This window comes from Bradyrhizobium sp. Ec3.3 (assembly GCF_000472925.1).
Lineage (GTDB): Bacteria > Pseudomonadota > Alphaproteobacteria > Rhizobiales > Xanthobacteraceae > Bradyrhizobium.
The window spans coordinates 171,833-282,233 of the sequence record NZ_AXAS01000001.1 but is presented as its reverse complement, the minus strand read 5'-3'; the positions used below and the strand labels follow the sequence as shown (position 1 = coordinate 282,233).

Annotated in this window: 115 protein-coding genes, 2 tRNA genes and 3 pseudogenes (1 of these 120 only partly in view); 77 read left to right on the top strand and 43 right to left on the bottom strand. The window is 64.0% G+C overall.

All coding sequences use genetic code 11. The features are described 5' to 3' along the window. Positions 1–352: the 3' portion of a hypothetical protein gene (locus YUU_RS0101455; protein ID WP_035660903.1), read on the top strand. Its footprint begins 242 nt before the window's first position; only the last 352 of its 594 coding nucleotides appear in the window; its start codon lies beyond the left edge, outside the window; its stop codon occupies positions 350–352. Positions 353–355: 3 nt separating this feature from the next. On the opposite strand, the gene YUU_RS0101450 is transcribed toward YUU_RS0101455, so the two are convergent. From YUU_RS0101450 to YUU_RS0101440, 3 genes are read right to left on the bottom strand one after another with little or no spacing between them, the layout of a single operon-like run. Continuing rightward, positions 356–1,054: a DUF1045 domain-containing protein gene (locus tag YUU_RS0101450; protein ID WP_027520746.1), complete on the bottom strand. Its 699-nt coding sequence runs from the start codon at positions 1,052–1,054 to the stop codon at positions 356–358. 19 nt (positions 1,055–1,073) lie between these two features. Further along, the gene (locus tag YUU_RS0101445; RefSeq protein ID WP_027520745.1) at positions 1,074–2,261 is read right to left on the bottom strand and encodes an alpha-D-ribose 1-methylphosphonate 5-triphosphate diphosphatase; all 1,188 of its coding nucleotides are present in this window, start codon (positions 2,259–2,261) and stop codon (positions 1,074–1,076) included. Beyond that, positions 2,258–2,926 carry a chloramphenicol acetyltransferase gene (locus tag YUU_RS0101440; protein ID WP_027520744.1) on the bottom strand — a complete coding sequence of 223 codons (669 nt, stop codon included), beginning with the start codon at positions 2,924–2,926 and terminating at the stop codon, positions 2,258–2,260. The genes YUU_RS0101445 and YUU_RS0101440 overlap by 4 nt, the downstream gene beginning before the upstream one ends. A 174-nt stretch (positions 2,927–3,100) precedes the next feature. Here YUU_RS0101440 and phnC point away from each other — a divergent pair, with 174 nt between their 5' ends. The 4 genes from phnC to phnE (YUU_RS0101420) all read left to right on the top strand — a co-directional run bounded on the left by phnC (position 3,101) and on the right by phnE (YUU_RS0101420) (position 6,697). Next, a complete protein-coding gene (gene phnC, locus YUU_RS0101435) occupies positions 3,101–3,910 on the top strand; it encodes a phosphonate ABC transporter ATP-binding protein (RefSeq protein WP_027520743.1) in 810 nt (269 codons plus the stop codon). 51 nt (positions 3,911–3,961) lie between these two features. Beyond that, positions 3,962–4,891 (top strand): phosphonate ABC transporter substrate-binding protein, encoded by a 930-nt coding sequence (gene phnD, locus YUU_RS0101430; RefSeq protein ID WP_027520742.1) that lies wholly within the window; start codon positions 3,962–3,964, stop codon positions 4,889–4,891. Between the two features lie 76 nt (positions 4,892–4,967). Next, positions 4,968–5,852 (top strand): phosphonate ABC transporter, permease protein PhnE, encoded by an 885-nt coding sequence (gene phnE / locus YUU_RS0101425; protein WP_027520741.1) that lies wholly within the window; start codon positions 4,968–4,970, stop codon positions 5,850–5,852. Then, on the top strand, positions 5,849–6,697 hold the full coding sequence (gene phnE / locus YUU_RS0101420; RefSeq protein ID WP_027520740.1) for a phosphonate ABC transporter, permease protein PhnE: 849 nt from the start codon (positions 5,849–5,851) through the stop codon (positions 6,695–6,697). The genes phnE (YUU_RS0101425) and phnE (YUU_RS0101420) overlap by 4 nt, the downstream gene beginning before the upstream one ends. A gap of 187 nt (positions 6,698–6,884) precedes the next feature. Here phnE (YUU_RS0101420) and phnF read toward each other — a convergent pair whose 3' ends face one another. Further along, positions 6,885–7,616 carry a phosphonate metabolism transcriptional regulator PhnF gene (gene phnF / locus YUU_RS0101415; protein ID WP_027520739.1) on the bottom strand — a complete coding sequence of 244 codons (732 nt, stop codon included), beginning with the start codon at positions 7,614–7,616 and terminating at the stop codon, positions 6,885–6,887. Between the two features lie 158 nt (positions 7,617–7,774). On the opposite strand from phnF, the gene phnG reads away from it, so the two are divergent. The 11 genes from phnG to YUU_RS0101360 all read left to right on the top strand — a co-directional run bounded on the left by phnG (position 7,775) and on the right by YUU_RS0101360 (position 16,382). Beyond that, complete coding sequence (gene phnG, locus YUU_RS0101410; protein WP_035660899.1) at positions 7,775–8,188, top strand: phosphonate C-P lyase system protein PhnG; 414 nt, start codon at positions 7,775–7,777, stop codon at positions 8,186–8,188. Positions 8,189–8,192: 4 nt separating this feature from the next. Next, on the top strand, positions 8,193–8,801 hold the full coding sequence (phnH, locus tag YUU_RS0101405; RefSeq protein WP_027520737.1) for a phosphonate C-P lyase system protein PhnH: 609 nt from the start codon (positions 8,193–8,195) through the stop codon (positions 8,799–8,801). Between the two features lie 3 nt (positions 8,802–8,804). After that, positions 8,805–9,908, top strand: coding sequence for a carbon-phosphorus lyase complex subunit PhnI (locus YUU_RS0101400; protein ID WP_027520736.1), 1,104 nt, complete (start codon positions 8,805–8,807; stop codon positions 9,906–9,908). Continuing rightward, on the top strand, positions 9,905–10,801 hold the full coding sequence (locus YUU_RS0101395) for an alpha-D-ribose 1-methylphosphonate 5-phosphate C-P-lyase PhnJ (protein WP_027520735.1): 897 nt from the start codon (positions 9,905–9,907) through the stop codon (positions 10,799–10,801). Before YUU_RS0101400 ends, YUU_RS0101395 begins: the two co-directional genes overlap by 4 nt. Next, positions 10,794–11,588, top strand: coding sequence for a phosphonate C-P lyase system protein PhnK (gene phnK / locus YUU_RS0101390; RefSeq protein WP_027520734.1), 795 nt, complete (start codon positions 10,794–10,796; stop codon positions 11,586–11,588). Before YUU_RS0101395 ends, phnK begins: the two co-directional genes overlap by 8 nt. Before the next feature lie 8 nt (positions 11,589–11,596). Beyond that, on the top strand, positions 11,597–12,295 hold the full coding sequence (gene phnL, locus YUU_RS0101385) for a phosphonate C-P lyase system protein PhnL (protein WP_027520733.1): 699 nt from the start codon (positions 11,597–11,599) through the stop codon (positions 12,293–12,295). 11 nt (positions 12,296–12,306) lie between these two features. Then, positions 12,307–13,464 carry an alpha-D-ribose 1-methylphosphonate 5-triphosphate diphosphatase gene (locus YUU_RS0101380; RefSeq protein WP_027520732.1) on the top strand — a complete coding sequence of 386 codons (1,158 nt, stop codon included), beginning with the start codon at positions 12,307–12,309 and terminating at the stop codon, positions 13,462–13,464. Next, positions 13,461–14,057, top strand: coding sequence for a phosphonate metabolism protein/1,5-bisphosphokinase (PRPP-forming) PhnN (gene phnN / locus YUU_RS0101375; RefSeq protein ID WP_027520731.1), 597 nt, complete (start codon positions 13,461–13,463; stop codon positions 14,055–14,057). The genes YUU_RS0101380 and phnN overlap by 4 nt, the downstream gene beginning before the upstream one ends. A 16-nt stretch (positions 14,058–14,073) precedes the next feature. Then, positions 14,074–14,685 carry a pyridoxamine 5'-phosphate oxidase family protein gene (locus YUU_RS0101370; protein ID WP_027520730.1) on the top strand — a complete coding sequence of 204 codons (612 nt, stop codon included), beginning with the start codon at positions 14,074–14,076 and terminating at the stop codon, positions 14,683–14,685. A gap of 506 nt (positions 14,686–15,191) precedes the next feature. Continuing rightward, the gene (locus tag YUU_RS0101365; protein WP_027520729.1) at positions 15,192–15,401 is read left to right on the top strand and encodes a hypothetical protein; all 210 of its coding nucleotides are present in this window, start codon (positions 15,192–15,194) and stop codon (positions 15,399–15,401) included. Between the two features lie 27 nt (positions 15,402–15,428). After that, on the top strand, positions 15,429–16,382 hold the full coding sequence (locus YUU_RS0101360; protein ID WP_027520728.1) for an aliphatic sulfonate ABC transporter substrate-binding protein: 954 nt from the start codon (positions 15,429–15,431) through the stop codon (positions 16,380–16,382). A gap of 19 nt (positions 16,383–16,401) precedes the next feature. On the opposite strand, the gene YUU_RS0101355 is transcribed toward YUU_RS0101360, so the two are convergent. From YUU_RS0101355 to YUU_RS0101340, 4 genes are all read right to left on the bottom strand, one after another. Further along, complete coding sequence (locus YUU_RS0101355) at positions 16,402–16,905, bottom strand: DUF6496 domain-containing protein (RefSeq protein WP_027520727.1); 504 nt, start codon at positions 16,903–16,905, stop codon at positions 16,402–16,404. Positions 16,906–16,977: 72 nt separating this feature from the next. Beyond that, entirely contained in the window at positions 16,978–17,760 is a 783-nt protein-coding gene (locus tag YUU_RS0101350; protein WP_027520726.1) for an alpha/beta fold hydrolase, read from the bottom strand. 5 nt (positions 17,761–17,765) lie between these two features. After that, positions 17,766–19,061, bottom strand: a complete 1,296-nt coding sequence (locus YUU_RS0101345; protein WP_027520725.1) for an O-acetylhomoserine aminocarboxypropyltransferase — start codon at positions 19,059–19,061, stop codon at positions 17,766–17,768. An 86-nt stretch (positions 19,062–19,147) separates the two neighbouring features. Continuing rightward, entirely contained in the window at positions 19,148–19,876 is a 729-nt protein-coding gene (locus YUU_RS0101340; protein ID WP_027520724.1) for a LuxR family transcriptional regulator, read from the bottom strand. 202 nt (positions 19,877–20,078) lie between these two features. Here YUU_RS0101340 and YUU_RS0101335 point away from each other — a divergent pair, with 202 nt between their 5' ends. After that, positions 20,079–20,966: a dienelactone hydrolase family protein gene (locus tag YUU_RS0101335; RefSeq protein WP_027520723.1), complete on the top strand. Its 888-nt coding sequence runs from the start codon at positions 20,079–20,081 to the stop codon at positions 20,964–20,966. Between the two features lie 52 nt (positions 20,967–21,018). Here YUU_RS0101335 and YUU_RS49855 read toward each other — a convergent pair whose 3' ends face one another. Next, entirely contained in the window at positions 21,019–21,660 is a 642-nt protein-coding gene (locus tag YUU_RS49855) for a response regulator transcription factor (RefSeq protein ID WP_035660710.1), read from the bottom strand. Between the two features lie 168 nt (positions 21,661–21,828). On the opposite strand from YUU_RS49855, the gene YUU_RS58290 reads away from it, so the two are divergent. Continuing rightward, positions 21,829–22,218 (top strand): hypothetical protein, encoded by a 390-nt coding sequence (locus YUU_RS58290; protein ID WP_156944028.1) that lies wholly within the window; start codon positions 21,829–21,831, stop codon positions 22,216–22,218. Positions 22,219–22,461: 243 nt separating this feature from the next. On the opposite strand, the gene YUU_RS0101320 is transcribed toward YUU_RS58290, so the two are convergent. Both YUU_RS0101320 and YUU_RS0101315 read right to left on the bottom strand, forming a co-directional pair. After that, positions 22,462–22,812 (bottom strand): RidA family protein, encoded by a 351-nt coding sequence (locus YUU_RS0101320; RefSeq protein WP_027520721.1) that lies wholly within the window; start codon positions 22,810–22,812, stop codon positions 22,462–22,464. Positions 22,813–22,863: 51 nt separating this feature from the next. Continuing rightward, positions 22,864–22,938, bottom strand: a tRNA-Thr gene (locus tag YUU_RS0101315). Positions 22,939–23,255: 317 nt separating this feature from the next. On the opposite strand from YUU_RS0101315, the gene YUU_RS0101310 reads away from it, so the two are divergent. From YUU_RS0101310 to YUU_RS0101290, 5 genes are all read left to right on the top strand, one after another. Then, positions 23,256–23,438: a hypothetical protein gene (locus YUU_RS0101310; protein WP_027520720.1), complete on the top strand. Its 183-nt coding sequence runs from the start codon at positions 23,256–23,258 to the stop codon at positions 23,436–23,438. Between the two features lie 25 nt (positions 23,439–23,463). Further along, positions 23,464–25,170 (top strand): FAD-dependent oxidoreductase, encoded by a 1,707-nt coding sequence (locus tag YUU_RS0101305; protein WP_027520719.1) that lies wholly within the window; start codon positions 23,464–23,466, stop codon positions 25,168–25,170. A gap of 257 nt (positions 25,171–25,427) precedes the next feature. Beyond that, complete coding sequence (locus YUU_RS0101300; RefSeq protein WP_027520718.1) at positions 25,428–25,736, top strand: EthD family reductase; 309 nt, start codon at positions 25,428–25,430, stop codon at positions 25,734–25,736. A 219-nt stretch (positions 25,737–25,955) separates the two neighbouring features. Further along, the gene (locus YUU_RS0101295) at positions 25,956–26,465 is read left to right on the top strand and encodes a hypothetical protein (RefSeq protein ID WP_027520717.1); all 510 of its coding nucleotides are present in this window, start codon (positions 25,956–25,958) and stop codon (positions 26,463–26,465) included. Positions 26,466–26,593: 128 nt separating this feature from the next. Further along, positions 26,594–27,418, top strand: a complete 825-nt coding sequence (locus YUU_RS0101290) for an alpha/beta fold hydrolase (RefSeq protein ID WP_027520716.1) — start codon at positions 26,594–26,596, stop codon at positions 27,416–27,418. A gap of 61 nt (positions 27,419–27,479) precedes the next feature. Here YUU_RS0101290 and YUU_RS0101285 read toward each other — a convergent pair whose 3' ends face one another. Further along, positions 27,480–28,121, bottom strand: coding sequence for a TetR/AcrR family transcriptional regulator (locus tag YUU_RS0101285; RefSeq protein WP_027520715.1), 642 nt, complete (start codon positions 28,119–28,121; stop codon positions 27,480–27,482). A gap of 92 nt (positions 28,122–28,213) precedes the next feature. On the opposite strand from YUU_RS0101285, the gene YUU_RS0101280 reads away from it, so the two are divergent. The 9 genes from YUU_RS0101280 to YUU_RS49845 all read left to right on the top strand — a co-directional run bounded on the left by YUU_RS0101280 (position 28,214) and on the right by YUU_RS49845 (position 34,290). Continuing rightward, the gene (locus YUU_RS0101280; protein WP_027520714.1) at positions 28,214–29,152 is read left to right on the top strand and encodes an SDR family oxidoreductase; all 939 of its coding nucleotides are present in this window, start codon (positions 28,214–28,216) and stop codon (positions 29,150–29,152) included. 114 nt (positions 29,153–29,266) lie between these two features. Continuing rightward, positions 29,267–29,698 carry a DUF2948 family protein gene (locus YUU_RS0101275; RefSeq protein WP_027520713.1) on the top strand — a complete coding sequence of 144 codons (432 nt, stop codon included), beginning with the start codon at positions 29,267–29,269 and terminating at the stop codon, positions 29,696–29,698. Between the two features lie 117 nt (positions 29,699–29,815). Beyond that, the gene (hisD, locus tag YUU_RS0101270) at positions 29,816–31,111 is read left to right on the top strand and encodes a histidinol dehydrogenase (RefSeq protein WP_027520712.1); all 1,296 of its coding nucleotides are present in this window, start codon (positions 29,816–29,818) and stop codon (positions 31,109–31,111) included. Then, on the top strand, positions 31,108–31,599 hold the full coding sequence (locus YUU_RS0101265) for a UPF0262 family protein (RefSeq protein ID WP_027520711.1): 492 nt from the start codon (positions 31,108–31,110) through the stop codon (positions 31,597–31,599). Before hisD ends, YUU_RS0101265 begins: the two co-directional genes overlap by 4 nt. A gap of 6 nt (positions 31,600–31,605) precedes the next feature. Beyond that, positions 31,606–32,073 carry a low molecular weight phosphatase family protein gene (locus YUU_RS0101260; protein WP_027520710.1) on the top strand — a complete coding sequence of 156 codons (468 nt, stop codon included), beginning with the start codon at positions 31,606–31,608 and terminating at the stop codon, positions 32,071–32,073. Positions 32,074–32,363: 290 nt separating this feature from the next. Then, positions 32,364–32,993 carry a Maf-like protein gene (locus YUU_RS0101255; RefSeq protein ID WP_027520709.1) on the top strand — a complete coding sequence of 210 codons (630 nt, stop codon included), beginning with the start codon at positions 32,364–32,366 and terminating at the stop codon, positions 32,991–32,993. Between the two features lie 209 nt (positions 32,994–33,202). Further along, a complete protein-coding gene (gene yacG / locus YUU_RS0101250; RefSeq protein WP_027520708.1) occupies positions 33,203–33,385 on the top strand; it encodes a DNA gyrase inhibitor YacG in 183 nt (60 codons plus the stop codon). Between the two features lie 175 nt (positions 33,386–33,560). Then, positions 33,561–33,636 (top strand) — tRNA-Phe (locus tag YUU_RS0101245). 291 nt (positions 33,637–33,927) lie between these two features. Next, positions 33,928–34,290, top strand: coding sequence for a YopX family protein (locus YUU_RS49845; protein ID WP_084801304.1), 363 nt, complete (start codon positions 33,928–33,930; stop codon positions 34,288–34,290). A 1,203-nt stretch (positions 34,291–35,493) separates the two neighbouring features. Here YUU_RS49845 and YUU_RS54915 read toward each other — a convergent pair. The 4 genes from YUU_RS54915 to YUU_RS0101210 all read right to left on the bottom strand — a co-directional run bounded on the left by YUU_RS54915 (position 35,494) and on the right by YUU_RS0101210 (position 39,589). Continuing rightward, positions 35,494–36,120, bottom strand: coding sequence for a hypothetical protein (locus YUU_RS54915; RefSeq protein ID WP_051389568.1), 627 nt, complete (start codon positions 36,118–36,120; stop codon positions 35,494–35,496). Positions 36,121–37,336: 1,216 nt separating this feature from the next. Further along, entirely contained in the window at positions 37,337–37,753 is a 417-nt protein-coding gene (locus YUU_RS0101220; protein ID WP_027520706.1) for a DUF1214 domain-containing protein, read from the bottom strand. A gap of 42 nt (positions 37,754–37,795) precedes the next feature. Next, positions 37,796–38,875, bottom strand: coding sequence for an ROK family transcriptional regulator (locus YUU_RS0101215; protein WP_027520705.1), 1,080 nt, complete (start codon positions 38,873–38,875; stop codon positions 37,796–37,798). A 48-nt stretch (positions 38,876–38,923) separates the two neighbouring features. Continuing rightward, on the bottom strand, positions 38,924–39,589 hold the full coding sequence (locus YUU_RS0101210) for an SGNH/GDSL hydrolase family protein (protein WP_198031677.1): 666 nt from the start codon (positions 39,587–39,589) through the stop codon (positions 38,924–38,926). 323 nt (positions 39,590–39,912) lie between these two features. On the opposite strand from YUU_RS0101210, the gene YUU_RS0101205 reads away from it, so the two are divergent. From YUU_RS0101205 to YUU_RS0101185, 5 genes are all read left to right on the top strand, one after another. Next, positions 39,913–40,989 (top strand): ABC transporter substrate-binding protein, encoded by a 1,077-nt coding sequence (locus tag YUU_RS0101205; protein ID WP_027520703.1) that lies wholly within the window; start codon positions 39,913–39,915, stop codon positions 40,987–40,989. 72 nt (positions 40,990–41,061) lie between these two features. Further along, positions 41,062–42,564 (top strand): sugar ABC transporter ATP-binding protein, encoded by a 1,503-nt coding sequence (locus YUU_RS0101200; protein WP_035660881.1) that lies wholly within the window; start codon positions 41,062–41,064, stop codon positions 42,562–42,564. Beyond that, positions 42,542–43,522 (top strand): ABC transporter permease, encoded by a 981-nt coding sequence (locus tag YUU_RS0101195; protein ID WP_245287921.1) that lies wholly within the window; start codon positions 42,542–42,544, stop codon positions 43,520–43,522. The genes YUU_RS0101200 and YUU_RS0101195 overlap by 23 nt, the downstream gene beginning before the upstream one ends. A gap of 3 nt (positions 43,523–43,525) precedes the next feature. After that, positions 43,526–44,473: an ABC transporter permease gene (locus tag YUU_RS0101190; protein WP_027520700.1), complete on the top strand. Its 948-nt coding sequence runs from the start codon at positions 43,526–43,528 to the stop codon at positions 44,471–44,473. Between the two features lie 7 nt (positions 44,474–44,480). Further along, positions 44,481–45,164: an SGNH/GDSL hydrolase family protein gene (locus tag YUU_RS0101185; protein WP_027520699.1), complete on the top strand. Its 684-nt coding sequence runs from the start codon at positions 44,481–44,483 to the stop codon at positions 45,162–45,164. A 532-nt stretch (positions 45,165–45,696) separates the two neighbouring features. On the opposite strand, the gene YUU_RS0101180 is transcribed toward YUU_RS0101185, so the two are convergent. From YUU_RS0101180 to YUU_RS0101155, 6 genes are read right to left on the bottom strand one after another with little or no spacing between them, the layout of a single operon-like run. Next, positions 45,697–47,415, bottom strand: a complete 1,719-nt coding sequence (locus YUU_RS0101180; protein WP_245287920.1) for a complex I subunit 5 family protein — start codon at positions 47,413–47,415, stop codon at positions 45,697–45,699. A 59-nt stretch (positions 47,416–47,474) separates the two neighbouring features. Then, the gene (locus YUU_RS0101175; protein ID WP_027520697.1) at positions 47,475–47,816 is read right to left on the bottom strand and encodes a sodium:proton antiporter; all 342 of its coding nucleotides are present in this window, start codon (positions 47,814–47,816) and stop codon (positions 47,475–47,477) included. After that, complete coding sequence (locus YUU_RS0101170) at positions 47,813–48,757, bottom strand: MnhB domain-containing protein (RefSeq protein ID WP_027520696.1); 945 nt, start codon at positions 48,755–48,757, stop codon at positions 47,813–47,815. The genes YUU_RS0101175 and YUU_RS0101170 overlap by 4 nt, the downstream gene beginning before the upstream one ends. Next, complete coding sequence (locus tag YUU_RS0101165; protein ID WP_027520695.1) at positions 48,754–49,047, bottom strand: monovalent cation/H(+) antiporter subunit G; 294 nt, start codon at positions 49,045–49,047, stop codon at positions 48,754–48,756. Before YUU_RS0101165 ends, YUU_RS0101170 begins: the two co-directional genes overlap by 4 nt. Next, a complete protein-coding gene (locus tag YUU_RS0101160) occupies positions 49,044–49,334 on the bottom strand; it encodes a monovalent cation/H+ antiporter complex subunit F (protein ID WP_027520694.1) in 291 nt (96 codons plus the stop codon). Before YUU_RS0101160 ends, YUU_RS0101165 begins: the two co-directional genes overlap by 4 nt. Continuing rightward, positions 49,327–49,794: a Na+/H+ antiporter subunit E gene (locus YUU_RS0101155; RefSeq protein WP_027520693.1), complete on the bottom strand. Its 468-nt coding sequence runs from the start codon at positions 49,792–49,794 to the stop codon at positions 49,327–49,329. The genes YUU_RS0101160 and YUU_RS0101155 overlap by 8 nt, the downstream gene beginning before the upstream one ends. 373 nt (positions 49,795–50,167) lie before the next feature. Here YUU_RS0101155 and YUU_RS0101150 point away from each other — a divergent pair, with 373 nt between their 5' ends. After that, positions 50,168–51,226 carry an efflux RND transporter periplasmic adaptor subunit gene (locus tag YUU_RS0101150; RefSeq protein WP_371260465.1) on the top strand — a complete coding sequence of 353 codons (1,059 nt, stop codon included), beginning with the start codon at positions 50,168–50,170 and terminating at the stop codon, positions 51,224–51,226. Further along, positions 51,223–54,294, top strand: a complete 3,072-nt coding sequence (locus YUU_RS0101145) for an efflux RND transporter permease subunit (protein WP_027520691.1) — start codon at positions 51,223–51,225, stop codon at positions 54,292–54,294. The genes YUU_RS0101150 and YUU_RS0101145 overlap by 4 nt, the downstream gene beginning before the upstream one ends. Positions 54,295–54,799: 505 nt before the next feature. On the opposite strand, the gene YUU_RS0101140 is transcribed toward YUU_RS0101145, so the two are convergent. Both YUU_RS0101140 and YUU_RS0101135 read right to left on the bottom strand, forming a co-directional pair. Beyond that, positions 54,800–55,189 (bottom strand): tautomerase family protein, encoded by a 390-nt coding sequence (locus YUU_RS0101140; RefSeq protein WP_027520690.1) that lies wholly within the window; start codon positions 55,187–55,189, stop codon positions 54,800–54,802. A 78-nt stretch (positions 55,190–55,267) separates the two neighbouring features. Further along, a complete protein-coding gene (locus YUU_RS0101135) occupies positions 55,268–55,738 on the bottom strand; it encodes a PaaI family thioesterase (RefSeq protein ID WP_027520689.1) in 471 nt (156 codons plus the stop codon). Positions 55,739–56,073: 335 nt separating this feature from the next. On the opposite strand from YUU_RS0101135, the gene YUU_RS0101130 reads away from it, so the two are divergent. The 3 genes from YUU_RS0101130 to YUU_RS0101120 are packed head-to-tail and all read left to right on the top strand — an operon-like array spanning position 56,074 to position 58,782. Then, positions 56,074–56,760 (top strand): FABP family protein, encoded by a 687-nt coding sequence (locus YUU_RS0101130; protein WP_027520688.1) that lies wholly within the window; start codon positions 56,074–56,076, stop codon positions 56,758–56,760. Positions 56,761–56,781: 21 nt separating this feature from the next. Beyond that, complete coding sequence (locus YUU_RS0101125) at positions 56,782–57,492, top strand: RibD family protein (RefSeq protein WP_027520687.1); 711 nt, start codon at positions 56,782–56,784, stop codon at positions 57,490–57,492. Between the two features lie 9 nt (positions 57,493–57,501). Beyond that, the gene (locus YUU_RS0101120; protein WP_027520686.1) at positions 57,502–58,782 is read left to right on the top strand and encodes an NAD(P)/FAD-dependent oxidoreductase; all 1,281 of its coding nucleotides are present in this window, start codon (positions 57,502–57,504) and stop codon (positions 58,780–58,782) included. Between the two features lie 99 nt (positions 58,783–58,881). Here YUU_RS0101120 and YUU_RS0101115 read toward each other — a convergent pair whose 3' ends face one another. Further along, complete coding sequence (locus YUU_RS0101115; protein WP_027520685.1) at positions 58,882–61,014, bottom strand: HAMP domain-containing methyl-accepting chemotaxis protein; 2,133 nt, start codon at positions 61,012–61,014, stop codon at positions 58,882–58,884. A 290-nt stretch (positions 61,015–61,304) separates the two neighbouring features. On the opposite strand from YUU_RS0101115, the pseudogene YUU_RS49835 reads away from it, so the two are divergent. After that, positions 61,305–61,738 (top strand): annotated as a pseudogene (locus YUU_RS49835) (EVE domain-containing protein). A 49-nt stretch (positions 61,739–61,787) separates the two neighbouring features. Here YUU_RS49835 and YUU_RS0101105 read toward each other — a convergent pair. Further along, positions 61,788–62,081, bottom strand: a complete 294-nt coding sequence (locus YUU_RS0101105; RefSeq protein ID WP_027520684.1) for a hypothetical protein — start codon at positions 62,079–62,081, stop codon at positions 61,788–61,790. Positions 62,082–62,210: 129 nt separating this feature from the next. After that, entirely contained in the window at positions 62,211–62,558 is a 348-nt protein-coding gene (locus YUU_RS0101100) for a DUF3088 domain-containing protein (RefSeq protein ID WP_027520683.1), read from the bottom strand. Between the two features lie 103 nt (positions 62,559–62,661). Here YUU_RS0101100 and YUU_RS0101095 point away from each other — a divergent pair, with 103 nt between their 5' ends. The 4 genes from YUU_RS0101095 to YUU_RS58285 all read left to right on the top strand — a co-directional run bounded on the left by YUU_RS0101095 (position 62,662) and on the right by YUU_RS58285 (position 66,993). Then, positions 62,662–63,057: a hypothetical protein gene (locus YUU_RS0101095; protein WP_198031676.1), complete on the top strand. Its 396-nt coding sequence runs from the start codon at positions 62,662–62,664 to the stop codon at positions 63,055–63,057. A 12-nt stretch (positions 63,058–63,069) separates the two neighbouring features. Continuing rightward, on the top strand, positions 63,070–64,200 hold the full coding sequence (locus YUU_RS49830; RefSeq protein ID WP_027520681.1) for a tetratricopeptide repeat protein: 1,131 nt from the start codon (positions 63,070–63,072) through the stop codon (positions 64,198–64,200). 119 nt (positions 64,201–64,319) lie between these two features. Beyond that, entirely contained in the window at positions 64,320–66,167 is a 1,848-nt protein-coding gene (locus YUU_RS49825) for a long-chain fatty acid--CoA ligase (protein WP_051389567.1), read from the top strand. A gap of 178 nt (positions 66,168–66,345) precedes the next feature. After that, positions 66,346–66,993, top strand: a complete 648-nt coding sequence (locus YUU_RS58285; protein ID WP_156944027.1) for a hypothetical protein — start codon at positions 66,346–66,348, stop codon at positions 66,991–66,993. Between the two features lie 59 nt (positions 66,994–67,052). Here YUU_RS58285 and YUU_RS0101075 read toward each other — a convergent pair whose 3' ends face one another. After that, a complete protein-coding gene (locus YUU_RS0101075; RefSeq protein WP_245287918.1) occupies positions 67,053–68,018 on the bottom strand; it encodes an AraC family transcriptional regulator in 966 nt (321 codons plus the stop codon). A gap of 436 nt (positions 68,019–68,454) precedes the next feature. On the opposite strand from YUU_RS0101075, the gene YUU_RS54910 reads away from it, so the two are divergent. The 3 genes and pseudogenes from YUU_RS54910 to YUU_RS60965 all read left to right on the top strand — a co-directional run bounded on the left by YUU_RS54910 (position 68,455) and on the right by YUU_RS60965 (position 69,808). Then, entirely contained in the window at positions 68,455–69,273 is an 819-nt protein-coding gene (locus YUU_RS54910) for an outer membrane protein (protein ID WP_051389565.1), read from the top strand. A gap of 77 nt (positions 69,274–69,350) precedes the next feature. Then, positions 69,351–69,440 (top strand): annotated as a pseudogene (locus tag YUU_RS58280) (IS5/IS1182 family transposase); the annotation flags it as partial. A gap of 11 nt (positions 69,441–69,451) precedes the next feature. After that, positions 69,452–69,808, top strand: a complete 357-nt coding sequence (locus YUU_RS60965; protein WP_027520679.1) for a reverse transcriptase domain-containing protein — start codon at positions 69,452–69,454, stop codon at positions 69,806–69,808. A 537-nt stretch (positions 69,809–70,345) separates the two neighbouring features. Here the strand turns inward: YUU_RS60965 and YUU_RS0101060 are convergent. Beyond that, positions 70,346–70,927 (bottom strand): hypothetical protein, encoded by a 582-nt coding sequence (locus YUU_RS0101060; RefSeq protein WP_027520678.1) that lies wholly within the window; start codon positions 70,925–70,927, stop codon positions 70,346–70,348. Between the two features lie 263 nt (positions 70,928–71,190). Here YUU_RS0101060 and YUU_RS0101055 point away from each other — a divergent pair, with 263 nt between their 5' ends. Next, on the top strand, positions 71,191–71,664 hold the full coding sequence (locus YUU_RS0101055) for a DUF4188 domain-containing protein (protein WP_027520677.1): 474 nt from the start codon (positions 71,191–71,193) through the stop codon (positions 71,662–71,664). A gap of 10 nt (positions 71,665–71,674) precedes the next feature. Here YUU_RS0101055 and YUU_RS0101050 read toward each other — a convergent pair whose 3' ends face one another. The 3 genes and pseudogenes from YUU_RS0101050 to YUU_RS49805 form a co-directional block, all read right to left on the bottom strand. Continuing rightward, positions 71,675–72,988, bottom strand: a complete 1,314-nt coding sequence (locus YUU_RS0101050; protein WP_027520676.1) for a tetratricopeptide repeat protein — start codon at positions 72,986–72,988, stop codon at positions 71,675–71,677. Positions 72,989–72,998: 10 nt separating this feature from the next. After that, positions 72,999–74,009 carry an aldo/keto reductase gene (locus YUU_RS0101045; RefSeq protein WP_027520675.1) on the bottom strand — a complete coding sequence of 337 codons (1,011 nt, stop codon included), beginning with the start codon at positions 74,007–74,009 and terminating at the stop codon, positions 72,999–73,001. Between the two features lie 274 nt (positions 74,010–74,283). Continuing rightward, a pseudogene (locus YUU_RS49805) lies at positions 74,284–74,708 on the bottom strand (PaaI family thioesterase). Between the two features lie 70 nt (positions 74,709–74,778). On the opposite strand from YUU_RS49805, the gene YUU_RS0101035 reads away from it, so the two are divergent. Then, positions 74,779–75,408, top strand: coding sequence for a CoA pyrophosphatase (locus YUU_RS0101035; RefSeq protein ID WP_027520674.1), 630 nt, complete (start codon positions 74,779–74,781; stop codon positions 75,406–75,408). A gap of 58 nt (positions 75,409–75,466) precedes the next feature. After that, positions 75,467–76,657: a hypothetical protein gene (locus YUU_RS0101030; protein WP_027520673.1), complete on the top strand. Its 1,191-nt coding sequence runs from the start codon at positions 75,467–75,469 to the stop codon at positions 76,655–76,657. A 145-nt stretch (positions 76,658–76,802) separates the two neighbouring features. Here YUU_RS0101030 and YUU_RS0101025 read toward each other — a convergent pair whose 3' ends face one another. Beyond that, positions 76,803–77,108 carry a hypothetical protein gene (locus YUU_RS0101025; protein WP_027520672.1) on the bottom strand — a complete coding sequence of 102 codons (306 nt, stop codon included), beginning with the start codon at positions 77,106–77,108 and terminating at the stop codon, positions 76,803–76,805. 225 nt (positions 77,109–77,333) lie between these two features. On the opposite strand from YUU_RS0101025, the gene YUU_RS0101020 reads away from it, so the two are divergent. The 5 genes from YUU_RS0101020 to YUU_RS0100995 all read left to right on the top strand — a co-directional run bounded on the left by YUU_RS0101020 (position 77,334) and on the right by YUU_RS0100995 (position 82,649). After that, positions 77,334–77,810 (top strand): hypothetical protein, encoded by a 477-nt coding sequence (locus YUU_RS0101020; RefSeq protein WP_027520671.1) that lies wholly within the window; start codon positions 77,334–77,336, stop codon positions 77,808–77,810. 351 nt (positions 77,811–78,161) lie between these two features. Beyond that, the gene (locus tag YUU_RS0101010; RefSeq protein ID WP_027520669.1) at positions 78,162–79,121 is read left to right on the top strand and encodes a TAXI family TRAP transporter solute-binding subunit; all 960 of its coding nucleotides are present in this window, start codon (positions 78,162–78,164) and stop codon (positions 79,119–79,121) included. Between the two features lie 220 nt (positions 79,122–79,341). Further along, positions 79,342–81,450 carry a TRAP transporter permease gene (locus tag YUU_RS0101005; RefSeq protein WP_027520668.1) on the top strand — a complete coding sequence of 703 codons (2,109 nt, stop codon included), beginning with the start codon at positions 79,342–79,344 and terminating at the stop codon, positions 81,448–81,450. Next, on the top strand, positions 81,411–81,830 hold the full coding sequence (locus tag YUU_RS0101000) for a DUF1850 domain-containing protein (protein WP_027520667.1): 420 nt from the start codon (positions 81,411–81,413) through the stop codon (positions 81,828–81,830). Before YUU_RS0101005 ends, YUU_RS0101000 begins: the two co-directional genes overlap by 40 nt. A gap of 12 nt (positions 81,831–81,842) precedes the next feature. After that, complete coding sequence (locus YUU_RS0100995; RefSeq protein WP_027520666.1) at positions 81,843–82,649, top strand: SDR family NAD(P)-dependent oxidoreductase; 807 nt, start codon at positions 81,843–81,845, stop codon at positions 82,647–82,649. A gap of 57 nt (positions 82,650–82,706) precedes the next feature. On the opposite strand, the gene YUU_RS0100990 is transcribed toward YUU_RS0100995, so the two are convergent. Further along, entirely contained in the window at positions 82,707–84,251 is a 1,545-nt protein-coding gene (locus tag YUU_RS0100990) for a sodium:proton antiporter (protein WP_027520665.1), read from the bottom strand. A 137-nt stretch (positions 84,252–84,388) separates the two neighbouring features. On the opposite strand from YUU_RS0100990, the gene YUU_RS0100985 reads away from it, so the two are divergent. From YUU_RS0100985 to YUU_RS0100965, 5 genes are all read left to right on the top strand, one after another. Continuing rightward, positions 84,389–85,117, top strand: a complete 729-nt coding sequence (locus YUU_RS0100985) for a tetratricopeptide repeat protein (protein ID WP_027520664.1) — start codon at positions 84,389–84,391, stop codon at positions 85,115–85,117. A 226-nt stretch (positions 85,118–85,343) separates the two neighbouring features. Beyond that, on the top strand, positions 85,344–86,741 hold the full coding sequence (locus YUU_RS0100980) for a tetratricopeptide repeat protein (RefSeq protein WP_027520663.1): 1,398 nt from the start codon (positions 85,344–85,346) through the stop codon (positions 86,739–86,741). 341 nt (positions 86,742–87,082) lie between these two features. After that, on the top strand, positions 87,083–89,005 hold the full coding sequence (locus YUU_RS0100975; RefSeq protein ID WP_027520662.1) for a propionyl-CoA synthetase: 1,923 nt from the start codon (positions 87,083–87,085) through the stop codon (positions 89,003–89,005). 222 nt (positions 89,006–89,227) lie between these two features. Continuing rightward, complete coding sequence (locus YUU_RS0100970; RefSeq protein ID WP_051389564.1) at positions 89,228–89,497, top strand: hypothetical protein; 270 nt, start codon at positions 89,228–89,230, stop codon at positions 89,495–89,497. A 25-nt stretch (positions 89,498–89,522) separates the two neighbouring features. Next, entirely contained in the window at positions 89,523–89,729 is a 207-nt protein-coding gene (locus tag YUU_RS0100965) for a DUF6494 family protein (RefSeq protein WP_027520660.1), read from the top strand. A 9-nt stretch (positions 89,730–89,738) separates the two neighbouring features. Here YUU_RS0100965 and YUU_RS60040 read toward each other — a convergent pair whose 3' ends face one another. Beyond that, complete coding sequence (locus YUU_RS60040; protein WP_198031675.1) at positions 89,739–90,356, bottom strand: DUF2306 domain-containing protein; 618 nt, start codon at positions 90,354–90,356, stop codon at positions 89,739–89,741. A gap of 55 nt (positions 90,357–90,411) precedes the next feature. Here YUU_RS60040 and YUU_RS60035 point away from each other — a divergent pair, with 55 nt between their 5' ends. Beyond that, on the top strand, positions 90,412–91,056 hold the full coding sequence (locus YUU_RS60035; RefSeq protein WP_198031674.1) for a hypothetical protein: 645 nt from the start codon (positions 90,412–90,414) through the stop codon (positions 91,054–91,056). A gap of 161 nt (positions 91,057–91,217) precedes the next feature. Here the strand turns inward: YUU_RS60035 and YUU_RS0100950 are convergent, their stop codons facing one another. After that, entirely contained in the window at positions 91,218–91,910 is a 693-nt protein-coding gene (locus YUU_RS0100950; RefSeq protein ID WP_027520658.1) for a DUF1013 domain-containing protein, read from the bottom strand. A gap of 246 nt (positions 91,911–92,156) precedes the next feature. Here YUU_RS0100950 and ispH point away from each other — a divergent pair, with 246 nt between their 5' ends. The 3 genes from ispH to rnhA are packed head-to-tail and all read left to right on the top strand — an operon-like array spanning position 92,157 to position 94,576. Next, the gene (gene ispH, locus YUU_RS0100945) at positions 92,157–93,125 is read left to right on the top strand and encodes a 4-hydroxy-3-methylbut-2-enyl diphosphate reductase (RefSeq protein ID WP_027520657.1); all 969 of its coding nucleotides are present in this window, start codon (positions 92,157–92,159) and stop codon (positions 93,123–93,125) included. Positions 93,126–93,131: 6 nt separating this feature from the next. Further along, on the top strand, positions 93,132–94,115 hold the full coding sequence (locus YUU_RS0100940; RefSeq protein ID WP_027520656.1) for a homoserine kinase: 984 nt from the start codon (positions 93,132–93,134) through the stop codon (positions 94,113–94,115). Beyond that, positions 94,112–94,576, top strand: a complete 465-nt coding sequence (gene rnhA / locus YUU_RS0100935) for a ribonuclease HI (protein WP_027520655.1) — start codon at positions 94,112–94,114, stop codon at positions 94,574–94,576. The genes YUU_RS0100940 and rnhA overlap by 4 nt, the downstream gene beginning before the upstream one ends. 193 nt (positions 94,577–94,769) lie before the next feature. Here the strand turns inward: rnhA and YUU_RS0100930 are convergent, their stop codons facing one another. The 6 genes from YUU_RS0100930 to YUU_RS0100905 all read right to left on the bottom strand — a co-directional run bounded on the left by YUU_RS0100930 (position 94,770) and on the right by YUU_RS0100905 (position 102,415). Beyond that, entirely contained in the window at positions 94,770–95,255 is a 486-nt protein-coding gene (locus YUU_RS0100930; RefSeq protein ID WP_027520654.1) for a peroxiredoxin, read from the bottom strand. Between the two features lie 109 nt (positions 95,256–95,364). Continuing rightward, positions 95,365–95,919 (bottom strand): DUF924 family protein, encoded by a 555-nt coding sequence (locus tag YUU_RS0100925; protein WP_027520653.1) that lies wholly within the window; start codon positions 95,917–95,919, stop codon positions 95,365–95,367. A gap of 12 nt (positions 95,920–95,931) precedes the next feature. Then, positions 95,932–97,617 carry a long-chain fatty acid--CoA ligase gene (locus YUU_RS0100920; RefSeq protein ID WP_027520652.1) on the bottom strand — a complete coding sequence of 562 codons (1,686 nt, stop codon included), beginning with the start codon at positions 97,615–97,617 and terminating at the stop codon, positions 95,932–95,934. Between the two features lie 190 nt (positions 97,618–97,807). After that, entirely contained in the window at positions 97,808–99,265 is a 1,458-nt protein-coding gene (locus YUU_RS0100915) for a serine hydrolase (RefSeq protein WP_027520651.1), read from the bottom strand. 181 nt (positions 99,266–99,446) lie between these two features. Further along, complete coding sequence (locus tag YUU_RS0100910; RefSeq protein ID WP_027520650.1) at positions 99,447–101,243, bottom strand: glucan ABC transporter ATP-binding protein/ permease; 1,797 nt, start codon at positions 101,241–101,243, stop codon at positions 99,447–99,449. A gap of 92 nt (positions 101,244–101,335) precedes the next feature. Further along, positions 101,336–102,415: an ABC transporter substrate-binding protein gene (locus YUU_RS0100905; protein WP_245287917.1), complete on the bottom strand. Its 1,080-nt coding sequence runs from the start codon at positions 102,413–102,415 to the stop codon at positions 101,336–101,338. 222 nt (positions 102,416–102,637) lie between these two features. Between YUU_RS0100905 and YUU_RS0100900 the strand changes: the two genes are divergently transcribed. From YUU_RS0100900 to YUU_RS0100855, 10 genes are all read left to right on the top strand, one after another. After that, positions 102,638–103,009, top strand: a complete 372-nt coding sequence (locus YUU_RS0100900; protein WP_027520648.1) for a hypothetical protein — start codon at positions 102,638–102,640, stop codon at positions 103,007–103,009. A 105-nt stretch (positions 103,010–103,114) separates the two neighbouring features. Further along, complete coding sequence (hisE, locus tag YUU_RS0100895) at positions 103,115–103,519, top strand: phosphoribosyl-ATP diphosphatase (protein ID WP_027520647.1); 405 nt, start codon at positions 103,115–103,117, stop codon at positions 103,517–103,519. A 45-nt stretch (positions 103,520–103,564) separates the two neighbouring features. Then, complete coding sequence (locus YUU_RS0100890) at positions 103,565–104,167, top strand: YqaA family protein (protein ID WP_198031673.1); 603 nt, start codon at positions 103,565–103,567, stop codon at positions 104,165–104,167. A 64-nt stretch (positions 104,168–104,231) separates the two neighbouring features. After that, complete coding sequence (locus YUU_RS0100885) at positions 104,232–104,777, top strand: hypothetical protein (protein WP_027520645.1); 546 nt, start codon at positions 104,232–104,234, stop codon at positions 104,775–104,777. A gap of 39 nt (positions 104,778–104,816) precedes the next feature. After that, entirely contained in the window at positions 104,817–106,217 is a 1,401-nt protein-coding gene (locus tag YUU_RS0100880) for an aspartate ammonia-lyase (RefSeq protein ID WP_027520644.1), read from the top strand. Between the two features lie 156 nt (positions 106,218–106,373). Further along, positions 106,374–107,342 (top strand): nitronate monooxygenase family protein, encoded by a 969-nt coding sequence (locus YUU_RS0100875; protein WP_027520643.1) that lies wholly within the window; start codon positions 106,374–106,376, stop codon positions 107,340–107,342. 11 nt (positions 107,343–107,353) lie between these two features. Then, complete coding sequence (locus YUU_RS0100870) at positions 107,354–108,127, top strand: thioesterase family protein (RefSeq protein WP_027520642.1); 774 nt, start codon at positions 107,354–107,356, stop codon at positions 108,125–108,127. A 125-nt stretch (positions 108,128–108,252) separates the two neighbouring features. Then, positions 108,253–108,501, top strand: coding sequence for a hypothetical protein (locus tag YUU_RS0100865; protein ID WP_027520641.1), 249 nt, complete (start codon positions 108,253–108,255; stop codon positions 108,499–108,501). A 127-nt stretch (positions 108,502–108,628) separates the two neighbouring features. Beyond that, complete coding sequence (locus YUU_RS0100860; RefSeq protein WP_027520640.1) at positions 108,629–109,306, top strand: hypothetical protein; 678 nt, start codon at positions 108,629–108,631, stop codon at positions 109,304–109,306. A 119-nt stretch (positions 109,307–109,425) separates the two neighbouring features. Next, positions 109,426–110,097: a hypothetical protein gene (locus tag YUU_RS0100855; RefSeq protein ID WP_027520639.1), complete on the top strand. Its 672-nt coding sequence runs from the start codon at positions 109,426–109,428 to the stop codon at positions 110,095–110,097. Positions 110,098–110,143: 46 nt separating this feature from the next. On the opposite strand, the gene YUU_RS0100850 is transcribed toward YUU_RS0100855, so the two are convergent. Continuing rightward, positions 110,144–110,386, bottom strand: a complete 243-nt coding sequence (locus YUU_RS0100850; RefSeq protein WP_027520638.1) for a cysteine rich repeat-containing protein — start codon at positions 110,384–110,386, stop codon at positions 110,144–110,146. Positions 110,387–110,401 lie beyond the last annotated feature (15 nt).

Sequence of the window (110,401 nt, the reverse complement as noted above, 5' to 3'; positions counted from 1 at the left end):
GATACCGCCAACACAGTTGGCGCTGTGGTCGTTTGCGGTTGCCATCGCCCATGGCGCCGCGTTGATGCTGGTGCCGATCTATCTCGGGCTGTGCCAGGCCGCTGACCTCGACGCGGCCCACCAAGCGGCCGGCGCTCTCGTCACGGCGAATCTTGCAATGGCGGTGCTGGTTTCGCTCGTGCACGTCCTCGCCATGGTCGCGGCGGGCGGTTGCCTTGGGTGGCTAGTCTACCGCTATCTCGGTCTCAAGTTCGTATCGCGAAGCTGGTTCAATCTGGATGCGGTCTGGGCTGCGAGCCTCGTCCTGGTCGGCGCCGCAGCGCTCGCATTCAACCTCGCGAGCTGGCGATGAGCCTCACCTCGTCAGCGGCCACTCGCCGATGATGTGAAAGCGTGCCGCGGCGTTTTCCTGCCGGAACAGCGCGATGCGGTCGATGGCGAGCGTTACAAGGCGCAGCTCCGCAAACCGCTTCCGCAGCATCTCGACGATCGGCCCGCGCCGCTCCGCATCGAGCCGGCCCGTGAGCGTCATGTGGAAGCGGAATTCTTCCATCACGTAAGGGTAGCCCCAGCGATCGAGATAATCGCGCTGCCGCTCGGGCAGTCTTTCCGGGGTGCGCCTCGCGCGATCGTCCGCCGTCAGCGGTGCACGAAACGCATCGAAATCGCGCACGCAGTCGGCGGCGAGCTGCGTCAATTCGCGGACCGGCTCGGCCGGGATCACCGCGATGAAGCCGCTGATGGAATCCACGACCGGGCGAATCATGGGGATCGGCCGCGGCTTGCCCGCCAACGCTGCGCACGCCGCAACCAGCTCGGCCTCGGTCTTTCCGCCCGCGAGCGCCATCGGCGCCTTCAGCGTGCCATGAAAACCATATTTGCGGGGATCGGCCGTGACGTCGTGCCAACCGGCTGCAAGCTGCAGCGCATCGGCAGGAAAAGGCAGCTCACGGCCGGTGTGGGCATCATAGCCGAGCAGCTCGGCGCCGAAGCGCGACAGCGCGCTCTCGGCATCGGCGGCATAGTAGATCGCGTAGCGGGGGAAACCTGTCATCGCCTCAGATATAGCGGGTTTAGACGGCGGCGATAGCCTCACGCGGCGCCGCGGCTGAGCCCAGCAGGCGCGTGCCATCGGTGAGTTGGACGAGCTTGCCTGCGGCGATCACCGCGACCACTCGCGGCCGCAGCGGCACGGTGTCGTCGACCAGCAGGATGTCGGCGCGCCGTCCCTCCTTGATCATACCGCGATCGGACAGGCCTGCGGCCTCTGCCGGTGCTTCCGAAATCAGCTTCCAGGCCTGCGCCAGCGGAAGCACGCCATCAGCCACGAGCCGGAAGGTGGCGAGCAATTGCGCCGGATAATAATAGTCGGACGCCAGCACCGAGCAGAGCCCTTTGGCGATCATGTCGGACGCCCTGGTCCAGCCGGTGTGGCTGCCGCCGCGCACCACGTTCGGCGCGCCATAGATGATGGCGTCACCGGCCGCCGCGGCCTCGCGCGCCGTCTCCTCGTTGACCGGAAATTCGGCGATCGTGACACCCATATCACGATACGCCTTGCGCATCGCCGGTGTCGCGTCGTCATGCGAGAGCATCCGCACCTCGGCCACGCGCGCCGCGGCGGCGAGCCGCGCAGTCGACGCCGGAACGTCCGCCGCGCGAGCGGCGACGCGGCCGACCAGCTCTTCAAGGGCCGCGTCGGACAGTCCGGTCCGGTCGACCAGGCGGCCACGCTTGTTTGGCTTCGCCAGATCGCGGATGGTCGAAGCCATGTGATCGTTGAAGGCGAACAGATCGATCCGTCCTTCGGCGAGCCATTGGCCGATCTCGTCCTCCGCGTCGAGATTGTAGGTCTCGTGCCGCAGATGGAAGCGGATGTCGGCGGCAAATTGCGGCCGCAAGCGCTCGATCGCCTCGAGCGTGCGCCGTGCATTGTCGCCAGAGCGCAAGCCCGGCTCCCACGACCAGGTCGTGCCATGGAAGACGGTGGTGATGCCGTTGCTGACGGCCTGCCGGTCGCTGTCGGCGAGCGCCACGTCGATCGGGAAGTCGACGCCCGGGCGCGGCATCATCTGCCGCTCGAAGGCGTCGCCATGCAGGTCGACGATGCCCGGCAGGACCAGCAGGTTGCGGGCGTCGATTGCGAGCCGCGCGCGTCCGCGTCCGATCTCCGCGATATCCTGCCCGGAAACAACAAGTGACGTTTCGACGATCTCCGAGCCGATCAGGGCCCGGCCGCCCTCAAGAAAAATTTCGGTCACGCGAGGATGCTTCGCTTGCTGAGGGAAGAATGGTTGGCAACGAGCCGTGCTTCGTACTTTGCGAGGAAATCTTCAATCCCGAGCCTGCGGAAATCAGGCAAGGCCTCGCGCAAGCTTTCGTGATCCCAGTCCCACCAGGCGAGCCTTGCCAGCCGGCCGGCGATCTCGTCGGAGAACCGCCGCCGGACCGGGCGGGCCGGATTGCCGGCGACGATGGTGTAGGCGGGAACGTCCTTGGTGACGATGGCGCCTGCCGCCACCACGGCACCGGTGCCGATATTGCGGCCCGGCAGCACGATCGCGCCATGGCCGATCCAGACGTCATGGCCGATATGGACATGATGCTGGCGCCGCCAGTCGAAGAACTCGGCCTCGTCGCTCTCGCCCGGAAAATAGGCACTGGCACGATAGGTAAAATGCGCCTGGCTGGCGCGGCGCATCGGGTGGTTGCCGGGATTGATGCGCGTCATCGCTGCGATCGAGCAGAATTTTCCGATCGTCGTGTAAGTGATCTGGGCATCGTTCACGACGTAGGAATAGTCCCCCATCCTCACCTCGTGCAGGATCGTGCGCGCGCCGACCTCGCAATAGGCGCCGAGCTTGGTCTCGTGCAGCTTGGCAGTGGGATCGATGGTCGGTTGGACCGAAAGCGCTTTGGCGACCATGGTGCGTCCGTCAACAGGGGAGGGGAGTTCGTCTTCGAGCGCCTTGATGACGATGTCATGACGAGGAGATGACAGGGGACGACGTGCGTAGCATCGCCGCACCGCAGTGCCCCTGTCACACAAATGTAAAGCGGCGGCGTTAGCGGTTGGGCCCAGCTAGTTGGGAGCCCCTGCATGCTGGTGGTTGAAGGTCTGACGTGCCGCTTCGGCGCAAAAGCCGCGGTGGACGGTGCTTCGTTTGAAATCGCCCCCGGCGGCTTCGTCGGCGTGATCGGCCGTTCCGGCGCCGGCAAGTCGACCCTGCTGCGGACCATCAATCGCCTGGCGACGCCGACAGAGGGGCGCATCCTGTTCGACGGCGTCGACGTCACCGCGCTGCGCGGCAAGGAGCTGCGGCAATGGCGCGCCCGTGCCGCGATGATCTTCCAGCAATTCAATCTCGTCGGTCGGCTCGATGTGCTCACCAATGTGCTGATGGGGCGCCTTGCCGCGATGCCAGCCTGGCGCTCGCTCACGCAGGCCTGGCTCGAAGAGGACAAGGCGCTGGCGATGTCGGCGCTGGAGCAGTTCGACATGGCCTCGCTCGCGGCACAGCGTACCGACCAGCTCTCCGGCGGACAGCAGCAGCGCGTTGCGATCGCCCGCGCGCTGGTGCAGCAGCCTGATCTGATCCTCGCCGACGAGCCGATCGCCTCGCTCGACCCGCGCAACACGAAGATCGTGATGGATGCGCTCTTACGCATCAACAAGCATTTTGGCATCACCGTGATCTGCAACCTGCATTCGCTCGATCTGGCGCGCAGCTATTGCGATCGCCTGATTGGCATGGCGGCGGGCCGCGTGGTGTTCGACGGCGCGCCGTCGGCGCTCACCGAGCACGTCGCGCGCGAGCTCTACGATCTCGAAGCCAGTGAAGTCATGGGCGGCGTGCCGCTGCCCGTGCCTGAAGCCGTTCCGGCGCTCGGCACCGCTGCCGCCGCCTGAGCCGCGACCCAAGTTTTGCGTTCACCGCGTCCAACCGATCAAGAGGGTATCATGATCACTCGTCGCATCGTCCTTGCCGGCGCCGCTGCACTGGCCTTCACCGCATCCGCGTCCGCCGAGGACTGGAAAACCAAATATCCGGAGATCACCTTCGCGGCGATTCCGGCCGAGAACGGCTCGGGCGTTACCGAGCGCTACGCCCCCTTCATCAGCTATCTGTCCAAGGAACTGGGCATCAAGGTCACGCTGCGTGTTGCCAATGATTACGCTGCCCTCATCGAGGGCCAGCGCGCCGGCAATATCCATATCGGCTATTACGGTCCGGCGTCCTTCGCGCGCGCCCGCCTCACCGGCGTGAAGACCGATGCCTTCGTCATCGACGTCAACTCCGACGGCTCGCAGGGCTATTACTCCGTGTTCTACGTGCTGGCGAAGTCGCCGTACCAGAAGATCGAGGACCTCAAGGGCAAGAATCTCGGGCTTGTTGATCCGAATTCCACTTCTGGCAACAATATGCCCCGCTTCAAGCTGAACCAGATGAGCATCGATCCCGACGCCTATTTCTCCAAGGTGGTCTTCACCGGCAGCCACGAGAACGCCGTTCTCGCGCTCGCGCAAGGAACCGTCGACGTCGCCGCCAACTGGTGGAACGCCGATGACGATTCCAACCTGACCCGCATGCTCAACAAGGGCATGGTGAAGTCGGCCGACGGCACGGTGATGAAGAAGGAGGACTTCCGCATCGTCGTGAAGTCCGACCTCATCATCAACTCGCCCTACGCCTATCTCAGCGATCTGCCCGAGGACATGAAAGCCGCGATCAAAAAGGCCTTCCTGGAGGCGGCGGACAAGGATCCCGAAGCGTTCAAGAAGCTCTCCGACGGCAAGAACAAGCCCTGGGCGCCGATCGCCACCGACGACTACAACAAGACGATCGAGCTGATCAAATTCGTCGACAATTTGCGTAAGAAGGCGTCCTGATCAAACGGGACGACGCACCTGGGGCCGGGTCAATCGACCCGGCTCTTTTCTATATCGAGCCTTGTCCGCTGACCCCATGACCATCGCGGTTTCGATCCTTCCCGAGCAGCAACTGGCGGCGCTGAACGCGGCCTACCGCCAGGCCGTGGCGCGCAAGCGCCTGCGGCTGTTCGCCGGCGCCGTGGTGTTCATCGCCGCACTGATCCTTGCCGCGATCGGGGCTGAGGTGAACTTGCGGACGCTGTTCGCTTATTTCGGCAACTTCGTCAGCTATTTCGACCGCATCCTCACCCTCGACAGCGGCCAGCGCGTCTGGACCGATCCCGGCGAGTGGTTGTGGGGCTGGTACAAATGGGGCAAGCTGCTCGGTGAGACGCTGCTGATCAGCTATGTCGGCACGCTGATCGGCGCGGTCTGCGCCTTCTGCCTGAATTTTTTCGCCGCTGAAAACACTTCGCCGGCGCCCTGGTTGCGCTTCACCGTGCGCCGGCTGCTCGAATTCGCCCGCACCGTGCCGGGCATCGTGTTCGCCCTGATCTTCGTCATGGCCTTCGGGCTCGGACCGATGGCCGGCGTGCTGGCGATCGCCATTCACTCGACCGGCGCGCTCGGCAAGCTGTTCGCCGAGATCGTGGAGAATGCCGACATGAAGCCGGTCGAAGGCGTGCGCTCGACCGGCGCGAGCTGGCTGTCCTGCATGCGCTTTGCCGTGCTGCCGCAGGTCTCGGCCGGCTATGTCAGCTACGCGCTGCTGCGCTTCGAGATCAATGTTCGCGAATCCTCGGTAATGGGTTTCGTCGGCGCCGGTGGCATCGGCCAGGAGCTCGTGGTCGCGATCCGCAAGTTCTATTACTCCGACGTCAGCGCGATCCTGCTGATGATCGTGCTCACGATCTTCGTCATCGATATCACCACCGGTTGGCTGCGCGCGCGGCTGTTCGGCAAGGATGCGCGGTCATGAAGGAGCTTGAGAAACCGGACACGGCGGCGCTGCGGGCGAAATATCCCGATGCCTTTGAACGGCCGGCTGCGGCGCGCCTTGCGACACCGGCCATGATCGCAGCCGCGCTCGCCGTCTTCATTTTCGGCCTGCACGATCTCGGCTTCGAGCCGGCAAAGTTCATCGCGGGCCTCAAGCAGCTCGGCTGGATCACCATGATGATGATCCCGCCCGATCCCGGAACGTCCCTGCCGCTGTATCTGAAGGCGCTCGGCGAGACGCTGTCGATCGCGCTGCTCGGCACCACGCTCGCGGCGACGCTGGCGCTGCCTGTCTCGCTGCTCGCGGCGCGCAACATCGTGCCGCCGAACATCATTCGCTTTCCGGTGCGTCGCTTCCTCGATTCGATCCGCGGCGTCGATACGCTGATCTGGGCGCTGGTCTGGATCAATGTCGTCGGGCTTGGCCCGTTCGCCGGCGTGCTCGCGATCATGGTCTCGGACTTCGGCGCGCTGGGAAAACTGTTTTCGGAGGCGATCGAGGCGGCCGACAAGAAGCAGGTCGAGGGCATCAGGGCGTCGGGCGGCAATGCCTTTCATGAGATCCGCTTCGGCCTGATGCCGCAGGTGCTGCCGGTCATCGCCGGCCAGGTGCTGTACTTCATCGAATCGAACACGCGTTCGGCCAGCATCATCGGCATCGTCGGCGCCGGCGGCATCGGCCTTCAGCTCGCCGAGCAGATCCGCGTGCTGGAATGGCAGAAGGTGTCGTTCCTCGTTCTGATGATCCTGGTCGCGGTCGCCGCGATCGACTTCATCTCCGGAAAGCTGCGCTTCGCCATTATCGGCAGGCGGGCTGTGGCGTAGAGCGCGAACTCTTCCCTTCTCCCCTTGTGGGAGAAGGTGGCGCGAAGCGCCGGATGAGGGGTCTCTTTCCGCAAACTCGATAGCCAGCGGCACTCGCGGAGAGAGACCCCTCACCCGGACCGCATCTGCCGATGCGATCCGACCTCTCCCACAAGGGGAGAGGTGCACCTACTGCGGGGCAACGCGTTCACCCATTCTCCACCAGAAACTCCACCCGCTCCGCCGCAAAGCGCGAGCGCTTCGTGACCAGCGGCTTGCCGTCGGGATCGAGGTCCGTCGAATCGACCACCAGGATCGGACGCCCCAGCGCGAGATCGAGCCGCGCGGCGTCGGTTGCATCGACAATACCGGCGGTGATCCGCGTCGAGCCCCGGCGATAGTCGCGCACGCCGTAATGCGCGAGCAGCTTTGTCATCGAGCGCGTGGCGGCGAACACCGCACCCGCGTCGGGAAAGAGTTCGGCTGACAGCCAGGACGTCGAGACGCAGATCGGCGTGCGGTCGGCAAAGCGCACGGATTCGATCCGGACCAGCGGCGCGCCGGTCTTCACGCCGAGTTCCCGTGCGAGCTCCCGGCTCGCAACATCCTCCGTCGCCTCGATCAACTGCCCGCGCGGCTCGCGGCCGCCGGCACCGACGATCTCCGAGAAGCGCGTGCGCGAGCGCAGGGGATAGGCGAGCTTCTGCGCCTCGACATAGGTGCCGCTGCCGCGCTCGGCGCGCACCAGGCCGCGCTCGGCAAGCGCCGCCAGCGCGCGCCGAACCGTATGACGGTTCACACGATAGGTCTCGGCGATCTCCATCTCGCCCGGCAGCTTCTCGCCGGCGCCAAAGCGGCCGTCGGCGATGCCGCGCTCGATGCCGTCGGCGACCAGGCGCCACAGCGCGACGCCGGAAGAGGCGGTGTCCTGAAGGCTCATGTCGACCGGAAGCCCATCTCCAAAATCACAGGATCGTCATGAAACAGTCATGGCGCCTCATTATCAAGTTGTCTATTATCATAGACAACTTGGATTCGGCAAGCCTGGTGACCGACGTGACCCCGCAAGACAGCCTCAAGACCCGGCGCAAGGCGGCGATGGCCGTGCTGGTGCATGCGGAAGCGAGCGACATCGCAGGCCGCCTCCGCGGCCTCTCGCTGCCGCGACATGATGACCTGCGCGAGCCCGAGAACGGCCTCGTGATGCTGCGCGGCCGCGTCGGCGGCGATGGCGCACCGTTCAATCTGGGCGAGGCTACCGTGTCGCGCGCCGCGGTGCGGCTTGCGACCGGCGAGGTCGGTTTCGGCTATACGCTCGGCCGCGACGGTGAGAAGGCCAGGCTGATCGCGCTCTGTGACGCGCTGGTGCAGTCGGAAGAGTTTGCGGGCGGCGTCGAGCGGGAGGTCGTCGCGCCGCTGCGCGCGGAGCTGCTTGCGCGGCAGGCGCAGCGCGCCGCGCAGACGGCCGCAACGAAGGTTGATTTCTACACCATGGTGCGCGGTGAGGGGTGAGGCCATGACCACGATTGCGGAACTGCCGCCGGGCTTCGCCGACAAGGTGTTGTCGGCGCAATCGACCTTTCGCTCGGTGATGGACGCGATGGCGCGGCCGGGCTCGGTGCAGCGCATCGTGCCGATCGCGGGGGCGCCCGGACCGATGATGCGCGGCACGGCGGCGATCGCGCTCACGCTGTTCGATCACGACACGCCGCTCTGGCTCGATGCGCGGATGTCTGAAAGCTCCGACGTGCTGAAATGGCTGAAGTTCCACACCGGTGCGCCAATAGTCCAGGATTCCTCGATCGCGAGCTTTGCGCTCATCGCGGATGGTGCCGCGCTTCCGTCGCTCGATCGCTTTGCGCTCGGCAGCAACGAGTATCCGGACCGCTCGACGACCTTGATCCTTCAGGTGGAGAGCCTCAGCGCCGGTCGTCCCTACGAACTGCGCGGCCCCGGTATCGACGGCGTGGCAACACTTCAGGTGGCGATCCGGCCCGCCGATCTGTTCGAGCGCCTGCGCATCAACGACGCGCTGTTTCCGCGCGGCATCGACGTTGTGCTGGTCGCCGATGACGCCGTGGTTGCGATCCCGCGCACGACGCGGGTCGTGAACAAGGGAAGTTAACGTATGTATGTCGCAGTCAAAGGCGGCGAACGCGCCATCGAGAACGCCCATCGCCTGCTGGCGCACGCGCGGCGCGGCGATCAGGGCGTTCCCGAAATTTCGCTCGATCAGATTTCCGAGCAGCTCGGCCTTGCCGTCGATCGCGTCATGAGCGAAGGCTCGCTCTATGATCGCGAGCTTGCTGCGCTTGCGATCAAGCAGGCGCGCGGCGACCTGATCGAGGCGATCTTCCTGGTCCGCGCCTTCCGCGCCACCTTGCCGCGCTTCGGCGCGAGCGAGCCGGTCGACACCGGCGCCATGCGGGTGCAGCGACGGGTGTCATCGACCTTCAAGGACATTCCGGGCGGGCAGATCCTCGGGCCGACCTTCGACTACACGCATCGCCTGCTCGATCCGGGTCTTGCCGAGGGTTTCGTGCCGGATGAGCCGGCGACGGCCGAAGCCTCATCTGTGGCCACGCCGCGCGTGACCGACATTCTCGGTCGCGATGGCTTGATCGAGCCGTCGCCGCAAGTAGAAGACGGCGTGCCCATCGGCGATCTCACGCGCGAGCCGCTGAATTTTCCAGCCGATCGCGACCTGCGGCTGCAGAATCTCGCACGCGGCGACGAAGGTTTTCTGCTGGCGATAGGCTACTCCACCCAGCGCGGCTATGGCCGCAACCATCCGTTCGCCGGCGAGATCCGCTTCGGCGAGGTCGAGGTCGAGTTCTTCGCCGAGGACGTCGGCTTCGCCGTGCCGCTTGGCGCGATAGAGCTCACCGAATGCCAGATGGTCAACCAGTTCAAGGGCTCGGCGACGGAAGCGCCCTGCTTCACGCGAGGCTATGGCCTCGCCTTCGGCCAGAGCGAGCGCAAGACCATGTCGATGGCGCTGGTCGATCGCGCGCTTCGGGCGCGCGAGCTCGGCGAGGAGGTGCTTGCGCCGGCGCAGGACGAGGAGTTCGTGATGTCGCATTCCGACAACGTCCAGGCCACCGGCTTCGTCGAGCATCTGAAGCTGCCGCACTATGTCGACTTCCAGTCCGAGCTTGGCCTGCTGCGTAAGCTGCGACAGGAATTTGCCGAGGCCAACGACGTCGAGCCGATGAAGGAGGCCGCGGAATGAACGCGCCTGCCTACAATTTTGCCTATCTCGACGAGCAGACCAAGCGGATGATCCGCCGCGCGATCCTCAAGGCGATCGCGATTCCCGGCTACCAGGTCCCGTTTGCCAGCCGCGAAATGCCGATGCCCTATGGCTGGGGCACCGGTGGCGTGCAGGTCACGGCCGCGATTCTCGGCCCCGATGACGTGCTGAAGGTGATCGACCAGGGTTCCGACGACACCACCAACGCGATCTCGATCCGGAAATTCTTCGCCAAGACCGCCGGCGTCGCCACCACGACTGCGACGATTGATGCGACCGTGATCCAGACCCGTCACCGCATCCCGGAGACGGCGCTTGGGCCGAACCAGGTGCTGGTCTATCAGGTGCCGATCCCCGAACCCCTGCGCTTCCTCGAGCCGCGCGAGACCGAGACACGGCGCATGCATGCGCTCGCCGAATACGGCCTGATGCATGTCAAGCTCTACGAGGACATCGCTCGCTTCGGCCACATCGCCACCGCTTACGCCTATCCGGTGAAAGTGAACGCGCGCTACGTCATGGACCCGTCGCCGACGCCGAAATTCGACAACCCCAAGATGGACAATTGCCCGGCGCTCCAGCTTTTCGGTGCCGGCCGCGAGAAGCGCATCTATGCGATCCCGCCCTACACGCAGGTGGTGTCGCTCGATTTCGAGGATCATCCGTTCGAGCCCTACCGTTTCAACGCACCCTGCGCGCTGTGCGGTGCGGAGAATTCGTATCTCGATGAGATCGTCACCGACGACAAGGGTGGGCGCATGTTCGTGTGCTCCGACACCGACTATTGCGAGGGCCGCCAGGCCGCCGGCCACCACGGCAGCCTGAGCGCCGCGCCGTACAAGGAGAAGGCGCAAGGGGAATCAAATGGCTGAGCCTGTGCTTGAGAACGATCAGCCGCTGCTGGTCGCGGAAGCCTTGAGCAAATCCTACGGCAGGATCGCCGCCTGCCGCGACGTCTCCTTCGCGCTCTATCCGGGCGAGGTGCTGGCGATCGTCGGCGAATCCGGCTCCGGCAAGTCGACGCTGCTCCAGCTTCTCTCCGGCCAGCTTGCGGCGAGCAGCGGCCATGTGTCCTACCGGATGCGCGATGGCGTCACGCGAGATCTCGCCACGCTCGGCGAAGCCGAGCGGCGCTTCCTGTTCCGCACCGATTGGGGCTTTGTGCATCAGGATCCCGCGCAGGGCTTGCGCATGGCGGTCTCCGCCGGCGCCAATGTCGGCGAACGGCTGATGGCCGTGGGATGGAATCACTACGGTCGCATCCGGGACACCGCCTCAAACTGGCTCGAGCGCGTCGAGATCGACGTCGCGCGCATTGACGATGCGCCGAAAACCTATTCCGGCGGCATGCGGCAGCGCCTCCAGATCGCCCGCAACCTCGTCACCGAGCCGCGCCTCGTCTTCATGGATGAGCCGACCGGCGGCCTCGATGTCTCCGTGCAGGCCCGCCTGCTCGACCTCTTGCGCAACCTGGTTGCCGAATTGCATCTCGCCGTCGTCATCGTCACCCACGATCTCGCGGTGGCGCGCCTGCTGTCGCATCGCGTGATGGTGATGAAGGGTGGCCGCGTCATCGAGACTGGGCTGACCGACCAGGTGCTCGACGACCCGCGCGAGCCCTATACTCAACTTCTCGTCTCCTCGATTCTGCCGCCATGAGCCGCCCGATGACTGCCATGATCGACGTCGCCGATGCGCAAAAGACCTTTACGATGCACCTCCAGGGTGGTGTCGAGCTGCCCGTGGTCCGCGGTGTAACGTTCCACGTCAATCCCGGCGAATGCGTCGTGCTGTCCGGCCCGTCGGGCGTGGGCAAGTCGTCGATCCTGAAGATGATCTTCGGCAATTATCGCTGCGACGGCGGCCGCATCGGCATCCGCCATCGCGGCACGCTGATCGACCTTGCCAGCGCCGAGCCGCGGCAGATCCTCAATGTCCGGCGCGACACGATCGGTTATGTCAGCCAGTTCCTGCGCGCAGTGCCGCGCGTTGCGACAGTCGACGTCGTCGCCGAGCCGCTGATCGCGAGCGGCGTGGCGCGGCCCGAGGCACAACATCGCGCAGGCGCGCTTCTGCATCGCCTCAACATTCCCGAGCGTCTCTGGCAGCTTCCGCCCGCCACCTTCTCCGGCGGCGAGCAGCAGCGCGTCAACATCGCGCGCGGCTTCATTCCGGTGCTGCCGATCCTGCTGCTTGACGAGCCGACCGCCTCGCTCGACGCCGCCAACCGCGCCGTCGTGGTCGAGCTGATCGCCGAGAAAAAACGCAAGGGCACAGCCATGGTCGCGATCGTCCATGACGACGAGATCCGCCATCTGATCGCCGACCGCATCGTCGACGTCACCCGTTTTGCCGCCGCGGCGTGAAGGACCTGGAAATGAACGTGAAGCCGAATGAAACCGTGATCGCCAACGCCAGGATCGTGCTGGCTGACAGCGTGATCGAGCAGGGCTGGATCGCCCTTGCAAAGGGGCGCATCGCCGAGATCGGCGAGGGCAGGGCGCCTGCGGGCGCCGAGGACGCCGGCGGCGATCTGATCACGCCGGGCCTGATCGAACTGCACACCGATCATTTGGAAGCACACTACGTACCGCGTCCAAAGGTGTTCTGGGATCCCGTCGCCGCCGTCATCTCGTATGATGGGCAGCTCGCGACATCAGGCATCACCACGGTGCTGGACTCGCTGCGGGTCTGGCGCGAGGACGGAGCCGAGGAGGTCGATGGCCGCGCCGGCACGCTCGCCGCTGCGATCGCCACGGCGCGCGGGAAGAATCTGCTACGCGCCGATCACTTCCTCCATCTGCGCTGCGAGATCCCGATGCCGAGCGTGGTCGAGGAGGCCAAGGAGCTGGTCGGCCGCCCCGACGTCCGGCTGATGTCGCTGATGGATCACACGCCGGGCCAGCGTCAGTTCCGCGACGAAGTCAAGCTGCGCGACTATTACCGCGGCAAGGGCGGCGGCATGACCGACGCCCAGCTCGATGAGCTCTTTGCCAGACGCTTCACCTACCAGCAGACCTATGCCGCGACCAACATGCGCGAGATCGTGGCGTTGGCGAAGGACTACAAAATTCCGCTGGCGAGCCATGACGACACCACCGAGGAGAACGTGACCGACGCGATCCGCGACGGTGTCGCGGTTGCGGAGTTTCCGACTACGGTGGAAGCTGCGCGCGGCCTGCACGCAGCCGGCATCGACATCCTGATGGGCGCGCCGAACTTGGTGCGCGGCGGCTCGCATTCCGGCAACATCGCCGCCGTCGATCTCGCGCGCGAGGGGCTCCTGGACATCCTGTCGTCCGACTACATCCCGTCGAGCCTTTTGATGGCTGCGCTGCAACTGCCGCAGCAGGTGCCGGCGATCAGCCTTCCGGCCGCGATCCGCACGGTGACGAAGGCGCCGGCCGAGGCCGTCGGGCTTTCCGATCGCGGCGAGATCGCGGTCGGCAAGCGCGCCGACTTGATCCGCGTCCATGTCGCAGGCAGCGTTCCCGTGGTCCGCAGCGTCTGGCGGGAAGGAGGGCGCGTCGCATGAGCGAAAGCCCGTCAATTGCGCCACAACAGATCGCGGCGATCGGGCACGGACGTCTGGTTCTGGTCGTTGGTCCCAGCGGAGCCGGCAAGGATACGCTGCTTGGTCTTGCCAAAGCCGCCCTCACTGAAGATCACGATGTGGTCTTTCCGCGCCGGATCGTGACGCGGGAGGCGTCCGCAGCCGAGGACAATGTGTCCGTGACTGCGGACGAATTCCGCCGCGAGCTGGACCACGGCGATTTCGCTGCGCATTGGCAGGCACATGGCCTCTCATATGCGCTGCCGATCGAGATCAACGACGATATCCGTGCCGGCCGCGCGGTCGTCGTCAACGTCTCGCGCACGGTGATCGGCGCGCTGCGCCAGGCCTATGCCAACGTCGTGGTGGTCGCGATCACGGCGCCGCCCGACGTCCTTGCCCAGCGCCTCGCCGCGCGGGCGCGCCGCAGCGACGGCAACATCACGGAGCGGCTCAGCCGCAACGTCGACGACGCAGCGGCGCATGCCGACGTCACGATTGTCAATGCCGGCAGCGCCGATTATCACAGCCGCCAGCTCGTTCGGGTGATCCGCAACGAATGCTGGCGCGAGTAGCAAAGGAGCAGGTGGAATGACGGTGATTACGACGGTCGAGGAGCTCGAGGCCATCTATGGCGTCACCAACGACGCCTCGACCGTGAAGGTCGCTGATCACGTCACGCCGCTCTACCGCGTCTTCATCGAGACATCGCCCTTTGCCGCGCTGGCCACCATTGGTCCGGAGGGCATCGACTGCTCGCCGCGCGGTGATCTGCCGGGCTTCGTGCGCATCCACGACGAGAAGACGCTGATGCTGCCGGACCGCCGCGGCAACAACCGCATTGATTCCTTGCGCAATATCGTTCGTGATCCGCGCGTCTCCCTGATGTTCCTGATCCCCGGTTCCGGCAACGCGATCCGAGTCAACGGCCGGGCGCACATCTCGGTGGATCCGGAGCTGCTCGCCTCCTTTGAGGTCGACGGCAAGGCGCCGCGCAGCGTCATGGTGATGACCATCGATGAGCTCTATTTCCAGTGCGCCCGCGCCATCGTCCGCTCCGACCTCTGGAATCCCGACAAGCGCGTCGATCCGAAGACTCTACCGACGCCCGGCCAGATCCTCGCCGAGATGAGCGAGAACAAGGTCGGCGGCGAAGAGTACGACCGCGCGTGGCCCGCCCGCGCGGCCGCGACGATGTGGTGATACTGTCTTACCCTCTCTCCCGTTCTTCTCCTCTCCCTCTCCCCGTTCTTACGGGGAGAGGGTTGGGGTGAGGGGCTGCTTCCACGCAAACGGTGAAAGACGGATTCGCGGAGAGTCCCCCTCACCCGGATTGCATCTTCGATGCAATCCGACCTCTCCCCGCGAGCGGGGCGAGGTGAAGCGACCGCGAGATTATTCCATTTGTCGGGCGATGCGGCGAGAGAAGCGCCCACGCGCCTCCGCGCGAAATATGGATAGCCATTTCATTGACCGATCGCGTCAATCGCCCGATATTCGTCGCATCGAAACTGCTCCCGCGATGCCGAAGACCGCAGCATGAGAACGAATGACCAGCGAGTTCAAAGCGACATGCGCAAGCGCATGACGCGCCGCTGTTTCTCTGCGGCGACCGGCCGCTGTTGTTGTTGCTGATCGTCACTTCAGCCGCACCTGCAATCGCAAATTTCAGAGACAGAAACGCCGACATCCTCGGCGAACGAGCAGCCATGACCCAAGCCTACATCATCGAAGTCCACGACCGCACCGCCGGCATCATCGCGCGCGATGCGCGCGGTTTCCGCTTCTTCTCCTCCGAGCGCCTGTTCGACAGTCTCGAAGGCCGCCAGTTCCGTTCCGCCCGCGACGCCGAGCGCGCCGCACGCGCCGTGTTCTCCGAACGGCGCCATCTCCTCAATCAATCGCTTTTCGCCATCTGAAGCGGCAACGATAAGGAATCATCTGTCATGATCACACGACGATCCATCCTGACCACCGCCCTGCTGCTCGCAACCGCGCTGGCCGCTCCCGCGCACGCCGAAGACAAGCCGACCGAAATCCGCATCGGCACGCAAAAGGGCGGCTTCTTCCCGGCGGTGCGACAACGTCACACGATCGAGGATGCCTTCAAGCCGCTCGGCATCGAGATCAAATGGGTCGACTTTCAGTTTGGTCCGCCGCTGCTGGAAGCCATCAATGTCGGCAGCGTCGATTTCGGCTATGTCGGTGATGCGCCGCCGATTTTCGCTCAGGCCGGCAGCGCCAAGATCCGCTATGTCGCGGCGGTGAAATCGGACGGTACGTCCCAGGCGATCATCGTGCCGAAGGATTCGCCAATTCACACGCTCGCCGATCTCAAGGGCAAGCGCATCGCCTTCGGCAAGGGATCGAGCGCGCATAATCTCCTGGTCGCGGCGCTCGAGAAGGGCGGCGTCGCCTGGAGCGACATCACGCCGGCGCCGCTCGCTCCGGCCGATGCGACAGTGGCATTCGTCAAGGGGGCGGTCGATGCCTGGTCGATCTGGGACCCGTACTTCGCGCTAGCCGAGCTGAAGGAGGGCGCACGCGTGCTCGTCCTCGACAAGGACGTGCACAAGCCGAACTCCTTTTACATCGCCGGCTCCGACTTCGTCGAAAAATACCCCTCGCTGGTCGCAAAGCTCAACGCGACGTTTGCAGCCGAGGGCGTCTGGGCCGAGAGCCATCACGAGGAGGTGGCGAAAGCGCAGGCCGAGGCGACCGGCGTCGATATCGAGGCGATCAGGCGCTTCGTCGATCGCTCGAACAATCGCGTCGTGCCGCTCGATGCGGAGGTGATCAGGAGTCAGCAGGCGATCGCCGACCGCTTCGCAAAGCTTGGTTTGATCCCGAAGTCGATCGACGTCTCGAGCGTCGTCTGGAAGTGGAATCCGGGTTCCTGAACCCGAACGCTCATCTCCATCAACTCCGGCGGCGCGCCCTGGTGCGCGCCGCCTTCTTGGCGGCGGTGGAACGAGCCTTCGCGCCCTTGGTGCGGCTCGCCTTGCGCGCGGCTGCCGAACGTGAGGCTGCGCTACGCCGGCTCGCGGCACGCTTGGCCTGCTTCGAGAGCGCGCGGCGTGAAGCGGCCCCGCGCGGCTCCTTCTTCAGCACATTCTCCACGGCGCGTGAGACGCGTGGCCGGCGCTTTGGATGCCGTTTGCCCTGGCCGGCCTCATAGGCATATTTGGCGCTGCGGCGCGTCGCCTTCCTCGTACGCCCTTTGCGAGGTGGCGGCAGGTCGACGCCGGCGCGTCGCGCCTCGGAAAGACCGATGGCGATGGCCTGGCGCGTCGAACGCGCGCCGTGCTTGCCCTTGCGGATCTTGTCGATCTCGTCCTTCACGAATTCGCCGGCCTGCGTACTCGGCGATTTGCCTTCGCGTTTATCTTGCCTGGCCTTACGAATGATTTCTTGTCTTGGCATGAGTCAGGTTCCCTTCAAAAGATTGACAAGGGAGTCCTGACCGCAACGCGCAGAACGGCAGATTGATCCTCTTTAGCCCTTCAACGCCGCCAGCAGATCGTCGGGGCGCTCCGCCATGATCATGTGGCCCGCGCCCGGCACCACGACGGTCTTCGCATGAGGGATCGCCGCTGCGAGAGCCCCGCCGGCTTTCGCCGGCGTCATCATGTCCCGTTCGCCCAGGATCAGCGTGGTCGGCACCTTTACAGTCGCGGCCGCCGCGAGCGCGTTGCCATAGGAATTGCAGGCTGACAAATCCTTGAACAGCACGCCCGGCTCGCAGTGCTTCAACACGGCTTGCGCGCCGCCGTGCATCCACAGACCCGGTGCGAGGCTGCCGCCGAGCTCGGCCTTGAAGCCGAGGCCCCAGATCGAGACCATGTCGATCGCGTCCTGGTCGTTGGCCTCTGCAGCCTTCAACAGATCAGGCCCGACCGTCATGGTTGCGGCCGTGCCGATCAGGCTCAGCGCCGAGACCTTGTCGGGGTGGCGCGCCGCGGCCTCCAGCGAGATCAGGGATCCCATCGAATGGCCGATCAGGTGCGCTTTCGCAACGCCGGCCGCGGCGAGCAGGGCGGCGGTCCAGTCCGCCATTTCCGCAATGCTGGACAGCGAGGGTCCGGACGAGCGGCCGTGGCCGGGCAGGTCGGGGGCCAGCACGGAATAGCCGTGATGGGCGAACCAGCGCGTATGCAACGCCCAGGTCGAGTGATCAAAACCCGCGCCATGGATGAACACCACGGCCGGCAGCGACTTGTCGAATTCGCGGCCGCCGGTTGCGACAAACACCTCGGCGCCGTTGACGGAGAGCTTCATGGCTTTCAGGCCTTTTGCGAGATGCGCAGCGCTTGGGCGAGATCATCGATGATGTCGGAGGCGGTCTCGATGCCGACCGACAGGCGCACCAGCTCTTCCCCGATGCCGGCCGCCTTGAGCTGCTCGGCATCCATCTGCTGATGCGTGGTGCTCGCGGGATGGATCACGAGAGTCTTGGCGTCGCCCACATTGGCGAGATGGCTGATCATGCGCAGCTGTTCGATGAATTTTCTTCCCGCAGCGCGGCCGCCCTTGATGCCGAAGGAGACGATCGAGCCGGCGCCGCGCGGCAGCAGCTGCTTTGCGAGCTGATAGTCCGGGTGGGTCTCCAGCGAGGGATGCAGCACCCAGTCGACGGCCTTGTTGGACTTCAAGGCCTCCAGCACGGCGTGCGTGTTCTGCATGTGACGGTCCATGCGCACGGGAAGCGTCTCGACCCCCTGCAAGAGCTGGAACGCGTTGGTCGGCGACATGCAGGCGCCGAAGTCGCGCAATCCTTCCGTGCGCGCGCGCATGATGAAGGCGGCCGTGCCGAACTGCTCGTCGAAGACCATGCCGTGATAGCCGGCATAGGGCTCGGTGAGCACGGAGAACTTGCCCGACCCGCGCCAGTCGAAGCGGCCGCCGTCGACAACCGCGCCGCCGATCGCGATGCCATGGCCGCCGATCCACTTGGTCGCCGAATGCATCACGATGTCGGCGCCGAGCTCGATCGGCCGGCTGAGATAGGGCGTGGCAAAGGTGTTGTCGATCAGAAGCGGAATTTTCGCATCGTGCGCGATGCCGGTGACCCTCGGGATATCAAGGACTTCCAGCCCCGGATTGCCGATCGTCTCGCCGATCACGAGTTTTGTATTCGGCCTGATCGCGGCACGGAACGCATCGTGGTCGCGCGGCTTCACGAAGCTCGTGGTGATGCCGAAGCGCGGCAGCGTGTGTGCGAGCAGGTTGATGGTGCCGCCATAGAGCGAGCTCGACGCAACGATGTGGTCGCCGGCATTGAGAAGCGTGGCGATCGCCAGATGCATCGCCGCCTGGCCGCTGGCGGTGCAGATCGCGCCGACGCCGCCCTCCAGCGCCGCAAGCCGCTCCTCCAGCACGCCCGTGGTCGGATTCGAGATCCGCGTGTAGATGTGGCCGGCGCGCTCCAGATTGAACAGCGCCGCCGCATGGTCCGTATCCTGGAACACGTAGGATGTGGTCTGGTAGATCGGCACCGCACGGGCGCCGGTCGCGGGATCCGGATGCTGGCCCGCATGCAGGCTCAGGGTTTCGAATGCAGGGGGCTTGGGTGCGGGCATGCTTGGCCTCGTTGGTCGGTCGGCGAGGATGGCCGTTGTGCCACAAATCGACGCGCGGCGTCAGCCCATACGTCGACCGGGCCGGATTACGGCGAGATGATGCGGTCGCGCATCGCGATCATCACGGCCTGCGTGCGGGTCGCCGCGCCGAGCTTTTCGCAGCAGCTCTTGATGTGGGCCTTCACCGTGCGCCCCGTGATGTTCAGGGCATCGGCGATCTCGTCGGTGGATCGGCCAAGCGCCGCCTGCGTCAGCACCTCGCGCTCACGCAATGACAACGCGAGCTGCGGGACGTCGGGCCGGCCGCGCAGTCGCAGCGCCCGGTCGAACGCATAAAGCGCCATGAGATGGAGCGCGGGCAGTTCACGGTCCGGCAGCTCGATCGCGGCGCCGCCGAAATAGACCTGCCCCATGCGGCCCGTGGGTGAGGCGACCGGGATCATGAAGCCGTCCACCATTCCGAAGTCGCGGGCGCGCCGCACCAGCTCGGCGGCGCGTGGCTCCCGCTCCGGATCATAGGGCGCCTCCCTGAACCAGCGGAACGGCCGGACCGTTGCCTTGCAATGGCGCAGCGCCGGATCGTCCCAGACATATTGTGCTTTCGAATACATATCCAGGAAGCCGGCAGGCAGCCGTTCGGCGAGAACGGCCTTGCGCGCTGGTTCGGTCGACAGCGGAGCGACATAGGTGCAGCAGAAATAGTCGAATCCATGCTGGCCGAGCACGCGGCCCATGGCGTCGACGACGCTGGCTGCGTCGGGAAGCGTCCCGACCTTCTCGACGAATTCGAACGCGCGACTGCGGATCACGTCCATCCAGCATCCCCCGAGCGGACTTTGACGGATCGGCGCTGCGCGACCCCGCCCACGCATCGAGTGTAGGACGCCGAGTCAGCGCTCGCAACCAGCGGAGCTAACTTCACGTCCGCGGGTCCTCGCAGGCTGGTGACTTGCTATTCGGTCCCGAATTGCCGATGGAATTCATCGCGCTCGAACATCAGACAAAGGGACAAGCCGAATGACTGCCGAAACCATCATGACTGCCGACGAAATCGGGTTGACCAGGGTCGCTCCGGTCTCGCGCCGCGCCTTCATGAGCGCGACCGCGGCGGTCGCAGCGGGCTACACGCTTGCCGCGGGACCCGTCCGCGCCGAAGTCATCACCACCGACACGACCGGCCTTCAGGCCGGAGACGTCCAGATCAAGGTCGGCGAGGGCGAAATGCCCGGCTATTATGCACGTCCGGCCGGCGTCAGCCGCCCGCCGGTGGTCCTGGTGGCGATGGAGATTTTTGGCCTGCACGAATACATCAAGGACGTGACGCGGCGCCTCGCCAAGCTCGGCGCCTTGGCGATCGCGCCCAACTATTACTTCAACAAGGGCCCGGATCTGACCAAGATCACCGACGTCAACGAGCTCCGGCCGATCGTCAACGCCAAGCCGGATGCCGAGCTGTTCGCCGATCTCGACGCCACGGTCGCCTGGGCCGCGTCGCAGGGCGGCGACACCAACAGGCTCGGCATGATCGGATTTTGCCGCGGCGGACGCTACGTCTGGGAATATTCCGCGCACAGCGATGCGCTGAAGGCAGCCGCCGCGTTCTACGGCTCGCTCGTCGATCCTGCCAATCCGGTGTGGCCGAAGAGCCCGCTTCAGCTCGCACCCGAGATGAAGGCGCCCGTGCTCGGCCTGTATGGCGAAGCCGATACCGGCATTTCGGTCGCGCAGGTCGAGCAGATGAAGGCCGCGCTTGAGCAGAACAAGAAGACGGCCGAGTTCAAGCTCTACAAGGACGCCCCGCACGGCTTCCACGCCGACTACCGCCCCAGCTACCGCAAGGACGCGGCGGAGGATGCCTGGGCGCAGACGCAGGCCTGGTTCAGGAAATACGGCGTTCTGAGCTGACGGCTGCGTACGCAGCACGCGGGCGGCGTCATGCGTCGCCCGTCGAGCTGATTTATTCGCGCACCCGTGATCCTTCTTCTCCCGGACTGGAGATGCCGAGCCGCTGGGCAATCGTGACGAGCCGAGCCACCGATTGAACGTTCATTTTTTCCATGATCATTTGCCGATGCGCCTTGATCGTTCGCTCGGCACAGCCAAGTTCGCGCGCGGCATGCTTGTTTGTCTTGCCCTGTACAATGATCTCGAAGACCTGCCGCTGGCGCGGACTCAGCGTCGACAGCCGGGCCCGAAGCGCTTCCAATTCGCCGTTGCGTGCGCGTTCCGTCTCGTAGCGCGTCATCGCCGCTTCGATTGCACTCAGTAGCTCCGTCGAGCTGACTGGCTTGGTGAGGAAGTTGTCTGCTCCCGCCTTGATCGCTTTCACCGTGAGGCTGATGTCCGGGTAGCCGGTCAGAAACACGATGGGCAGCGTCGAGCCGAGCTCGGTCAAACGGCTTTGAAGCTCAGGCCCGCTCAAGTCCGGCATCCGGACATCCAGAAGAATGCAGCCACCGGCATCTGGTTCCGGCGGCTGGTCCAGCAACTGCTGAGCCGATGCATAGGTGACGACGCGGTAGCCGGTCTTTTCTAGTAGTCGCTGGATAGCTGTTCGGAATGACACGTCGTCATCCACGACATGGATGATGCCGCGCATGTTTCTCCTGGGACGAAAAGTAGCTGTGCTTGCCTGTTATTCTTGTTTGTCCGTACAGCGCCTTCACGCCCGGCCAAGTCTCCTTCGCCTTCTATCGATTTGAAATCGTCGAAAGCCAATTAAACTTATGAAAGCTGGGGAGTAATCTCCTTATCGCGAATGCCTGCCATGTGCGCGATCAAGCCAAGCGGTTTTCAATTACCGATGGAGGGCAGAGCGAAGGATCGCATCGCGATAGTTCCGTCGATTGCGTGCCGTTTTTCTTTCCGCAAATTAACGAGGCTTCAGCGCCCAACCCGGATAGAACGGCGAGCGGCGGGGCTTCCCAAAACCAAGACGACAATTGTGAAGTTTGACGAACAGGAGCGCGGTGCGCTGAAGCGTGCCGGCTTTTCCGTCGCGGACGATTACGAAGCGGCCTACCTCGAAGCCCTCGTCGTGATCGGTGCGCACGACGACGAGACCTTGTGGCTGACGATTACTTTGCCGAACTCCACGCGGGTGGTGTGCGCCTTGCCGCGCGCTGAGACCATCGTCGCCATTGATGAGAACGGCTGACACCCGTCCCCAAGATCGGCCGATCCTGGGGCGTCAGTCGCGCGCAGAAAGCGCGCTGCGGCCGCGATCATGGATTTTTGCTGCTGATTTGCCCGACGCGCCAGATGTCTTCGGCATCCCCTGGCGGCGATGGCGCGCTACTTTGCATGGGGTTGTTTTCGATGTTTCGGTTGGGACCGAGACCGACGCCGGTCTCGCGGCTGCCGGAGATGATCGTGGGATGCGCTCGCTAGCCGGAAGGGCCTAGCGGCGGGCGGCGATCGCGGTCAGCTCAAGCTTGACGCCCGGGCCGAGATCCGCGACGCCGACCGCGGCACGTGCCGGCAGATGTTCCGCGGTAAAATAGCGCTTCCAGACCTGGTTGAGCGCCGCCTTGTCGGCGAGATCGGTCATGTAGATCGTCACCTGCAGAACGCAGGAGAGATCTGAGCCGGCCCCCTCGAGCAGGGTCTTCAGCTGGCGAAACACATCGTTGGCCTGCCCCGCCATGTCGAGCCCGGCATCCTCGGGAACGACGCCGCCGAGATAGAGCACGCCGTTATGCTCGACGATCTCGTGGAGCAGTCCTTCATAGGGCAGGGAACGTTTGATCAAGATGGCATCCGTGAGGGGCAGGACGAGACGTCGTCGGCAAATGGGATTGGCTGGTGCTGCCGGACAGGATTGAACTGTCGACCTCTCCCTTACCAAGGGAGTGCTCTACCACTGAGCTACGGCAGCAGATGCTGGCAAAGAATCGGGCCGCGACATGGGCCCACCAAGCGGGGCGATCTCTGCCACAAGCCCCCCTTCTGTGCAAGCGCGCTGGCTCCGCGAAATCGATAAATGGCCCGGTTGCGTGCCCGAAGGGGCCAATTTGCCCCGAAATGACCCGCTTTGGGGCGATTTGGTTCCGCAAAATCCCCAGCCAACTGGCCAGTTGGCCGAAACCCTGAATTCGACCCATTCTGGCCGCTTCGTTGTTTCGGCCGGCCACCGCCCCTTGAGCTGTCCTCGTTCGATGGCATCCTGTCGTCGATCATGATGGTGAGCCCGTAATGACCGAAGGCAACGACAAGACGCGAGCGGGAGATACCCGGCAGGATCGGCTGAAATCGGCGCTGCGCGAGAATCTGAAGCGCCGCAAGGCGCAGGCGCGCGAGCGCGCCGGGACGGCCGGTCCCTCACAGGACGACGAACCAAGCACCAATGAGGAGATCGCCGGTAAGCCCGGCGGCTAGATTTTTGGAATGAGTGAGAGCGGTGATGGCGCAGGATGGACCGGAACGAACCGATGGGGACGCGCTGATCTCACGCTTCTCCCGCCCCGAGCAGACTTTTCCGACGCTGACGCCGGCCGAGGTCGAGCGCCTGCGCCAATTCGGTGAGACCAGGCATTACAAGAGCGGCGAGCTGCTGTTCGAGACCGGCAAGCGCGGGCCGGGCATGTTCGTGGTGCTGTCGGGCCATGTCGCCATCACCCAGCGCGACGGGCTTGGTCACGTCACGCCGGTGATCGATCAAGGGCCCGGCCAGTTTCTGGCGGAGCTCGGCCAGCTCTCCGGGCGGCCCGCGCTGGTCGATGGCCATGCCGACGGCGATGTCGAGACGCTTCTGATCCCGCCGGATCGGCTGCGCGCTCTGCTGGTTGCCGAAGCCGATCTCGGCGAGCGCATCATGCGCGCGCTGATCCTGCGCCGGGTCAGCCTGATCCAAGGCGGCGTCGGCGGCCCCGTTCTGATTGGCCCGTCGCATTCGGCCGGTGTGGTGCGCCTGCAGGGCTTTCTCACCCGCAACGGGCAGCCGCATCACCTGCTCGACCCTGATGGCGAGCACGATGCGGCCGAGCTGATCGCGCGCTATTCGCCCAAGCCCGAGGACTGGCCGCTGGTCGTCACCGCCGACGGCGCCGTGCTGCGCAATCCGACCGAGATCGAGCTTGGACGCGCCATCGGCATGATCGGTGGTCCACGCGGTGAAAAGATCTATGACGTCGCGATCGTCGGCTGCGGACCGGCCGGGCTTGCGACCGCGGTCTATGCGGCCTCCGAAGGCCTCTCGGTCGCCGTACTCGACACGCGTGCCTTCGGCGGCCAGGCCGGAGCGAGCGCGCGCATCGAGAACTATCTCGGCTTTCCGACCGGCATTTCCGGCCAGGCGCTCGCGGGCCGCGCCTTCACGCAGGCGCAGAAGTTCGGCGCCGATATCATGATCCCGATGTCGGCGAAGTCGCTGGATTGCTCGCGCAGTGCCGGCACCTTTTCGCTGGCGCTCGACTGCGGCGACACCTTGCGCTCGCGCGCAGTGGTGGTCGCGAGCGGCGCGCGTTATCGCCGGCCGGAAATCGAGAATTTGGAGAAGTTCGAGGGCCGTGGCGTCTGGTATTGGGCCTCGCCGGTCGAAGCGCGGCTCTGTTCGGGTGAGGAGGTGGCCCTCGTCGGCGCTGGCAATTCAGCGGGGCAGGCCGCCGTGTTCCTGTCGGGCCACGCGAAGAAGGTGCTGATGATCATCCGTGGCGGTGGCTTAGGGGCCAGCATGTCGCGCTATCTCATCGAGCGTATCGAGGCGACACCGAACATCGAGCTCCTGTTCAACACCGAGATCGTCGCGCTCGAGGGCGACGAGGCCGCGCTGCTCCGGCGTATCCGCTGGAGGAGCCGGCTGTCGACCGACGAGGATGCCGCCGATGTCCGCAACCTCTTCCTGTTCGTCGGTGCCGATCCGGCGACCAGCTGGCTCGATGGCTGCGGCGTGACGCTCGATCGCGGCGGCTTCGTCGTCACCGGCGCGCAGTCCGAGCAAAACCAGGGTCGGCTGGTTGCGCCGCTCGAAACCTCGGTGCCCGGCGTCTATGCCGTCGGCGATGTGCGCTCCGGCTCGGTCAAGCGCGTCGGAGGCGCCATCGGAGAAGGCGCGCAGGTCGTGGCCTCGCTGCACGGTTTCCTTGGCGATGCCGCGAAACCGGCGCTTTAATCAAGCATAGGACAAAGCAGGGCCAAGCGAACCGGACTTTGGCGAATCCGACCTGGGCGAATGTAAGTTGGGCGAAAGTGACTTGCCATCCCGCCGGCAACTGCGGACTATCCCCTCATCCTGAGGAGCCGCGGAACGCGGCGTCTCGAAGGATGAAGGCCGCAATGCAACTGCGGGGCCTGCATGGTCCGAGACGTGTGCTTCGCACGCTCCTCACCATGAGGATCGAAAAACGACAAGGTTCAAGGGAGGACTAAATGGCTGAAGTCGTCGTGCTCTACAAGACACCCAAGGATGCTGCTGCCTTCGACAAGTACTACGCCGAAACGCATATCCCGCTTGCCAAGAAGATTCCCGGCCTGAAGAAATACGCGATCAGCACCGGACCCGTCGGAACGCCTTCCGGACCTTCCGGGGTACATCTCGTCGCCATTTTGACATTCGACAGCGTTGCCGACATCCAGGCGGGCTTTGCCAGCCCTGAAGGCAGGGCGGCTGGAGGCGACGTCCCGAAATTTGCCAGCGGCGGTGCCGACCTGCTCATCTTCGATACCAAAGTCGTGTGACGCGAGAAGCGGTCCGCGACGTGCCGACCGGTGCTTCTCAACTGATTTCAATGCCGCTCTGGCGGCCGTCACGTGTGACGGCCCTGCAAAATCAAGGCATGCGTTCGTCGTATTGAACGGCGAACGCATGGCTCAATGCCTGCGTGTGGCGACATCGCATGGTGCAGTCCGATGAGGATCGTAATACCATCCCTGCTTCTCAATGGGGAGAGAGTAGCCATGGTCCTTGGGTTGAGCCTGCCTGCCTTCACGATGCTCCATGTCATCATCAGCCTGATCGCGATCGCTTCCGGCATCGTCGTGATGTTCGGACTGCTCGGTTCGAAGCGAATGCCGGGCCTCACCGCGATCTTCCTGCTGTTCACGATTCTGACCAGCGCCACCGGCTTCCTGTTTCCCTTCAAGGAGCTGTTGCCGTCGCATATGGTCGGCATCCTCTCGCTGGTTCTGCTCGCGATCGCCTGCATCGCGCTTTACGGCGTAAAACTCTCCGGCGCATGGCGGCCGATCTACATCGTCACGGCGATGACCTCGCTCTATCTCAACGTCTTCGTGCTGATCATCCAGTCGTTCCTCAAGGTGCCCGCTTTGGCGGTATTGGCGCCGGCCGTGCCGCCGGCTCCGCCATCGGGACCGGTGTTCGCGGTGGTGCAGGGCATCGTGTTGGTGTTCTTCGTGCTCGTGATCATCGGCGCCTGGCGCCGGTTCAAGCCGATGGCATTCGCCTGACACTCACCACTTGCTCGTCATTCCGGGGCGACGCGTCAGCGTCGAACCCGGAATCTCGCGCAACAGTCTCCAGATTCCGGGTTCACGCTTCGCATGCCCCGGAATGACTCAAGAACAGGGAGCAAATCATGCCCACCATCACCACAAAAGACGGCGTCGAGATCTTCTACAAGGACTGGGGCAAGGGCCAGCCGATCGTGTTCAGCCATGGCTGGCCGCTGTCGTCTGACGACTGGGACGCCCAGATGCTGTTCTTCCTCAATCATGGCTACCGCGTCATCGCCCATGACCGCCGTGGTCACGGCCGCTCCAGCCAGGTCGCTGACGGCCACGACATGGATCACTATGCCGATGATCTTGCTGCGCTCACCGCGCATCTCGATCTGAAGAACGCGCTTCACGTCGGCCATTCCACCGGCGGTGGCGAGGTCGTGCACTACATCGCCCGTCACGGCGAAGGCAGGGTCGCGAAGGCCGCGATCATCGCGGCGGTGCCGCCCTTGATGGTGCAGACGCCGGCCAATCCCGGCGGCCTGCCGAAGAAAGTGTTCGACGATTTCCAGGCGCAGGTTGCGGCTAGCCGCTCGCAATTCTATCGCGACATCGCGGCAGGTCCGTTCTATGGCTACAACCGTCCCGGCGCAAAGCCGTCGGAAGCGGTGATCCAGAACTGGTGGCGCCAGGGCATGATGGGCGGCGTGAAAGCGCATTACGACGGCATCGTCGCCTTCTCGCAGACCGATTTCACCGAGGATCTCAAGAAGATCAACGTGCCCGTGCTCGTCATGCACGGCGACGACGACCAGATCGTCCCCTACGCCGACTCCGGACCGCTCTCGGCAAAGCTTCTGAAGCAGGGCACGCTGAAAACCTACAAGGGCTTCCCGCACGGCACGCCGACCACGGAAGCGGAGACAATCAACGCAGACCTGCTGGCGTTTTTCAAGGAGTGAGACTGGTGCTGAACTCTTCCCTTCTCCCGCCGCCAAGGGAAGAAGGAAGAAGAACGTCACCTCACTTCAAAATCCCCCTGATCGCGTCGAACATGCGCTTGACGAAGGCTTCCGGCTTTTCGCGCGCATCTTCGGTGACCCAGACTTCGCCGCCGACGCGCATCGCGCCGATTGCGATCATCGCGACGAGGCGTGCCCGGAGCTTTTCGGACTTCCTGTTCGTGCGCCGGGCGAGCCCTTCTGCAAGCGCGCGCTCGAGCCGCTCATATTTGAGCTGGTCGCGCGCTTGCAGGATCGGATTGTCGCGCTTGAGCCGCGCCATGGCGAGCGCCTCGCTTGGATCGAGCCGTTTCGTCGCCGCCGCGATGGCATTTTCTGCGGCTGTCAGCATGGATTCGCTTGCAGGGCGTGCTGCGACCTCCTCGGTGAGCGATGCGGCGATATCCTCCTGCCAGGCGTAGACCACGTCCTCCTTGCTCGCGAAATAGTGAAAGAAGCTGCGGCGTGACACCTCGGCGGCTGCGGCGATATCGTCGATCGTCGTCGCCTCGAAGCCGCGCTGGAGGAACAGCGCCATCGCCGCCCGGGTCAGCCGTTCCTGCGTCGCCTCGCGCTTGCGCTGCCGAAGGCCGGTCGCAGGCGCGGATTTTTCCCTCGGCGACGAGGGCTTGGCCCGGTTTCTGGCCGTCTTCGCGGCGGTCAAATTCTCACCTCTTGCAAAGTTGCACTAAGTGCACATTTAGAGCCGTCGCGGGGCGCTTCAATTCAACAAGAACCAACGTGCTGGAGACTGGCATGCCTGACTGGACCACTGCCGATATTCCCTCGCTCGACGGCAAGACCGCTATCGTCACCGGCGCAAACGGCGGGCTCGGCTATGAGACCGCGCTGGCGCTCGCCGGTGCCGGCGCTACCGTCATACTCGCCGGCCGCAGCGAGGCAAAGGGCCAACGCGCCCTCGAGCTGATCTGCAACCGCTTTCCGAACGCGCTGGTTGCCTATGAGGAGCTTGACCTTGCAAGGCTCGGCTCGGTCACCGAGTTTGCCGGGCGGTTCGCCGCCAGCCACGACCGGCTGGATATCCTGGTGAACAATGCCGGCGTGATGGCGCTGCCGAAACGCCGCGAGACCGCCGACGCCTTCGAGATGCAGCTCGGCACCAACTATCTCGGCCACTACGCGTTGACGGCGCATTTGTTGCCGCAGCTTCGCCGTGCGCAGGGCGCGCGCGTGGTCCAGCTCGCAAGCCTTGCGCATCGTTCCGGTCGAATCGACTTCGACGATCTCCAGAGCAAGCGTTCCTATCGGCCCTGGCGCGCCTACTGTCAGTCCAAGCTAGCGATGCTGATGTTTGCGCTCGAATTGCAGCGCCGCAGCAATGCTGCCGGCTGGGGACTGAAAAGCGTTGCTGCGCATCCCGGCTTCGCACGCACCGAGCTGATCGCCAATGGTCCGGGCACCGGTACCCTGTCGTGGCGGATCGGCCGGTTGATCCAGCCCTATATCAGCCAGTCCGCGGCCGAGGGTGCGCTGCCGACGCTGTTCGCCGCAAGCTCGCCCGCTGCGCAAGCAGGCGGCTATTATGGCCCGAACGGCTTCTACGAATTGAAGGGCGCGCCCGCACCGGCGAAGATCATGCCGCAGGCAATGGATCTCGCCTCAGCGGCCATGCTGTGGGATGCTTCGGCGACGCTGACCGGCATATCCTTCGACGAGTTTGCGGCCGCTGCCTGACCGGGAGGTGATAGCGATAGCCTACGGACCACCGGCCGGATAGCTTCTACAGAAACCGCCGCGGTCCGGCTGCGTTGAGGCGCAGCCCGCGACGTCCATGAGAGGTGCAGGCCGATGCCGCCCCAGCTCAAACTGATTGCACTCGATGCCGACGACCTCGCCGTCATCTCCACCCATGTGCAGGACGCGCGGGTGCAGACCTCCGACATCATCTGGCGGCAGGGCGAGAAGCGGCTGGTGGTCGGCATGAACCGGCTGGACTGGGAGCAGACGCTGGACGGCGAGACCGAGCCGCGCCGGCTGGTCTCCGCGCTCCGCTTCGACCGCGTGCTCGCCTGCAAGTCGCGCAATATCGACCTCGCCGCGCCCGAGCGGGTTTTGGACCTCGTCGGCATCGAGTTTCACGACCAAAACGCCCCCGGTGGCAGCGCGCTGCTCCTGTTCGCCCATGGCGGCGCAATCCGGCTCGACGTCGAATGCCTGGAATGCGAGCTGACCGACCTGGGCGCGGATGAGCTCGGGACGGGGGAGGGCGGGGAGGACTAGGGGGTCAAACCGGAACGACATCTCCCAAGGGTTGACGGCGGTGGCCCGCCGCGCCATTGAGCAGGGGACCTGGTGAGCCCGATCCACCCCCAAGACCAGCCAAAAGACCGCCGCAACATGCCCATTCGCCTCGACCGCAGCAGCGCCGATTTCGACCAGCGATTTGCGGCCTTCCTCGCCGCCAAGCGCGAGGTCTCGGCCGACGTCGAGGCCGCCGCGCGCGCCATCGTCGACGATGTGGCCAGGCGCGGCGACGCCGCGCTGATCGAGGCGACGCGCAAGTTCGACCGGCTGGAGCTCGATGCGCCCTCCTTGCGTGTCTCCGCCGCCGAGATCGAGGCCGCGACAAAAGCCTGCGATGCCGCGACGCTGGATGCGCTCAAGCTCGCCCGCGACCGCATCGAGACCTATCACGCGCGTCAACTGCCGAAGGATGAGCGCTTCACCGATCCGCTCGGCGTCGAGCTTGGCTGGCGCTACACGGCAATCGAATCGGCCGGCCTCTACGTGCCCGGCGGTACCGCGGCCTATCCGTCCTCGGTGCTGATGAATGCGGTGCCGGCCAAGGTCGCCGGCGTTGCGCGCCTCGTGATGGTGGTGCCGTCGCCCGACGGTAAGCTCAATCCGCTGGTGCTGGCGGCCGCCCATCTCGGCGGCGTCAGCGAGATCTACCGCGTCGGCGGCGCGCAGGCCGTTGCCGCGCTCGCCCATGGCACTGCGACGATCGCGCCGGTCGCCAAGATCGTCGGCCCCGGCAACGCCTATGTTGCCGCGGCAAAGCGGCTGGTGTTCGGCAAGGTCGGCATCGACATGATCGCCGGTCCCTCCGAGGTGCTGGTGATCGCCGACGACACCGGCAATGCCGACTGGATCGCCGCCGATCTTTTGGCTCAGGCCGAGCATGATACGAGCGCGCAGTCGATTCTGATCACCGACAGCGCGCGGCTCGCCGCCGATGTCGAAAAGGCGGTCGACGCGCAGTTGAAGACGCTGCCGCGCGCCGCGATCGCCGGCGCCTCCTGGGCCGATTTCGGCGCCATCATCATGGTGCAGAACCTCGATGACGCGATCCCGCTCGCGGACGCGATCGCCGCCGAGCATCTCGAGATCATGACGACGGACCCGGACGCGCTCGCAGGCCGGATCCGCAATGCCGGCGCGGTGTTCCTCGGCGCGCACACGCCCGAGGCGATCGGCGACTATGTCGGCGGCTCCAATCACGTGCTGCCGACCGCGCGTTCGGCGCGCTTCTCCTCGGGACTTTCGGTGCACGACTTCATGAAGCGCACCTCGATTTTGAAATGCGGCCCCGATCAGCTCCGTGCACTCGGGCCCGCCGCGATGACACTCGGCAAAGCGGAAGGGCTGGACGCCCATGCGCGTTCGGTGGGATTGCGCCTCAATCTGTCATGAACAAGCCCGCAGACGACACGCAGAACCGAATCGTCGGCGTCACGCTCGACGAGGAATCGATCGGGCGCTCCGGGCCTGACATCGAGCATGAGCGCGCGATCGCGATCTACGATCTGATCGAGCAGAACCTGTTCGCGCCGGAAGGCGCCGACGGGCAGGGTCCGTTCACGCTGCATATCGGCATCACCGGCAACCGCTTGATGTTCGACATCCGCCGCGAGGACGGCGCGCCCGTGGTCGCGCATCTGTTGTCGCTGACACCGTTCCGGCGGATCGTGAAGGACTATTTCATGATCTGCGACAGCTACTACCAGGCGATCCGGACTGCGACGCCTGACAAGATCGAGGCCATCGACATGGGCCGCCGCGGCATCCATGACGAGGGATCGCGCACGCTCCAGGAGCGGCTGAAGGGCAAGGTGCGGGTCGATTTCGAGACCTCGCGCCGGCTGTTCACGCTCATTACTGTTCTTCATTGGAAAGGCTAAACGCGGATGGCTGCGCCCCCACGCGCACGCGATCCGCAATCGGTGCTGTTTGCCTGCGCGCTCAACAGCGTGCGCTCGCCGATGGCCGAGAGCCTGTTGCATCACATGTTTCCGCACGGGCTCTACGTGAAGTCCGCCGGCGCCAGGAAGGGCGAGCTCGATCCCTTCGCGGTCGCCGTGATGGCCGAACTCGGACAGGACATCTCCACCCACAAGCCGCAGACCTTTGAGGAGCTGGAGGACTGGGAGGGGCTCAATTTCGACCTCATCATCACGCTGTCGCCCGAGGCCCATCACAAGGCGCTGGAGCTGACGCGGACGCTCGCCGCCGACGTCGAGTACTGGCCGACGCACGATCCGACCGGCACCGAAGGCAGCCGCGACCAGAAGCTCGCCGCCTACCGCGAAGTCTGCGACCAGCTCCTGCTGCGCATCCGCAAGCGCTTCGCGAAGGCGGGGGCCGCGAGCGGGTAGCTCTCGTGCCCCGGACGCAGCGCAGCGCGTCTTGCGCGATGCGCTGCAGAGCCGGGGCCCATCTCACCGCGAGCGCAAGCCCCTGGGTCCCGGCTCTCCGTCGCGTCATTTCATGCCGCGCCGCGTCCGGGACACGAAACCATCGTAACACCGGCGTCACAGACCGCAGGCACACGCATCTGAAGTCACCTCGAATCGCTCGATTTCCGGTTCCCGGGTTGTGAAACCGGCCCCCTTCCGATAGGTTCCGCGCGCAATTCACCCCCTGCTTCGTCCCCCAAAAACACCTGATGCTCGGCCGCCCCAAATTCGTTCTTGCCTCCGGTTCGCCACGGCGCCTGTCGCTGCTCAATCAGGCTGGCATCGAGCCCGATGCCTTGCGGCCGGCCGATGTCGATGAGACGCCGAAGCGGGGCGAGCTGCCGCGCGCCTGCGCCAATCGTCTCGCCCGGGCAAAAGCCGATGCGGCGCTGAAATCAGTGCAGCTCGACGATGAGCTGCGCGGCGCCTTCATCCTCTCCGCCGACACCGTGGTCGCGGTCGGCCGCCGCATCCTGCCCAAGGCCAACCTGGTGGACGAGGCCGCGCAGTGCCTGCGGCTCTTGTCGGGCCGCAACCACCGCGTCTATACCGCGATCACCCTGGTCACGCCGCGCGAGGCCTTCCGCCAGCGCCTGGTCGAGACCCGCGTCCGCTTCAAGCGCCTCTCCGAGGACGACATCCAGGCCTACATCGGCTCCGGCGAATGGCGCGGCAAGGCCGGCGGCTACGCCGTGCAAGGCATCGCCGGCTCCTTCGTGGTCAAGATGGTCGGCTCCTACAGCAACGTCGTCGGCCTGCCGCTTTACGAGACCACCACGCTGCTCGGCGGCGAGGGCTTCCCCATCCGCTTCGGCTGGCTCAACGCCGTCGGCGTCTGAAGCGCCCTCCCACCAAAATCTCGAAAACAACCCCATGCAAAGTAGGAGGGCCGCCAGTCGGCCCTTGCCGCGACGCCCGAATTGGGCGTCTCGCCACATCGGCGGTGCGCTCTGTTCCTTGGAGAGGGGGGAGCCGCGAGCCCCGCTGCCGCCTCGGAACCCCACCGCCCCACAGCCTCTTGTCCCCCGACTTCGTGTAGGCTCACCTCATGGACGACCAAGTCAAAAAGCCGCTTCCCCCGCTCAAGACCTGCCCGATCTGCGGCAAACCGCAGTCCGAGGCCACCCGCCCGTTCTGCTCCTCGCGCTGCCGCGACGTCGACCTCAACCGCTGGCTCAAGGGCTCCTACGTCATCCCCGGCCGCGACGACGAGGTGGATGATGTGGAATAATATTTTATTATCAATGGATTAGCTGCTCGCGAGAGCCCCGCCGCACGCCCGCGCCGATCTTGTACACAGCCGGGCTGCGCCCGGCTAAGCCTTCAGGCGAAGCCGGGTGGACAGGCCGCCTCCAGCCCACTATAAACCGCCCGCTCGATGGGCCTTGGCCCCTCTCTTGGAGCACGCCCAGGTAGCTCAGTTGGTAGAGCATGCGACTGAAAATCGCAGTGTCGGTGGTTCGATTCCGCCCCTGGGCACCAGAACTTCTACCCACCAAATGTCGGTGGTTCGATTCCCGATCTGACGCCACATGAAGCGCTATGGAACGCGGTGAGCGACCGCGACCAACTCTCACATGGGTAGGAATCTGGGTAGCTGGGATACGGTGCCGTTCGCGCTACCCAGGAAATTTGTCTGTGGTTCGAATCCCGGTTTCTATCAACACGGGTGCTGTTGCGCACGCTCCCGCATATGGTTCAATAACGTATATTAGCTAGTCCGTTCGTGTGTGCCCGTCGTGACTAGCGCGGGCACGTACGAGCGCAATTACAATGAGAGATATAAAGTTTAGAGGATGGACAGGAGAGCGAATGCGTTTTGGATGGGGCTGCCTCACAAACGAAAGCAGCAAGTCGCTCATCGTCATTGACGAGAACGATCACTATCCAGAGCCGGTGACACTCATGCAATTCACCGGCCTACGAGACAAGAATGGCCGTGAAATTTATGAGGGGGATGTGATCGAGAAGAAGCAGGGCGACAAGAGATTCCGATATGACGTACGTTTCTCAAACGGAAGTTTCGGAATTGAGTTTCCGCCCCCATCATATCTCTGGCGTGCATTCTGTGATTTGCCCCGCGACAACTACGAAGTCATCGGCAACATCTACGAGAACCCGGAACTCTTGAAATGAAAAAGGGCGGCCTCTCGACCGCCCGTACGCTAGGCCGAGATCTTCAACGCATTCATCACAGGGGAACCAGCAGACCGGGCTTGAGGCCCAAATCCTGCAAAGACTCCTGGCAAAGATCTCCGACAATCTCCACAACCGCGTCAAGCTCGGGATACACCCGCTTGAAGTGGGCGAGGGCTTGTTGGTCGTCACCAACCGCTACGGCGAACAACCGCCGCGTACGGAAGACCCCACTTGTGTCCTTCGGGGTTATCCGAACGACGCGGCCTGGCGCGGCATGTGCTTCATCGGTCATGCGCGATAGGTGGCATGGGCTGCGGGCGCCTGCAACCGGCGCGGCGACCGATAACGCCGACACGGATGTCGCCGAAGAATATCAGCCATGTCTCGCGGTGGGGATCGTCCTTGCTGCGGCGGCGGGTGAGAGCGGGCATGCCGCGATCAAAGCTGCGCACGACCCTGCTGGCAAATTATCAATAGCTCGTGGATCGGATCGTCGCGCGTCCACCGCCAGTCGTGGCTGAAATCCGCCCCAGCCTGCGGCCGCGTTAGCGCAATTTCAGCATCAGCGAGCGGGTGAGTGGATCAACTTGGCTCGCACAACCCCCAATACAGAAAACGGAAGTGCACTTCCGCATTCCGCGGCGGAGGCGATTGCCCGCATGCTGGTGAGGGTCACGCTATATGCATGGGCCTGCGGCGGTCTCTAGCGACGAATCCTCCAGTCTGAGGAGCGTGGTCAAGCATGGTGATTTGCAGGACGATCTGGCGCGGCCGTCCCGGCGTGGCGGATGCGTTCCGCTTGGGAATGGAGTTGTCCTCGTCACGCACGGTGCGATCAATCGTGGAACTTGGCGAACCCGAGCTTGCCTCGCGGCGGATCGGAAACCGTAAGCCGCGCGTCCCGCTCGATCTCGCAATCAGATCGGGTTCGTTCCGTCGCGCGCGGATTAGCCCTCCCAGGAGTGACAGCCGGCAGGCATCCACCAGCGGTTGGCGGGATCGTCTGCTGGAATCACCAGCGCCTCGAATGGCGTTATCACAGCGAGCGCGCCCCGTGGGTGCGAGGAGCGCCTGCTGGAATGGACTCCGCACGATTGGCGGTTCTAATGCAACTCGTCGAGTTCTTGCAGAGTCCGCAATAACACGACGATTCGGCCGCTCCTGTTTGAGCAGCCTCTTGTGAACTTTCACTCTGAAGTTCTACTGGCAGACGTGCATATGGCCGTCGTCGCCCTTCGTCACGGTACCGGGGTCGCAGACGATCCCGTAACGGGCCTTGTAGGCAGCCCACCCGTTAACGCCGTACCAAGGGCCATTCCCGTAGTAAGCCCTTTGCAGGTAGAATGGCTTGGTTTCGATGCCACCGTAGGGCCCAGTACCTCCGTAACCGGGACCAGCGGCGACTGGCGTGCCAGCCGCGCTTGCAAGGCCGGCGTAGTTAGCCGCCATCGGGCCTGCAATGCCGGCCGCGTCGTACCGGTACGGGCCTGCGCCGTACTGGCGTGTGCCACGTGGTGTGACGTACGTGCCGCCGTAGGGCCCAGTACCGCCGTAACCGGGACCAGCGGCGACTGGCGTGCCAGCCGCGCTTGCAAGGCCGGCGTAGTTAACCGCCATCGGGCCTGCAATGCCGGCCGCGTCGTACCGGTACGGGCCTGCGCCGTACCTGTGCCCATGCCCGCGCGCGTACCCGGCCCGCCCGTCTTGCGCCTGCGCACCTGCGATCGACAGCGAAACACCGCTTTGCTCAGACCAGTGGAAGGAGAGCAGTGCCGCACACGCGAAGGTCGAGGCAATTGCTAGATTTCTCAGCCTCATCTGCTTCATGGATTTGGCCTCCACTATGACCTGCCCGCTTGGAGCGCTGCTCTTATTACCAGCGCGAGCGTTGCGCTAGATCAAAGGAAGTTCATCGGATTGCCTCTTTGATAAGGCCAGCGGCACTGACGCACTGCCGCTTCCGCATCGGCTCACCACGATGAAGATCACAGCGGCCACACCGTGTCACGAAGCTTTCCCAGCCCGATTTTTTGATGGGTGCGACGGGGTCAGTGGTGCAGTGTGCCTCCTGCGGTATGTCCCGGCATCTAGCTAGGCTACGCTGCTCGTTCGACGGCCACCGTCCACTCAGGGAACTACACCTACCGCCTTCAAAGCGACACTCTTGATCGAGATCAAAAGCTAGCCGTGACGCATCCCTCATGAAATGAGTAGACACACAATCGCGCTGCCGACTCTGTCATCACCCCAGCAAAGAATCGGCAGAGAGCGCGGCCTCGGCGTCTGGCTCCAGCGCCGAGGCTGCTCTGTGGGCTTAACCGCCCCCGCAAGCGCGCCCGCTGCTCGTCCGCGCCGAGGCCGAACAGTCCGAATGCTGTGCCGCTCGACCCGGATGAAGGCCACTCCCCTTGATCAAGGTTGTGGATCAAACCGCGCCGGCCGTGCGAACATTCTGCCCTGCGATGGAATGGAAACGTTCATGCTGGTGTGCGACGTCTTTGTGATTGCCCTCAGCATCAAGCCAGTGCGCTAGCGACGGACGGCCATCATCGTCGGCGAGCTATCGCTTGTGAAGATCGCGCCGCGCTTGCCGCAGGCCTTCCAAACCGAGGTTCGAGGTCGGAGAGCCGCAGATCATCCGACCATTGCTCGACCATCGCTCGTTCTGGCTTGACGCTATGGCTGCACTTGTCGGCGCAGAATACGATCAGGCAGCGCGCGCCCCTCTCGCGCATTTCGCCGAAAGCGATAACCCGTCTGCAGCGCGCAATCCCGCCCCCGGTAAGCCGGGATTGAGTGCGGTCAGGTACTGCTACCCGTTACTGACACGTTTCTTCGTTAGCCGCGGATGGCTGATCGACTGTCCGGCTGGACGCCAAAGCGGTGGCGCCGACACAAAAGGCAATCCAAATGGCGCTGCGGGCAATCCGGTAGCCGCTGCGGCTCTGCCTCGACAAAATCACAGCCGTCGGCTACTGCCGTCGTGCGTTTAGCTGCGTCTACTGCACGCGAGCAACAATCGGGGGCTTCCACTGCCCATCGATCACGGATTTCTCTGCCCGGTAGGCGCGGATATAGAGCGAGAAAGCTCCCTCGGGTGCCGGCAGCCAGTTGCTTTCCTTGTCGTGCCGGGCGATTTGGCGCTCGCATTGAGCGTCAGCGAGCCGTCCGCGTTGAACTTCAGGGTCTTGTTCTTGGTGCCGAGCGAATATCGGTTCAGCCCGTTCGGATTGAAGAAATGTTCCGCGTCGTACAGAGTGAGTGACGAGAACCCATTTACAGGTGGCACTTCGCCCTTTGCGAAAGTGATGGAATAGGTGTTCTGACCGCTCAATTGTTTTCCTTGGCTGTCATCGTCGGTGTAGATGTACTTCGTTTCCTCGGGCCGATTGTCGTACATGTTCGACTTGGCGGTGCCGGTTCGATTGAGATAGTCGGTGCCCCATTCGGCATTGTTCACCGGCGAACGGGTGCAGCAATTCGGGTTTCGGTGCCGGCCTGTCTACTGCACCATAAACCGCGAGTGATACGGCAGGTTGGCTGCGCCCACCGCCTTGGGCGCGATGGAGTTGGCGCCATAGAGGAACTGCACCTCAGGTACTTCCTCATGAAGCTCGGAGCATAGGGTCTGCCCTAGTTTCGGTGGTGCGTAGCTCGATATGACCACGGACTTGAAACTGACAAAGCTCAGGAGGGAACGAATTGATCCGACGAGCTGGCGGCAGCACATGCGACGCCATTCGGCGTAGTATTCGGCAGCAGCCCTCGGCAGGGTTTCGGATCCGACGTCTTCCAGCACCAGCCCAAGCCGCTTGAATTCCTCTCGCAAGCGCAGCAGCCCGACGTCATGACTCATGCCGAACCTGCCGCTGTGGATTTGATAGTTCAGAACGAGACGACTGTGCAGGTGTGAGCCCAGATAGAAGAAGAGGAAATCGGGCAAAGAGCGCGCCACTCCGAACAGGCTTTCCCCGCCTGCAGCCGCCGTTATGTCATCCTGGATGTAAACGGACAGATTGAGCGCGCTCTCAATGCTGGCCTGGAGATCGATTAGATCGCTGCCTAAAAGGTCTCTCACACGATGCGAGCCTGTCTCGTTGGGGGCCGCCAGTCCGATACCGGCAATGCGGGTTCGGCTCGAGGGTGGAAGCGCCGCCAGAGTTTCCTGGATTTTCGCGGCGAGCGCGCCGGATCCATGCAACGTGGAGTATGGATGCGCGGCGTGGTGCTGCACGTCGCCGACAAAGTCGATGACGGCAATATCGGCCGCGTTCTCGCCGAAGCTTACGCCGATCGAGAAGGCCCCTTTGGGATTGAGCGACAGGGGAATTGCCGGCGGGCCGACCCGACCTCGCTGCGCCTCACCCTTCGAGACCAGGCCTTCCTGCTCCAATGAACGCACGATGACAGATACTGTTTGCGCGGAAAGACCGGTTTTTTCGCCGATTTCGAGGCGCGAAATTCCGGCGCTCTGCAAGAGCAATGAAAGCACAAGGCGTTCATTGTAGCTTCTCACGCTTGGCGCATTCAGGCCGCTCGCCCGGTCTGCGATCCGCAGCGGGTTCGGTGGCGCAAATCGCATGTCAGGCAAGGAACTGCTCCTCTCGGAAGACCTCAAGCAGAGGTTCGCTCAACGCTGATGCTCAGCAACGGACCACCCGATCGCTTCGATCTCTTGTGCCAGCGCGATACCCAGCGTCCGATGTGCATCGGCGTTCAGATGAAATCCGTCTGCTTCGTCGCATTGGCAAACCGCTCCGGCGTTGAAGAAATGCACGCCGAGGGAATCCGCCATGATTTCGAATTCCAGAGCGAGTTGCCGTGACTTCTCTGGTCCGCCGGCAAAGATCGATTTCCATTCCTTGATGTCGTCCAGCATTGGAGGAGGGGCCACGATCATGATTTCCGGTACACTTCCACCTGGGCCAGGCGCCAGCTCCCGTATGTCGTAGATCAGGCATCCCATTCCCATCGCGACCTCGGAAGCGGGCTTGTTGAAGCGCACCTTGAGGTCATTTGTGCCCAGCATGATGATCACGAGATCCAGAACCGTGTGGCTCTGGATGCACGGGCGCAGATAGGTGCGGCCGTTCTTGTGCGCTCCCTCAATCGGATCGTCGTGGACGGTCGTTCTCCCGCTCAGCCCCTCTTCGATCACGTACCATTTCGATCCAAGCTCGGCCTGAAGCACGCCCGGCCATCGGGTCGGACGATCGTAGCGTTCGAGAGGTCCGCGGCCAGGAATTTGGCCGTGAGTATTGGAATCGCCGAAACATAGAACCGAACGCACCGGCATGGTTCTGAATCTCCGTGCTTTTTCGGCTCGTACATTGTCTCCGCAGTCGAGAGTGTGCAACAAATCAATTGCTCATTCAATCTGAATAACTATTGACAGGTGCTGTGTCGCCGTGCACTCGTAAGCTCGCGGCGGACTGAAAAGCCCGTCAGCATTGGGAGTAGAACGCCAAGAGGCAGCTCTTCGTCGCGAGGAGCCGATCCATCAACTCGAATGGATCTGACAACGTCCGCCCTGCGATGTCGCGGGAGGGCGCGCGCCGACCTGCGCTCTGCTTCCCGCTAGTGAAAAGAATTGCGCATCGCACGCGGAGAGAGGGATTCATGCACCAAGGACTAAAATTACTCGGAGTTGGGCTAGTCGCTGCGACGTTGGCTGCCTGGACGGAAGCTCGCGCGCAGGAAGTCAAGCTGATGGACGGCGTCACGCCACGGCCCGGCGATGAACGCACGACGGCTGCGGACAAGTTCAAGAAGAACGCTCCGTGGAAGATCGGGATGAGCCATTTTGGCGTGAACGCCAACACCTGGACGGTCCAGATGGCGCATGACGCGGAAGCGGCTGCGAAGCTCGACAAGAGAGTCGGTCAATTCATCCTGCTCGATGCCAACATCAGCCAGGCCAAGCAGGTCGCCGACATCGAAGATCTTATCGCGCAGAAGGTCGATGCGATCATCGTGACGCCGCTGACGCCGACCTCTGCCGACGCCGGCATCGAAAAGGCAGTCGCGGCGGGCATTCCCGTCATCGTCCATACCGGTCTGACCGAGACCGACAAATACACCGTCGACATCCAGGGCGGAGGCGTCCACTTCGGAAAGGTGATGGGAGATTTCCTTGTCAAGCAGCTTGGCGGCAAGGGAAATATTTGGGTCTTGCGTGGACTTCCGGCGCACCCCGAGGACATCAACCGCTACAAGGGCCTCTTGGAAGCGATCAAAGGTACAGACGTCAAGATCATCGCGGAAGATGCCGGCAAGTGGCAATATGATGTCGGCAAGCAGGTCTGCGAGACCCTCTATCTGAACAACCCGAAGGTCGATGGTATCTGGTCATCGGGTGCCGATATGACCCGCGCCTGCGTCGATGTGTTCCAGCAATATGGTGCCAAGATCCCGCCGATTACTGGCGAAGGCAACAATGGCTTCTTCGCCCGGTGGATCGAACTCGGCTTCCCCTCCATCTCGCCGGAGTACGGTCCGGAGCAGGGGGCAGCCGGCGTGCGCGCCGCGGTCGCTCTGCTCGAGGGCAAGCAACTCCACAAGCGGTACATCTATGAGCCCGAAGGCTGGGACCTGGAGAAAGCCAAGAAGTACTATCGCAAGGATCTCAGCGCCAATGCCTGGTTTCCGACCAGCCTGACCGAGCAGGACCTGCAGAAGTACTACGGCAAGCACTGATCTTTGCTGGTGCCGGCGCTCTTTTTAAGCGCCGGCACCACCGTCCCCCTATGCAAGCTTTGGATCGAAGCGATGACCGTACAGCCGCTTGTCCAGATGACATCAATCTCGAAGACGTTCGGGGGCATTGCCGCGCTCGAAAACGTCGATTTTCAACTGCTTCCCGGATCAGTCCATGCGCTCATGGGCGAGAACGGGGCCGGCAAATCGACCCTCATGAAGATCTTGGCAGGCGTCATTCAGCCAGACGGCGGCATGATTCGGAAGAACGGACAAATCGTCCGATTCGTCTCACCTCGTGAGGCGCTCGATGCCGGAGTATCGACGGTGTTCCAGGAACATTCGCTACTTCCTAATCTGTCGATCGCCGAGAACATGTACCTCGGCAAAGAGCCGGTTACAAAGTTCGGCGTAACCGACACGGCTTGGATGGAGAGGAAGGCGAAAGAGATTTTATCCGAGCTTGGCCTGAAGCTCGATCCAGCAACCCTCGTTGGAAACCTTTCGATCGCGGAGAGGCAATTTGTAGAAATCGCCCGCGGCATATCAGCACGCGCCGACGTCGTTATTCTCGATGAACCAACGGCTGCGCTCAATGCCGCTGATGTCGAGGTTCTCAACGCTCAGATTCTGGCCCTCACGAAGCAGCAGAAGGCGGTCGTCTACATCTCTCACCGCATGGAAGAAATTTTCAAGATTTGCGACACCATCACCGTGTTGAAGGATGGTCGCAACGTAGATTGCGTGCCGGTTTCAGCGATCCGCCCCAAGCAGTTGATCGCCATGATGGTCGGCCGGGAGCTGAGCGAGTTGTTTCCGCCCAGGTCGAACCGAACCGAGGGCGAAGTCGTTCTCTCGATTGAGGGTCTTCGGCTGACTCCGGACGCTACGCCGTCGTCGATCATGCTCCGGCGCGGCGAGATCGTGGCGCTCGCAGGCCTCGAGGGCCAGGGGCAGCGGGAGCTTGTAAGGTCGCTCGTCGGACAATACACGCCCCACGGCGGCAAGGTTGCCGTTAGAGGACGGGAGTTCGCCTTCCCGCTCTCAGGAGAGCTCGGCATTCGCGAGATGCAGGCGCTGGGCCTCGGCTTTGTGCCCGAGGACAGGAAGCTCGAAGGCTTGTTTCTCGACCTTTCTCTTGCCCACAATCTCACCATTGGACTGCACAGCCGGCATTTCGAACTAAAACCGGCATCGGCTCATCGCGAGGTGATCGCGAACTCCATGAAAAGCCTTTCGATAAAGGCCTCTAGACCGTCGCTGCCGGTGAACGCTCTGTCTGGCGGAAATCAGCAAAAGGTTCTTCTTGGACGATATCTCGCATTGGGGGCCGACATACTGATCATTGAAGAGCCGACCCGAGGCGTCGACGTGGGCGCAAAGGCAGAGATCTACAAGCTCCTTCGCGACTACGCGAACGCCGGCGGTTCGGTCGTCGTCCTTTCGAGAGAAACTCTGGAGCTGATCGGTCTTTGCGATCGGCTGTATGTCATCCACGACAAGCATGTCGTTACCGAGATGCCCGCCGAATCGGCTACCGAGCACGCCATTCTTGAAGCGGCCCTACATAGTTGAGGTGAAAACAACCGAGATGAGCCAGCTTGGTCGCTTATTTGTTGGAGCAAACTCACGGCACGGGTTGTGGACGGTTCCGTTGCTCGTCGCCCTGGCCTGTTCCTTGGCCTTGGCATTTTCGACCAATGAGTTCGTGAGTTCGCAAAACATTCTCAATCTAGTTGCTCAGGCGGCGCCGCTCATCCTCGTGAGCATCGGGCAGATGATCGTGATCCTTGTGAGAGGTCTTGATCTGTCGGTCGGCTCCGTCGTCAGCCTCACGACCGGAATCCTGTCGCTCAACGCTCCCGTCTATGTTGCGGTGCCGGGGGTCATGCTCGCGGCCGTCGTGATTGGGCTCCTAAACGGGATTACGGTAACCACTTTTAGAGTGCATCCGATCATCGCAACGTTGTCCATGATGGGCATCGTGCAGGGCATAACGATGTTTGTCCGGCCCTCTGCTGGCGGCTCCGTCCCATCTGAGATCCTCTTTCTCGTGAGCGGCAAGCTATTTGGCATCTACATGCCTGTCATATGGGTCATCGCCGCAATATTGGTGGCTTGGAAGGTCGTGCACGGCTCCCGCTTCGGCTTGCACCTCTTTGCGATCGGCGGAGGTGAAACAGCGGCTACCTTTGGCATCGCAGAGCGGCGCAACGTCCTCGCAGCCTACGTCCTGAGTTCCTGTTTCGCTGCTGCGGCCGGCATCTTCTTGGCGGGCCGCATCGTCTCGGGTGACCCAAACATCGGGACGCAATATGCGGTTGATTCGATCACCGCCGTTGCGCTTGGCGGCACCCAACTCGCCGGAGGAGTCGGCAGCCTCCACGGCACTGTCATCGGCTGCGCGCTTCTCGCAGTTATCGCAAATGGCATGAATCTTCTCAATGTCTCGGCCTTCATCCAGACCATCGTGAAGGGGCTGATACTACTCGCAGTCATATCGCTTCAGCCGCGCAAGACGATTGGACTGTAAGTCATGAAGCGACTTGACGACCTGTCTCGCGCCGCGTTGCGAATACCGCCTTCCTACATCGTTCTCCTGGTGCTCCTTGTCACCTTGTGGATGATGCGGCCCAACCTGATGAACGTCGCGATCCTGGGTACATTCGCGCGACAGGTCGTGCCGCTCGGTATCGTCGTTCTCGGTCAACTGCTCGTAATCTCCTCGCGCTCCATCGACCTGTCCGCTGGTGGAGTTATTCTGTTCGTCAACTACCTGATTTCTTCTGGCCTCCTTTACGAATGGCCGATTCTTTTCGTTGTTCTTCTGTGCCTAAGTGTCGGGCTTTCGGTCGGTCTTTTGAACGGGCTTCTTGTCGGCAAGCGCCGAGCATCCGCCGTCATCGTGACGCTTGCGGTGAATATCATTCTGATCGGGTTGGTTGAATATCTCGCGAATGGGAAGCCGCCGGGAGATGTCCCGGACCAGTTCCGCCAACTCTATAATTTACGGTTCGGGACACTCCCGGCCCCAGTCATCTTTTGGTTCGTGCTTGCCGGCGTGATGAGCGGCTTTCTCGGAAGAACCGTGTTCGGCAGATTCGTGTGGTCGATCGGCAGCAATCCAATCTCCGCACATTTTTCGGGCGTGCCGGTCGAACGCACCGTCGTGCTTGCGCACACGATCTCGGGACTCATGTCTGCCGTGGCTGCACTGGTCCAAACATCCTCGATAGCGGTCGGAAGCGTGCGGTTCGGACCTGAACTCGTCATGAATTCGATCGCGGCAACTATTCTAGGCGGCGTGGTCTTCGGCCGACCCGCCCAAGTCTGGGGTCCATTTGTCGGCGTCCTCTGCTTCGCCCTTCTGTTCGTAGTCATGACGACTATGGGGGTGCAGGAGCCAGGCAAGCTCATCGCCCAAGGGCTGATCATTCTCCTCGCCGCGATCTTCTACGGCGTTCGCTCTAAATCAAACTCGTGAGGGACCGATGACGAAACGTATCCTGTGCTTTGGAGATTCACTTACCTGGGGCTGGGTTGCCGTCCCGGAGGGCTCGCCGACGACGCGGTTTCCCTATGCGGAGCGGTGGACGGGAGCCATGGCAGCAAAGCTCGGGCCCGACTACGAGGTCATCGAGGAGGGGTTGAGTGCACGCACGACGTCGCTCGATGATCCAGTGGATCCACGACTGAACGGGTCCGCCTACCTTCCATCCGCCCTTGCAAGTCATCTTCCGCTGGATCTCGTCATCATCATGCTCGGGACCAACGATACGAAGAGCTATTTCCGTCGCACGCCTTACGAGATCGCGGTCGGTATGTCCAAGTTGGCGGGACAAGTGCTCACTTCTGGCGGCGGAGTAGGAACAGTGTATCCCGCGCCCAAAGTGCTCATCGTTTCGCCGCCGCCACTCGCCGATTTGCCGGACCCGTGGTTTCAGGGAATGTTTGAGGGCGGGCGCGAGAAGACCATCGAACTCGCCAGCCAGTACAGATCGCTCGCTGCTTTCCTTAAGGTCGATTTCTTCGACGCGGGAAGCGTGATTTCGACCGATGGAGTTGATGGAATTCATTTCACGGCCAAGAACAACGCCGATTTGGGGGCAGCGATTGCCGGAAAGGTAGCGAATATCTTTGCCGCCACTACGAAGCGCGAGACGGTGCTAACGTAATCCGTACTCCCGAAATAAAAGATGGTGCCTTGCCCGATGGGATCGGTTGCAATCAGCCGACTGTGCGAATTGCGCCGCGGCCTCGCCGCGTGCGCTCCGGGGGGCGACATGGGACGCTCCTCGCGAACCGGTCATGGACTCCCATGACCGGAGCCCGCACTTCGCAAGCGCGGGCTTTGTTTGCGCTGACGCTTTGGGCGCGGCTGCGTCGGCGGCATAAGTCAATTTCCCGATATCTGGGCGTGGTGCTGTCGAATTGGCAGCTCGCCTGTCGCTTTCCCGATAAGTGGAATGAGGCCTTCTGGATCGTTGTACCCGCCATCGGCGTCACGGGGTTAATGGCCTCAATAGTGCTGCTGCTTGGACGATAAGGAGAACCGCCGTCCAGGCGCGATGCGGCGCAAGCGCTTGCAGATAATATATAGGTATTTCAATCATATATGAGTTCTCAGTTCTGTTCTGAATGGCGCACCATCCTCAGCCCGCTGCGCAGGTCGGGCGTGGCGAGCCATCTGATCGGATGCCGGTTCGTTCAGGTAGCCACGCACATCAGCGCGCCAAGCAGCAGTGCCAGCAAAAGAAGGCACATGCTTGCCGCAGGCCATTGGGAAAGAGCCTCATCTGTCCTTTCGACGAGGTAGCCGAGGGCGAGGCTGCCGCGTCGGACGCGGGTGGCCCCTGTCATGATTGCCTTCCCGGAGGTCGAAGACGCCAGCGGATGCGGCCAAGGGCTGAGCAGGATCGCAATAACCACGCCGCCCAGCACGGGTAAGAGCAATTTGGAAAGTATCCCAGGTCCGAAGAGGGAGGATGTCATGTCGGACGGAATTGGCAGATACAGTCCCAACGGCACGAGGCCAAGCAATAGCGAGCAGAGTGACAGGACGAGTGGCGCCGCGTCCCGAATGCGCGATGTAGGGCCGGCCAGGGCGATCGGCTTGTCTGAAGCCGCAAGCGCATGAGCCAGGACGAGCACGACATAGGCGGCCGTGAACATCCCTCCGGCCTGGAGCACAATCTCCCACCACCACTGCCCATTCTCGTTCGCCGACCGGAGCAGCAGATCCTTCGCAAGGTACGCGCCACTGAGGGGAACGCCCATCAACGCGATTCCGCCGAGCGCAAAGGCCAGGACGTTCAGGGGCGAGGCCCGTGCAACACCGCCCAGCCCCGTGATGCGATCGTGGCCAAGCATCGCATAGATCGACCCCACGGCCATGAACATTGCGGCCTTCGCGGTAGCGTGAGAAACGGCCTGGAGTAGGCCGCCCGCCAAGGCGTCACCACTCGCGAGACGGCCCGAGGCATCGTACGCCAACGGAAACATCAGGAAGAGATAGCCGATCTGGGCCAGGGTGGAATAAGCAATCAGGAGCTTGAGACGCTCCTGGCGCAGGGCCACCATGCTTCCGACCACGATCGCCGCCGCGCCGAGCGCACCGAGCAATTGCGTTGCCGCAAAGCCGGGCAGGCCGGGCAGGACGTTGAACCAGAGCCGCACGACAATGAAGAAAGATCCCTTCACGACTAGGCCGGACAGAATCGCACTGGCCGCAGCCGGTGCTCCTGCGTGGGCGGGCGGCAGCCACAGGTGCAACGGGAAGAGCGCGGACTTCGCCAGAAGGCCCGTTGTCATCAATGCGGCCGCAACAAGTGCGGCGGGCTCCGCGCCAACGCGACGCGACAGCAACACGATGTCGAGCGTGCCGTGGAGACCATAGAGCAGTGCCGTGCCCACCAGATAGAAGACCGAGCCGAGCAAGGCGAACAGCAGATATCGCAGCGCCGATCGCAGCGTCTCCGCGCGGCCGTCGAGCGAGACCATTGGAACTGCGGCGAATGTCAGCAATTCCAGGGCAACGTAGAGGGTGAACAGATCCCCACCCAGGAAGATCGTGTTCAGCGCCCCCCAGACCGCCAATAGCAATATCCAGAAAGCGAACGGCGCGCGGGTCTCGGCCGCAGGGACGGAGAAATCAGCCGCGGCGTAGATGGCGACCGCGCAGATCACGATTGCAGTCGTTGCCAGCATGACGGCCGACGGCCCGTCGGCGCGGAGTGCTACTCCCAGCGGTGGTGGCCAGCCGCCGAGCAGGTAAACCAGTGGGCCTTCATTCTGCGGCAGCGCCAGGAGAATCGCTCCGGCAATCGCCACCCCGAAAGGAATGATCGTGTGTGCGACCAGCCTGACGTACCGGCCGCCCAGAACGAAGGCCAGCAAGACACCTGCGATCGGCACGACAATCGACAAGACCAGCAGGAAGCCGCTCGTGGTCGTTGCTGCATCCGGCGCCGGGGCGGGGGGCAGCATCAGTCACCAGACGGATTTGAGCCAGTGCCCGATGGAGCGGCATTGCTCAATGTTGTGGAGCCGGTCGTCTGAAACAGCCGCAACACGAGTGCGATTGCCAGTGCCGTTGCGGAAAATGCGACGACGACACCGGTAATCACCAGGGCCTGCGGCACCGGGTCATTGCCCATGCCCGCCGCCGCGCCCCGCCGTCCGATGACGCCGAACAGGAGGAACACCCCGCTGCCCAGCAAATTGAAGGCGATGATCTTGCGAAGGGGCTGCGGATTGGTGATCAGGCCGTAGAGGCCAAGTCCGACCGCCGCAGCGGCACACAATCCAAACACAGTCACGCCGCTCATTGCCCCGTTCTCCGTTCCGGTGCGCCTGCAAGCAGAAGGCCGAGGGTTGCCGCAATCGTGAGGATCATGGCGACCTCGATAGCGAGGATCAGCGGCTTGGCTTGGGCTGGCGGATAAGAGAGGAACGCGGAGCCAAACAGAAGTCCTGCAATGCCGACGACAAGAAACAGGCCGGGCCCGGCAACGAGGATGAGCCGTAGCCGTCGACTGCTCACGGGTGGCGTGTCCGCCAACCCGGCCATGATTGCCAGCAGCCACATCGCCGCGAGAATCGCGCCGCCCTGAAAGGCTCCGCCGGGGTGGTTGGCTCCAGTCCAAAGGACATAGATCCCGACGACGATGCCGATCGGCGGCAACAAGCGTGCAAGAAAGACGAGAACGCCATGCGGATCGGCTTGATGGCGGGGCCCTGGGTGGCCACCCCAGGCACTGTCAGGTGCGAGCGACCAAACGCCGATGATGGCGAGTAAGAGCACGACTTTCTCGAGCATGGTATCCATGGCGCGGAACGCCATGAGCACGTTGGTGACGGGGTTCGCAAGGCTTGTCGCCCAGGCATTTGAAACGGCCGCGGGCGCAAGCGTTGGCGCAGGATCGGGCAGGACCAGTACCGCGCCGGCCAGCGTCGCGGCGGTCAGCGCCGAGAGTATTGCCGCGCACACGCGCACCGCGTTACCCGCCGCATCCGTTACCGCCGGCTCGGAATCCCGCAGTTGGGCAGCCGCGCCCAGCAACAATACGCCGCCCAGCCCTCCGCCGATTGCCGCCTCGGTCAGCGCAACGTCGATAGCGTCGAGGCGCACCCAGATCAGTGCAACCAGCAGTCCGTAAGCAACGAAGCCGACCGTCGCCGAATAGGTCTCGCGCACGACGATCGTCCAGATGCCGAGGCCCAGCACGACGGCCGCAAGCACGATTTCGAAGATCGTCGCGATGCTCATCTGGCCGATTCGCCTTGGCGCGCTGCGCGCGCGATCAGTTGCGAAACAGTCGCACCCGCGAGCAGTCCGAGCAGCCAGATGCTGACCAGCTTGAACCCGTCGCGGAGGCTTGCTGCTTGCGGGAGCAATCCAAGCACGACGAGACCGAGGCCAAGATTGTCTGCCTTCGTGAGTGCGTGCAGGCGTGTCAGCGTATCGGGAAAGCGAAGAAGACCCACTGTGCCAGCCAGAAAGAAGAACGCGCCCGCCGACACCGCCACAATCGTAATAATGTCGCCTAGCAAGCTCATTTGGGCTCCGTTGGTGCGGTACCATCGGCATCGAGGCTGGAAAGTCCTTTCTTGACAAAGGCGATAGACGCGAACGTGGCGAGAAGCGCCAAAGTCAACGCCACGTCGATTGCCGCCGGCAGGCTCGCTACCGTGCCGAGCAGCAGCAGTGTTGCGATACCGCCGGTTCCGATCAACTGCATCGCCATCATACGGTCGGCGTCTCCCGGACCACGCAGGATCGACACCAGCCCCAGCGCCAGCATCGCGAGAATGAAGCCGACTGCGGCTGTCAGGAACTCAGTCATTGTAGAGCGCGCGAACCAAGGCCGCTTCCTCTGCGGCAAGCTCAGCAACCACCGGCTGCTCGACATCGAGACAGTGATAGACGAGCTGACCGTTCTCCTCTCCGGTCGGCACCGTGCCGGGCAGCAGGCTGGTGAGCGTTGTGAATACGTTGCGACGAATCCCGGATGAAAGACGGGTCGGATAAGCCACGAACCCAGGGCGCAGGGGCAACCGCGGATCGAGCGCGCGCCTTGCGACATCCGTTCCGGCCACGACCGAGTGGTATAGAAAGAGCAACACCAGTTGACCGATGGCACGAACAGAGCGCCGTGCGGTGCTGGGCTCTAGCAAGCGCAAGCTCGTCCAGGTCGCTGCGGCGATGGCGGCTGCTGCGGCAGGAATGTCGGCGGGATCCGCTCCAGCCAGCACGAGCCAGAGGCATAAGAACCAGGCCGCTCGCGAAGCCGCCTTTAACGCCATGCCTTTACAGCTCCAGCTCTGGAGGCGCCTTGGGAACCGTTGCATCAATGCCTATGCGCTACGGTTGCGACCGCAGATATCGGGTGATTGCCTGATTGAAATCTCGGGAATTCCCTAGGACGTGAGGGCTCGACTCCGTCGGGTGCCTGCCCGAAACTGACCACGGTTGCATCCATTGCCCTCGGTAGATTTACCGATGTGCGCGGCCGCTTCCTCGCACGAGAATGCCCGGAAACTACCGAGACGACACCCGGAAGCGGCAGGGCCTCCGGTATAGCTGGCCTGCCCGGCAACGATTCTAGAACGCAAAGGGCACACCATGGCTACGTGCGGCGCTCGAAGAACCCCTCGCCAGATCTCAACATTGGCGCTTGTGGCATCGATATGCGGTTTGATGCTCGGGGCGTGCGGAAGGGAAGCTGCAACGAATGATGCACCAGCGCCGCGGATCGTTCGCACAGCGACCATAGAAAAGCGCAAGGTCACGACGCCGCTGACATTTTCCGGGCGGATCGAGGCCGAGGATGAAGTCAATGCGGCATTCCGGATCTCGGGCCGCCTGCTGATCAATGACGCCAAGATAGGTGATCGGGTCAAGGCCGGTCAGGTTTTGGCGCGATTGGAGTCGCAGAATGAACTGAACACGTTGCGACAGGCGCAGGCATCCCTTGCCGCCGCTCAAGGGCAATTGACGCAGGCGCGCAATCACTTCGATCGTCAGGAGACGCTCCTGGCGCAGGGGTGGACCACGCGCGCCAACTTCGATGCCGCAACTCAGGCGCAGCAAACGGCGCAATCGCAGGTCGATGCGGCTGAAGCGCAGCTGAATTCCGCGCATGACCTGGTCGGCTTCACCGAACTGAAGGCCGATGCGCCCGGCGTGATCACCGCGAGCGGTCCCGGAGCCGGCGAGGTCGTTCAGGTCGGGCAGATGATCGCAAGGATCGCACGGCAGGACGGCCGCGATGCAGTATTCGATGTTCCCGCTCAATCGATCAGGTCCGCCTCGGCTGACACCGAAATCAACGTCAGCCTGGCAGATGATTCGTCAATAAGGGCGCAGGGACGAGTCCGCGAGGTTGCCGCACAGGCCAGCGCCGTCACCCGGACCTTCGAGGTCAGGGTAGGTCTGACGGATCCGCCACCAGCCATGCGCCTCGGCGCATCGGTCGTCGGGCGCGTGAACACGGATGCAGGGCCTATGATAGACATACCCTCCTCCGCATTGACCAGGATGAATCAGCGGCCCGCCGTATGGATCGTTGATCCGGCCACCAACACGGTGTCGGTCCGCAATGTGGATGTGTTGCGGTTCGACGAAGCGCAAGCAATCATTTCACAGGGACTCGACACCGGCGAAATCGTTGTCACCGCCGGAGTCCAGGCGCTTCATCCAGGTCAGAAGGTCCGCGTTCTCGGGTCAGAACCATGAGCGGAATCAATCTTTCCGATTGGGCGCTGAAGCACCGCTCGCTGGTCGTCTACATGATGATCATTGCGGTGGTCGCGGGTGGACTGTCCTATTTTCGGTTGGGTCGCAACGAAGATCCTGCCTTCATCATCAAAACCATGGTCGTCCAGGCCGCGTGGCCGGGCGCATCTGTGGAAGAAACCATGAAGCAGGTGACAGAGCGCCTCGAACGTCACTTGCAGGAAACGCCACACCTGGACTTTCTGCGAAGCTTCACAAGGGCAGGTGTCGCGACCGTCTTTGTGAATTTGGAGGGAAGCGCTACCGCGAAACAGGTCGCCGACACCTGGTACCACGTGCGCAAGACGATCGGAGACATGCGTCATACGCTGCCCGCCGGTGTGATCGGGCCCGGATTCAATGATGAATTCGGTGACACGTTCGGGATCATCTACGGCTTTACCAGTGACGGATTCACGCAGCGCGAGCTACGGGACCGGGTCGAAGACATCCGCTCGAAGTTGCTTCTCGTGCCTGACGTCTCGAAGATCGAACTCCTGGGCGAACAGGATGAGGTGATCTTCGTCGAGTTCTCCACCAAGGAGTTGGCAACCCTCGGAGTCGATCGCTCCGCGCTTATCGCGGCGCTTCAGGCGCAGAACAACGTGCGTCCGGCGGGAACGATACAGACCGGCACTGAGAGCATCTCGATCCGGGTGTCGGGCGGCTTCCAATCGGAGCGGGACATCGCCAACATCAATTTTTCCGCCGGCGGGCGCATGCTCCGCCTGAGCGATATTGCGCGGGTCCGGCGCGGGTTCACGGACCCGCCCCAGCCGATGTTTCGAGTCAACGGAAAGCCGGCAATAGGTCTTGCAATCTCCATGCAGGAAGGCGGGGATATCCTCGCGCTTGGTGCCAACATCCGAAAGGCGATGGCGGAGATCACGGCGGAGCTGCCGATCGGAATCGAGCCCAGCCTGGTCGCGGACCAGCCCGTCGTGGTCGATCATGCCATCCGTGAGTTCATGGTTTCGCTGGTGCAGGCCATCGCCATCATCATGGTGGTGAGTTTCATCAGTCTCGGGATACGACCCGGTCTGATCATTGCGCTCGCCATCCCGTTCACGCTGGCAATCGTCTTTCCGATCATGCAACTCGCCAGCATAGACATGCAGCGAATATCGCTTGGCGCGCTGATCATCGCCCTTGCGCTCTTGGTTGATGACGCGATGACGACGACCGACGCGACGCTCAGCAAGCTGGCGGAGGGCGCCAGCAAGATCGAGGCGGCAACTTTTGCTTATCGGACCCATGCGATGGCGATGCTGGCGGGCACGCTGGTGACGATCGCGGGCTTCATACCGGTGGGTTTTGCTGCGAGCTCGGCCGGCGAGTACACCTTCTCGCTTTTCGCCGTAGTGACGATCGCGCTGCTGGTGTCCTGGTTCGTTGCGGTCATTTTCACGCCGCTGATGGGAGCGGCCATTCTGGTTCCGCCCAAGCAGCAGGACCCGGCAAAGCCGGGCGCGGTCTTCCGCATCTACCGGAGCTTCCTGACATTCGCGATGCGCGCGAAATGGTTGACGATTGCGGTCTCGTTAGCGCTCTTTGTCGCCTCGATCCTTGCACTGCCATTGATCCCGCGGCAGTTCTTTCCGTCGTCGGATCGGCCAGAACTGCTCGTCGACATCAGCCTGCCGCAAAACGCGTCGATCTTCGCAAGCGAGGCGGCTGCGAAGCGGTTCGAGGCGGCCCTCGCGGCAGATCCCGATGTGGCCCGCTGGAGCACCTATGTCGGGCGCGGCGCCATCCGCTTCTACCTGCCCCTCAACGTCCAGCTCCCGAACGATTTCTTCACCCAGGCCGTGGTGATCGCAAAGGACGTCGCCGCGCGCGAACGCTTGCATGCCCGGCTGGAAAAGCTGCTGGCGGAGTCGTTTCCAAAGGCAATTTCATTCGTATCGCCGCTCGAGCTTGGACCGCCGGTTGGCTGGCCTATCCAGTATCGGGTCAGCGGACCCGACGTGGAGCGGGTCCGTGAGATCGCACTTGAGATCGGACAGATCGTCGCGTCAAATCCGCAAACCCAGCAGGTCAACTTCGACTGGATGGAGCCCGATCGCCAGGTGCGCATTCGCGTCGACCAAAACGAGGCGCGACAGCTCGGTCTCAGTTCTCAGGCGATCTCGACCGTCCTGAACGCCGTGATCTCCGGCGCTCCCGTCACCCAGGTTCGCGACGACATCTATCTGGTCGACGTCCTGGCGCGCGCGACCGACGAGCAGAGGGTCTCGCTGAACAGCCTGCGCAGTTTACAGGTCCCGCTGCCGGGCGGACAGACCGTGCCGCTCAGCCAGTTCGCCTCCTTTGAATACGATCAGGAGTTTCCGCTGATCTGGAGGCGCGACCGCGTTCCGACCCTGACGGTTCAGGCTGCCCTTGTTGGCGGCACACTGCCGGAGAGCGTCGTCACGGCGCTGTCTCCAGCGATCGATAAGTTCAGAAAGGCCCTTCCGTCGTCCTATCACGTGGTCGTGGGCGGGACCGTCGAAGAGAGCCGGAAGTCGCAGGCATCGGTCCTGGCCGTGGTGCCGGTGATGCTGTTCGTCATGTTCACGGTGCTCATGATCAAGCTCCAAAGCTTCCCACGGCTGTTCATGGTCCTGAGCGTGGCGCCTCTCGGTCTGATTGGGGTCGTTGCAGCGTTGATGCTTTCCGGCAGGCCGCTCGGATTCGTCGCCATCCTCGGCGTACTCGCGCTGCTCGGCATGATCAGCAAGAATGCGGTGATCCTGATCGGCCAGATCGATGCCGAACGTGCCCAGGGCAAGACGCCGTGGGACGCTGCGGTGGATGCCAGCAGCTCGCGCTTTCGGCCGATCATGTTGACGGCCGTGTCGACAGTCCTTGGAATGATTCCGATCGCGCCCACGGTATTCTGGGGACCGATGGCATTCGCGATCATGGGTGGCTTGCTGGTCGCGACGCTCCTTACGCTCGTTTTCCTGCCCACACTTTATGTCGCGTGGTTCGCTGAAACAGGTCGGGCCGACCCTTCCGCGCCGAAGATGCCATCAAGAGGGTAGGAACTTGGGAGTATCGTTGGTGTGCTGACGGCAGGCGGCGCCTGTCCGGCTGCGTGCTATTAGCCCGGCGCGCCTTGACTTGGATCAACCGCCGCACCCCGCAGCCAGTGTCTAAGTCATTGTTCGACGCACCTTCGGCTGAAGAGGTGTGACCAATCGTGAAGCCGCCGTTTGTTGGGACGGCGTGGCCGATTGGAGAACAAGCGATGCGTTCTATTTTGGCCTTAAGCCTTTTGGTCACCCTGTGTGGCTCTGCGAACGCGGCTACGGCGCATCCCGCACACCGGCGGCACGCTATTGTTCGACCCAACCAGGGCATGACCTACGTGCCACCTGCCTACCGGGCCGCCCCGTACAATAATTACAATGAACCGTATTTCGGCGCCTCCCAAGGTTACGCGCCCGGTGAGAAAGAACGATTTCTCGAAAGTGTGAGACGAAATCTTTAGACGCTCGTTCCAGAGGGCTGATAATCGGGGATGCGTCGCATCGCCAGGCTTGTCGACTATAGCCCGAGAACTGACTTAACCGATCCAGCTTCGCTGAAAGACCAATCAATGGGCTTGTTCTCAGTCAAGAAAATAATTGAGTTTGCCGGATCAAAGCCGATCTCGGCCAGTCGGCTGCGAACATCCTTGTACAAGGCTTCCTTTTGAGAGTCGGAGCGGCCCGCGAGCAACGTAATTTCAACGACAACAGTCGAGTTCGGATCGCGTTGCCCCAAGAAGGTCGGGTGGCAGATCATGTCGCCTGGGGGATACCGTGAGATCAGACAAAAGTCGTCGTCCGGGTTCACGCCGCAGGTGGCGACCAGGCTTGCATGGAGACACGCGTTGATGGCCTGGCATGTCTCAATTGCCAATGCCTGCGGAACATGAAGTCGGTTGAATGGCATCTGCCTTGCTCAGTCGAATACCCTTGCTGCACTAGCAGGAAACGTCCGATCTGAAAACCTGAACCGGGTGCAACAACGCTAGCTCGGAAAAATCAGGCAGGTCGTCGTGCCATGCGCGAGCAATCGGCCCCGGGTATCGGTTACGCGGCCTTCTGCCGTCCCGACGCGACGGCCGCAATTCAGGACTCTGCCTTCGGCCCTGATCTGGCCAGTCTCCAGCGTGATGGCTCGGACCAGCGAGATCTTGAACTCGAGCGTCGTGCTGCCAACGCCTCTTTCGAGCATCGACTGGATAGCGAGGCCCATGCAGCTATCGAGAAGCGTCGCCGTGAGACCACCATGCACCGTACCCCATGGATTGAGGTGCGCGCCTGTTGGATCGAGCGTGATGGCGACCCGACCGCTTTCGGCCTCCACCACGTCGTAGCCCAAGGTCTGCGCGATCGTGTTAAGAGGTAGTGCCCCGCTGGCAAGGCCCTTGACGAACTCCAGCCCGCTCATTTCCCTTTGTCGCTCGGGACTGACCGTCCCGTAGGTCCTGTTGGCCATGTTACCTTCGGTTCTCTCGGCAATGACTGTGCTCACGACATCCAACCGCAGGGTGCCAGCGAGAGCCACCCGAAACCTGACACGCTGGCCGCGCTGGCTTTTTCGGCTCCAAAGCGCGATGAGACCGGGATGAATCGTCATCGCGCTTTAGGTTGTTGTTTGAGCATGATCTCCGCGCAAACGCGCTCCGCATTTGTCGCGAGGGAAAACCGCTCCACACTTTTCCGGATCATGCCCTAAGTGGGCCCTTGCCCACTCGCGCTTGTGAAGGACGTGCTGAGCCACGCACACCACACTCGTGCTATTGCTGCTCCCGCCCTCACACGGAGGTCCCCATGCTCCCCATCCCCGCCGACATCTTCACCGAGCCCGACGACGTCTCCCCGGACGCTCTCGCCAATCTCGGACCGCTGCTCCATCTCGCCGGCGTGTGGCAGGCCGACAAAGGTGTCGATATCAACCCGAAGGCCGACGGGCCGGAGCGGCGGACATTCATCGAGCATATCCGGATGGATCCGATCGATCCGCAGGCCAACGGGCCGCAGCTCTTCTATGGGCTGCGCTATCACATCCACATCAACACGCCCGAGGAGGACATCACCTTCCACGACCAGGTCGGCTACTGGCTGTGGGAGCCGGCAACCGGGCTGATCATGCAGACGCTGGCGATTCCGCGAGGGCAGGTGCTGCTCGCGTCGGGCAATGCCACGCCGGATGATAAGAAGATTTCCGTTACCGCGAAGCGCGGCGAGACGGCTTACGGGATCTGCTCGACCGACTTTTTGGAACAAGCCTTCCGCACCGACAGTTACCGCTGCGACATCACTTTCAACGATGATGGAAGCTGGACCTATCTCATCCAGACCGAGCTTTTCGTGCGAGGCGCGCCGTTCAATCATCGCGACACCAACACGCTCAAGCTGGTCGCGCCGCCAAAGCTCAATCCACTGGCGGTGATCGTGAACGATCGCGCCAAGAATCGCGTCAAGGATCGCATCAAGGGCGGCGGACCAGCGGCCTGAGAAGCAGCTACGGAGAATTGCATGAAGCCCCACGTTATCTGCCTGATGGCCTCGAGCGTCGACGGCCGTGTGCATCACAGCCGCTGGCGTCCGAAGGGCGCCGGTTCGGAGTGGTTCGAGCGGATACACGATGAGCTTGGCGGCGATGCCTGGCTGATCGGCCGCGTCACCGGCTCGGAGTTCGCCAAGGGCAAGCCGTATCCGACCACAACGACTGAGACTTTCCCGCGCGAGAACTGGTTTGCGCGGCGCGACGCGAAAGCCTACGGCGTGGTGCTCGATGCGCAGGGCAAGATCGGCTGGGGCCGCTGCGACATCGGCGGCGATCCCATCGTGGTGGTGCTGACCGAGCGCGTGCCGGATGCGCATCTTGCTGGGCTCCGCGGCGAGGGCGTGTCCTACATCTTTGCGGGCAAGTCGGAGATCGACCTTCCGCTCACGCTTCAAATCCTCAATCGCGAGCTCGGCGTGAAGCGGTTGCTGCTGGAGGGCGGCGGCGCTGCCAACGGCGCATTTTTGCGCGCAGGCCTCATCGACGAGTTGAATCTGGTCCTCTGTCCGGCCGTGGACGGCGCCAGGGGCGCGCCGATCGTGTTCGACTCGGGCGATGCCGAGAGCGAGCAGCGTGCGCCCGTCACCGAGATGACGCTCGAGAGCACGCGGCCGCTCGGCGGCGGCGTGCTGCTGTTGCGCTACCTGATGCAGAACGATCCGAAAGCCGCGGGCCAGTAAAGTACAGGCATGGCGGACAAGTCAGAGCACATCCTCATCGTCGGCGCCGGCGCGGCCGGCCTGATGGCGGCGCGCGAGCTCGCACGTGCCGGCCGGCGGGTAACGATCCTGGAAGCGCGCACAAGGTGCGGCGGACGGATTCTTCCGCTTCCCGCCGCGGAGTTCGGATATGAAGCGGCCGGCGGCGCCGAGTTCGTCCATGGCGAGGCGCCGGTCACGCGCGCTTTGCTCGCCGAGGCGGGGCTTTCGCTGTCCACGATCGAGGGGACGCAATGGAACTTCGAGGGCGGAAAATTCTCGCGCGAGGCGCGCCACGATCCGCACGAAGCCGAGCTTCATCAGGTGGTGAAGGACTTGAAGGACGACCTGACCGTCGCCGAATTTCTGCGCCGGCATTTTCCGGGCAGCCAGTACGAGTCGTTGCGGCAGTCCGTCGAGCGGATGGTGGAAGGCTACGACGCCGCCGATCCCGCGCGTGCCAGCACGCTGGCGCTGCGCGATGAATGGATGGCTGGCGGGCGGCATATGCAGGCGCGTCCCGTCGGCGGCTATGGCGCTCTCATTGCATTTCTGGAGGCGGAGGGCCGTGCGCTTGGCGTCGATATCCATCTCGGCTGCGCCGTGTCAGGGATCGAGGAGGTGGGAGGCCGCATCGCCGTCCGCTGCGGCAATGGCGAGGTGCATCATGGCGACGCTGCGGTGCTCACCGTGCCGCTGCCGCTGCTCAAGGAGATCGCGCTGCCGCCCGTCGCGCGCGAGAAGGCTGCGGCGGCCGCGGATATCGGCTTCGGCGACGTCATCAAAATCCTGCTGCATTTCGAGAGCCGCTGGTGGCTCGACCGGCAGGCTGATTTCACAGACCTGACCTTCCTGCTCTCGGATGAACAAATCCCGGTGTGGTGGACGCAGCATCCGGCAGGGCATGCCGTGCTCACCGGCTGGTTCGGGGGCCCGCAGACCGCAGGCCTTGCCGGCATCAGCGAGCCGGAGCTGATCGAGGCTGGGCTCGCCTCGCTTGCCGGCATCTTCGCACTGTCGCCGAATGATCTCGCGCAAAAGATCGTCGCTGCCCGCGCGATCAACTGGGCGCACGATCCCTTCGCGCGCGGCGCCTATTCCTGGGCCACGCCGCAGACGCGTGATGCGCAATCGATCCTCGCCAGCGCGGACGGCTCCACGGTGCTGTTCTCCGGCGAAGCCCTCTACCGCGGCAGCGACATGGGCACCGTCGAGGCGGCGCTGGCGAGCGGGCAGGAGACGGCGCGCATCATCCTGAAGGGGCGTGCCTAGCTCGCTTGGACATGATGACCTTTGGTTGGATTGGTGCGAAGTGCAGTTCACCTCTCCCCGCAGGGGAGAGGTGAATGCTGTCCGCGGTTGCTGTTCAAACTAGGCCGCGCGCACCGATTCCAGGAAATTCCCGACCTCGAGCTTGAGGCGGCTGGAGTCGCGGGCCAGGAGCTGGGCGGCTGACAGCACTTGCGATGAGGCCGAGTCGGTCTGGCTCGCGCCGTCGCGCACGTCGGCGATATTTGCGGATACCTGCTCGGTGCCGAGCGCCGCCTGCTGGACGTTGCGGGCGATCTCCTGCGTGGCCGCGCCTTGCTCTTCGACGGCGGCGGCAATCGCCGAGGCGATTTCCGAAAGTTGCGCGATGGTGGCGCTGATCTCCCCGATGGCGCCGACCGACTCCTTCGTCGCCGCCTGGACGCCCATGATCTGCTGGTGGATTTCCTCGGTCGCTTTCGCGGTTTGCTGCGCCAGCGCCTTCACCTCCGCCGCGACCACGGCGAAGCCGCGGCCGGCTTCGCCGGCGCGCGCGGCTTCGATGGTCGCGTTCAGTGCCAGCAGATTGGTCTGGCTCGCGATCGAGTTGATCAACTCGACGACGTCGCCGATTCGGTCTGCTGCCTGCGACAGCTCTCCGACGCGCTTGTTGGTGTTGTGGGCCTGCTCGACCGCTTCGCTCGCCCTGCGCGCGGATTCCTGAACCTGCCGGCTGATCTCGGTCACCGACGAGGTGAGCTCTTCGGTGGCGGTGGCCACCGAGTTCACGTTGACGGAAGCTTCATCGGAGGCCGCTGCGACCGCAGTGGTGAGCTTCTGCGAGCGGTTGGCCGTCGCCGTCAGCGTGCCGGCGGAAGCCTCGAGCTCCGTCGCCGCGGAGGACACCGTGCCGACGATCTCACCGATCACGGCCTCGAAATCGCGGGTGATGGCGTCGGCCCGGCGGCCGCGCTCGATCTGCGCCTCGGCCTCGCGTGCAGCCGCTTCATCCGCGAGCTTCTTCGCGATCAGCGCGTCCTTGAAGATCTGCAGCGCGTTGGCCATGGTGCCGATCTCGTCCTTGCGATGTCCGTCCGGGATCTCGACGCCGAGCTCCCGGTCGGCAAGCCGCAGCGTCGCCCCGGTCAGCCGCGCCAGCGGCCGGATCACGTGGCGCATCGCTACGAACACTACGGCGATCGAGGCGGCGAGCACGACGAACAGCACCGCGATAGCCCAGCTCAGCCGCATCTGGGCCTCAGCGATCGCGGCGTCATTGGCTTTGTGGGCAAAGTCGAGGGCAGCGTCGCGCAGGCTCAGCACGCTGTTCAAGGTACCGGCGATCCAGGCGGGCCACTCGGCTTCACTGGCCGGAGAAGGGCGGCCCTCGCGCGCGGCCGCGGAGACCTCGTGAAACCGCGGCTCGCCTTCGGTCATGAGCTTGGAACGCACCTGGTCGATCGAGCGAACGAGCTCCGGCGCGCCGCCGGCATTGCTGACGCCCTGCTCGATCTGGCGCCAGAGCAGGCCGACCTGGCCGGTCAATTCGGTGACCTCGACGTTCTGGGCGGCAGACAAGGGCTGGTTGCGGACGAAGAGGCCGAGGATCGCCGTGCGTGCACCATTGGTGGTGCGCATGGCTTGTGCGCTTTGCGCGAGTTGCGCCGACGGCAACAGGTTTTCTATGTCGCTGCCGGTGCGCGACAGGTTGATCAGGACTTCGCCGGTCGCGGCGGTGAGGGAGTCGACGGCGCGCGCAAGTCCGGCCACGATCGCGGTCTGGCTGTTGGGCGGGCGTTGCGCCTTGGCCATGACCGCCGCCTGACGACCGGCACTGCGGGTTTGTTGCAAGGCAAGCTCGGCAGCCTCAATCGATGCGACCGGAAGGTCCGCCGCGCCAACGGCCTTCTTGGCCGCGCCGATGGCAGCATCGGTGCCGGCGACAACTTTGTCCAAGGCCGACAATTTTTCGGACGTGGCCGCTTCGGCTGTCGGGCCCGTAACCGCAAACCAAGCAGTACGCTCGGCCGGAATCAGGCTGTTGGCCTTCATCACCAGTTCGAATGCGGTGAGCGCGCGCGCGGCCGCTTCCCGCTTGCGCAGATCACGCCATCCATCCCAGGCGACCGAAACGGCGAAGGCCACGGCGAGGAGGCCCGTAATCAGATTGCCAGCCAGGATTTTCCATCGCAGGCTGATCCCGCGCTTCGAGCGATTTGCGGATGAGTGCTCAGACGGCGAAGGAAGCTCTGACATCGGTTGGACCAAACTTATCCGGGCGTTTTCACGATAGGCTCGGCCAGCGGCCGACTCTCGCCACTAGTCTACTTAAGTAATTGCAACTAAGACGTTAAGTGTGCTTGCGGCCGGCCTGGACGCGATGCTGCTTATCGCGGCAGGCACAAGCTCGAACGGCCGCGGAGGGACGGCTGACGGATCCTGATTCTCGGCGTGTCCGGCTTGGCCGAACCCGTGCGCCGAATGGCTGCTGCCAGAATCTGACACGGCCTGCTGCTAAAGGGCGGGCATCTGTCGGAGGACCTCACATGAAGCACTGGATCGCCGTCGCCTCGGCCAAGCACGTCCGGATCGGGCGTGCGCATGGCTTCATGCAGGTCTGCCACGGCAAAGGCGGCCCGCTGCGGCGGATCTCGCCGGGCGATCGCGTCGCCTACTACTCGCCGACCGAAACTTTTGGCGGCAAGGATCGGCTCCAGGCCTTCACCGCGATGGCGTGGTCAAGCCGGGCGTGCCCTACCAGGCCGACATGGGCGGCGGCTTCCACCCGTTCCGCCGCGACGTCGCATGGAGTGACGCTGCCGAGGTGCCGATCCGGCCGCTGCTCGAAAGTCTCGCCTTCACGCGCGACAATCCGAACTGGGGCTACAAGCTGCGTCTCGGCCTGTTCGAGATTTCAAGCGAAGACATGGAGCTGATCCGCCACGTGGCGTCATCGAGCCGGCCGTTGCTGCTGGTCTGACGACGCAGACTTCCAGGCAAAAAGCCCGCATCGCTGCGGGCTCTTCTTCTCACCAGCGGTGGCCGCCATAATAGCCGTGGGGCCTGCCGTGATAGACATGTGGCCGCGGATAGTAGCCATAGCTCCGGTAGTGCGGGCGATAGTAGGCGTGAGGCCGCCAATGGTGATGTCGCGGGCCGTGCCAGTGATGATGCCGGCCTTGCGCGCTGATGTCGGTCGATGGGCTGGCCTGCATGTGCGGCTTTGCCGCGGTCTTGGCTGCGCCCTCGCCGGCGGCGTTCGCCGCGGATGAGGTTGCGAGCGCTGCAGCAGCAACAGCTATCGCCACAAAGAGATTTTTCATTCCGTCACTCACTCCAATTGATGTGCGAGGCAATAACGGAATGAGCGGCCTGCACGTTCCGGCGACAAAGTGCCGCCTTGATCGGCGCTTTGCCGGCACAGAATCGCCGCAAGGCTTGACGTGCCGGCATCACGGATGCGGATCGGGAAAGCAGTGCCGCTCGGTGAGCGCGGCCAGGATCTTGTCCTTGTCGGCGATGAACGCGCGCCCCCGATGGCTGCCGGTCTGATGCGGCGACGTGACGCCGTCAGCGAGCACGAGCAGCGGCAGCGATTGATTCTCTTCGCCCACGAGGTCGATGACGGCCTGTCGCGGCCGCGGCCAGGCGATGCGCTCGACGTCGATCTTGTTGGCGAGGTCGGGAAACGAGGCGAGCACTCCTTCGATCAGTGCGCAGTGCCAGCAGTAGAAGTTTTGGCCCGGATAGGCCGGATCGACAAAGCCGGGGCGCAAAAGAAACAGGTGGTCGCGGGTCATGGAAATCAAGCCCCTGTTGCTGAGGTCTCACAATACTATGGCAGGGAGCCATACAACACATTCGCGGTTGACGCCTGAACGTGTTGGCCGCCCGGCGCGACAGATGCACAAGATTCACGTCAAGAGTTTTGTCATGAAGCGCGCCGCCATCCTCTGCACCGCCTCGTTGTTCGCCCTACAAGCGGGTGCCGCGGCCGCGAAGTCGATCACCTGCTCCTACCCGCAAGACCAGGAGCTAACGTTCGAGGTGCCGAAAAAGCAGGGTGGCCTGCCGCCGATCGATTTCGATTATCCGTCGAAGGTCACGCTGTTCAGCTTCCGCGACGACAATCTCCTGGTCGTCGCCATGGACGAGTCGGACAAGAGCCGTGTCCGGGTCGTGATCTCGGCGCAGCGCGACAAGGCCAAGGGCATCTACGCCGGGCAGATCGTGACCGATCTCGGCGGTAACCAGCTCATGCTCGATAATGGCCCCGTCACCTGCAAGGTGAAGGGTTGACCGAGCCGATGCATGAGCGCGCTCCTTCGCCTGGCAACAGTCGTCATGCTGTCGATTGCATTCCAGGGCGTCGCCATGGCGGCTGACGAAAAGCCCTGCCATGAGAGCGCTGATGATGCGGCGATCGCCCGTTGCCGCGCGGCCGTGACGAGCGGGGCGGTAACGCCGCGCGATCTCGCCAGCATGCTCTGGGAGCGCGGGCGCAACACGATGCGCGCGGATGATCTCGATGGTGCGTTAACCGATCTCGACGCCGCGATCGCGGTCGACCCGACCTTTGCCGCGGCGTTCAACAGCCGCGGCGTGGCGCTTCGCCGGCAGCAGCGCTATGAGAAGGCGCTGGCCGATTTCGACGCGGCGATGCGGCTCGACCCGGCCAATGCGATCTTCCCGGCCAACCGCGGCCGGACCTGGCAGGAGATGCGGGATCTCGACCATGCGATGGCCGATTATGACCGCGCACTCAGGCTTGATCCCAAGCAGCTCACCGCCCTCTATGGCCGCGCGATGGTGCACCATGCACGCCGCGAGCTCGACGCCGCGATCGCGGGCTTCAACGCGGCGCTGGCGATCGATCCGAACAATGCCATCGGGCTCGCCAATCGCGCCGACGCTTTCGACGACAAGGGCGAATTCGATCGCGCCATCAGGGATTACAGCGAGGCGCTGCGAATCGACGCGCATTATGCCGCGGCGCGGATCGGCCGCGGCCGCGCCTATCAGGAAATGGGCAACTACGGGGCGGCAATCGCTGATTACAGCGCGGTCCTCGCGATCGATCCGAAGGACGTCTATGCCCTGCATAATCGCGCAGCCGCCTACGTCCGCACCGGCGATTTCGATTCCGCGATCGCGGAAGCAAGCCAGTCGATCGCGCTCGATCCGAACGACAGTACCGCCTATCTCAACCGGGGCAGCGCCCATGCGTTCAAGCGCGACTATGCGAGCGCGATCGCCGACTATTCGCAGGCGCTGCGCGTCAACCCGGACGATGTCGATGCGCTCACCGCCCGCGGCCGGGCCTACGAGGAAATCCGCGACTTCGACCATGCGAGCGCCGACTACGCCCGCGCCCTGAAACTGAAGCCGCAGGCGCGCGAGATCCGTGAGCGGCTGGAGAAGACGAGGCAGCGGATGCGCTGACTTTCAAGTTCGGCGTCGGGCGCCCGGCGTTTTTGCTGACGATCAATGTGAGGCATCGCCGGTCGCGCTATGTATCGCTCTCCCAATAGCGGCGATTCGCCTGTACACTGGAAGACGTCATGGCAGAGCACGTCACTGAGGAAGATGTCCCGCCGACGCTGGCGGAGGTGATGACGCTGCCGCAGCTGCTGCGCTGGCGCGTGGCCTTGACGCCGGGCAGGGAGGCCTATCGCCAATACGATGCGACGGCGGGACGCTGGGCGAGCTATTCCTGGCGACAGATTGACGCCGAGTTCGACCGCTGGCGCCGGGCGCTCGCCGCTGAGGGTTTGGCGGCCGGTGAGCGGGTCGCGATCCTGATGCCCAACGGCCTCGCGCATGTCGCGATGGACCAGGCGGCACTGTCGCGCGGTCTCGTGCCGGTGCCGATGCACGCCGTCGACAACCCCGACAGCATCGCCTACATCCTCGGCGATTCCGGCGCCCGCCTGCTGTTCGTGGATACGCTGGAGCGCTGGCAGGCGATCGTCGCGACCGGGCAGCCGGTCCCGTGTCTCGCGCGCGTCGTCTGCGCGAGTTTTTCAGAGGCATCGCCGACTGACGCCCGCGTCATCGCGCTCGATCGCTGGCTCGGCTCTGTGGCCGGCGGTCCCGCGATGGCCAACGTTGCTGTCCGTGCAGATGATCTCGCCGCCATTGTCTACACCTCGGGCACCACCGGGCGGCCGAAGGGAGTGATGCTGTCGCATGGCAACGTCGTTGCGAATGTGAAGGCGATCGCGCGGCGCATCGCCGCCGAGCCGGACGATGTCTTCCTCTCCTTCCTGCCGCTCTCGCACACGTTCGAGCGCACTGGCGGCTATTACTATCCGATCGCGGCGGGCGCCTGTGTCGCCTATGCGCGTTCGGTGCCGCAGCTCTCCCAGGACTTGAAGCATGTGCAGCCGACGGTACTGATTTCAGTACCGCGGATCTATGAGCGCATTTTTGCGCTGATCATGCAGCACCGTGAAGCGGCCGGCCGCGCCGAGCGCGCGCTGTTCGATTTCACCCTTGCCGTCGGCGGCCGGCGCTTTGACGCGCGGCAGGGGAGGCGCTCGCTCTCGCTGTTCGACCAGCTGGCCTGGCCGATCCTGAAGCGCCGCGTCGCCGGCAAGGTGCTGGCACAGTTCGGCGGGCGCTTGCGCGTCGCCGTCTCGGGCGGTGCGCCGATCGCAGAACCGGTCATCCGCCTGTTTCTCTCGCTCGGGCTCGACGTCCTGCAAGGCTACGGCATGACCGAGACCTCGCCGGTCGTCTCCGTCAACACCGCCGAGGACAACGACCCGCGCTCGGTCGGCCACGTCCTCGACGGCATCGAGGTCAAGCTCGGCGACAAGGATGAGCTGCTCGTCCGCGGCCCGAGCGTGATGCTCGGCTATTGGCACCGGGAGGAGGAGACGCGCCGCGTCAAGGAGGCCGATGGCTGGTTGCACACCGGCGACCAGGCGCGCATCGAGCACGGCCGCATCACGATCACCGGCCGCATCAAGGACATCCTCGTCACCTCCACCGGCGAGAAGATTGCGCCAGTCGATCTCGAAACCGCGATCCTTGCCGATCCCCTGTTCGAGCAGGCCTTCGTGATCGGCGAGCAGCGACCTTTCCTCACGGCCTTCGTGGTGCTCAATGCCAAGACGTGGGAGCAGGAGCAACAGAGGCTCGCAGGGCTCGGTAAGCAGGGCGAGGGCGGGGAGCGTGCCGCTCTGCTCGCGCGGATCGCCGCGGCCGTGAAGGACTATCCGGCCTATGCGACGCCGCGCGCGGTGTCGTGGTCGCTGGAGCCGTGGACGATCGCGGCGGGGTTGTTGACACCAACGCTGAAGAACAAGCGCCCCGCGCTGGAGCATCGCTTCGCCGCGGAGATCGAGCAGGTATATGCAAGGAAGCCGCCGCTGGCGCCGAGGCCGGCGCCTCCTGCACTTTGATCGTGCCGCTATCGGGTGGCGAGCGACATGAGCAGATTCAGTCTGTGGTTGCGCGTGCAATTTGCACGGTTGCCAGCATCATCTATTTACCAAGATGACTGCCTGTCGTGACCGGCTGAACGTTTGCCGTTCAGTTCCTAGACGATTGAGCCTCCAGCCCGGTAGGAACTCGGAACGATTGAGCCCCGCTTGGCTGGTTACGGCGGATCGCCTGGTCGCGATGCAGAATATCCCGGATCCGTTGCAGGACGCGGGCTTGTGGTGCGGATTTGCCTGGCGAACCGCGCAGCTGCAAATACGAAGTCAGCGATGTCGCGCTGGCGAGCGGGATTCCGCTCCCACTTCAGCGCGGCTGCTCAACCGGACGCAATGGTGTGACGCAATGATAATTCGCATATTGGATGTTCTCGTACGCCTGGCCAGAAGGTTGGATGCGATTCGCTTCAAGAGGGTGATGCGGTTGATGATGTGCGACGTCGAGACGGATTTTCTGTGCGTTGCCTCGATCGTCCGCTCGATCGATGACGCGCTCTCTGTGGCCGAAGCCGAACGGGCGACGGTCAGTTTGCGAATTGATGATGTCCTGGCGCGCGCCGCGGTGACGAGCGGCAACGACGTCGACGAGTATGTGACCCGTGATTCGCTCGATATTCATCACCAAAATCTGCTCGACACGGAAATCTCAGACGGTCGGCTCCGGCTGGGGCAGCTGTCGCAGAACATCAAGCATTTCCGCTTTTTGAGAGAGGCGCTGCTGACGCGGTTTCCAGATTTCAAGATGGTGTCCGATACCGGCATGGCGACCCCGTTGTTGCGGAGTTTCTGATCGATGACGTCCGAACTTCCAACCGAACCCGACCTTTGCCGCTTTGATCGATGCTTCTCTCAAACGCCGCGCATGTCGGACGGTGTTACGCCGAACCGCCGTCGGAACACGCGGTTGAAATAGGAGATGTCGGGAAATCCCGCTGAATGGGCGAGGTCGCTGACCTTGCGCCAACGGTTGAGAGGGTCGAGGAGCAGCTTGCGCACGAGCAGCAGGCGCTGCTCGAGGAGGAATTCGGTGAACGTGGTTCCCGTCTGTTCGAACATGCGCTGGGCATGGCGCGGGCTAACGCCCGCATTCTGCGCGACCGAGTAGATCGTCAGATCACCCCGGCTCAGATTGGCGATGACGTCGGCGCGCATGAGGTCGAGCCGCACGGCAGAATACCCTCTGTTCGCCAGTTCGGTGTGGTCGGCGTCTGTCCGCAGCAACAGGGCGACGAGATCGACCATGTGTTGCGCCATCAGGTGCTGGCCGACCACGTCGGTGTGCGGGCCAAGATTGGCGGCAAGCGCGTGGTAGCGAACGATGGCTTCTCTGATGGGAGCTTGATCGCCAAGAACCAGCGCCAGCCGGTCCTCGGCCTCGGGGCAGACCGTCAACAGCATGGATCGCGGGATGCGTACGGTCTTGACCTCGCAGTTGTTGCTGATGCCCGTGCCACAGAGCACGCTCATGTCCGCGAGACACATCTGCGAATCCGACAGTTCGATCGACTGTCGCTCGTGCGATACCAGCACGCGGCCGGACGTCGCGAGGACGAGACACATGCCGTCGAAACCGTCCTTCAGTGTTTCGCGGGTGCGCAAGAGTTCAGCCGACGACCCGCTCAAGGCGGCCAACAGGATGCCGCCGAGCAGGCTGACCTGCAGTGTGCAGTCGATGCTGTTGCCTTCGCTCGGCTTGATGTCAGCCCGGCACATGCACCGGCACAATTCCTCGCGCCATCGTTCGTAGTCGCGCCCGTGCGGCGCGCCCGTGTAACTGTTGATGAAGAAATTCGGCGCGCCCGCTTGTTGCATCATGACTCCTTCGCTCTCGACAGCCCAAAATAGTCGGAGATCGCGCGCAAGCGAAAGGCCAGCGCCAGCGGAGATCGCCTCAATCTACACGTTTGGCGCTGGAGTCCAATCGGGGCGAACCCGGTATCTCCCCGCGCTTTGATCGCGCCGCCATCAAGCCGCGAGCGACGCGGACAGATTCAGTTTGCCGTTGCGCTTGAAACCACTTTGGGGGCGCTTCTGCCCGTGGCCGTTCTGCATCACGGCGCCGCCGTCACGCCCGCAGGGCGCTGATGGTGAAACGATTGGCGGTGCGTTCCAAGACGGCGACAGGCTCGTCGGACTATCCTCAATCTGCGCCGGTCGGATACAGCCGTGCCGACGGATCCAGCTATAGACGAAACACAGAAACGGATGGTGTGCTCGCACCGTCCACATGGGCAAAAGTTTGGGGTTTGACATGAAGAAGATTTTGCTGACGCTGATAGCGGTGGCGGCGATGGCCGGATCGGCCTCAGCGGCCGACCTCGCGGCCCGGCCCTATGTCAAGGCCCCGATGCCCGCGCCGGTCGCGAGCTGGACCGGATTCTACATTGGTGGCGACGTTGGAGGCGCGTGGGCGCGTACGTCGGTTGCGAACAACTTCCTTCCGAACGGCGCTAAGTTTGGGGCCGACAATGAGGTCTTCAACAACAGCGCCTCTTCGGTGACGGGCTCAATTCATGCCGGATATAATTGGCAGGTGTCGCCGCAGGCGGTCGTGGGTATCGAAGCCGACTGGACAGGCCTGAAGGCGAACAGCAGTGCCACCACAATCTGGACGGCTGGGGGCGCGGCGTCGTGTACTTTTATTCCTGCGGCGAGTTGCTTCACGACAATTTCAACGAATCTGTCCTGGCTCGCGACCGTCCGCGGCAGAGCCGGCGTGCTCGTTGCACCGAACGTCCTCCTGTATGCGACCGGTGGCGTCGCTTGGGGCAAGCGGGACTACTTCGGCGAGGGCAGCAATTCCACTGGCTACGACGCGGTGTTCAGGGGATCGTCTTCCTCGAACACGGGCTACGTCGTGGGCGCTGGCGCAGAATGGATGGCCGCCGCGAACTGGATCGTGAGGGCTGAATACCTCTACTCCAGCTTGGGCAAGGGCCCGAACGTCTCCGTGTTCTCGGCTGGGTTTCCAACCTTCGGCAACAATTTCTCTTGGGATCGCACCAACATCAACACGGTGCGGATCGGCCTCAGCTACAAATTTGGTGGTCCTGTCGTCGCCAAGTACTAGGGCCTGTCCTCAATTGGGCGATTCACAAGAGGATAGCGGCGTGATTCATGGGGTGTCAGCTGATTCTGAGCTGACAGATGCGCCGCTACGCCCTTCGGGACGATCAATGGGACAGGATCAAGGATGTTCTGCCCGGCCGTAAAGGGCATGTGGGCGACGGCGCGAGGCCACGGGCGACATGATCATCGTGCGTTGCGCCGACGACTTCGTCGTTGGGTTCGAACGCGAACATGACGCCCGGTACTTCCTCGACACGTTGCGCGAACGGCTGAAGGAGCTCGCGCTGTCACTGCATCCTGAGAAGACCCGACTGATCGAGTTCGGGCGCTTTGCGGCGAACAACCGCAAGCGGCGCGGGCTTGGCAAGCCGGAGACCTTCAACTTCCTCGGCTTCACTTTCATTTGCGGCAAGTCGCGGCAGGGCAAGTTCCTGATCAAGCGGAAATCCCGCCGCGATCGTATGGCGGATGAAGTTGCAAGCCGTGAAGCAGGAGCTGCGACGGCGTATGCATCAGTCAGTCCCCGAACAGGGTAAATGGCTGAGGCGAGTCATCCGTGGCTACTTCAACTACCACGCCGTACCGACCAACAGGCGGGCGGTCGCAAACTTCCGGGACGAGGTGGTTCGAGGCTGGTGGCGGACGCTGAAGCGTCGCAGCCAGAGGCGCTCGCTTGGATGGGAGCAAATGAGGCAGCTCGCGGACGTGTGGCTCCCCAAACCGGAAATCCTGCATCCTTGGCCCAACCAGCGGTTCGCCGTCAGACACCCGAGGTAAGAGCCGTATGCGGGAAAACCGCACGTGCGGATCTGTGCGGGGGGCGCGAGGCAACTCGCGTCCCTACCGCGACCACTCAGTGCACGCTCGACCTGATAGATCGCAAAATCGCTAGTTAAGTGCACTGTCACCGGCTGGCTATCGTGACTCCTTCGCTCGCGACAGCTCAAAATATTCGGAGATCGCCCAAGCTGAGAGCCCGAAACTAGCGACCGGGCGTCATGAAGCACGAAACGTTGCGGATCGTCGTCCCGGGCCTCATCCTGCTCCTTGGCAGGTAAGCGGCCGTCCGCCGGCTACTTGAACGGATCCTGGATCGACGGTGAGGACTGCCGGACGCGGCGCACGCTCACCGGCGTGCCGTCGGAGACGAACAGCAGCTCGTACCTGCGGCCTTCGTTGTCGGTCGCCGTGCAGGTGATGTTCGAGACCTGCCGGGCGGCGAAATTGCCGGTCTGGCGGCAGACGCCGGTGGAGATCTGCTCGGCCGGCACCGGCAGGCCGTCGACCCTGGGCCGGTCCTTGGAATTGAGCAGCATGCGGTCGATCGGCAGCTCATAGGAATTGTCGTCGGCGCGCTTGCCGTTCTCGCCGGAGAACGAGACGACGTGGCTGTCATCAGTGGGGTCGTCGATCGCGACCGCGAAATTGACGCGGCCCTTGTCACCATGGGCGTAGGCCACCGTCTTGCAGGCGAACTCGCGCCCCGCGATCCGCAAGGTCTTGCATTGGCCTGACATCAGCGCCAGCAGGTCGATGAAGGAGTTTTGCGGCTCCGCCTGGTTGTTGACTCCTATGGGGGCGGAAGACCCGGCAAAACAAGGAGTTGCGAGAGCAATCAGGCTCGCGGCCAGAACCGGTCGGAAGCGGCGGCGCATCATGGGGCTCGCATGGCGCGTGGCGGAAACGGAAAAGTTCCGTGCCTCAACCATCCAGCTACCAATTGGTTGCGATCCCGTTTGTTGTGCGAAGCACATGCCCGTCTGGAATACCACCGCGCCACCCGCCGGCGATTCACGAAAACCGCCTCAACCTCGACCCGGCGCGCACTTGCCGTCAGGGCCATGTTTTTTTCGTGGCAAAGCTTGTCGCCGCCACCGCCCTCCGGCAGTGTCTCCGGAAATCTACGGGGAGGCTTCGCATGACCAAGGTCATCCCGAGCCGCGTCGCCGGCCGGATCGAAGGCGATTTCGTCGTGTTTCTGATCGGCATGCGCGTCAACAAGCCGTGGGCGCTCCACAAATGGCTGCCGGTCGCGCTCGCCATGCCGAGGATGATCAAGGAGCTGGAGAAGGCCTCAAGGGAGGTGGGCTTCCTCGGCCACACCGAGCTCGGCCTTCTCAACATGGTGCAGTATTGGCGGAGCTTTGATCATCTGGAGCGCTACGCCAGGGCGCATGACGCGCAACACTGGCCGGCCTGGGTCGATTTCAACCGGCGGCTGAAGGACAGCCGCGGCGACGTCGGCATCTGGCACGAGACCTACCGGGTCCACGCCGGCGACTATGAGGCGATCTACAGCGGCATGCCCCCGTTCGGCCTCGGCAAGGCCGGCGCCTCCAGCGGCATCACCGACGCCAACGACAGCGCACGGCAGCGGCTCGGCGCTGCCTGATCGAAACTTCTCACTGGAGTGCAGTCTGCCAGCGCGCATCGCGCAGCGAGGGGCGGCGATGCAGGCGGGCATCGAGTAGGGCATGGGCCCGCGCGAGTTCGCCGCTGCGCATCAATGCGACGATAAAAGTGTCCTCTATAAGCTCGCGCTGGGCATGGCTGCCGCCGATCCGCACGACCTGGCTGAGAACCGGCGCAAGCTGGCGCACGCAGGCGGCATAATCCTCGTCGGCGAAGGCCGTGAACGCCCGGCAGATCGCGGGCACGACGGGGCCCGCAGGCAGCTTGCCGTCGGCCAGCCGCTGCTCGATGACGGCAAGACGCGCGGCAAGTGCTTCGCGATCCTGTGTGGCGGCCGCGAACAGCGCCATGTGGACGTCGGCAAAGGGGATGCTCGATTTCGGAAACAGCTTTTGCGCGGCGGCGTCGGCCTCGATCCATAGCTCTTTCGGCACAGCGTGACCATAGGCCGACAGGCGCCACAACAGCGAGGCGCCGTCGGTGATCACGTTGAGCGGCGGCGCCTGTGTCATCGACGGTTGCAGCACGTCAGCATAGATCGCGAGCGCGCGCGCCGCATTGCCGTGCTCGAGCGCACCCAGCGCCTGGTGCCAGCGGATATGGCCGTGCAGGATTCCGGAACGGTCATAGCCGCCGATCCATTCGTCGACGAGGCGGTCCGCCTCGTCGATTGAGCCGTCCTCGAACATGGCATGCAGCACTGCGTGGGCGCCATGCGCATTTTTGCGCTTCAGGCCAAAGCCGCGCTCGGTGATCGCGCGGCCGCGCGTAACATCGCCGTTCTCGGTGATCGCCCAGCCGTAGAGCGTCAGGAACCACCAGTCCTCGCCATAGTGATGCGCGACGCGTGCGCAGAGATCCTGCCGCGCGCGGTCGTGATCGGCCATGCCGGAGAAGGCGAACAGGCCGAAGGCGCCGAGCGGCAGCGCCAGCACCACCGCATCGCGCGGCCAGGCCTCGATATGCTTCAAGGTCGCGGCCAGCGCTTCGGGCATCCGCCCTTCGACCGCGAGCGCCAGCGCCTCGACGTGCGAACGTTCGCGCTCCGTGCCGCGCTTCGCCACCAGCTCGCGCGCCAGGCCCGCTTTCTTCCGCGCGAGCTCGCCCTGCTGATAGAACGAATGCACGCGTGCGCGCGCAATGTGCGCCAGCGCGAAATCAGGATCAGCCTCGGTCGCGCGCTCCAGCGCTTCCGCAGTGCCCGTCCAGCCCGCGAGCAGGAGGTCGACGCCCTCGCGATAGGAGCTCGCAGCCGCATCGGATGTGGTGGAGAGCGGAAGCCCGTAGCGGTCCTGATGCGCCATGCTCACTTCCTCATGCCGTTCGCGCGCGGCGGCCCTCGATCGGATAGGCCGGGTCATTGTAGCCCGGCGTCGAGGGATGGCCCGACGTCACCAGGGTGTCGATCAGCGCTTCGTCCTCTGCGCCGAAGCGATAGTCGAGCGCGCGGATGTAGTCGTCCCACTGCTCCTCGGTGCGCGGGCCGGCGATGACCGAGGTGACGAAGGCGGAGTTGAGCACCCAGGCGACGGCGAACTGGCCGGCGGTGATGCCCTTCTTCTCCGCGTGTTGCTTGATCTCCTGCGCGAGCTTGAGGGACTCGGGACGCCATTCCGTCTGCATCATGCGGGTGTCATTGCGGCCTGCACGCGTCTCCTTGTCGGGCGGCGCATCGGGGCGGTACTTGCCTGTCAGCACGCCGCGCGCCAGCGGGCTATAGGGCACGATGCCGAGGCCGTAATAGCCGCAGGCCGGAAAATGCTCGACCTCCGGCATGCGGTTCATCGCGTTGTAATAAGGCTGGCTCACCACGGGCCGGTCGATGCCGAGCCGGTCGCAGATGTTGCAGATCTCGGCGACGCGCCAGGCGCGATAGTTCGAGACGCCGAAATAGCGCACCTTGCCGGCGCGGATCAGGTCTCCCATCGCGCGCACGGTCTCCTCGAGGGGTGTCGCATGGTCTTCCTTGTGCAGATAGTAGATGTCGATGACATCGGTGCCGAGGCGCTTCAGGCTTTCATCTGCCGCCTGCAACACCCAACGCCGCGACAGCCCGCTGCGATTGGGATCATCGCCCATGGGATTGGCGAGCTTTGTGGCGAGCACCCAGGCGTGACGGTTGTTGGCGATCGCGCGGCCGACCACCTCTTCCGAGCCGCCGTTGGAATAGGCGTCCGCGGTGTCGATGAAGTTGACGCCGGCCTCGCGCGCCTTCGCGATGATCTTTGCGGAATCGGCTTCATTGGTGAGGCCACCGAACATCATCGTGCCAAGGCAGATCGGCGACACTTTCAGGCCGCTGCGGCCGAGCTGGCGGTATTGCATGGGTCAATCCTCGATGCGTTTATGGGTACCACCATAGCGATCTCACTCCGTCATTGCGAGTGCAGCGAAGCAATCCAGTATTGCTTCAATACGCGTGCTCTTTCAGTATCGTCGTCCTGGACAAGCGAGCGGAGCGAGTGCTGATCCAGGACCCATAACCCCAGGAAGTAGTTTGGTGGAGACTCGTGGTTACGAGCTCGCGCGACAATTGCGCCATGGGGTAATGGGTCCTGCCTTTCGCCAGGACGACGTCGGAGGACGTCTTGCAATGAGGCTACTCCGGCCCCTTCAAGATCTTGAACACCCCATTCGCCATCACGATGCAGCGGTCGTCGACGGTGACTTCGGTGCTCATGAAGATCAGGCTGCGGGTCGAGCGCACCACGCGCGGCGCGAGATCAGGATGTCGCCGATCTTGCCGGCCTCGACGAAATGCGTGTCGAGCTGCACCGTCGCCATGTACTGCTTGCCGGTGGCATAGCGCGCGGTCATGCCGCAGGTGCGATCGGCGAAGGTCATCGTCAGGCCGCCCTGCACCATGCCGCGGCGGTTGTGATGCTTGTCCTGCGTGATCAGCGCGTATTCATACTGGCCGTCGACCTGGCGCTCCCACAGGGGACCGATCAGGTGCATGAAGCCGGTGGTTTCGACAACGGCCCAGCCGTCGTGCTTGAGTCTCGCGGCGGCCTTGTCGATCATGTCCGAGTCCGTCTGTGAAAGCGGGCATCTGCGCCTCATTTCATCAAGCGCGCTCCTGGTGTAGTCAAGCATCATGAGACCGTTCGACGATGCCACACGGCGGAATATCGCCGGCGCCTGCGCGGCGTTTGCGCGCCTGCCCGATGATGGCGAGCCGCCGGCGCTGAAGCGCGCCGCGGTTGCCATTGCGCTTGCCGCGGCAGGCGAGGGGCGCGACACGGCGCTGCTGCTGACTTTGCGTGCATCTCACCTGCGCGCTCATCGCGGGCAATGGGCCTTGCCCGGCGGGCGCTGCGATGAAGGTGAAACGCCGGTCGAGGCGGCGCTGCGCGAGCTCGACGAGGAACTTGGATTGAGGCTTAGCGCGGACGCGGTGCTCGGCCTCCTGGACGACTACCCGACCCGCTCCGGCTATCTGATCACGCCCGTCGTGGTCTGGGCCGCGAGCGGCACGACACTGGTGCCGAACCCGCAGGAGGTCGCCTCCGTGCACCCGATTGCACTTGCTACGATCGAGCGCGAGGACGCCTTCGACTTCGTCGCCATCCCCGAAAGCGCGCGGCGTGTGATCCGCTTCCATCACGAGGAGAGCCTGATCCATGCCCCGACTGCGGCGCTGATCTATCAGTTCCGCGAGGTGCTGGCGGGGCGCGCAACCCGCGTTGCCGAGCTGGAACAGCCGGTGTTCGCCTGGAAATGACCTTAGACGTAAACGGGTTTTAACCTGACAGTCACGCGATGCTTGCTACAACGGTGCCATGCATCACCAACCGATTCGGCGCGCCCTGACGCTTGCACCGCTCGCGCTCGTCCTGCTCGTGCCGCCCGCGCTTGCGCGCGACTCGTCTGCACTGCCACCCGCCGTCAGCAACGCGATGGCGCAGGTGTCGCCCCAGGCCATCATCGAATATCGCCGGCGCCTCCAGGAATATCAGGAGGCGCGCGCGGCTTTCGACGCGGAGGCCGGCGCCTATTGGGGCGCGATCTCCGAGAAACGCCGCACCCGCAATGCCAAGCGGCGCGGCGGGCAGCAGATCACGCTCGACGACTACGTGCTGGAGCAGCCGCCGCTCTATACCGGGCCGAAGCGGCCGGTGAATCCGGAGCCCACCGAGGAGCCGGAGCCGCGCCCGCGCAAGCCGATCCCCGTCGTCGCCGATCTCTTGCGCGCGGCGCAGGATCTCTACCAGTTCACGCCGCAGCGGCCGGCGACCGAGGTCGAGTTCAAGCGCGCCTACGCCCGCTATTCACTCGCTTTCGGGCTGACGCGCGAGCAGGCGGTGCGGGTCTATTCGTTCGAGACCGGCGGCACCGGCAATCACGACGTGCAAGCGGGAATTGAACATGGCGGCAAGCGCGCGATATCGACTGCGATGGGCTACAATCAGTTGCTGACCACCAACAGCGTCGAGCTGCTCGCCGAGCAGGGCCACGAGTTGATCCGCGCGCTTTCCGAGAAGACCGCACAGAGCTCGGGCGCCGCGCGCAAAACGCTCGAGCACAAGCTCGCCGTGTTGAAGAAGATGGTGGCGCAGGCGAAGTCGGTGCCCGACACCTGGTCGGAGCATGAGAAGATCGGCGACACCGCACAGGGCTGGGCGATGCACGCCATGGTGCTCGACATCGACGTCGGGCCGATGCTGCAGACCCACAAGCTGCTCACCTCGGTGCTGTTCGCGCGCGCCAAGGGGTACACCCGCCCGCTCACCGCCGCCGAGCTCGAGATGATGAATCTCACCGGCGACGGCACCGGGCTCGACATGGTGACGATGCCGCAAGCCATGCGCGTGCAGGTGCCGACCTCGAACTTCTTCCAGCGCAGCGGCTATGAACGCAACCCGGTCGCGATTCGTCACAACACGGTGGCGAAGCTGCTGGCGGTGACGGATGCGCGGATGGACAGCAACAGCAACAATGCTGGGGCAAAGGAGCTGGCGGGGGCGTTTTAGAAGGTGGCCGTCATGCCCCGCGAAGCGAAGGCGGGGCATCCAGTACGCCGCGGCCTCTCCGTATCCCATCGCTGTCTCTGGAATACTGGATCACCCGCTTTCGCGGGTGATGACATCGACTGAATGGCGCCGCTCCGCCGCCCCCTTATTGATCCGGGCCGAACTTGAACCGCCCGTCGCCCTCGAGGTACGGGCCGGTGCGCATGTAGAGCTGGCCGTTCTGGCCGATGAAGAACAGCGTGCCCCGCGGTACCTTCTTGGCGCCCTTCAGGAGGTCGCCGGCATTGCTGGTGCCCATCTTGTAGGAGAATGTCTTGCCTTCCTTGTCATAGGCATAGCCCATGTCGGGCTTCAGCTCCCACGGCGTCGCGGCGGTCTGCGCGACGGCCGGCGCGGCGAGCGCCCCGAGCATCGCCGCGGCCATCAAGGCCTTCGTTGGAAATCCAGTCATCCTCATCCTCCCCGTAACTTCTTGGTTGCCGTTCCGAACAAATCACGAACGGTCTTTGCCGGTCAATACGCGCCTCGGTCGCAACGCACGTCCCGTCAGGCGGGTCGTCGTGCCCAATCACATCCCGACCAGCAGTTTGTGATTTTCCCTTCGCCCTCTCGCGACTATGTTCCGCTTTCCGTCTAGAACGCAATTCGACAAAGAGATTGGGTAGGGATGATTCCAATGAACCATGTCATAAAAATTTGCTTGTCCGCCGCCTTGCTGGTGACGCTCGCGCCCGTCGCCCATGCCGATGACTACCAGCTCAGCCACAATCAGCGGATTTCCTGCAGCCGCGGCCTTGCCCCTGGCAAGCTGAACACCGCCACCTGCAAGTCCTACACCTATCTCTTCAACACCAAGACCTCGGAATATTTCCGTTGCCAGGTCTCGCTGGCGCTGACCCGCGACAACAAGGAAGTCATCAACGTGCAGACCGACGGCGGCTGCACCAAGAAGCCGCGCATCTTCGAGACCGACGGCCACTACGATTTCGATGCGACCGAGACCGAGCCGCCGAATACCAATTCGTTCTTCGGCCCCGGCGGCTATTCGGTGTGGGCCGCAGACGTGACCACGCAGAAGGTGCGCGGCTGCATCATCATTTCCTCCGGCCTCGGCTCCGACATTTCCAAATGCCTGGACATGACGTTCCAGTGAGGGGGCGCTCCCGGGGGAGGGCTGAGGAGAGGGTGTCTCCGCAATTGAGAACCCCGAGCGGACAGAGTCCTCACCCGCGCCTTCGGCATAGCCGAGGCGCTTTGCCTCCGCGTCTCTAAGAGGACGGCCGCCGAAGGCGGCCTATGCTCTCCCGCAAGCGGGAGAGGTGACCGAGACCGCGGCTCAGTCGATCCGACTCGAGGCTGAAGTGCGCCACGTCGCCGCACCCGCCGAGCTCCGTGAAAATCAGGCATAACGGCTGTTTCGTGCAGCCCTGTTTTGCCTTTTGGATGGGTTGACCCGCACCCCCCATCCGGCCAATTTCGCCGCCGGTTTGGGGAGATGAAAATCATGAAATTGAAGTTGATCGGCGCAGCCTCGGCTCTTGCTCTGGCGGCGTCGGTGCCTTTGTCAGCCTCTTGTGCGCAGGCACAATCGTTCATCAACGTGCTGACGGGCGGCACCTCCGGCGTCTACTATCCGCTCGGCGTCGCGATCGGGAAAATCTACAGCGACAAGATTCCGAACGTGAAGACGCAGGTGCAGGCCACCAAGGCGTCGGTTGAGAATCTCATCCTCCTGCAGCAGGGCCGCGGTGAACTGGCGTTCACGCTCGGCGACTCCCTGAAGGCTGCCTGGGATGGCGAGGAGGAGGCGGGCTTCAAGAACAAGCTCGACAAGCTCCGCACCATCGGCGCGATCTATCCGAACTACATCCAGATCGTCGCGACCGCCGAGAGCGGCATCAAGACCCTCGCCGACCTCAAGGGGAAGAGCCTTTCGGTCGGGGCGCCGAAATCCGGCACCGAGCTCAACTCGCGCGCGATCCTGGCCGCCGCCGGTATGAGCTACAAGGATCTCGGCAAGGTGGAATATCTGCCGTTCGCCGAATCCGTCGACCTCATGAAGAACCGCCAGCTCAACGCGACGCTGCAATCGGCGGGCCTCGGCGTTGCCTCGCTGAAGGACCTCTCGACCTCGAGCCCGATCACGGTCGTCGCCGTGCCGAAGGAGACCGTCGACAAGATCGGCCCGCCCTTCATCTCGGCCGTGATCCCCGCCAACACCTATACCGGTCAGGACAAGGACGTGCCCACGGCGGCGGTCGTGAACTATCTCGTGACGAGCGCGGCGGTCTCGGATGATCTCGCCTATCAGATGACCAAGCTGATCTACGAGTCGCTGCCCGAGCTTGCGAACGCGCATGTCGCCGGCAAGGAGATCAAGCTCGAGACGGCGGCGACCGGCAGCCCGGTCCCACTGCACCCCGGCGCGATCCGCTATTACAGGGAAAAGGGACTGATCAAGTAGCGCGACTTTCTCCGTAGTCATTCCGGGGCGGCTCGAAGAGCCGAGCTATGGTGCGCAGTTGCGCACCTGAGAATCTCGAGATTCCGGGCTCGATGCTCCGGGCCGCGCTTCGCGCGGTCCCGTCGCATCGCCCCGGAATGACGGAGCAAAGCGCATGACGTATTCAGGACGCAGCGCAAATGCTGTAATAACGCCCCCATCGGGGCGCGGGGAAACGGGCATGTTGCAGGCGGAGGGCGCACAGGCGCCCATCAAGGTCGAATTCGACAATTTCGAGCATGGCTTTCCGGAAGGATTCGGACCGGGCTGGTGGGGTCATCTCGCCTACTGGATCGGCATCGCGTTTGCGGCCTTCCAGCTCTACGTCGCCGCCTTCAACTATCTGCCAAGCCAGGTGGTGCGCGGCGTCCATGTCGGCTTCCTCGTGCTGCTCACCTTCGGCCTGATCGGCAACTTCACGGCCCGAAGCGATGCCGGCCGCGCGATCGGATGGCTGATCGGCGGCGCCGGATTTTTGTGCGGCCTCTATCAATGGATCTTTTACGCCGATCTGATCGCGCGCGACGGCGATCCGACGCAGGTCGATCTCGCCGTCGGTACGCTGCTCGCGGTGCTGATCTTCGAGGGCACGCGGCGCCTGATGGGCGCGGCGCTGCCTTTGATGTGCGGCGCGTGCCTCGTCTACTGGTTCTTCGGCCAGTACCTGCCGTCGCCGCTCAACCATCGCGGTTATGACTTCGACCAGATCGTCACGCATCTGTCCTTCGGCACCGAAGGTTTCTACGGCGTGCCGATCTACGTCTCGGCGACCTACATTTTCCTGTTCATCCTGTTCGGCTCGTTCCTGGAGCGCGCCGGCATGATTCAGCTCTTCACCGACGTCTCGCTCGGCCTGTTCGGCCGCACCCGTGGCGGCCCTGCCAAGGTCGCGGTGTTCGCCTCGGGCATGATGGGCACGATCTCGGGCTCGGGCGTTGCCAATGTCGTGACAGTCGGCCAGTTCACGATTCCCCTGATGATCAAGTTCGGCTACCGCCGCGCCTTTGCCGCCGGCGTCGAGGCCACCGCTTCGATGGGCGGGCAGATCATGCCGCCGGTGATGGGCGCGGTGGCCTTCATCATGGCGGAGACGCTAGGGGTCCAGTACTCGGAAATCGTGAAGGCGGCTGCGATTCCTGCGGTGCTCTATTTCGCTTCCGCCTTCTGGATGGTGCATCTGGAAGCCGGCAAGCACGGGCTCACCGGCATGAAACGCGGGGAAATCCCGAGCGCCTGGAAAGCGCTGGTGACGCGCTGGTACCTCGTGCTGCCGCTTGCGGCGCTCGTCTACATGCTGTTCGAAGGCTTTACGCCGCTCTATGCCGGCAGCATGGGCCTTGCGCTGACGGTGACGCTGATCCTGGGGGCCAGCATCACGGCGGGGGCATCGGCCATGGTGATCCGCTACATCTTCTGGATCGGGCTTGCGCTCGTCGTCGCCGCACTGTCGCGCGACGGCCTTCAGATCGTGCCGGTGTCATGTGTCGTCGCCGGGTTGATCGTGATCACCGCCTTCGTCCGCGGCGGGCTTGCCGCTTTGCGCGCCTGCCGCGATGCGCTGGCCGAAAGCGCGAAATCCGCCATCACGGTCGGCATGGCCTGCGCCATCGTCGGCGTCATCATCGGCATGATGTCGCAGACCGGCGTCGGCACAATCTTCGGCGGCTGGGTGATCGGGCTCGGCGAGAAGAGCCTATTCCTGGCGCTGATCATGACCATGCTGCTGTCGATCCTGCTCGGCACCGGCATTCCCACGATCCCGACCTACATCATCACCGCCGCGCTCGCCGCACCCGCGCTGGCAAAGTTAGGGGTGCCCCTGATCGCGAGCCACATGTTCGCGTTCTATTACGGCATCATGGCCGACCTCTCGCCGCCGGTCGCGCTCGCCGCACTCGCCGCGGCGCCGATCGCCAAGGAGAATCCGGACAAGATCGGCTGGGAAGCGATGCGCATCGCGCTCGCCGGCTACGTCATCCCCTTCATCTTCGTCTATTCGCCGGCGTTGATGCTGCAGGCGGGCGATCCGATGGCCGCAAAGCTCGGCTTCTATGGCGCGGTGGCGCTCGCGACCTTCAAGGCGCTGGCGGCGATCGGCCTGTTCGGCATGGTCGCGATCGGCTTCCTGTTCACGCGGCTCAGCTTGCTCGAACGCGCGCTCGCGCTCGGCGCCGCGCTCTGCCTGCTTGGCGACTTCCCGCTCAGTGACACCATCGGCTTCGTGCTGACGGCCGCGATCGTGCTCTGGCAATGGCGGCAGCGCCCGCCGGCAACGGTCCAGGCGGTGTGAGCCTCTGCCTCGCCTCGGCCGGAAGCGTGAAGGCGCTGGCGCTCGCAGCCTTCACGCTTGTCTGGACGCATTCGATCGAGAAGATCGACTGGCAGGAAGACTGGCGCGTCACGCCGGAGGGCCTCGAGCTCGTGCAGGCGCGAGTCAAAGGCTCCGGCGCCGGCATGGAGCCGCCGCCCGAGGCGCGCCTCACTGACGGCTGGTTCCAGTGGCGACCCGCGCGCCCACCCATGCGTGAGGTGATGCTCGGCAATTCCGGCGTCGCCGGGGAGTGGCGGTTGTGCAGCGAAGGAAAATGCCGGACGTTGTCGGAGATCATCGGCCACGCCGTCGGTACTGATGTCACCCGCATGAGCGTCTGCGAAGAACAACAGAAGTAAGGGAGAAACGCGATGGATCGGCTCAAGGGCAAGGTCGCGATGGTAGTCGGCGCCGGCTCGATCGGACCGGGCTGGGGCAACGGCAAGGCGACAGCGGTGACCTTTGCGCGTGAGGGCGCGTCGGTGTTTTGCGTCGATCGCAGCGGCACTGCGGCCGAGGAGACCGCGAAGATCATCACAAGCGAGGGCGGCAAGGCGGCCGCTTTCACCGCCGATGTGTCGCGCGCGAGCGACATTGAGGTCATGGTCGCAGCGTGCCTGAAAGCCTATGGCCGCATCGACGTGCTCGACAACAATGTCGGCATCGCCGAGATGGGCAGCGTGGTCGAGGTGACCGAGGAGAGCTGGGATCGCGTCTTCACCGTCAACCTCAAGAGCGCCTACCTCGCCATGAAGCAGGTGATCCCCGTGATGACAAAGCAGGGCGGCGGCTCGATCATCAACATCTCCTCGATCGCCTCGATCCGCCACATGGGCCTCTCCTACGTCAGCTACGGCACCTCGAAGGCTGCGATGAACATGATGACGCGCACCACGGCGGTCGAGTTCGCGCGCCACCATGTCCGCGTCAACGCGATCCTGCCCGGCCTGATGAAGACGCCGATGGTCGAACATTCCGCAGGTCTCGCTGCCAGCTACGCCAAGGGCGACGTGGAGGCGATGTGGCGCGCCCGCGACGCCCAGGTGCCGATGGGCCACATGGGCGACGCCTGGGACGTCGCCAACGCCGCGCTGTTTTTGGCCTCCGACGAGTCGAAATACGTGACGGGTATCGAGCTCATCGTCGACGGCGGCATCACGTGTAAATCAGGGGCGTGATCGCCAGCCACACCCTCCTCTGTCGTCCCGGATCTGCGCTTCGCTTGTCTGGGAGCATCATCCCCCCGCGCTCAGCTCGGCACGATCCAGCTCTTCCTCGAGCTTGTGAAACGCGTCGTCGCCGATGACCTCTGTGGCACGCAGGTCGAAGATGGTCTTGCGGGCGGCGTCGATGGCGCGGCGGCGCAGGGGATCGGCGGGCAGCTCGCCGCTGGCGACGCCGCCATTGGGATCGTTCTCGGCCTGCATCAGCAGCGCCCGGTATTCCAGCCGCAGGATCTCGGCCTCTTCCGACGGATCCGCATCGATCTCGTCGAGCGCGGCCTGATAGGCGAGCGCGCGTCCGCGAGCGACCTCGCCCGCGACGGGATCATCGTCCTTGAGGTCGAATGCCAGGATCAGCGGCCGTAGCGTCAGGCCCTGGATCACCAGTGATCCCAGCACGACGGCGAAGGCTATGAACAGGATGAAGTCGCGATAGGGGAAATTCTCCGGCAGCGCAAAGGCGGTGGCGAGCGTCACCAGCCCTCGCATGCCGCACCAGGATACGATGATGCCGCCCTTGGGCGAGGTCACTGCATTCGGGTCCGTCGGGCAATAGATGCCGTACGCGACGAGGATGCGCAGGATCGTGCGGTAGGTCATCACCCAGGCGAGCCGCACCAGGATCACCGTGAGCAGGATCCACGCTGCCGCCACGCAATACTCCCAGCGCACATCCTCTGCGAGGCGCGACCAGATCGGCTGAACCTGCAATCCGATCAGTATGAAGGCGAGCACGTTGAGCACGAACACGGTCGTCTCCCACACCGCGTAGGACGGCACCCGCAACCGCGCCGGCATGCGCGCCGGCGCCATGCGCGCGACGGCCATGGCGTAGACGACGATGGTCAGGATACCGGAGAGGCCGAGATGCTCGGCGCCGATCCAGATCATGAAGGTCGTAGCGAATTGCACGATGATCGCGCTCGGCGCTTCCGTGATCCGCGTGATGAACAGCGGCATGATGCGCGCCGCGAGATAGCCGGCGATGACGCTGCCGCCGAGCGCGAGCGCGATTGTCGGCGCGATCTCGCTCCACTTCAGGTGCTCCATCACGACCGCGCCGACCGCGATGCGATAGATCAGCAGCGCGCTCGCATCATTCAGCAGACTCTCGCCTTCGAGGACCTTGACCATGCGATAAGGCAGGCGGACCTGACGCAGGATGGCGACCGCGGCAGCCGCATCCGGCGGCGCGACGATCGCGCCGAGCGCGACCGCGGCGGCCCAGGGCATATCGGGGACCAACCGATGCGTCACCAGTGCGACACCGGCCGTGGTCAAGCCGACCGCGGCGACCACAAGCGTCGAGACCGGAACCCAGTTGTTGCGGAGATCGCGCAACGAGGTGTCATAGGCGGCATCCAGTAGCACCGGTGCGACAAAAAGCGCCAAGGCGAGATCGGGCTGGAGCGTCCAGGAGGGGCTCGCGGGCACGAAAGCGAGCAGCGCGCCACCGATGGCGAGAAAGGTCGGGTAGGGGACCTTGATCCGCCGCGCCAGCGCCGATAAGGCAACGGCGCCGAGCAGAAGTGCGATGATCCATTCGAAGGTCGACACGAGATATCCCCAAACCGTCAGCGGTACGATGCTAGCATCAATCCGGCTGTATAGTGGAGAGCGCCTCCACGACGCGAGAATTTCCGACTGCAACGATGATGCGCCGATCCATTCTGATTCCGAGCCTCTGCACCGCCATGATCCTGTGCGTGCTGCCGGCCCATCAAGGCCGGGCCGCGACCGGTGGCGAGCCGGCCGCAGTCGCGCAGATCGACATCGCGCCGTGCCTCGCCGCGACGGCGGCGGATGATGTCGAGAAGGCAACGTCCGCCTGCGGTGACGTGATCGACAACGAGAAGACCGCCAAGCCCGATCTCGTCAAGGCGCTGGTCTCGCGCGGCGCGCTGCTTGCGCGGCACGACCAGATCGATCGTGCCATCGCCGATTTCAGCCGCGCGCTATTGCTCGATCCTTCGCTCGCCGACATCTTCAACGCGCGCGGCGAGCTCTGGCTGAAGAAGGGCGACCGGCCCAAGGCGGTGCAGGATTTTGGCGCGGCCTTGCGGATCAATCCCAATCACGAGAAGGCCAGGGCCAACCACAAGGCGATGGCGCAGGAGCTCGAGCGTCTGGGCGCGCAGATGGCGGTCGCCGGCAAGCCGAGCTTCAACTGCGCACGCGCCCGCCGCGCCGTGGAGAAGGCGATCTGCGGCAGTCCCGAGCTTGCCGATCTCGACCGCGAGATCTTTGCCGCCAGCGCGCGCGTCACGCGCGAGGCCGGTAGTCCCGCGGAAGCCAAGACCCTCCAGCGCGAGCAGGACGATTTCATCGCCGGCCGCAACGCCGAATTTGGCCGGCCCGGGTATGATTTGAAGAAGGCGATGAAGGACCGCTTGCAGCGGCTGAACGGCGTGGATGGGTACTGAACTGCTTCGGCGCGGGAGGTGCGCTCCCTCTCCCGCATGCGGGAGAGGGTTGGGGTGAGGGTGTCTCCACAGAGAGAGATTCCCTGAGGGGAGAGAGCCCCCACCCGGCGCTTCGCGCCGACCTCCCCCGCAAGCGGGAGAGGTGCACCGAGCGTGTGGCGCCGTCTTGAACCTGTCTCCGCGCGACTGCGACAACGGAGAAAGCCGTCGTCTCGGAGCCATCGCCATGTGCGGTCCGCATCATTGCCCGCAACTTTCGTTCCTTGCCAGAACCTCGCTGCTTGGCGCCAGCCTTGCGGTCGGCCTCACTCTTGCTGCAGGCCCCGCCGCGGCCGGCGGAACGCCCGTCGATTGCGTGCTCGGCAGCAAGGAATCCATTCCGCGGCTCATTGCGGCCTGCACCACGATCATCGACCAGACCGCGAATGCGGCGACCGACCGCGCCGCGGCGCTGGTGGTGCGCGCCGATGCCAACGCGAAAACCTCCGGCGGCTCGGCGGACGCCCTGAAGGATCTCGATCGCGCGATCGCGCTCGATGGCAGGAACGCGCGCGCCTTTCGCCTGCGCGGCGATCTCCTGCGCGAGGCCGGCGGCGATCTCGGCCGCGCCGCGGCCGACCTCGGCAAGGCAATCGAGCTCGATCCGCAGGATGCGGAAGCCTACGAGCTGCGCGGCATCGTCTACACCAACCAGCGCCGGCTCGACCGGGCGCTTGCGGACTATGACCAGGCGATCAAGCTGAAGCCGGACTATGCGCAAGCCTGGTCCGACCGCGGCGCGACCTGGTATCTCCGCGGCGACCATGAGAAGGCGATCCGGGATCTCAGCGAGGCGCTGCGGCTCGATCCGAACCACGCGCGCAGCTACACCAACCGCGGCGCCGCCTACAAGAAGCTCGGCCAGCTCGACAAGGCCATTGCCGACGACAGCGAGGCGATCCGGCTCGATCCCACGGAGGCGGAATTCTACGATAATCGTGGCCTGTCCTACGCGGAGAAGGGCGAGTACGACAAGGCGATCGCCGACTACGACCAGGCGCTCAAGCTGGAGCATCGGCCGAACTTCTTCACCAATCGCGGCGACTCCTATCAGTTCAAGGGCGAGCTCGGTGCTGCGCTCGGCGACTATGATGCCGCGCTCAAGCTCGATCCGAGCTTTGCCCTCACCTACAACAACCGCGCCGTGCTCTACGGCAAGATGGGCGAGCGGAAGAAGGCGCTGGCCGATTACGAGACGGCGCTGCGGCTCGATCCCGGCAACGAGAATGCGGCCGATGGCCGCCGCACCATGATTGCCGAGATCGCCAAGTTCGGTGCTCAACCGTCGCGCCCACTGCATGCGCGGTCCGCCGACGATAGCGGCCCGTCGTTTGATTGCGCCACCGCAAAGCGCGAGGTCGAGAAGGTGATCTGCGCCGATCCGCAGCTCGGCGTGCTCGACCGCCAGATCGCCGACACCTATGCGCGCGTGCTGAAGTCATCTAACGGCCGCACCGCCTCCGACCTCCGCCGCACCCAGCGCGATTTCCTGAGTGCCCGCAACACTGGCTTCGGGCGGCCGGGCTACGACCTGAAGAAGGCCATGCAGGAGCGTTTGCAGCGGCTGAGCGGGATGGAGAGCTGAGGCCCCTTTCCACCTCTCCCCGCCTGCGGGAAGAGGCCGGATCGCATCGCAGATGCAATCCGGGTGAGGGGGAACCTCCGCGAGTTCAGCTATCTCTGTTTTTGCGGACGCAGTCCCTCGCCCCAACCCTCTTCCCGTAAGAACGGGGAGAGGGAGTGCAGCACCGCCGGGGCGCGCCCAAGGCGGAATGTCCGCCGAAAGCCCATCCTTTTCAGCTTGAACCGCAGCCCGTTCCCGGGAAAATACCCCCAAACAGCGCGGGCAATTGACCCTGATCATGGCGGAACAGCGTTTTCGCCGTCAGGTCAAAGCCAGCGAATAAGAGGAAACGGGAGCCGGGTATGAACGTCCAGGGAAGCCTCGAAGGAAAGAGCCGATATCACGAGGTCCATGCGCGCTCGCTGGCCGACCCCGGGAGCTTCTGGGCCGAGGCCGCGCAGGAGATCGACTGGATCGAGCCTGCGAAGAAGGTTTTCGACCCCGCCCAGGGCACCTATGGCCGCTGGTTCGCAGGCGCCGTCGTCAACACCTGCTACAACGCGCTCGATCGCCACGTCGAACGCGGCCGGGCCGACCAGCTCGCGCTGATCCACGATTCCCCGCTTACGGGCAGCGTCACGAGATTTACCTATGCCGAGCTCCTGAAAGAGGCGCAGGCACTCGGCGCGATCATGCAGGATTTCGGCGTCGCCAAAGGCGACCGCGTACTCCTCTACATGCCGATGGTGCCGGAGGCCGTGGTCGCCATGCTCGCCTGCGCGCGCATCGGCGCGGTGCACTCGGTGGTGTTCGGCGGCTTTGCCGCCAAGGAGCTCGCCACCCGCATCGACGACGCAGAGCCAAAGCTGATCCTCTCCGCAAGCTGCGGCATCGAGCCGGGCCGCATCGTGCAGTACAAGCCGCTGCTCGATGAGGCGATCAAGCTGGCGACGGCGAAGCCAAAAGCCTGCATCATCCTGCAACGTCCGCAGCATGTATGCGAGCTGACACCGAGCCGCGACTATGACTGGGCGAGCCTGCGCCGCAAGGCGCTGAACGACGGCAAGCGCGCGCCTTGCGTGCCGGTCGCGGCCACCGATCCGCTCTACATCCTCTACACGTCGGGCACGACCGGCATCCCCAAGGGCGTGGTGCGCGACAACGGCGGGCACCTCGTCGCAATCAAATGGTCGATGTTCAACCTCTACGGCGTCAAGCCGGGCGAGGTCTGGTGGTGCGGCTCCGACATCGGCTGGGTGGTCGGCCACAGCTACATCGTCTACGGCCCGCTGATTCATGGCGCGACCACGGTCATGTATGAAGGCAAGCCGGTCGGCACGCCTGACGCGGGCGCGTTCTGGCGCGTGATATCAGAGCACGAGGCGGTGGCGCTGTTCACCGCGCCGACCGCCTTCCGCGCGATCCGCAAAGAGGATCCGGACGGAAAATTCATCCGGCAATACGACCTGTCGAAATTCCGCACCCTGTTCCTCGCCGGCGAGCGCGCCGATCCGCCGACGGTGGAATGGGCGGAAGCGCAGTTGAAGGTGCCTGTCATCGACCACTGGTGGCAGACCGAGACCGGCTGGTGCATCGCCGGCAATCCGGTGGGCCTCGGTCAGCTGCCGGTGAAGCACGGCTCGCCGACCGTGCCGATGCCGGGCTATCAGGTCGACGTGGTGGACGAGGCGGCCAAGCCCGTTGCCGCCAACACCATGGGCTCGATCGTCATCAAGCTGCCGATGCCGCCGGGCTGCCTGCCGACGCTGTGGAATCAGGATGCGCGCTTCAAGGAGGCCTACCTCACCGAATTTCCCGGCTACTACAAAACCTCCGACGCCGGCTACAAGGACGAGGACGGTTATGTCTGGGTCATGGGCCGCACCGACGACATCATCAACGTCGCCGGCCATCGTCTGTCGACCGGTGGCATGGAGGAGATCCTCGCCTCGCATCCTGATGTCGCCGAATGCGCCGTGCTCGGCATCAAGGACGCAATCAAGGGCGAGGTGCCCTGCGGCTTCCTGGTGCTTAAGGCCGGCGTCAAGCGCGCGCCAGCCGAGATCGAGAAGGAGATCATCGCGCTGGTGCGCGATAAGCTCGGCCCGGTCGCGGCCTTCAAGCTCGCCATCACCGTCGGCCGCCTGCCCAAGACGCGCTCCGGAAAAATCCTGCGCGGCACCATCAAGAAGATTGCCGACGGCGAGTCATGGACCATGCCGGCCACCATCGAGGATCCCAAGGTGCTGGATGAAATCGGGGATGCCTTGAAGGGAAGAGTGTGAGGCGAAACGCATCCTGCGAGCGTGACGGGACGCCATCGCTTCGGCCTCCGCTGTCATTCCCCGCGAAAGCGGGGAATCCTGTACGCCGCGCCCTCTCCGCGTCTCTCGGGGCCTCTGGAATACTGGATGCCCCCGCCTTCGCGGGGCATGACGAAAGCACGTTGCGGGACTTACATTTTCCTCATTCCGCGCTACAGAGTGCCGGCAAATCGAGGACCCCTTATGCCCATCACGACTGCGTTGCGCTTTTTCACTGCTGCTCTGCTTGCGCTGGCCCTGTCCGCCTGCGCTGCGCGCAACCAGGCGCCGGTGGCGATGGGCAACGACGATGACGACGCCGCCTGCCAGAGCCGCGGCTATGCGCAGGGCTCGCCCGAATACGTCGCTTGCCGCAAGGACCGCGATGTCCAGCGCAGCGCCGCGACTGCCCGCGCCGATCGCCGCCAGCGCGATCTCGGCGAGTACATGCTCAACCATCCGGAGCGGCCGTAAGCCGGCCCGGTCAACGGAGGCCGTCATGAACGAGGACCAGTTCAACACGTCCTTGCGTAAATTCCTCAAGCAAGTCGGCGTCACCTCGCAACGCGAGATCGAGAAGGCCGTGCGCGATGCGATCGCGGGCGGCAAGATCAAGGGGCATGAGAAGCTGAAGGCGAAGATGGTGCTGACCATCGACAGCGTCGGACTCGTCCACGAGGTCGACGACACGATCGAGCTGGGTTGACGAAGTATTTCAGGCTTTGTTCACGGCATTTGCAAGACGCGCCAGATCGGGGGACGCGCCGGGGCCGGCCGCCAGCCCACGCGTTGAGCCGATCGCAATCAAGAGCGGCACGAGCCAGCATAGCCAGGCCGCAGAGGCGTAAGCCGGTGCGAAAGACCACATCAGTTGCACCGCTGCCGTGGTCGCCAGCCGCAGCCAGATTGCGCCCGACGTCACGGCCGCCATGGCCAACATGCAGCGCGCATGGCGCCGGAAATCCCTGGCCCTGAGCGCGAGAAGACCGGCAACCGTCAGCGCAATCCAGACCGTCCCCTGGGCGATAAAACCGGCGCGCGCCATCGCGTTCGCCTCGCTCGCCATCGCGACGGGAAGGGATGTAAAGCCGCCGATCAGCACGCACCCTGCCGCGATACGGCCGAGCGGACGGTGCCACGCCGGATATCGCCGCAGCAGGATCACGAGGGCAACGATCATGAGCGCCGCGCCCGATGCGATCATGTGCAGCGAAAAGATGATCGGGAGGCGTTGAAGCACGACGAATAACGGGTAGGGCAGGCGCAGCACGCCGAGGCCTGATGCCACCGCCGCAAGCCCGATCGGCAATGTCAGCAAGCCGATTGCAATCATGATTGCAATGCCGGGACGCCTCATCGGTCGGGTTGAGCCTGCTGGGGAGTCTTCCATGGAATCGTGGCTCACCGCTGCGGCTTTGTCGCGGCGCATGCGCGTGAACCCGCCTCGTCGAGAGCACGACACAAATGGATCACTCTGGAAGGCATACACCATGACCGTCACGTTCCTGACACGCTTTCGCGACTTCATCCTGGCGGGCGGTGGACGTCGCCATAGGCCGATGTTCGCGCGATGGGCTGCTGCGATCGCGCTACCGTTTGTCGTTGCAAACGCCGCGTCGGTTTGCTTCGCCGGCAAGGCACTTGCCGAGTCCGACCTTTCCGCCCTCGCGCTTGGGGGCCGCTGGGTCGACGAGATGCCCGGCGACAAGCTCGTTCTCGACATCTCATCCTGTGGAGAGGGTTGGTGCGGCGTCAACGTGGTGGAGGGGGTGTGCGGCGCCACGGTCTTGCGGGTGAAGCAGTCCAAGGAAGGACCGGAATTTGTCAGCCTGAGCGGCAAGCTCGAACTGGCGCCTGGAGCGCAGCCCTACTTTGTCCGGGCTCGCGTCTTCCGCACCAACGACGCGCCGCGCCTGCAAATCCTGGGTGATAGTCGCGCCGACTTCAGCGTCATGCGCCGCTCGTATCCGTTCGTTTCCAATATGGCCCGCGGTGGCGACGCGCTGTGCCGTCCGGATGCGAAGACATCGTGATGCTTTCGCCGTTGAACCGGTGAAAGCCAATGGCCGGGAAGGCCGTACCGTGCTCCTCAGAATGAGGGGCCGCGCGATCCGCTGTGCCCAAAAAACAAAAACGCGGCGGATGGCCCCGCCGCGTCCGAATCGATTTCGACGTTCAGCCGAGGAGCTGCAACCTACTCCTCTTCCTCCTGCTTCTTGCCGCCGAGCGTCTTCAGCTTGGCGAACACGGCGTCGACGTTGAGGTCGTCGCTGCTCTTCTCCGCCGGCTCGTATTCGTCCTTCTTCGTGGTCTCGGAGGCCGGCAGCAGGGTGGCGCCGCCATAGGCTGCGTCGATCGGCTTTTCCTTGGCTGCGCGCGCCACCTCGAAATCGAGCTCGATCTGCGAGCAGAGGCCGAGGGTGACGGGGTCGATCGGCGTCAGCCCGGCGGTGTTCCAGTGGGTGCGGTCACGCACGCTCGCGATCGTGCTCTTGGTCGTGCCGACCAGGCGCATGATCTGGGCGTCCTTCAGCTCGGCATGGTTACGCAGCAGCCAGAGGATGGCGCTCGGGCGCTCGTGGCGACGCGAGACCGGGGTGTAGCGCGGCCCCTTGCGCTTGGGCTGGGGCGGCAGCACCACCTTGCTCTCCTGGAGGCGGAGCCGGTAGTCGGGGTTTCTCTCGCCCTTCTCAATCTCCTCGCGGGTCAACTGGCCGTTGGAGAGGGGGTCCATGCCCTTGATGCCCTGGGCGGCGTCGCCGTCGGCGATCGCGCGCACCTCCAGGGGGTGCATTTTGGTGAAATCGGCGACCTGATCGAAGGTCAGCGCCGTGTTGTCGAGCAGCCAGACGGCGGTCGCCTTGGGCATCAGAGGTGCGTTGCTCATGGGCAAATCTCCTTTGTGCTTCGCCCACCTCTTTGGAGGCGAAACCGGGGGGTCATCAGCGATGACGGGAATTAACCCCTATATAAGCCGTGAGGGGCCATTCACGCAATGGTTCTGCTATAGATAGTGCCTTGACAGCGCCCGAAAGGGGGCCCAAGTCCCTAGCAGTCCGTGCCAAGCCCTATTTCATCAATCGACCGGTCCCGGCCCAATGGCCGTTGGGTGATTCGGTCCCGAGATCGCTTCATGTCAGCCAAACCAGACCTCAAGATCGTGCTTTGTTCTCCCCGCGGCTTTTGCGCGGGGGTGGTGCGGGCCATCGACACCGTGGAGCGGGCGCTCACCATGTATGGCGCCCCGGTCTATGTTCGTCATGAGATTGTGCACAATAAATATGTCGTGGATGGGTTGAAGAAGAAGGGCGCGATCTTCGTCGAGGAGCTGGCTGAGATCCCGGAAAATACAACCGCTCCTGTGGTGTTTTCGGCCCATGGCGTGCCGAAGTCCGTTCCGGCCGACGCGCAGTCCCGCAACCTGTTCTCGCTGGATGCGACCTGCCCGCTGGTGACCAAGGTGCACCGCGAGGCCGCGATTCACTTCAAGCGTGGCCGCGAGATCTTCCTGATCGGTCATTCCCATCATCCCGAGGTGGTCGGCACCCTCGGCCAGCTGCCGGTCGGTGCCGTGACCCTGATCGAGACCGCCGAGGACGCCAAGACAATCGCCCCGAAGGATCCGAACAACCTCGCCTTCGTGACCCAGACCACGCTGTCGATCGACGACACCGCGGAGATCGTGGCGCTCCTGAAGGAGCGCTTCCCGAACATCAACGGGCCGCACAAGGAAGACATCTGCTACGCCACCACCAACCGCCAGCTCGCGGTGAAGAAGGTGGCCCCTGTGGTCGATGCGCTGATCGTGGTCGGCGCGCCGAACTCGTCGAACTCGCAGCGCCTGCGCGAGGTCGCCGAGCGTGAGGGCTGCAAGATCGCCGTGTTGGCCCAGCGGGCGAGCGACATCGACTGGGACAAGTTCGGCGACATCACGAGCCTCGGCATCACCGCGGGTGCCTCGGCGCCGGAGGTGATCGTCGAGGAGATCATGGACGCCTTTGCCGAGCGCTACGCGCTGCATGTGGAGACGGTATCGGCCGCGGAAGAGAACGAGTTCTTCCCGCTGCCGCGCTCGCTGCGCCCCGAAGCTGCTGCCGAGTAGTCTTGTATGGCGGTCTACACCGACGTCGCCGCCGACGAGCTTGCGGATTACCTGAGCCAATACGATCTCGGCGAGTTGCTCTCCTACAAGGGCATCGCCGAGGGCGTCGAGAACTCCAACTTCCTGCTGCACACGAGCAAGGGCTCGTTCATCCTCACGCTCTACGAGAAGCGCGTGGCGAAGAACGACCTGCCGTTCTTCCTCGCGCTGATGACGCATCTGGCCGAGCACGGCATCAATTGTCCGCTGCCGGTGAAGGCGAAGGACGGCGAGGCGCTGCACGAGCTTGCGGGACGGCCGGCGGCGATCATCACCTTTCTCGAAGGCGTCTGGCCGCGCAAGCCGAACGCTGCGCATTGCGCCGGCGTCGGCGAGGCGCTGGCGAAGATGCATCTGGCCGGCGCCAATTTTGCGATCAAACGCGCCAACGCGCTCTCGGTGTCCGGCTGGCGGCCGCTGTTCGACCAGGCTGCCGCCCGCGCCGACGAGGTGCAGCCAGGCCTGCGTGCGTTCCTCGGAGCCGAGCTCGACCATCTCTCGAGCGGTGTCTGGCCGACCAAACTGCCCGAGGGCGTGATCCACGCCGATCTGTTCAACGACAACGTCTTCTTCCTCGGCGACAAGCTCTCCGGGATCATCGACTTCACCTTCGCCTGCAACGACATGTTCGCCTATGACGTTGCGATCTGTCTCAACGCCTGGTGCTTCGAGCCGGATCATTCCTTCAACGTCACCAAGGCGCGCGCCTTCCTCAATGCCTATGGTCGCGTGCGAAAGTTGACTGAGGCGGAGGAAGCCGCGCTGCCGCTGCTGGCGCGGGGTGCGGCGATCCGCTTCCTGCTGACGCGGCTGGTCGACTGGCTCAACGTGCCGCCCGGCGCGCTGGTGCGTCCCAAGGACCCGGTCGAATACGTCCGCAAGCTCCGCTTCCACCAGAGCGTTTCGAGCGTGCGCGACTATGGCCTCTTGCCGTCAGGACTGGTCGCGTGAGCGAGCTGCCCAATGTCACGATCTTCACGGACGGCGCGTGCTCGGGAAATCCCGGGCCCGGCGGCTGGGGCGCGATTCTGAGGTTCGGCGACAAGGAGAAAGAGCTGAACGGCGGCGAACGCCACACCACCAACAATCAGATGGAGCTGATGGCGGCGATCTCGGCGCTCGAAGCGCTGAAGAAGCCCTGCACCGTCGATCTCTACACCGACAGCCAATATGTCCGGCAGGGCATCACCGGCTGGATCCATGGCTGGAAGCGCAACGGCTGGCGCACCGCCGACAAGAAGCCGGTGAAGAATGTCGAGCTATGGCAGCGCCTCGACGCTGCGCTGAAAGCGCATGAGGTGCGCTGGCACTGGGTCAAGGGCCACGCCGGCCACCCCGAAAACGAGCGCGCCGATCAGTTGGCGCGCGACGGGATCGCGAAGGCAAGGTTGCAGCAGAGGGTCGGGGAGTAGGCGGACGCCTCGCAGCGCGCTCCGGGAGTCATCGCTGCAGACGCCGCCACACTCTCCGCCGTCATCGCCCGGCTTGACCGGGCGATCCAGTACGCCGCGGCGGTCGTTGTGAATCTCGCTGCCTCTGGAATACTGGATGCCCCGCCTTCGCGGGGCATGACAGCGTCAGAGGTGACTGAAAGCGGTGGCCCCCTTACAGCTGCCCGAGCAGCGTATCGCCGCCGGACACCTCGACCTTGCCGGGCATCGCCTCGAGGTTCAGCTTCTTCACCACGCCGTCCTCGACCAGCATCGAGTAGCGCTTGGAGCGGATGCCGAGACCGTTGGCGGAGGCGTCGAGCTCCATGCCGATCGCCTTGGTGAAGTCGGCATTGCCGTCGGCGAGGAACGTCGCTTCGTCACGCTGGTCGGTGTCGCGCTTCCAGGCGTTCATCACGAAGGCGTCGTTGACGGAGACGATCGCGATGGTGTCGACGCCCTTGTCCTTGATGGCGTAGGCGTTGAGGAAGATGCTCGGCAGATGCATCTTGTGGCAGGTGCCGGTGTAGGCGCCGGGGACCGCGAACAACGCCACCTTCTTGCCCTTGAAAATGTCGTCGGTCGATTTGACCTGCGGCCCCTCCGCCGTCATCACGCGGAATTTCGCCTCGGGCAGCTTGTCGCCAATCTGGATCGCCATCGTCATTCTCCCTGAAAATCGGTTCCGCTTTGTAGACCGGGCGGCCGGGCCGCACAATATTTCCGATGCGCAAAGCGCGCGGGGTTCGTAGCCCTTCACCGTGATGTCATCAGCCGGAAAAGCCGCCCTCATCCAGGAACGCTTGCTCGTCCGGCTTGGTTTCGCGGCCGAGGATGCGATTGCGGTGTGGGAAGCGGCCGAACCGTCGGATGATGTCGGCGTGCTCCTCGGCGTATTTCAGGTTTTCGCAGTCGTCGATCTTCCGAAACAGCGCGACGCAGTGCAGCTGATCGGGCAGATGCTCCGAATGCATGAACGGCAGGTAGAAGAATTCGCGCAAGGCTGGATCGACCCGCCCGTCGGCGCCGCGGGCGAGCGCCCGGCGGGCCACTTCGCGGGCCAGCGCATCGCTCGCATAGGTCATGGCGTCGCCGCGGAACATGTTGCGGGGAAACTGGTCGAGCACGATGACGAGCGCCAGCGCGCCGTCATCGCCCGTTTCCCACGATGATAAGTCTCCATTCGCCGCGCGCCGCCACAGCTCGAGAAAGCGGCTGCGGATTTCGGCATCGAAGGCATCGTCGCGCTTGTACCAGCGCTCGCCGCCGGCTTCGCGCCAGAAGGCGAGAACGCCGGCCGGCGCAATGTCGTTGGCATCAGGCACCGAGGCGCCGGCTTACGCCGCCTCGGCCTTCTTCTCGTCGCGGAGCTGCCGGCGCAAAATCTTGCCGACATTGGTTTTCGGCAGCTCGGTCCTGAACTCGATGTGCTTGGGCACTTTGTAGCCGGTGAGCTGCTCGTGGCAGAACTTGATCACGTCCTCGGCCGTCAGGTTCGGGTCCTTCTTCACCACGAAGGCCTTCACCGCCTCGCCCGACTTCGCATCGGGAATGCCGATCACGGCGCATTCGAGCACGCCCGGATGGCTCGCGATCACTTCCTCGATCTCGTTCGGATAGACGTTGAAGCCCGAGACCAGAATCATGTCCTTCTTGCGATCGACGATCTTGATGTAACCCTTCTCGTCCATCACGCCGATGTCGCCTGTGCGGAAATAGCCGTCCGCGGTCATGACCTTGGCGGTCTCCTCGGGCCTGTTCCAGTAGCCCGCCATCACCTGCGGGCCCTTGGCGCAGATTTCGCCGGGCTGTCCCAGCGCCACCTCGTTGCCGTCGTCGTCGCGGATCGAGATCCAGGTCGAGGGCACGGGAATGCCGATCGAGCCGGAGAACTCGGTCGTGGTCGCCGGATTGCAGGTGAGGGTCGGCGCGGTCTCCGACAGGCCATAGCCTTCCGCGATGAAGCAGCCGGTCACCGATTTCCACTGCTCGGCGACCGGGCGCTGCACGGCCATGCCCCCGCCGTTGGAGATCTTCAGCTTCGAGAAGTCGAGCTTCCTGAAGTCGGGATGGTGCATCAGCCCGTTGTAGAGCGTGTTAACCGCCGGGAAGCTGTTGACCTGGTACTTCGCCAGCTCCTTGATGAAGCCGGGGATGTCGCGCGGGTTGGGGATCAACAGGTTGCAGCCGCCGGCACGCACCGCGAGCAGGTAGCAGGCCGTCAGCGCGAAGATGTGATAGAGCGGCAGCGCGCAGACGATCATGAGCTGGTCGACATGCGGAGGCGCGGCGACCGCCGGTTGGAGCCAGGCGTCGTTCTGCAGCACGTTGGCGACGATGTTGCGGTGAAGCAGCGTCGCGCCCTTGGAGACGCCGGTCGTGCCGCCGGTATATTGCAGGAAGGCGACGTCGCCGGGTGAGAGTTTTGGCTTGTTGAAGGTCGCGCTGCGGCCCGCCGCCAGCGCATCGTTGAAGGCGATCGCTCCCGGCAGCGAATAGGCCGGCACCATCTTCTTCACGCGGCGAACGACGAGGTTGACGATCACGCCCTTGAAGCCGAGCAGGTCGCCCATGCTCGCGATGACGACGTGCTTGACGGACGTCTTGGCGATCACCTGCTCGACGGTGTGGGCAAAATTCTCCAGCACGAAAATGGCTTCGGCGCCGGAGTCCTTGAGCTGGTGCTCGAGCTCGCGCGGCGTATAGAGCGGGTTGACGTTGACGACCGCGAAGCCCGCGCGCAGCACGGCCGCGGTCGCGACCGGATATTGCAGCACGTTCGGCATCATGATCGCGACGCGCGCGCCGCGCTGCAGGCCGCGGCCTTGCAGATAGGAGGCAAGCGCCAGCGACATCTGGTCGAGATCGCGGTAGCTGATCGCCTTGTCCATGCAGATGAAGGCCTTGCGGTCGGCGAACTTCGCAAAGCTCTCCTCCAGGAGATCGACCAGCGATGCGTATTGCGTCGGCTCGATATCGGCTGGCACGCCGGGCGGATATTGCTTGAGCCAGATGCGCTCCATAGGTACTCCCCTCCTAAACCAGAGCCCGATGTGTCTCAGGCTTGCCTCGTTTCACGCAGTATTGAGCCTGCCGCAACCGCTGGCAAGCGGTTGAGGCTTAGGACAACGGCCCGAAAGTGGCTACTGGAATCGTCGCAAACGGCGCTGTCGCAGTTGCGAAGTGCAGGTGCAGCCGTCGGCCGGCGCGCCGTTAACTGTTATTGGGCGCAGGCTTCGCGGGCTTGGTGGTCGTCTTCGGCTTGGCGGGTTTGGCAGCGGAATCGCCGTTCGCCGCCGGCTTTTCCGCGCCCTTCGCAGCCGCGTCGGGTTTCGCATTGGCGTGCTTGACCGGCCTGGCTGCGGGTTTGGCTTCGCCCTTCGCATCCGGCTTGGCATCGAGCTTGGCGCTCGACTTGGCGTCCTTGCCCGCATCTTTTGGCTTGTCGCTCGCGTCAGGCTTCTTCGCCGCAACGCGCGACTTCTTGCCTCGCGCCTTTGGGGTCGCCTGCTGGTCGGCATCGGCCGCGACCGCCGCAATCAGGGCGGCGCCGGTCCGGGTCGGGCCGGTATAGACCGGCACTGGCTCGACGGCCGCCGCGGCCGAGGCCATCAGATCCGAAGCCTTCATCGTGGGCGGTTGCAGGCCGGCGGTGAAGAACGTCACCTGGGCTTCGCCGCCGGTCAGGGACGTCGATCCGCCCGTGCCGCCATTGGTTGCGATCAGTGCATCGTCGTCGTCGCTGGCCGGCCGCTTGCGGTGGCCGCCGCACATCTCGTCGCGCAGATTCGGCGGCGAGGCGTCGACCGGCGCGAGGCTGTCGACCGTGCCGAGCGCGGGACGCAACCACGACAGCGTGTCCTGCGAGAAACCGCGCTCGAGAAGCTGCGCCGCCTTGACCGCGCGCGCGGTGCCGGAATTGGCGCCGAGCACCACCGCGATCAGCCGCCGTCCGTTGCGCGACGCCGATGCCACGAGGTTGTAGCCGGAGGCGCAGATGAAGCCGGTCTTGAAACCGTCGGCGCCGGGATAGCGGCCGATCAGCTTGTTGAAGTTTGGCGTGATGCGCTTGCCGAAACGGATCGCCGGGATATGCACGAAATATTCGTATTCCGGCAGGTCGCGCAGGAACGAGCGCGAAAGGATTCCGAGATCGCGCGCCGAGGTGATCTGGCCGTCGGCGGGCAGGCCGTTGGGATTGACGTAGCTCGTCTGCGTCATGCCGAGCTTTTGCGCGGTCTGGTTCATCATCGCCGAGAAGCCGTCGATCGAACCGCCGACGCCCTCGGCGAGCACCACGGCCATGTCGTTCGCAGACTTGACCATCATCATCTTCAGCGCGTTGTCGACGGTGACCTGCGTGCCGGGGCGAAAGCCCATCTTCGAGGGCGATTGCGAAGCGGCCGTCGGTGAGACCGTCAGCAGCGTGTCGAGCGTGAGCTTGCCGTCCTTCACCGCCTTCAGCGTGACATAGGCGGTCATGATCTTGGTCACCGAGGCGGGATACCAGGGAATGGTCGCATTCTCCGCCTGCAAGACCTTGCCGCTCTCGGCCTCGATCAGAAGCAGCGCCTCGGCGCGCGCGTCGCGCGGCGCGAGCAGCATCAGCGCGGCGGCCACGACGGCCAGGTTCAACGGGGCGAGGCGAAGCAGCGGGCGAAAGAAGTGCACTATCCGATTCCGGTCCTTGGAGAGCCGCTCGATAATGCGGTTCTCATGATCTGAGGTTCGGGTATGAAGCGTATGTCAGTGCCGCCGCTTGCGGCGGGTGCAAACCTATACCGGCTCGTTCACCGAGAACAGGGGGCTGGGCCCGGTATTCAGCGATGAAATAGGCCGAATTTCGACGGTTTTACCGGGACTTCACAGCCGAGGCTGCGGCCTCTGCCGCCGCCACGCTCGCCCGTGCATTTTCCTGCACCATGAACTGGGCCTTGGCGAGCGCGGCGAAATGGCCGCCTTTGGCCACGAGTTCATCGAAAGTTCCGCTTTCGATCACGCGGCCGCTGTCGAACACCAGGATCCGCGTGGCGTTGCGGATGGTGGAGAGGCGATGGGCAATCACGAAGGTGGTGCGGCCTCGCATCACTTCATCGAGAGCAGCGTTGACCTTCGCCTCGGTGACGGCATCGAGCGCGCTGGTGGCCTCGTCCAGGATCAGGATTGGCGGGTCCTTCAGCAGCGCACGCGCGATCGACAGCCGCTGCCGCTCGCCGCCGGACAGCATGCGCCCGCGCTCGCCGGCATTGGTCTCGAAGCCGCCGCTGCGCTCGATGAATTCGAGCGCCTGCGCGCGCTCGGCCGCGAGCCGCATCTCCGCGTCGGTTGCGTCCGGCTTGCCGACGCGCAAATTCTCCGTGATCGAGCGGTTGAACAGCAGCGCCTCCTGGAACACCACGCCTATGTTCCGCCGCAGCGATGTCAGCGTCACGCCGCGCACGTCCATGCCGTCGATCTTGATGAAGCCGGATTGCGGATCGAACGCACGATGCAGAAGCGCGATCGCGGTCGACTTGCCGGCGCCGGTCGAACCGACCAGTGCGATCGTCTGTCCGGGCAGTGCGGTGAAGGAGAGGTCCTCGACCGCCGGCCGCTTGCCGTCATAGGAGAAGGTGACGTCGTGGAACTCGACAAGGCCCGACAGGCGCCCGACGTCGATCGCATCGGGCCGGTCGTGCACGGCGGGCACGGCATCGAGCACGTTGAAGAATTCGCGTAAGCGTGGCGCCTCCATGAAGACGTTGTTGACGAAGCCCACGACCTGCTCGAGCTTCTGGATCAGCAGCGTTGCAAAGCTCACGAACATCACGATCTCGCCGACCGTCGTCAGCCCCTGGTCGTGCAGCGCGATGCCGAGCGTGAAGATCGCGAGCACCGTAATGGTGGTGGAGGCGCGCGTGATGACGGTGACGAGCGCCCACCAGGACAGTACGGGCATTTGTGCCGCGAGCAACTGGTCGGCAACGAAGCGCAGTCCCTGCACCTCGGCTTCGACGCGCACGAAACTCTGCACCAGCGCGACATTGCCGAGCGCGTCGGAGGCGCGCGCGGAGAGGTCGCTATAGTGCTCCTCGACCGTCATCTGCATGCCGTAGGTCTTGCGCACGACGAAGGTCGTCAGCGCCGTGAACACGATGCAGAGCGCGAACAGCAGGATCGCGAGCCGCCAGTTCAGATAGAGCGACAGCGGCAGCAGCACGAACACCGACAGGATCGCGGCAAAATGCTCGCGGAAGAAGCCGAGCCACAGCCGCCACAGCGCGTCGGTGCCGTTCAGCATCACCTTCATCAGCCGTCCGGAATGGGTGCCGGAGTGGAAGGTCAGCGGCAGTTGCAGGATATGCTCGAAATAATCCGTCAGTACCGCCTGGCGCTGGCGATGGGCGAGCCGGTCGGCATGCAGCGCCACCAGCGCGCTGCAGCCGATCGTGAACAGCCCGAACGCGACCCAGGCGAACAGGAACGGCCAGGCGGAGTTCGAACCCGCGACGGTCTTGCCGGAGAGCACGTCGACGATCTTGCCGAACAGCACGGGCTCGGCGAACTGCGCCGCCGCAAGCAGCAGGTTGGCGACTGCCAGCAGCCAGCCCAGCCGCGCCTCCTTGCCGAGCAGCTCAAGAACGCGGGTGTAGAGACGAAGGATCGACATGAAAGGCACGGCACTCGCGCGGGCGGGATCGAACGAGGTAGCATTCTAATCAGGGATGGGCCGCAAGATACAGCCGAAGCTGTCAGTTTTATTCAATTGATCAGCCGGCCAGCCACAGGCGGCAGGAACTGTTCGTCGAAAATATCGCTCGCGGTGGGGCGCTTGCGGAACTTGAAATCCAGCCCGATCTGGTCGATCGCGCGATCGAAGCGGGCGGGATCGACGCTGCCGAGGCCGTTGCGCCGGACCTCGTCGGTCAGGATGTTGTCGGCAAGCACGGTGGATAGCCGCGCGAGCTCGAGGTCGCGCACGCCGTCCTCCATCCGGCTAACGGTCTCGTCGACCGCGCGCTCCGGCTCCTTGACCGTTGCATTGAGCCCGCCGATCAGCGCGCGAACGAAACCTTTCACGGCGTCCGACTTCGACGCGGCAAAGGACGGGTTCACCACCACGGCAAAGCCATAGGCCTCGCAGCCATAATCGGCATAGCGCAGCACCGCGAGATCGTCGGCCGGCACGCCACGGTCGCGCAAATTCACGGCCGACAGATAGCTGAACCCGGCGACGGCATCGACCTGTCCGGCGGACAGGATCGGTTCGCGCACCGCAGCACTCATCTTGTAGAATTTCACGTGCGCCGCGTTGACCCCGTTCTGATGCGCGAGCGCCGGCCACAGCCGGATCGACAGATCGCTGTCGGCAACGCCGACCGTCTTGCCCTCGAGATCGGACAGCGTATGGATGCCCCGGCTCCTGCGCGCGACGATCGCGTAGGGCGCGCGGTTGAACAGCACGAACACGGCCTTGATCGGCGGGGCGTCTGTCCTGTCGCGAAAGCGGATCAATTCGTTGATGTCGACGAGGGCGAGATCGCTGTCGCCCCTGGCGATGCGCGCAAGCGCCTCCGGCGAGCCCGCGGCGCTGCCGAACGACACGGCGAGATGCTCGGCGCCGAACAATCCGTCCTTCGCCGCCATGAAGAACGGCGCCATGCTCGATTCAATCGGGCGGTCGAAAGTGAACTGGATCGCGACATGCCGAGCGGCGTCGTCTGCGGCGCTCGCCGAGCGCGGGCCCGAGCACGCCAGCACCGCGAGCCCGATCCAGAGAGCCAACAGACAGCGGGAGAGGGATGTCGGGCATGCGCGCATGAATTCAGGCCGGACCAGCATTGTTTCTTTTTGTGACGCTTGCAAAGCGCCGGCGGTCGTCATCCTGGCCGATCAAACCTGAACGGTTGATGAGCGGAACGCATCACGATTTCGCAATCTCCGCGCGAATTTGTCGCCGTTCAGCTTCTGTTGGGTTGGGGAACCCAACATGGGATGCGCGGGTTTTAAGCGAATAAAGCCTGTCCCCAGGCACCCATTGAAGGTCCCAAGGAGTCCAAAGTCATGTTCGACCAAGCTTCAAGATTTGCAGGCCGCAAGGCCATATTCGCCACCGCCGCCGTGCTGGCGCTCACGACCGCTATCCCCTCGACCTCGTTCGCGGGCGGCCGCCACTGGCATGGTGGTGGCGGAGCCGCTGCGGCCGCGGCCTTCGCCGGCATCGTCGGCACGGGCCTTGCGATCGCCGCCGCCCGCGATGCATACGCCTATGACTATGGCGGACCCGCCTACTACGGCGGGCCAGTCTATTACGGTGGGCCGGCCTACTACAGGGGCCCGGGTTACTACGGGAGCGATCCGAACTACCCGTACAATGGCAATGTCGGTCGCGATCCCTTTGCCACTTGTAGCCGAAGCGGCGCGTATTGTTGGTAAGCCGTTGACCACGACGAGCCGGCGCGCTTGCCGCGCCGGCTTAAATTTTGCTTTTATTGTCGGACGTTAACGCGTCTACCATTGGTTTAGAGTAGTTTTGAGTACATGAGTGATTCGCTTGAGCGGCTATATCTGGCTGTGCTCGCGGCCAGGGATCTTGATCCGGCAACATCGCGCACCGCCCGGCTGTTTCAGCGCGGCCCGGCCAAAATGGCGAAAAAACTGGCTGAGGAAGCCATCGAGGTGGTCATCGACGCGGTTCATGGCGATAGCGAAGCCGTGATCCGGGAAAGCGCCGACCTTCTCTACAATCTCACCGTGCTCTGGGCCGCGGCCGGCGTGCGGCCTCAGGATGTCTGGCGCGAGATGGCGCGGCGGGAAGACATGCTCGGCATCGCCGAGAAGCTGCCGAAATCGCCGATGAAACTGCCCAAAGTTGCCTCGCCCCGCGTTGCCACCCGGCGGCCAATTGTCGCGCTCGAGGGCCGCGCGGCACGCAAGCGCCACTAGAAGCGGAACAAACCGGCCCCATCTTGCGATGGACAAATCCGTCCCATGGTGCTTCATCGCGGCGCCATGCTGAAACGTATCTACGATTGGTGCATCGACGCCGCCCACAAGCCCTACGCGCTCTGGATCATGGGCGCCGTGGCTTTCGCAGAAAGCTCGTTCTTTCCCGTCCCTCCGGACGTGATGCTGGTGCCGATGTCGTTGGCGCGCCCGCAGCGCGCCTGGGTCTACGCCACGGTCTGCACCGCGACCTCGGTGCTGGGCGGCATCCTGGGCTACGCCATCGGTGCGCTGCTCTATGACTCGCTAGGTCATTGGCTGATCCAGCTCTACGGGCTCGGCGACCAGGTCGAGGGATTCCGTGCCAAATACGCCGAATGGGGCGCCGTGATCATCCTGCTCAAGGGCCTGACACCGATCCCCTACAAGCTCGTCACCATCACCTCGGGCTTTGCCGGCTACAATCTGCTTCTGTTCGTCCTGTTCTCCATCATTGCACGCGGCGGCCGCTTCTTCATCGCGGCCATCCTGCTCAACCGCTATGGCGATTGGATTCGGGTCAGGATCGAGCGGCATCTCGGATTGTGGGTGGCGATCTTCGCTGCGGTGCTGGTGCTCGGCTTCGTGATCGCGATCAAGCTGATCTGATCAAGCTTATCTGACGGCGCGTCAGGCGCTTTGCCGGCGCGCCGGCTTCGGTTACGGTTGGGCCATGATGGTTCGATCCGGCAATCCGGTCACGCGACTCTGGATGATTGTGACAGCGGCGCTATTCCTACTGCCTGGTATCGCCGGGCCCGGATGGGCACAGTCAACGGCCCCCGCGCCGTCGCTCGGCCTTCAAGACGCCGGGCCGCAGGCGCCGCCGCCACAATCTACTCCCACGGCATCAGCCCCACCGGCGCGCGAGGAAAATCCCGGTCTGATCAACGAAATGGGCAAGCTGTTCGACAAGCTGCCCTCGATCCTGCCGCCGATCAAAAGTCCGAGCGAGACCATCGACGATCTGTCGCGCATGGCAAAGCCATCGAGCTTGGTGTCGGGGCGTGTGGCCTGTCCGGCCTCGCCAAACGGCGCGCCCGATTGCAAGCAGGCCGCCGACAGGCTCTGCCAGGGCAAAGGCTACAAGGAAGGCAAGAGCCTGAACGCGGACTCCGCGCAAAGCTGTTCGGCAAAGGTCCTGATTCCCGGCAGGACCCGCAAGTCGGATGACTGCCGCACCGATACGTTCGTCACCAGCGCGCTGTGCCAGAACTGAGGCGATGACCTGCGCGCGAGCAAACCTTAAGGAGCGCCTATGAGCCGTACGGAGCAGGACTTCCTCGGACAGCGTGAGATCGCCGACAACATCTACTACGGCGTCCAGACCATCCGCGGGAAGGAGAACTTCCACATCACCGGCATTCCGATGAACCAGGAGCCTTACTTCGTGAAGGCGCTTGGCTACGTGAAGAAGGCCGCAGCGATGGCCAATCGCGACCTCGGCGCGATCGACGCCAAGGTCGCGGACGCGATCATCCTCGGCTGCGACCGCGTCATCGCCGGCGACATGATGGATCAGTTCGTCACCGATTTCATCCAGGGCGGCGCGGGCACCTCGACCAACATGAATGCCAACGAGGTGATCGCCAACCTCGCGCTGGAATCGCTCGGCTTTGCGAAGGGCGACTACCAGCACGTCAGCCCGAACGACCATGTCAATTACGGCCAGTCGACCAACGACACCTATCCGACCGCCTTCCGCCTGGCGCTGATCCTGCGGCTCGAAAGCTACATGACGGCGCTGCGGCAGCTGCAGGAGGCATTCTTCGCCAAGGGGCGCGAGTTCGATCGCGTGCTGAAGATGGGCCGCACGCACCTCCAGGACGCGGTGCCGATGTCGCTCGGCGCCGAATTCCGCGGCTGGGGCACCACGATCGGCGAAGAGGTCGATCGTATCTCGGAAGCTCGCGCGCTGTTGCGCGAGATCAATCTCGGCGCCACCGCGATCGGCACCTCGGTCACCGCGGCGCCCGGCTATCCAAAGGTCGCGGTCCGGCATTTGAGCGCGCTGACCGGTGTCGACTTCGTGCTCGCCGGCGACCTCGTGGAGGCGACGTCGGACACCGGCGCCTATGTGCAGCTCTCCGGCGTCTTGAAGCGCACCGCGAGCAAGCTCACCAAGATCTGCAACGACATTCGTCTGCTGGCCTCCGGCCCGCGCGCCGGCTTCAACGAGATCAACCTGCCGCAGCTTCAGCCGGGCTCGTCCATCATGCCCGGCAAGGTCAACCCTGTGATTCCCGAGGTGGTCAACCAGACCAGCTTCCTCGTCATCGGCCTCGACACCACGGTGACGCTCGCGGCCTCCGCCGGCCAGCTCCAGCTCAACGTGATGGAGCCGGTGATCTCGTTCGCGCTGTTCTTCTCGATCCGCACCATGGAGCGCGCGGTCAACAGCCTGCGCGAGAACTGCGTCGTCGGCATCACCGCCAACGAAGAGCACACCCGCAACATGGTGCTCAACTCGCTCGGCATCGTCACCGTTCTGAAGCCGCTGCTCGGCTACAAGCAATGCGCCGAGATCGCCCGCGAGGGCTACAAGAGCGGCAAGTCGCTGCACCAGATCGTGGTGGTCGAGCGCAAGCTGCTGACGCAGGAGAAATGGGACGAGATGTTCTCGTTCGAGCGGCTGATCAATCCGGATCTGACCGAGTGAGAGCTTTCGCGTCCGTGTGGTGAATTCCGCGCCTTGGAATTGCGGTAATGGCGTCCGCCTGGCGGCGCTAAAACGCAATACTTGACAGTGGAAAGATTGCCTTGTTGGTATGGCGCCAAGCCTTCAACTTGTCCGCCAATAAAGGATCGTTTCGCAATGTCCATGCCTGCCTTGTTCAAGGGGCGTCTGTCGATCCCCGTGATCGGCTCGCCGCTCTTCATCATCTCGGTGCCCGATCTTGTGATCGCGCAGTGCAAGGCGGGTGTGGTCGGCTCGTTCCCGGCGCTGAACGCGCGGCCGCCGGAGCTGCTCGACGAATGGCTGGCGCGCATCACCGAAGAGCTCGCGGCCTATGATCGCGCGCATCCCGAGCGTCCTTCCGCGCCGTTCGCGGTAAACCAGATCGTGCACAAGTCGAACAACCGGCTCGATCATGACATGGCGCTTTGCGCCAAGTACAAGGTGCCGATGATCATCTCCTCGCTCGGTGCGCGCGAGGAGCTCAATCAGGCCGTGCACAATTGGGGCGGCATCGTCTTCCATGACGTGATCAACCAGAAATTCGCTCGCAAGGCGATCGAGAAGGGCGCCGACGGTCTGATCCTGGTCGCGGCCGGCGCCGGAGGCCACGCCGGCACGATCTCGCCGCTGGCTTTCGTCGCCGAAACGCGCAAATGGTTCGACGGCCCGATCGCGCTGTCGGGCGCGATCGGCAACGGCAAGGCGATCCGCGCTGCGCGCATCCTCGGCGCCGACTTCGCCTATATCGGCTCGGCCTTCATTGCGACCAAGGAAGCCAACGCGGTCGAGAAGTACAAGGAGATGATCGCGGGCTCCTCGGCCGACGACATCGTCTATTCGAATCTCTTCACCGGCGTGCATGGCAACTATCTGAAGCCGTCGATCCTCGCTGCCGGCATGGATCCGGAGAACCTGCCGACGTCCGATCCCTCCAAGATGAATTTCGGCACCGATGCTTCCGGCGATCGCGCCAAGCCGAAGGCATGGAAGGAGATCTGGGGCTCGGGCCAAGGCATCGGCAGCGTCGAAGGAATTGTGCCCGCCGCCGAGCTGATCGCGCGCTTCAAGAAGGAATACGAAGAAGCGATCGATCCGCCGTTGTAATGGCTCTCGCGATGACCGCCATCTATCGCGTCGACGGCAACAGCGTCGTCACCAGCCCTGATGCTGCGGGTCCATGGGATCCGCGCATGCAGCACGGCTCGGCGCCGGCTTCGCTCGTGGTGTGGGCGGCCGAGCGGATGGCGACTTCCGTGCCGATGGACATCGCGCGCGTCACTATCGATCTGATGCGTCCGGTTCCGGTGGCGCCCCTCACCATCGCGACCGAAATCTTGCGCGAAGGCCGCAAGATCCAGCTCTGCGGAATCAAGCTCCTGGCGGACGGCGTGGTCGTGGTCGGGGCAACCGTGCTGAAGATCAAGCGGCAGGCGCTGACGCTGCCCGACGACGTCAAGGAGCTGCCGGTGACCCTCCCGGCGCCGGAGCAGTCGCTGGTCGAGGACGGACATGCTGCCACCAGCCCGTTCGTGCGTTCGGTCTCGATGCGTGCGGCGCGCGGCCGCTTCGGCCAGGCCGGCGCCGGCGCAATCTGGTTTCGCGTCGATAAGCCACTGATCGAGGGACAAGCCGTCTCGCAGGCCATGCGCGCGGTCGTCGCCGCCGACTTCTCCAACGGCACGGCCTCGACGCTCGATTTTCGCGCCTGGACCTACATCAACGCCGACCTCACCGTGAGCTTTGCTCGGCAGCCGGTCGGCGACTGGATCCTGCTCGACGGCGAATCCTGGATCGGCGCAGACGGCACGGGCCTCGCGATGTCGCGGCTCGCCGACCGGCAAGGCTATTTCGGCCGCGCGGTGCAAAGCCTCGTGATCGAGAAGCGCTGAGGGACTCGGCAAATCGGCAGCCGCTACATGCCGCGGGCTGAACAAACGCCATTTAACGCAGCATTAACCATCGCGCTCCCAGAATCTCCTCGCAGCCGCCAATCGGCACGAAGAGGGGACGGGCGATGGACTACGATTTTCTCAACGCCAGGACGCAGGCTTCGCTGGATGAAATCCGCGTCCGCGTTGCGCATGCACTCGCCCGTCACCCGCTCTGCCGCAACGTGCGCTTCGACATCGTCAGCGTGCCCCGCACCCGTCGCGGCGGCAACTGGACCGTGACGCTGCAGGCGGTCGAGCCGCGTGCGGTGTGGGAGGCCTCCGAGATCGTCGCCGATATCCAGGACGCCTATGACTTGGCGCTAGCCGCCTGATTTCGTTGAATTTCCAATGCCATGTCGCCATCGGCCCAGCGTTTTCCGCTGTGGTGGCACGGTTAGGCCTTAATTCCTGCCCAGTTTCGGGGCATTGAGCGATCGAGAGCCGGACGCGGAGGGACGTTTGTCGAAAGCCATCACCATCGTCGTGCTGACGTGCTTCCTGGTTCTTGGCGCCGCCGCCACCGCCATTTTCGGCCGTGACAGCGTGCCGGCCGCGAGCAGCGACATGGTCTCGCAGGCCGTCCCCAAGCCGGTCGCCGCCAACCGCGCCAGCAAGGCCGACCGGCTGAACGTGCCGACGCTCGCGCTAGCCTCCGCTGCCGTCGAGCCGGTGGACAGGCCTGTTCTTACCGAGACGCTGCGCCAGGCCTTCGCCGCCGCCACGCCATCCGATTTCCCCCCGGCGCCCAGGGCGAACGCTTCCGAGGCGCCGGCCGCAGCGACCGACGCGCCTGCCAAGCCGAAAGTGGTCGCAAAACCGCAGCCGCAGAAATCCTATTCGCTGCTCTCCGACGTGCAGATCGCGGGCATCAAGGAGCGGCTGAAGCTGTCGTCGTCGCAGGAATATTACTGGCCCTCGGTTGAGACCGCGCTGCGCAACGTCGCGCGCAAGATCCAGGCGAACAAGCTCTCCAATCCGCAGGTGCAGGGCGTGCCGATCGATCCGAACTGCGATGAGGTCCAGCAGCTGAAGTCGGCCGCGATGCCCCTGCTGTTCCAGTTGCGCGACGATCAGAAAGAGGAAGTGCGCAAGCTCGCCCGCATCATCGGGCTCGAGAAGGTCGCCCAGCAGATCTGACGTAGCTCGCAAGTTCCGCGCGCTTGGCGGCGGAGCTGCAGCATTTTCCCTGACGTTGCTCCGTTCCCGGAACATCAAATTGCGCGACGCGTTGCTCGCTCGAAAGAGGGAGTGGATCGATGCGCGCCTTGACAGCCTATTTCGTCGGTGGGGGAACCATCGTCGCAGCCATCGCCATCGGTCTTGGTGGCGGCATCGTTGCCGGCAACATCATGAACCCCATCGCGCTCAAGCACGGCCCCGATACGGGCAAGCAGGAGCGGCGTGCAGACTCGACGGCAATAACCCATGCGCCATCCGAGCGCGTGCAATATCTCACGGGATCGCAGGTCTTCGGCGCCGTGGTCGCTCCGCCTGTCCAGGCTGCGGCGCCGACCGCCACGGCCAATGCCGAACCTTCCGCGCCGCCGGCACAGCCGGCTGCCAGCCATGAGTCCCAGCAGGCCAACACGCAAGCTGCGCACCCTGCCAAGCCTGCGGAGCAGCAAGCCGCGACCGAGCAGGCTGCCTCGCCGGATAATGCCTATGCGAAAGCGAAGGACGCCGACGTGAAGCGCGCGGCGTCGGAGCGGCATCGTGCCGACCGGCGGCAGCGCTGGGCCGAGCGCCGCCGCTACGACATGCGCGATCCTCGCGAGACGCGCGATCGGACCGACTGGGACGACGTCGCACGCAATACTCGCGAAGATGCCGATGTCCGCGAATTCGGATCCAGTCCGCGCCGCAGCTTCGTCCCGCAGAGCCGCGGCTCTCCGCAGCTCAGATTATTCGGAGCTGATGACGACGATTAGAGCAGATGACGGTTCATCCTAATCTCATCGCGCTTTAGCGCGCGCATCAGCCTCCGTGCGACTCTACGACCTTGCGGCAGGCGTCCGAGAGCTTGGCCTTGTTGTCGCGCAGGCATGCGTTCATCTGCGGCGGCTTGCCGATATGTTCGGCGCAGAACTTGCTGGCGTCGCCGCGGCAGGCCATCTGCTCCTGCGGCGTCGGGCCCGATTGCGCCGATACGGGCGCGACGGTCGATGCGAGCATGACGGTCGACGTAAGCACGAGCGCGGCAATAACTGAAATCTTCATCATTCACCTCTTCGG

What these genes read in the sequence shown, in the direction of transcription:
- YUU_RS60040 (WP_198031675.1), bottom strand. Translation starts at nt 90,356, where the DNA reads ATGATTGCAATCGGCTTGCTGACATTGCCGATCGGGCTTGCGGCGGTG.
- hisD (WP_027520712.1), top strand. Translation starts at nt 29,816, where the DNA reads ATGCCCATTCGCCTCGACCGCAGCAGCGCCGATTTCGACCAGCGATTT.
- YUU_RS0101000 (WP_027520667.1), top strand. Translation starts at nt 81,411, where the DNA reads ATGGCGGCAGCGCCCGCCGGCAACGGTCCAGGCGGTGTGAGCCTCTGC.
- YUU_RS0101155 (WP_027520693.1), bottom strand. Translation starts at nt 49,794, where the DNA reads ATGGCGTTAAAGGCGGCTTCGCGAGCGGCCTGGTTCTTATGCCTCTGG.
- YUU_RS0101060 (WP_027520678.1), bottom strand. Translation starts at nt 70,927, where the DNA reads ATGCGCCGCCGCTTCCGACCGGTTCTGGCCGCGAGCCTGATTGCTCTC.
- phnC (WP_027520743.1), top strand. Translation starts at nt 3,101, where the DNA reads ATGCTGGTGGTTGAAGGTCTGACGTGCCGCTTCGGCGCAAAAGCCGCG.
- YUU_RS60965 (WP_027520679.1), top strand. Translation starts at nt 69,452, where the DNA reads ATGATCATCGTGCGTTGCGCCGACGACTTCGTCGTTGGGTTCGAACGC.
- YUU_RS0101135 (WP_027520689.1), bottom strand. Translation starts at nt 55,738, where the DNA reads ATGGCCAACAGGACCTACGGGACGGTCAGTCCCGAGCGACAAAGGGAA.
- YUU_RS0101200 (WP_035660881.1), top strand. Translation starts at nt 41,062, where the DNA reads ATGACCGTACAGCCGCTTGTCCAGATGACATCAATCTCGAAGACGTTC.
- YUU_RS0101105 (WP_027520684.1), bottom strand. Translation starts at nt 62,081, where the DNA reads ATGAAAAATCTCTTTGTGGCGATAGCTGTTGCTGCTGCAGCGCTCGCA.
- YUU_RS0100900 (WP_027520648.1), top strand. Translation starts at nt 102,638, where the DNA reads ATGTTCGACCAAGCTTCAAGATTTGCAGGCCGCAAGGCCATATTCGCC.
- YUU_RS0100965 (WP_027520660.1), top strand. Translation starts at nt 89,523, where the DNA reads ATGAACGAGGACCAGTTCAACACGTCCTTGCGTAAATTCCTCAAGCAA.
- YUU_RS0101185 (WP_027520699.1), top strand. Translation starts at nt 44,481, where the DNA reads ATGACGAAACGTATCCTGTGCTTTGGAGATTCACTTACCTGGGGCTGG.
- YUU_RS0101045 (WP_027520675.1), bottom strand. Translation starts at nt 74,009, where the DNA reads ATGCAATACCGCCAGCTCGGCCGCAGCGGCCTGAAAGTGTCGCCGATC.
- YUU_RS0101145 (WP_027520691.1), top strand. Translation starts at nt 51,223, where the DNA reads ATGAGCGGAATCAATCTTTCCGATTGGGCGCTGAAGCACCGCTCGCTG.
- YUU_RS0101095 (WP_198031676.1), top strand. Translation starts at nt 62,662, where the DNA reads ATGCACAAGATTCACGTCAAGAGTTTTGTCATGAAGCGCGCCGCCATC.
- YUU_RS0101380 (WP_027520732.1), top strand. Translation starts at nt 12,307, where the DNA reads ATGAACGTGAAGCCGAATGAAACCGTGATCGCCAACGCCAGGATCGTG.
- YUU_RS0101160 (WP_027520694.1), bottom strand. Translation starts at nt 49,334, where the DNA reads ATGACTGAGTTCCTGACAGCCGCAGTCGGCTTCATTCTCGCGATGCTG.
- YUU_RS0101005 (WP_027520668.1), top strand. Translation starts at nt 79,342, where the DNA reads ATGTTGCAGGCGGAGGGCGCACAGGCGCCCATCAAGGTCGAATTCGAC.
- YUU_RS60035 (WP_198031674.1), top strand. Translation starts at nt 90,412, where the DNA reads ATGGAATCGTGGCTCACCGCTGCGGCTTTGTCGCGGCGCATGCGCGTG.
- YUU_RS0101030 (WP_027520673.1), top strand. Translation starts at nt 75,467, where the DNA reads ATGCATCACCAACCGATTCGGCGCGCCCTGACGCTTGCACCGCTCGCG.
- YUU_RS0101280 (WP_027520714.1), top strand. Translation starts at nt 28,214, where the DNA reads ATGCCTGACTGGACCACTGCCGATATTCCCTCGCTCGACGGCAAGACC.
- YUU_RS0101165 (WP_027520695.1), bottom strand. Translation starts at nt 49,047, where the DNA reads ATGAGCTTGCTAGGCGACATTATTACGATTGTGGCGGTGTCGGCGGGC.
- YUU_RS0100980 (WP_027520663.1), top strand. Translation starts at nt 85,344, where the DNA reads ATGTGCGGTCCGCATCATTGCCCGCAACTTTCGTTCCTTGCCAGAACC.
- YUU_RS0101370 (WP_027520730.1), top strand. Translation starts at nt 14,074, where the DNA reads ATGACGGTGATTACGACGGTCGAGGAGCTCGAGGCCATCTATGGCGTC.
- YUU_RS0100875 (WP_027520643.1), top strand. Translation starts at nt 106,374, where the DNA reads ATGTCCATGCCTGCCTTGTTCAAGGGGCGTCTGTCGATCCCCGTGATC.
- YUU_RS0100930 (WP_027520654.1), bottom strand. Translation starts at nt 95,255, where the DNA reads ATGGCGATCCAGATTGGCGACAAGCTGCCCGAGGCGAAATTCCGCGTG.
- YUU_RS0101075 (WP_245287918.1), bottom strand. Translation starts at nt 68,018, where the DNA reads ATGATGCAACAAGCGGGCGCGCCGAATTTCTTCATCAACAGTTACACG.
- YUU_RS0101020 (WP_027520671.1), top strand. Translation starts at nt 77,334, where the DNA reads ATGAACCATGTCATAAAAATTTGCTTGTCCGCCGCCTTGCTGGTGACG.
- YUU_RS54910 (WP_051389565.1), top strand. Translation starts at nt 68,455, where the DNA reads ATGAAGAAGATTTTGCTGACGCTGATAGCGGTGGCGGCGATGGCCGGA.
- phnE (WP_027520740.1), top strand. Translation starts at nt 5,849, where the DNA reads ATGAAGGAGCTTGAGAAACCGGACACGGCGGCGCTGCGGGCGAAATAT.
- YUU_RS0100880 (WP_027520644.1), top strand. Translation starts at nt 104,817, where the DNA reads ATGAGCCGTACGGAGCAGGACTTCCTCGGACAGCGTGAGATCGCCGAC.
- YUU_RS0100910 (WP_027520650.1), bottom strand. Translation starts at nt 101,243, where the DNA reads ATGTCGATCCTTCGTCTCTACACCCGCGTTCTTGAGCTGCTCGGCAAG.
- YUU_RS0101310 (WP_027520720.1), top strand. Translation starts at nt 23,256, where the DNA reads ATGACCGAAGGCAACGACAAGACGCGAGCGGGAGATACCCGGCAGGAT.
- phnL (WP_027520733.1), top strand. Translation starts at nt 11,597, where the DNA reads ATGACTGCCATGATCGACGTCGCCGATGCGCAAAAGACCTTTACGATG.
- YUU_RS0101275 (WP_027520713.1), top strand. Translation starts at nt 29,267, where the DNA reads ATGCCGCCCCAGCTCAAACTGATTGCACTCGATGCCGACGACCTCGCC.
- YUU_RS0101140 (WP_027520690.1), bottom strand. Translation starts at nt 55,189, where the DNA reads ATGCCATTCAACCGACTTCATGTTCCGCAGGCATTGGCAATTGAGACA.
- phnK (WP_027520734.1), top strand. Translation starts at nt 10,794, where the DNA reads ATGGCTGAGCCTGTGCTTGAGAACGATCAGCCGCTGCTGGTCGCGGAA.
- YUU_RS0101265 (WP_027520711.1), top strand. Translation starts at nt 31,108, where the DNA reads ATGAACAAGCCCGCAGACGACACGCAGAACCGAATCGTCGGCGTCACG.
- YUU_RS0101295 (WP_027520717.1), top strand. Translation starts at nt 25,956, where the DNA reads ATGGTCCTTGGGTTGAGCCTGCCTGCCTTCACGATGCTCCATGTCATC.
- YUU_RS58290 (WP_156944028.1), top strand. Translation starts at nt 21,829, where the DNA reads ATGTGCGCGATCAAGCCAAGCGGTTTTCAATTACCGATGGAGGGCAGA.
- YUU_RS0101395 (WP_027520735.1), top strand. Translation starts at nt 9,905, where the DNA reads ATGAACGCGCCTGCCTACAATTTTGCCTATCTCGACGAGCAGACCAAG.
- YUU_RS0100885 (WP_027520645.1), top strand. Translation starts at nt 104,232, where the DNA reads ATGATGGTTCGATCCGGCAATCCGGTCACGCGACTCTGGATGATTGTG.
- YUU_RS0101355 (WP_027520727.1), bottom strand. Translation starts at nt 16,905, where the DNA reads ATGCCAAGACAAGAAATCATTCGTAAGGCCAGGCAAGATAAACGCGAA.
- phnG (WP_035660899.1), top strand. Translation starts at nt 7,775, where the DNA reads ATGGCCGTGCTGGTGCATGCGGAAGCGAGCGACATCGCAGGCCGCCTC.
- YUU_RS0100950 (WP_027520658.1), bottom strand. Translation starts at nt 91,910, where the DNA reads ATGAGCAACGCACCTCTGATGCCCAAGGCGACCGCCGTCTGGCTGCTC.
- YUU_RS0101010 (WP_027520669.1), top strand. Translation starts at nt 78,162, where the DNA reads ATGAAATTGAAGTTGATCGGCGCAGCCTCGGCTCTTGCTCTGGCGGCG.
- YUU_RS0101345 (WP_027520725.1), bottom strand. Translation starts at nt 19,061, where the DNA reads ATGCCCGCACCCAAGCCCCCTGCATTCGAAACCCTGAGCCTGCATGCG.
- YUU_RS0101440 (WP_027520744.1), bottom strand. Translation starts at nt 2,926, where the DNA reads ATGGTCGCCAAAGCGCTTTCGGTCCAACCGACCATCGATCCCACTGCC.
- YUU_RS0100995 (WP_027520666.1), top strand. Translation starts at nt 81,843, where the DNA reads ATGGATCGGCTCAAGGGCAAGGTCGCGATGGTAGTCGGCGCCGGCTCG.
- YUU_RS0101450 (WP_027520746.1), bottom strand. Translation starts at nt 1,054, where the DNA reads ATGACAGGTTTCCCCCGCTACGCGATCTACTATGCCGCCGATGCCGAG.
- phnN (WP_027520731.1), top strand. Translation starts at nt 13,461, where the DNA reads ATGAGCGAAAGCCCGTCAATTGCGCCACAACAGATCGCGGCGATCGGG.
- ispH (WP_027520657.1), top strand. Translation starts at nt 92,157, where the DNA reads ATGTCAGCCAAACCAGACCTCAAGATCGTGCTTTGTTCTCCCCGCGGC.
- YUU_RS0101175 (WP_027520697.1), bottom strand. Translation starts at nt 47,816, where the DNA reads ATGAGCGGCGTGACTGTGTTTGGATTGTGTGCCGCTGCGGCGGTCGGA.
- YUU_RS0101255 (WP_027520709.1), top strand. Translation starts at nt 32,364, where the DNA reads ATGCTCGGCCGCCCCAAATTCGTTCTTGCCTCCGGTTCGCCACGGCGC.
- YUU_RS0100920 (WP_027520652.1), bottom strand. Translation starts at nt 97,617, where the DNA reads ATGGAGCGCATCTGGCTCAAGCAATATCCGCCCGGCGTGCCAGCCGAT.
- YUU_RS0101335 (WP_027520723.1), top strand. Translation starts at nt 20,079, where the DNA reads ATGACTGCCGAAACCATCATGACTGCCGACGAAATCGGGTTGACCAGG.
- YUU_RS0101260 (WP_027520710.1), top strand. Translation starts at nt 31,606, where the DNA reads ATGGCTGCGCCCCCACGCGCACGCGATCCGCAATCGGTGCTGTTTGCC.
- YUU_RS0100985 (WP_027520664.1), top strand. Translation starts at nt 84,389, where the DNA reads ATGATCCTGTGCGTGCTGCCGGCCCATCAAGGCCGGGCCGCGACCGGT.
- YUU_RS0100870 (WP_027520642.1), top strand. Translation starts at nt 107,354, where the DNA reads ATGACCGCCATCTATCGCGTCGACGGCAACAGCGTCGTCACCAGCCCT.
- YUU_RS0101305 (WP_027520719.1), top strand. Translation starts at nt 23,464, where the DNA reads ATGGCGCAGGATGGACCGGAACGAACCGATGGGGACGCGCTGATCTCA.
- YUU_RS0101130 (WP_027520688.1), top strand. Translation starts at nt 56,074, where the DNA reads ATGCTCCCCATCCCCGCCGACATCTTCACCGAGCCCGACGACGTCTCC.
- phnH (WP_027520737.1), top strand. Translation starts at nt 8,193, where the DNA reads ATGACCACGATTGCGGAACTGCCGCCGGGCTTCGCCGACAAGGTGTTG.
- YUU_RS0101350 (WP_027520726.1), bottom strand. Translation starts at nt 17,760, where the DNA reads ATGAAGCTCTCCGTCAACGGCGCCGAGGTGTTTGTCGCAACCGGCGGC.
- YUU_RS0100975 (WP_027520662.1), top strand. Translation starts at nt 87,083, where the DNA reads ATGAACGTCCAGGGAAGCCTCGAAGGAAAGAGCCGATATCACGAGGTC.
- YUU_RS49855 (WP_035660710.1), bottom strand. Translation starts at nt 21,660, where the DNA reads ATGCGCGGCATCATCCATGTCGTGGATGACGACGTGTCATTCCGAACA.
- YUU_RS0101025 (WP_027520672.1), bottom strand. Translation starts at nt 77,108, where the DNA reads ATGACTGGATTTCCAACGAAGGCCTTGATGGCCGCGGCGATGCTCGGG.
- YUU_RS0100940 (WP_027520656.1), top strand. Translation starts at nt 93,132, where the DNA reads ATGGCGGTCTACACCGACGTCGCCGCCGACGAGCTTGCGGATTACCTG.
- phnE (WP_027520741.1), top strand. Translation starts at nt 4,968, where the DNA reads ATGACCATCGCGGTTTCGATCCTTCCCGAGCAGCAACTGGCGGCGCTG.
- YUU_RS0101120 (WP_027520686.1), top strand. Translation starts at nt 57,502, where the DNA reads ATGGCGGACAAGTCAGAGCACATCCTCATCGTCGGCGCCGGCGCGGCC.
- yacG (WP_027520708.1), top strand. Translation starts at nt 33,203, where the DNA reads ATGGACGACCAAGTCAAAAAGCCGCTTCCCCCGCTCAAGACCTGCCCG.
- YUU_RS0101400 (WP_027520736.1), top strand. Translation starts at nt 8,805, where the DNA reads ATGTATGTCGCAGTCAAAGGCGGCGAACGCGCCATCGAGAACGCCCAT.
- YUU_RS0101360 (WP_027520728.1), top strand. Translation starts at nt 15,429, where the DNA reads ATGATCACACGACGATCCATCCTGACCACCGCCCTGCTGCTCGCAACC.
- YUU_RS49825 (WP_051389567.1), top strand. Translation starts at nt 64,320, where the DNA reads ATGGCAGAGCACGTCACTGAGGAAGATGTCCCGCCGACGCTGGCGGAG.
- YUU_RS0100890 (WP_198031673.1), top strand. Translation starts at nt 103,565, where the DNA reads ATGGTGCTTCATCGCGGCGCCATGCTGAAACGTATCTACGATTGGTGC.
- YUU_RS54915 (WP_051389568.1), bottom strand. Translation starts at nt 36,120, where the DNA reads ATGAAGCAGATGAGGCTGAGAAATCTAGCAATTGCCTCGACCTTCGCG.
- YUU_RS0101050 (WP_027520676.1), bottom strand. Translation starts at nt 72,988, where the DNA reads ATGGCGCATCAGGACCGCTACGGGCTTCCGCTCTCCACCACATCCGAT.
- YUU_RS0101365 (WP_027520729.1), top strand. Translation starts at nt 15,192, where the DNA reads ATGACCCAAGCCTACATCATCGAAGTCCACGACCGCACCGCCGGCATC.
- YUU_RS0101170 (WP_027520696.1), bottom strand. Translation starts at nt 48,757, where the DNA reads ATGAGCATCGCGACGATCTTCGAAATCGTGCTTGCGGCCGTCGTGCTG.
- YUU_RS0101190 (WP_027520700.1), top strand. Translation starts at nt 43,526, where the DNA reads ATGAAGCGACTTGACGACCTGTCTCGCGCCGCGTTGCGAATACCGCCT.
- YUU_RS0100865 (WP_027520641.1), top strand. Translation starts at nt 108,253, where the DNA reads ATGGACTACGATTTTCTCAACGCCAGGACGCAGGCTTCGCTGGATGAA.
- YUU_RS0100855 (WP_027520639.1), top strand. Translation starts at nt 109,426, where the DNA reads ATGCGCGCCTTGACAGCCTATTTCGTCGGTGGGGGAACCATCGTCGCA.
- YUU_RS0101210 (WP_198031677.1), bottom strand. Translation starts at nt 39,589, where the DNA reads ATGCCGGTGCGTTCGGTTCTATGTTTCGGCGATTCCAATACTCACGGC.
- phnF (WP_027520739.1), bottom strand. Translation starts at nt 7,616, where the DNA reads ATGAGCCTTCAGGACACCGCCTCTTCCGGCGTCGCGCTGTGGCGCCTG.
- hisE (WP_027520647.1), top strand. Translation starts at nt 103,115, where the DNA reads ATGAGTGATTCGCTTGAGCGGCTATATCTGGCTGTGCTCGCGGCCAGG.
- YUU_RS0101055 (WP_027520677.1), top strand. Translation starts at nt 71,191, where the DNA reads ATGACCAAGGTCATCCCGAGCCGCGTCGCCGGCCGGATCGAAGGCGAT.
- YUU_RS0100850 (WP_027520638.1), bottom strand. Translation starts at nt 110,386, where the DNA reads ATGAAGATTTCAGTTATTGCCGCGCTCGTGCTTACGTCGACCGTCATG.
- YUU_RS0101100 (WP_027520683.1), bottom strand. Translation starts at nt 62,558, where the DNA reads ATGACCCGCGACCACCTGTTTCTTTTGCGCCCCGGCTTTGTCGATCCG.
- YUU_RS0101290 (WP_027520716.1), top strand. Translation starts at nt 26,594, where the DNA reads ATGCCCACCATCACCACAAAAGACGGCGTCGAGATCTTCTACAAGGAC.
- YUU_RS49845 (WP_084801304.1), top strand. Translation starts at nt 33,928, where the DNA reads ATGAGAGATATAAAGTTTAGAGGATGGACAGGAGAGCGAATGCGTTTT.
- YUU_RS0100970 (WP_051389564.1), top strand. Translation starts at nt 89,228, where the DNA reads ATGCCCATCACGACTGCGTTGCGCTTTTTCACTGCTGCTCTGCTTGCG.
- YUU_RS0101205 (WP_027520703.1), top strand. Translation starts at nt 39,913, where the DNA reads ATGCACCAAGGACTAAAATTACTCGGAGTTGGGCTAGTCGCTGCGACG.
- YUU_RS0101125 (WP_027520687.1), top strand. Translation starts at nt 56,782, where the DNA reads ATGAAGCCCCACGTTATCTGCCTGATGGCCTCGAGCGTCGACGGCCGT.
- YUU_RS0100905 (WP_245287917.1), bottom strand. Translation starts at nt 102,415, where the DNA reads ATGCTGGTCCGGCCTGAATTCATGCGCGCATGCCCGACATCCCTCTCC.
- YUU_RS49830 (WP_027520681.1), top strand. Translation starts at nt 63,070, where the DNA reads ATGAGCGCGCTCCTTCGCCTGGCAACAGTCGTCATGCTGTCGATTGCA.
- phnD (WP_027520742.1), top strand. Translation starts at nt 3,962, where the DNA reads ATGATCACTCGTCGCATCGTCCTTGCCGGCGCCGCTGCACTGGCCTTC.
- YUU_RS0101115 (WP_027520685.1), bottom strand. Translation starts at nt 61,014, where the DNA reads ATGTCAGAGCTTCCTTCGCCGTCTGAGCACTCATCCGCAAATCGCTCG.
- YUU_RS0101300 (WP_027520718.1), top strand. Translation starts at nt 25,428, where the DNA reads ATGGCTGAAGTCGTCGTGCTCTACAAGACACCCAAGGATGCTGCTGCC.
- YUU_RS0101340 (WP_027520724.1), bottom strand. Translation starts at nt 19,876, where the DNA reads ATGGACGTGATCCGCAGTCGCGCGTTCGAATTCGTCGAGAAGGTCGGG.
- YUU_RS0101215 (WP_027520705.1), bottom strand. Translation starts at nt 38,875, where the DNA reads ATGCGATTTGCGCCACCGAACCCGCTGCGGATCGCAGACCGGGCGAGC.